The following is a 115,343-nucleotide window of genomic DNA, read 5'->3' on the forward strand; positions in this document are numbered from 1 at the left end:
CGGTGCCAGGTCCCTAATAACCGTCCTCTGTTGTTCCCGCAGCAGAGGACGGTTTACTTTAAAATGAAAGGCTGATTTAAGGAAAGGTTCACCTAATCTAGAAGCTCTACAAATCAATAGTCTCGCTAAAGATGGCCTTCCATAACTCTTTTCATGAAATGTAGAACCGTCTTTTGGTTGACGACTGCGCTCAGGGTGACGACTTGTAGTTTAATGCGCTGCGTAGATAAAGAAGAATTTCGTCGAAAAGTTCTTTGCTCGATTGCTCTGAGCTAAGGGATGATATCGGTGTCTACAAAATTTTATCCAAGCCGTAGATGAGGGACTTCAGAGGCATGACTCGCCGCACTGCCAGCAGTACACCGGGCATGTAGCAGGCACGATCGCTGGTATCGTGACGCAGAGTATAAAGCTGTCCCGGTGCCCCAAACAGCACTTCCTGATGGGCAATCAGACCGGGCAATCGAACGCTATGGATACGAATGCCATCGTCAGTGGTGCTGCCGCGAGCACCAGTCATTTTTTCGGATTCTTCTACTTGGGCAGGGTTGAAGGCTTTGTCAGGGGTAGAGAGCATTTGAGCAGTCTGGATGGCCGTGCCGCTGGGGGCGTCGGCCTTTTGATTATGGTGTAGCTCGATGATCTCGACGTGGTTGAAGTATTGTGCTGCCTGCTGAGCCGCCTGTTGCATCAATACGACTCCGATAGAAAAGTTGGGAATGATCAGGCAGCCGATGCTGGCTTTCTCTGCAAATTCTGCCAGTTCCTTAATCTGGTCTGCTGTCAAGCCTGTGGTACCTACGACGGGACGAACGCCATAGGCGATCGCTGCTCGCACTGAGTTGTAGATGGTATCGGGGTGGGTGAAATCAATCATGACTGCCAAGCCTTCGCTTTGGGCTTGTACCAGTGCTGCTTCAAGATCCGGCGTGACCGGAATTTCCACCGGACCGCATCCTGCAATTTCGCCGATGTCTTCGCCAAGGACCGCAGGATTTTTGTCGATCGCTGCCACCAGGGTCATATCTTCAGCAGCGGTGACGGCCTTGATAACTTCGCGGCCCATCTTGCCACACGCGCCATTTACCACCACAGGAATCGTAGATTGTGCTGCCATGAATCTGATTTTGAACGGCCAACAGGATGAGTTTAGAGCAATTTGGGGGCGGTAGCGGAAAAGTGGATAGATAGAGGATGCTGGTCTGTCGATGCAGCTGGTGCTGTGAGCGAGGATTAGGGGTTAACTGCACAGGGCGGTTCCGAGCTTTGCTTGACAGGCGCTTTGCTCGGCGGTGCTCAGGTCAGCCAGTTCGAGGTCACGACGAAGCACCATGCCGTTGTGCCCTGCTAAATAGCGGGGGAGTTGACCGTACTCAATCAACTCCAGTGTCTGAATGTCATAGGTGGTATAACGAATTAGCTCGCTCTCAGCTTGCTCAAAGTCTATATCGAGTACGGTGATGGCTTTCCAGCGGGGCAAGTCGCTATCGATCAAGGCGCGAGGCCCCGAGCCGATGATCCCCATGTGGAGGAGCTGTAATTTGCCTCGATGGCCAGGATAATAAGCGTGGTGATGGCCGCTAATGTAGGTATGCACGTTGTACCGCTCTAGCATGGTCCGTAACTGCTCTGCGTTGGCCATTACTTCACCGGGGGCGTTGCGTCCTTCGGCCACGGCATACAGCGGCAGATGGCTCAACAAAATCCGCAGGCGAGCGCTCTGGGCGGCTTCGCTGGCTAGGCTTTGCTCTACCCAGGTCAGCTTGTCGGGGGGAATCTGGTGGGTCGAGCCATCCCATGCCATAAAGAAGACATCGCCCTGGCGAAAGGTATAGAAAAAGGGATAGTCAGCGCGATCGATGAACTCGACGTCGGGAGTGTGCTCTGGCGCTTGCCAGTAGGCAGTAGCCAAATCTCGCTCTTGCTGAAAGGTAAACTGGCCGTTGGCCCCACGGGCTCCGGAGGCGTCGTGGTTGCCGATGGTAAAGCCGAAGGGAATACCTGCTGCATCCAAAGGGGCGCGAACATGTTCATCAAAGGCGGCCCACATGGCCTGAATTTGTGCTGTTGTCAATGAGGACGATTGCCCTGCAATCATGTCGCCACCGGCTACAACTAAATCCGGTTGCCAGAAGGGAATGAGGGCGATCGCTTTATCGACATCGGGGTCGTAATCGGTAGATCCGTAGGCCCCATTTAGGTCACTAATAGCCACCAGCCGCAGATCGCCGCGCTCAGGCTGAAACGGCGCTTGATTAAGGCTCGCGAGCAGCGCTTGAGTCGCGGCGGGCAGTTCGATGGAGGGGGCAGTGACGGCTAGGGCCTCAGTGGGGGCAGCGACCTCAGTTGTGGTGATTTCGGTGGGGGCTTTGGAGGTTGTAGTTGGTGGTGGGGCTTGCATCGCAGCGTGGGCATAGGCGAATACGATGCCACTCAGCAGTCCCAAGATAATCAAGAGTCCTAGCCGTTTCCAATTCATCGCCCCTCGTCACTTGTGAAAAGCTCTACGGCCCATACTCTACCCCACATTTAGAGGTCGGCGAGCACATGACATGCTGCTTAAGAGGGAGGGATGAGGTCCGGGTGGATGAGAACGCGGGGCAGGCGAGCCCCAAAAGTTTTGACAGAGACAGATTTAGGGGGAGATTGATGGGGCTGCCCACCACTGCTGAGGAGAGAGTTCTCTGTTGAACTGGTTGAATAATAGTCAGCATTAGTTCGAGGGAACCGTTCCCTTCTGTAAGCTCATTCCCTTAAGGCTCACTAGCAAAAAGCAGCGTCAGGTTGACGAGAATTTGGCGAAAAGCAGCTAAAGATACAAAATTATCTCGGTCTTTTATCAATCCTTAATTTGAGCCAGATTGAGACTGTGATGTTGGGTTGGCTTGATGGCGGCGATCGCTGCCCGGCAAAATTGTTTGTTGGCCGATATTCTGAGCCCATTCACTAATTCTGCCTCCCCTTTTCAATGCCCCATTCCTTGTAGGAGAAAACGCTATGACTCAACGCCGATTTACCCGCATCTCTCGTCGCCAGATGGTGCGCGGTTTGATGGCGACTACTGCCTTTGGCGTGGTTACCAAGTTTGGCACAGCCTGCAGCCCGGCTCCGGAGGGCGATGCCACTACTGACGAAGCCGCCACGGGGGACGCTGGTGGTGAGGAGTTAGTTGTCGGATTCATCTACGTTGGCCCCAAAGATGATTTTGGCTATAACCAGGCCCATGCCGAAGGGGCTGCTGCCATGGTCGCCAACGTTCCCGGCATCAAGCTAGTGGAAGAAGCCAGCGTACCTGAAACGACCGCCGTCGCCGAAACCATGCGCAGCATGATTGAAATTGATGGTGCGAAAGTCTTGTTTCCCACATCCTTCGGTTATTTCGACCCCTACATCTTGGAACTAGCCGCAGAGTTTCCGGAGGTGCAGTTCTTCCACGCTGGGGGGCTCTATCAAGATGGCGTTCATCCCGACAATGTGGGTAGCTACTTTGGTTATATTGACGAGGCGCAATATGTCGCCGGGGTTGTGGCGGGTCATATGACGCAGTCTGGCAAGCTCGGTTTCGTTGCGGCCAAGCCGATTCCACAAGTGTTGCGCAACATCAATGCCTTTACTCTGGGCGCGAAGTCTGTAAAGCCAGAAATTACTACCCAGGTCATCTTCACTGGGGACTGGGCAGAGCCGGTGAAGGAAGCCGAAGCAACCAATAGCATGGCCGACCAGGGTATTGACGTGGTGACCTGTCACGTTGACAGTCCTAAAGTCGTGATGGAAACCGCAGAACGTCGGGGCATTTATTCCAGCGGCTATCACGCTAACCAAGGTCCGCTTGCCCCCGAAGGTTACCTCACTGGGGCCGAGTGGGACTGGTCGAGCATTTATTCTCAACTGGGCGAGCAGTTCAAAGCGGGGCAAACGCTCATGGCCGGTGACATTCCTCACATTTTGCGGGGGGGCCTTGGTGGGAAGTTCTGTAAGCTGTCGCCCTACGGCCCAGCCGTGACCGATGAGGCTAAGGCAGCTGCCGATGCCGCTCGCGAGCAGCTGATCGCAGGCGAATTGGTCATCTATAAGGGTGAGCTGAAAGATAACGGCGGCAATGTCATTTTGACCAGTGACCAAGAATACAAGCAAGATGACATTGAGCTAGAGAAGATGGATTACCTCATCGAAGGGGTTGAAGGTAGCATTGACGGCTAAAGCTTAGTCGCGTCCTCATAACTGGCTGAAATCTACATATTGATGAAAACCGGGCCGGGAGCGATCGCTCCCGGCCCGGTTTAGTTTCAGACGGATCGGTTGGTTAAGCGCTGGGCGGGCTTACATCATGCCCATGCCGCCCATACCACCCATGCCGCCCATGCCACCCATGCCGCCCATACCACCCATGCCGGGGTCGCCACCAGCAGGCGCGGGAGGTTCAGGCTTCTCAACGACGAGAACTTCGGTGGTTAGGACCATTCCAGCGACGGAGGCGGCATCTTGCAGCGCCGAGCGCACTACTTTTGCGGGATCGATGATGCCACTGGCGATCAGGTCTTCAAACTCACCAGTCAGGGCGTTGTAGCCCATGTTGAAGTCGAGTTCGCGGACTTTCTCGACGATGACGGAGCCTTCGCCACCGGAGTTATCGACGATTTGGCGAAGGGGCGCTTCCAGCGCTCTGATTACGATATCCACACCGACTTTCTCTTCCGCCACGGAAAGGGAAGCCTTCAGCGTTTCGAGCTTGGTCGCCAGGTGCAGTAGGGTGGCTCCACCTCCAGGAACGATACCTTCGTCCACAGCGGCCTTGGTCGCGCTCAGAGCGTCTTCAATCCGCAGTTTGCGGTCTTTCAGTTCGGTTTCTGTGGCTGCACCCACTTTGATGACGGCGACGCCGCCCGCCAGCTTGGCCAAGCGCTCCGAGAGTTTTTCCTTGTCGTAGTCAGAGTCGGTGCGCTCCAGTTCTTGACGAATTTGAGCGACTCGTGCCTGCACATCCGCTTCGTTGCCCGCGTCAGAAACGAGGGTGGTGGTGTCTTTGGTGATGCTGACTTTGCGGGCTGTACCCAACATATCTAGGGTGGCAGCTTCGAGGCTCAGGCCAATGTCTTCGGAGATCACCTGACCGCCTGTGAGGACGGCGATGTCTTGCAGCATGGCCTTGCGGCGATCGCCAAAGCTAGGCGCTTTCACGGCGGCAACGTTCAGCACGCCACGAGCCTTGTTGACCACCAGGGTGGCCAAGGCTTCGCCTTCAATATCTTCAGCAATGATCAGCAACGGCGCACCCGCTTGAGCAATGCGTTCCAGCACGCCGACCAGATCCTGAATGGAGCTGATTTTTTTGTCGGTGATCAGGATGCGAGCGCCCTCCAATTCCGTGACCATGCGCTCTTGATCGGTCACAAAGTAGGGTGACATATAGCCGCGATCGAACTGCATCCCTTCGACGACTTCCAACTCGGTGAAGAGGGATTTGGACTCTTCTACGGTGATGACGCCATCTTTCGTCACTTTTTCCATGGCGGCAGAAATCATCTCGCCGACTTCGTCATCGCTGCCCGCTGAAACAGAAGCAACTTGCGAAATGGCATTGCCCGTTACAGGCTTGGCTGCCGCCTCAATGCCAGCGACCACTTGGGCCACGGCTTTGTCGATGCCGCGACGCAAGCTGACCGGGTTGCTACCTGCTGCGACGTTCTTCAACCCTTCACGAATAATGGCTTGGGCCAACACCGTTGCAGTGGTGGTGCCGTCGCCCGCCAAGTCTTTAGTTTTCGAGGCAACTTCCTGAATCAGGCGTGCGCCGGTGTTTTCGTAAGGATTTTCTAAATCAATTTCTTTGGCGATCGTGATCCCGTCATTCACGATTTGCGGTGCGCCAAATTTCTTTTCTAGTACAACGTTGCGACCTTTTGGCCCCAGGGTGATCTTGACCGCATCGGCCAGGGAGTTCACGCCTTTTTCCAGGGCTTGCCGCGACGCTTCATCAAATATGACTAGTTTCGCCATGTCCCACTCTTTCTCTCTGCAAATGAAACATTAGCACTCAATTGTGTCGAGTGCTAACCAGCATAGAATAGCCCCTTCGGTGCGTGCTTATAAGTGGCGATAACCGACCATTGAGGGGGTGAGGGCAGGTGGGTGTGAGGATAAGGAGTGGATGAGTCGATCAGTAATAGAAACGGTTATGAAGGGCAATGGAGGAACAGTGACTGTTAAGGCTTTGGGAACCATCAGACTGGCACAAGAAACCTATCGAGTTCACAGCTTAGTCCCTCTAAGCTCTTGCTGCCATTAGAAGATGCAGACCCAAAATCCTTTTTATGCATCGCCCAACCGACCAATCCACCGATCATCCTAAACTTAGAAGCGTCTGGTGATTTTGCCTCTCCAGTTGCCAACTCCCATGCAAAATGCTGGCAATTATTGTAGACGATGTGATAGTCGCTATCGTGATACTTGGACTTAAGGTGACGGACTCTTTGCTTGATTTCAGATGTATTCCATGAAGTCGTAGGCAATCTTCTTAGCGTGTATTCAGGCAAGCCATCACTTATAGGATGCTCATTAGCAATCGAGAAATCAATAAGAACCAACTTGCAGATCATTTTACGCTTTGACTGGTCTTTTTGAGCAATTAGCTCGACCGATCTGTTGTGGTCTACTACAACTCCACAGTGAGGATAATCATGACTTGTGAGTTGAATAATGCTTCCGATGGGGTATTCAAATTTGTTGTTCATCCTCTTCTCCCAGAAAATCATCTAGGTTCTTCTCAAACTGATCTGGCAGGCAAAGAGCCTTGGAGGCATTGATGAATGAGCCTGAAATATGCTTTGCAATAACCTCTTGGTTTTCTTCATCTTCCAGAAAATCTTCCAAGGCTTCAGTAGCCAACTCGATAGCAATTTTTCCTGCGATTGAGGCAGAAGCTTCTGAACTAAAAGTCATAGCAAGTGTATCCCTATTGCGTTGAAGCAGAGTTTATAGAGGAGTTTATGTATCAGAACCAATTCTTTTTTTCTGGAATTACCCGCACTTATACATAAAGCTGTACTCATGCATAAAATTAAGTTTCCCGTTTTACTTCTCTCTATATCGTGAATATCTATTGATTCATGCTCTTGAGCAAGATCATAGATGAACATCTAAGTCTCTACCAGGAGGAATCCTAAAGCTCTAAATACACTGCGCCCCTTATTCTGATTTGGATAAGGGGCGCAGTTCTTTACTTAATTGCTCTACCTGTTCTGTAAAAAAGACTTAGAGAAAAGTCTACAAACGGGAATGCCACCAATTAAAGGTTGCTGAGCACTTGGCAAGCGGCGGCGATCGTCTTCTCAATATCCTCGTCGGTGTGGGCCAGCGACATGAAGCCCGCCTCGTATTGCGAGGGAGCCAGGTAAATGCCCGCCTCTAACATGCCGCGATGGAAGCGGCTGAACTTCTCAGTGTCAGCTCCTTTGGCGTCGTCGTAGCTATGCACGTCTTTATCGGTAAAGAACATGCCGAACATGGCGCTGATGTTGCCGCCAGTAGCGGCATGGCCCGTTTCATGGGCCGCGGCCAACAGTCCGGTGATGAGCTTGTGGGTCATCGTTTCAAGTTGTTCGTAGGTGCCGGGACGCTGCAAGATTTCGAGGGTCTTGATGCCTGCGGTCATCGCCAAGGGATTGCCAGACAGGGTGCCGGCCTGGTAAACCGGGCCAGCGGGGGCGATCATTTCCATGATGTCGCGGCGACCGCCGTAAGCGCCGACGGGTAGCCCACCGCCGATTATTTTGCCGAGGGTGGTGAGGTCGGGGGTGACGCCAAATTTCTCCTGAGCACCGCCGTAGGCAATGCGGAAGCCGGTCATGACTTCGTCAAAGACGAGCAGGGCGTCGTATTCACGGGTGAGTTCGCGCAGCCCTTCGAGGAAGCCGGCATCGGGAGTGACAAAACCAGAGTTGCCCACGACGGGTTCGAGAATGACGCCGGAGATTTCGCCGGGATTTTCTTCAAACAGCTTTTTGACCGCTTCCAGATCGTTGTAAGGGGCGGTGAGGGTGCTCTGGGTGGCGGCTTTGGGGACGCCAGGGGAGTCGGGGAGGCCCAGGGTGGCGACGCCCGATCCGGCCTTCACCAAAAACATGTCGGCGTGGCCGTGGTAGTTGCCTTCAAATTTGATGATTTTGTCGCGTCCGGTAAAGGCGCGCATCAGGCGCAGCACGGCCATGCAGGCTTCGGTACCGGAGTTGACGAAGCGCACCATCTCGATGCTGGGGACGGCGTTGATCACCATCTCCGCCAGTACGTTTTCGAGATAGCAGGGGGCGCCGAAGCTGGTGCCTTTTTCGAGGGCGGCGGACAGGGCTTGCAGCACTTCGGGGTGGGCGTGACCGCAGATGGCGGGGCCCCAGGTGCCGACATAGTCGATATATTGGTTGTTATCAACGTCCCAAATGTAGGCACCTTTGACGCGATCGAAGACGATGGGTTGGCCACCGACCGATTTGAAGGCGCGAACCGGAGAACTAACGCCACCGGGCATGAGGTGTTGAGCGGCGCTAAAAATCTCTTCAGATTTGCTGGTTTTGAGTGGGGCTGTACTGACCAAAGTGTTTTCCTCTTAAATACCTGGCTAAAGTCGGTTGAGCAGGGCGATCGCCCGCTGTATGACCTGTTCTAAAAAGTTGCTGTTTATTATCCTATCGATCGCGTTGCCACGATTTCAGCCATGTCAAGAAGTATTAAGGACTTGTGGTTGCGGATGATGGGCCAACTGCCGCGATCGCGTTAAGACGGTCGACTTTGCTGAGCTGCGCGGGCATTGCGTCGCCACATAGAGGGTTTAATGCGCCGCAGGGCCGAGGCGGGAAAGCGACGATTCCAGTCGACCTCACTCAAATTCGTTAACTCGGCCAGGTTAGGTGCCACGTTATCGGGGTAAGGCTGAAAATCTTTCACATCCGTGGGTTGGGCAAAGCGTTGGTTCCAGGGGCAGACGTCTTGGCAGATGTCGCAACCCGCCACCCAGCCGTGTAGGTTTTGCGCAATGTTGGGGGGCAGCGTTGGGTCGCGGTTTTCAATGGTGTGGTAAGCGATGCAGCGGTTGGCATCAACGACGAAGGGGGCGGCGATCGCATCCGTGGGGCAAGCCTCGATACACCGGGTGCAGGTACCGCAGTGGGCGGTATGGGGAGTATCGGCGGGCAAATCTAGATTGGTGAGGATTTCGCCAAGAAACACCCAGGAACCGTAGTCACGGGTGATGACGTTGCCGTTTTTAGCGATCCACCCGATCCCGGCCTGCTGCGCCCAAAACTTATCGGAAACCGGGCCAGTATCGACATAAAAACGGGTTTGAATGTCGGGATGGTGCGATCGCAGCCATTCTGACAGCGCCTTCAATTTTTTTTGCATGACGCGGTGATAGTCGCGTCCCCAGCCGTAGCGCGAGATTTTGCCGTGCTGAGCATTGTCGGAGTGCTGATGCGGGGTGTAATAGTTCAGCGCGACGCAGATCAGCGATCGCACCCCTGGCATGACTTGTTGAATGTCTTGGCGTTTGGGATTGCTCATCCACGCCATATCAGCCTGATAGCCTTGGTGCAGCCAATTTTGCAGGGCAGTGTTAGCGGCGATCGCGGCGGGTTGACTGTGATCAATGCGAGCGATGCCGACGCGATGAAAGCCAACGTGATGCGCTTGTTGGCGAATGACATCAATATCAAGGGTCAGTAAAGGTAGCGGATGATCGCTCACAGGGAAGAGTGGTCTTAAAGGGTCGCCTTAACAATAGCGACTCAGGTGAGCCCTGATCAGCGATCGCGGTTACCTCAGTGGCTCTCTGTGGCTAAATTGCCATCATGAGATTTTGCTCAGCGGTACAGGTCACCCAAGCCGTTTCGACCCGATAAGTGCCTTCTACTTGTTTTGCTAAGCTGACCAACTCTCTTAGCATGGCGTGATCGCTCACAACACCTTGAAGAATGACCACGCGGCCCCGCTGACTAACGGTCAAACGCTCTAGCTCTGAGGGCACAAACTGTTGAGAAAACACAGCCTCGACGCGCTTTTGCAGGCCATGGTAATCATATTCGCCCTGTAACCCAATGCGCTCAGGAGGAGGCGTTTGAAACCAACTCGGAAACGCCTTTGCCCATTCAAATGGCAGCGGATCAGCTGGCTCAAGTGACTCGGCGTGAGTCATGTGTTTGCATTGATAGATACCCATTCTCTGCTCCCTGGCGATCGCCAATCTGACTCAATCTTGCCTAACCTGCGAGAGAACCTACGTAAATACCCTGATTGTGTTCTACAGGATACACTTTTGCCGCCAGGCTCTTGGGTCATTCCTTCACAAAAACCCAAACTAAGTTAACTGTAACTTTACATTCAGAAATGTAATTATTACCGTCATCCTGATGACATTTGTGCAAGTTGCTCAGGTCGAAGCCCTAGCAATCAGCACGACAGCATAAGCGGCAATGCCTTCTTCACGACCTGTGGGGCCGAGCTTTTCATTCGTGGTGGCTTTGACGCCGACTTGGTCGGGGGCAAGATTTAACGCTGCGGCTAGGGCACTGCGCATGGCAGCGATATGGGGCTTGAGCTTGGGACGTTCGGCAACGACGACGCTATCGACATTGACGATCGCCCAACCGCGATCGCGCACCATTTGGTAGACCTGGTCGAGCAATTTCAGACTATCGGCACCCGCCCACTGGGGGTCACTGGGGGGAAAGTAGGTGCCAATATCGCCCAGGCTTAAAGCGCCTAGCAACGCATCGGTAATGGCGTGGGTCAGCACATCGGCATCACTGTGACCGAGCAGGCCCATGACGTGGGGAATGGTTACTCCCCCTAAAATCAAGGGCCGCCCTTCTACTAACCGATGGATGTCGTAGCCGTTGCCGATCCGTATATTCATAAGTCGATGGTAGCAAATTTACAGAAAACGTCTAGGTATAACTCAGCACATTTGACTAAGTATGAGCGATTTTGACCAGCCATCAATGTCTGAGGATAGGGTGTGAGTGGTCAGCTAGGGGGACTCGGTTGAGGACTGCTGGGCTTGCCAGGTGGCGTATAAATCGGGGCGACGCTGCCGTGTCCGATTCACTTGCTGCTGGTGCCGCCAGGCGGCGATCGCGGCGTGATTGCCCGATCGCAAAACGTCGGGTACGGTCCACCCCCGAAACTCGGCCGGACGAGTGTATTGAGGATAATCCAGCAGGTCCGCTTCAAAGCTTTCGAATTTGAGCGAATCGGTTTTGCCGACGGTGCCCGGTCGCAGCCGCACTACGCCGTTAATCAGGGTCAACGCCGGGATTTCGCCACAGGTGAGGACAAAATCGCCGAGGGAAACCTCGCGATCGACCAGATGCAATACCCGCTCATCGACCCCTTCGTAATGGCCGCAAATCAGCACAATTTGGTCGAGCTCAGCATTGAGCTGCCGGAATAAGGGCTGGGCCATCGTTTCGCCCTGGGGCGTCAGCAAGATGACTTCTCGCCGAGGATAGGTGGGCAGGGACTCGACGGCGGCGAAAATCGGTTCCGGCTTCATCAACATGCCGACGCCCCCGCCATAGGGTTCATCGTCCACTTTGCGATGCTTGTCAGTGGTGAAATCGCGAGGGTTCACCAAGTTGACGCTGGCGATGCCCCGCTCTAGCGCTTTGCCCAACAGGCCAGACTGCAACGGCGACGCAAAGAAGTCAGGAAATAAGGTGACGACATCAAACCTGAGCGGAGATTCCGAATTCATAACACAATTACGCAGGGGAATTGACCGCGATCGCCCCCAGCCTCATGACCACGGGCGATGCTCACTCTACCGCAAACCGGATGGGTTTGGTTTAGCGGGGTTGAGACTTTGATGTCGAGTCGGTCCCTCCGAGGTCGGCTGGCGCTCAGGGCGGGTCAAGAGAGTTTGACAATAATGATGCACAATAGCTTTGGGGTTGGGGGGAGGACGTCTCCCCAATGTTTTTGCCTCTCTACGGGCGCAAACGGATGCTGCGCGTAGAAGAGAGGTTGGTTGTCACCCTCTGAGCCCAAGCTGCTATGGCTAATCTGAAGCGCACCCGTGAGGATATTCTCGAAGCGGTCATCGACACGGTTCACCGCCAGGGGTTAACCGCTACGGGGCTGAGCGAACTGTTTCGGTTGAGCGGCGCTTCGTCGGGCAGTTTTTACAACTATTTTGAATCGAAGCAGGCGTTGGGGCATGCGCTGATCGATTTTGAATGGGAGAAGCTGGAGAAAAACGTGCTGGAACCCGCTGTGACCCGGCATGAATCGCCCATTGATCAGGTGTTTTGGATTCTCGATACGCTGGAAGCGAAGCAAACCCGTGAGCCGTTTTGTGGCGGCTGTCTGCTCGGCAACCTGATTGTGGATCTGGTGGAGCAGGACGATAGCTTTCGCGAGCACTTGCAAACAGTGTTTGCGCGGTGGGAGGGGGCGATCGCTCAACGACTCCATGCCGGACGTGACCAGCTCTTACCTGCCACCGACCCCGATTTGCTGGCGGCGCAAATTATGACGGTAATTGAGGGGGCAATGCTGATGGGTAAGCTGCACCGCGACACCCAGCGCCTTCACGCCAGTTTTGATGTGGCGCGGCAGTTGCTCACCCTGGCGCTCAAACCTGCGTAGCTGCGTAGCTGTTGAAGACTTGCGGGTGATGCAGCCTTCCCGATCGCCCAAACTGTAGCCATCACCACATTCCCCAAACGAGAAGTTTCCTTTAATATAAATAGATAGATCGTTCTATTTGGTGAACCTTATGTCTGATACCGCCAAGGTGTCCATCGCGCCCATTCCCAAAGATGGCCTGCAAGAGCTCGGCGAAAAGAACCGCGCCAACCCCGCCGACAAGACCCTCAAGGTCAAGACCGTTTGTGAGCGCAAGTTCCGCAGCTTGAACTACGCTCGCGATTTAGAGCCCTTTGTGGTGGATGAGCCCCCCGGTCTCTTGGGCGACAATACAGCTCCCAATCCCTCGGAGATTGTGTTGGGTGCGTTCGGTTCCTGTTTGGCGGTGGGGCTGCAGGCCAATGCTGCCGCTCGCGGTATTACCCTCACCAAGCTTGAAATTTCTCTCGAAGGTGACATCAATATCACCAGCACCTGGGGCACGGGCGAGTTGGCGAAGCCGCAAATTGGCTTTACCGATGTCCGGGTCAAGGTTGACATTGACGGTGACGCCTCGAAAGAAGAGTTGGCCGAAATGGTGGCCCATGCCAACAAGTGGTCGCCTGTGTCCGCCACTTTGAGCAATCCGATGCCCGTCAGCGTGGAAATGGCGTAAGCCCCGCGATCTCAACGGCTCAAGTCTTCTCGGCTAGAGAAGTCAGTCAGTGAGGGCTGAAGCAGAGCCCGGCTCTGAGCGATGGTCATACTCCCGAATCATGACCATCGCGCCACTTCAGCCCTTTACGGCTGGTGTCCACCCGCATCATGAATGGTTACTGATGGCTGTTGACAGTTACTCACCCAGGCAACGTTCCGTGGGTAAGCCGCTTGGCAGCCGCCCCCAAAGTCATAAATGTATAGTTAAGTTAACGTCTGAAAGCAGCTGTTAATGGCTGTTTTTGGTCTGCCCTAATAGGCGCTTTGCACCGATAAAGAACTTCACCATCACTCACAATGCAGACGATTCAACAAGCTTCTCAGACTCACGCCGCCATGGACTATCACGCCGCGACTGAGGCCGTGTCAGCGGTGGTTAAGCAACAGCTCACGCCCAAGGTGGCTGATATCGACCTCAAAGGGGAATATCCTCGCGAGATTTTGCATCAGTTGGGCGACGTAAACGCTTACGCCCACGCAGTGGCTCCAGAATTGGGCGGCACGGGCCTGGGTTTGAAAGCGGCGATTCAAAGCATTGAAGAGATTTCTAAAGAGTGCATCTCCACCGGGTTTATGGCTTGGTGTCAGGTGGCCTGTACCTGGTATTTGCAAAACACGGACAATCAGGCGTTGGCCCAGGAATTGCTGCCAGATATCGCTACGGGTAAGCAGCTGGCGGGCACTGGCCTCTCGAACCCGATGAAGCATTTCGTGGATATTGAAAAAATTGCCCTGACGGCAGAACCCGTGAAAGGGGGCTTCCGCGTGAATGGCATGTTGCCCTGGGTCTCGAATTTGGGGCCTGGTCACTGGTTTGGAGTGGCGGCCAAAATCGCCGACAGCGATGATTACATGATGGCTGTGGTGTCGGATGACATGGAAGGCATGACGTTGCGTTGCAATGCTCACTTCATCGCGCTGGAAGGGACTGGCACCTATAGCTGTGTGTTCCGCGATGTGTTTGTGCCCGATGCTCGCGTGTTGGCGGCCCCCTGTGATGACTATGTGCTGCGGATTCGGCCCGGTTTTATCCTGACGCAAGTGGGGATGGGGCTCGGTTTGGTAGATAGCTGCGTGGAGCTGATGAAACGCACCAATAAGCGGCTGGGCCATGTGAATCGCTTTTTGGATGACCAGGCCGAAGACATTGAAGCGGACTTGCAGATGGCACGCGATCGCACTTACGCTCTGGCCGATCGCCTCGACGCCACTGACGGCATTATTGACGACCAACTCTTGCGTGAAGTAATACAGGCTCGCATTGCGGGATCGGAGTTGTCGTTGCGGGCGGCTCAGGCCACTATGCTGCACGCCGGAGCGCGGGCTTACGTTCACGGCAGCGCGCCGGAGCGGAAGTTGCGAGAAGCTTATTTCATCGCCATTGTGACGCCCGCTTTGAAACATTTGAAAAAAATGCTGTTTGCGATGCCAGAAGAAGCACTCACGTCTGTTGTTTCTTAGATGCTCTTCGAGAATAATTAAAGTCGATTCATCATCGACAAACATCGCTCCGTTTTGACCTAGCTGCCTCAGGTATGATTGGCTAGGTCTTTTCTTTTGCTTCAAGCTAAAAATGCTGATCCCATCCTCACATTCACTGCCAGAAAAAAGGGGGGGTGAATGTTGGACGGTGGCGAGTATATTGAGGCTTTAGGGTGCTGTTGGGCTCACGCTGAAATACTCCTGATGACTTGTTCGCCTCCGGTAGAAAACCTCTGAGATATTCACAAAGTTGATATCCCGTTGCAATTAATGAGCGATCGCGAGCTGTGAAAAAGCTTCTGTGAATTCCACGGCCTCATGATTTTTGGGACTAGTTTTAGATACCGTATTTTTAGTTACAAAAATGTTGCCTGAACGCATTTCTAATGGAATTAATTCAGGACTTGGCCTTACTGCTAAAACGACAATTGGTGAGTTAATATTGCTTGCTCAAAATTGACTGTTTTATCGGTGGGCTTGAGCTTGCGGGATCGCAGCGATCGCTAACGGTTTCTGAGCGTCGTTCTTTACTATTTGTTGCTTCGATGGGAATGACAGAGATGGCTGCTTGGTAGCATTGATGTCGCCCATCAGCACAAGTGTTTAGCTCAGCACAACCAGGCCAAAGGGTCGTTGTATTTGCTGCCGAGGGCTTTATTTAGCGAGACCATTGAATAATGATTAACTCTGTATCGACTCCCAGCCAACGGTGGAATGCCCTGACCTGTGACCAGGGCAACCTCGGCGATCTAGCCATCCGGTGTTTGATTTGTGGCAGCATCCACGCCACCGAAGACCACTGGAAATTTATGGCCGATATGCCCCATGATCCGGCTAATTTGATCAACGATTTGGTCAAAATGCGGTTGTATCAGCCGGAAGCGATCGCCGTCGCCGATGCCATCAGCCAGGCTGAGTTGCGCAAGGCCCTGTTTGTGCAGATGGCGGGCAAAGGCAGCCCCAAGCGCGAGAAGCTGGTGCTCGACTTGATTAAAGTGGCTGGGGGATTGGACGAAGCCTTTGCGGCGGCCTTTGGCCCCAAGGCTGGACAGTTCTTTACCGACGCTCAGCGGATGAGTCAGTTCACCCGCCGCAAGTTTTTGAAGAATATCGCCGTCGGGGCTGCCCTTGTTTCCCTCGCGAATTGTGCCCAACAGCCTACGGAAGAAGCGGTGCCTGAAGGCGAAACGCCGCCCCCGCCCCCCACCACGGGTGAGTTGGAAAAGAATGATCTGAAGATTGCCTTTTTGCCCATCACCTGTGCCACGCCCATCATCATGTCGGATCCATTGGGCTTTTATGACAAGCATGGGCTGAATGTGGAGCTGATGAAGTATGCCAGCTGGTCGGTGGTGCGGGATGCCGCGATCGCGGGCGAGTTGGACGCTTATCACATGCTGGCTCCCATGCCCATTGCCATGTCCCTCGGGCTTGGCTCGACGGCCTTTTCCGTCAAGTTGGCCAGCATTGAGAACAATAACGGCCAGGGCATTGCGGTCGCCAAAAAGCATTTGGGCAAGGTGAATGGCCCCGCTGACTTTAAGGGCATGACCATCGGCATTCCCTACGACTATTCCAACCACAACCTGATTTTGCGGTACTACCTCGCCTCGGGCGGGCTGGACCCTGACCAGGACGTGAAGCTGCTGATTTTGCCGCCACCCGATGCGATCGCTCAAATGTCCACGGGGCAAATTGACGCCTTCATCCTGCCGGATAACTTTACCCAGCGGGTCGTGTTTAACGACATCGGCTTCATCCACCTGCTGACGAAGGATTTGTGGCCCGGCCATCCCTGCTGTGCCTTTGTGGCTGCTCAAGATTGGATTGATGAGAATCCCAACACTTTCCGCGCGTTGAACAAGGCCATTATTGACGGGGCGACCTACGCTAATGAACCCGCCAACCGCAAGGAGATTGCCGCCGCGATCGCCCCTCGGGAATATCTCAACCAACCAGTAGAAGTGCTGGAAGCGGTGATGACGGGCAATTTTGATGATGGTCAGGGCAACACGCTGGAAGTGCCCGATCGCATCTATTTCGATCCCTATCCCTGGAAGAGCTTTGCCAGCTGGATTTCGACTCAGTTGGTGCGCTGGGGCTACATGCCGACCGAAGACGCCAACTACGACGAAATTGGCGAGCAAATCTTCCTCACTGACCTGGCCCGAGAACTGGCCGAGGAACTCGGAGCCGAGGCCCCGCAGGAACTCACCCGAGTCGAAAACCTCAAATTTGGGGACTTTGACCCCGCCCAGCCCGAGGAGTATCTGAAAGAGCAGATTGACCAATACGGCGTTTAGTCGTGAGCCATTGAGGCTCGTTTGGGGGCTGGAATACGCTTGCCCACGAGGTAAAGCGCTCGACTTTTTCAGTTCCCTTGCGCTCTCCCCATTGCCCCCTACAAGGGGGCAGTGCAGTTTGGGAAATCTGCAAGTCTTCAATTTTTTTGAGCGTCACCTTACACGCCCGAGAAGCTGTTCCGTATCCGCAGACCGAGGTATCCCATGTCGAGCAAACGTTACACCTTTGAACTGGCGCGATCGCCCCAGGACGTTCGTGCTTACTATCGATTGCGACAGGCCATCTTTTGCGAAGAGCAAGGCTTATTTGACGACCATGACGAAGACAATATTGACGCGATCGCTTACCCCATCATCGCGGTGGAAAATGACGTGATTGCGGGGAAAAAGATTGTGGGCGTCGTGCGTATTTATGAAGAAAAGTCGCGTCATTGGTATGGTGGGCGGCTGGGCGTACATCCTGACTATCGGCGGGTGGGCCGCATCGGTAAAGGCCTAATCTACAAAGCGGTAACGACGGCAAATACCTGGGGGTGCGATCGCTTCCTGGCGACGGTGCAATTGCAAAATGTCCGCTTCTTCCGTCGTCAGCACTGGGAATCGATTCAGGAAATTTCCGTGTGCGATCGCCCCCATCACCTGATGGAAGCCGACCTCGACTTTTATCCACCGGGGAACGAACTGCGTCCCGTGCTCTCCTCCGGAGCCCTCAAGGTGTCGTAATGCTGGCCGATTTGGTGGCGGCCTTGCGGCCTGCCCTGGGGATTCTCAACAAACGCGACATTCAAACCGCTGCCGATCACTTAGGCCGCTATGTGCCGCAGGCCGCCACAGGCGAATCCATTGCCTTGGGTGACGACACGGCAGCTATTCCCGATGGGGATGGCTACCTACTGCTCGCTGCCGAGGGCATTTGGCCCACCCTGGTGCGGGAAGATCCCTGGTTTGCGGGCTGGTGTGGTGTCTTAGTCAACGTTAGCGACATTTACGCCATGGGCGGTCGTCCCATCGCTGTGGTCGACGCCCTGTGGACCGAATCGGCTGAGCAGGCCGAGCCCCTTTGGCAGGGCATGGTCGCCGCCGCTAAAACGTTTAACGTGCCCATCGTCGGCGGCCACACCAACTGCCACAGTCCCTACGCGGCGCTGTCGGTGGCGATTCTCGGTCGTGCTACTCGCCTGATCACCAGTTTCGACGCCCAGCCGGGTGATGCCCTCGTTCTCGTAATGAATCTGGAAGGGCGATCGCACCCTAAATACCCCTTTTGGGATGCCGCCACTATGGCTAATCCGGTAGATTTGCAGCGCCATTTCGCCTTGCTGCCCCACATTGCCGAACAAGACTGGTGCAAAGCGGGCAAAGACGTGAGCATGGGCGGCATCATCGGTACAAGTCTGATGCTGCTCGAAACCTCTGGCTGCGGTGCGATTCTGGACATTGACGCCATTCCCCGTCCCAACGCGGAACCGCTCGCCAAATGGCTGCTTAGCTTTCCCAGCTACGGCTTTTTGTTGAGTGTGTCGCCAGCAAGTTTTTCCCAGATGCAGCCCCATTTTCAGGCTGAGGGATTGGTTTGTGACGCGATCGGGCAGGTGACAGCAGGGTCGCAATTGGTGCTGCGATCGCACGACGAATCCACGGTTTTTTGGGATTTTACCCAGGATGCGTTGACTGGGTTTGGCGATCGTGGCGCTTAATTGTGCCCTCTAAGAGCAGTTGCTCTGGTCAACGGTGCGTGATCTCAATCCCCAATCTCAGATCATCTTTATGGTTTCCGCAAAGGGTGAGGTTGTGATGTGTTGCGATCGCTGGTACTGCATAGCTACGGCCTTTTTCTAACTCAGCATTAAGTCCGAAAAAAAACTCAAAATCCCGCTTGGAAAACTGTCAACCTTGCTAAATTTAACCGTTCAACTAAATTGTTTGGGCCAAGTTCTTAAGACGGATAATTCTCATTCCTAAGTTCTTGGGCTGAGTCCTTCAGGTAATCATTTAAGCGAGGATGTTGAAGAGTAAAACCATCGCTCCCATGGCTAAAAGTGTTGATGAAGTGCCCAAAACTTCGGCCCGCACTGAAATTTCTTGGTGAGCAGGCTGCAGCCAAAAATCCAACACCCTAACGACAAAAGGCATAACTACGAATGTCAAAATGCTACTAGTGATCATCAAATTGACCCACATGGCACTCGCCATCGACCAATCTTCCATAATGCCGAAATACTCAAATATCCGATCTTGCACCATGATGACCGGATAAAGTGCTAGCACCACAGACAGAATTTGCTTCCACGCCGCAGGGCCAAGACTATCCATCTCAGTCCCAGATCGCCGAGAAAACCACCCTTCTAATCCTGTGGTGAAAGACTTAAATCGATAACTTTCAAAGATGTCACGCCCCTGTTGCAAGATTGCTTCTCGTTCTTTGGAAGCAAGCCACTGGTTAAGATGCTCCGGTTGATCAAAATGCACCACCCAATACCACTTGAGTACACCGTCTTTGCAGTTGAGGGGACGATGGCGGTCAACCCGGACAAACCCTGAAGAATCACGCGCACTCCGAATCAGTTGTGCATGCCACCCACGAAACGCCCAACTTTTTTGTTTGGGGACAATATACTCAACAACGACGCTGGAATATCGAATATTGTTGTGGTCTGGAAGGGCTTCGATGAGGCTGATCGAGGCTGATCGCGAAACAACAGCTGTGCGCCATAGCAAGCGTTTCAGTCCTGTCAAGACATTATTCGCTGTCAACCTCAATTCTTCTTTGGAAATATTCATACCTGACCGATCGATCTTCTTTGTATACATTCAGCATACAAACTTTAGACAGGGGAAGATTCGGTCTTAAGATATCCTCATTTTAGTGAGGGTATCTGCATGAGTGTATCTGAATGCAGCGACGACTGAACCAATCACGAGAGGACATCATCACTGGGTACCACTACGGCCTTGCTTCGCTCAATGTGAGAACGAGTCAGCGATGAAAAACAATGGCTCTGAAAGCGAAAAAGCCGCCAATCAGAGTCAGGATAAAGAGGTTTTGCTTCAAGCTCTTTAATTGTGAAATGATTTGTTCGGCTTGGGCTGAAGTGATTCCTGAGGGCAGCTCGGTTGATTGGGGAGTCGACACTGATGACGCTGAGCGAGCCTTCTGCGCTGGCTCTTGAAGCACATCATGGTTGTCAGGAGTGCTGGCTGTATTGTTGGAGTCTGCTTGAGTCATCGTTTCTCCTAGCTGATGTGACAAAGCTCGTTAGGGGGTGATTTGTGCCAAATGTTTGCGGTGTGTAGCGATCGCGGATAAGGAAACTAGAGTAATCGGTCACTTAGGTCAGGTATGAACTGAACCTAACACACAGCCCATCCACATTCGGCATCAAAGCGCTAAAACGCCTGCTGATTCAAGAATTTATTGTCGAATCAATATAGCTTATGTACCTTTTCTAAGGTGGCAACAAACAATGTATACAATAACAATATCGTCTGCAATAATGTCATTGCATGGAGATGTTTCACTGGCAAGGCAATGACATTATAAAGATGTAAGAGAGTTTTCGAGTCAGATGTTACGATGACCGAGCTAAATCAAGAGATTTGTTAGTCTGAAATCGACGGCATTCAGTGGGAGGAATTTACTGTATAGTCGTCCTATCCCTGAAATCTGGATTGATGACTCAGGTTTGGTACGCACGAGGTGTGTTCATATACTCTTTCCCATCTAAAGAAAGGTGCCAAAATTCATCTGGCCCGGTTTCTTATAAGGATCTAGGAGTGATGCTGCTAGTGCTGAGGTAAGGTCCAATACCAAAACTCGGTTTTGACTCTAGATGAGGTTTATTGTCACTGTTGATTTAGTCCTACTGCTGGGTTAATTCTAAATTGTCTAGGTTGAGGATTCTTGCAGAGATTCAACAAGGCTTTATCAATTGTTGGTCTCTATTGCTTTGAATCCAATTACAGCTGAACCACAACTTTCAGGTTGACAGATGACTAGGCAACTTAGGTTTGAGTTATGTTTTCACCTTTCGGAGGTTTTTGTGCTGAAAATTAAGTCTCAATTTTCCAAACAACTTGTCCGCGTGGCGTTGATTAGTGTGTTAGTGCTTGGACTTGGATTGTTAGGTAATCCTTCACGTGCGTTGGCTTCTAGTAAGGTTGCTACTCCTGAAGCGTTAAATTTAGCAATCAACGAAGCGGCTCAAGAGTTTGTTGAGTCTATCTTGGATGACTACGGCGATATTTTGGAGAGCTCTTTTGATACAGCTTACGATCCCTTTAAGACGGCAGTAAAAAGCCTCTCTAAACAAATTAGCAAGGCTGAAAAATCGGCTCAGAAGGCAGGGGAAGAGGCAACAACACCTACGTTAATGATTCCAGAGGGGGCGTTTCAATCAGCGGTTGATGCTTTCTCAACTTTGCAAGAAACTACTGCCGGATTTAAGGCTCAGTTAGAGTCGGCCCCTGAAGTAGTTCAAGCTCTGATTGACGAGCAAGTTGGCGCTAAAATGGATGCGCTTGATCAGGCGATCGCAGAAGTTTCAACTGTTGTCGATCAGCTTGCGGCAGATGTTGCCGGTTTAGATGCGGCTGATCCCTCGGCAACGGCTACTTTCAATGAGCATGCAACTGCGTTGACCCAGTCAATCCAGGCTGTGGATTTGGCGATTGATGGGTTTGATAGCTAGGTTTGCAAAGCTTTGATAAATAGACTTGAGGATGTGGCTTGGATTACAGGCCACATTTTTTTAGACTATTTGTTGAAATAAGTGAACGATCTCCTCGGGTAAATGGCTGATTTCTAACCAGAGTTGTCGAGGGCTAATATTAAACACAAACTGCAACAAGAGCACGATCGCGACGATCGCTAAAATCGTCTTTGCTTCTTTATTCAACAGCCGGAACATTAACCGGGAAATTAATAGAACAATTGCGATCTCTCCTGTGAGAGTAACCGTTTGCGCATCAATAGCTTGGGCGATCATATCCATCAACAAAACCTTCAAACCTCTTGAAACACCAACATCATGGTGAGTAATCCAGCGCAGATGATACCTAAACCCGTTAAATCGACCGAGAAGGTCGATTGACGATAGGCTGGATAAAGCCAAAAACTCATCATTCGCGTAATGAACGGCATGACACCAATTGAGAGCAAAGACGAAGTTGCTAAAGTTGCCAAAAGTGTCACTGCCGCAGGGGACCAGTTGCTCAAAAATGACTCCGGCCAGAATGCCAGTCTTAGCATGATTAAGGGATACAGTCCCAGCACGACGGCTAAAATCTGTTTCCACACGGGTGGGCCGAGATGACTTTTCTCACCACTAGATGCTCGCCGAGAAAACCATCCTTCTAGACCTGTAGTAAAAGACTTAAATCGATAAGCCCGAAATACTTTTTGCCCTTGCTCAGTTAAGTGCTTGCGCTCTTTGGAATCGACCCAGTCTTGTAAATTTTCAGGGGAGTCAAAATGGATAATAGTGTATCGCTTGACAACATCATTTTCACAGACTAACGAAGGACATTGATCTAATCGGATGAAGCCAGGTTGGCGACTCGCTAATCTCTGTAACTCCCATTGCCAACGGTCAAATGCAGCTATCGCTGAGTTGGGAACTATATGCTCAACCACCAAACTGCTGTAAAAAACATGGCTGTCTGGATGATTTTTTGCTGTACTTGACACGCGATGACCTCATAATTTGAATGACTCTCGCTCTCAGACTCAAGCTCTGGTGATCAGAAAAGTGCGTGGGCAAATGTTTGAGAGCAATCGCTATTTCTGGATGCCGATTAGACCTCGCCTGCTAGATTTGACAGAACAGCCAGGGAGAATCAAATAGAAAATCCTTGGCTAAAGCAAGATAATTCAGAAGCGGATGAAGGAATGGGCAAACTTCTGCAGGACGATATTAGTCATCGCTCCCTGTGATGTTCTCCATTTCCGCTTCTGCTTGTTCCATTCCGGCTTTGATCTTGTCCATAATCTCTTCTGACGAGGGCATGAATTTATCTCTCATTTCAACGCCGGTTTTGATCTTGTCCTTGACGGCTTCGGGAACTGATGCCCCTTCGGGAATCTTGGACTCAATTTTGTCAATGATTTCTTCGGAAGAGGGCATAAAAACCTCTTTCTTCTTCAGAAAAAGCTCTTTCTTCTCCATCGCTGACAGGGTTGAAAAGGCGTCTCTTTGAGGGATTGTGTTGATCACGGACTTGATTTCTCGCTTCTGTTCAGGCGTTAACATGAGCGATCGAAAAGTCTTACGAAAGCTCTCGCCTTCCAACATATTGGCCTCAAACATTTCCTGCTGCAGGGGCGTCAAGATTTCCACAAGCTGAGGTATGACATCTGATTTGAGCTGCTTTAAGCTTTGCGTCTCATTGACTGACGATGAATGGCCAAACAAGCTAAATCCCAAAGTCGTACTCATCGGAGCAATGCTACTGGCATGAACTGGACTAAGCGCTCCGAACGCAGCACTTAGGATCAATAAGCCAGACAAAATTGAGACTAAAAAGCGGTTGAGTTTCATGGTGTTTGGTTTACCCTTTCACGCAATGGCAAAAAACTGTTTTACGACGCTGACGGCTGAGTATAGTGGTGAACATAAGCCGCGATCGCTAATACTGAGATGATGATGGTTGGAAAAACCAGTGTCCACCATGACTCTGAGACAAAGATTAAAAATGCAGCGGCTACCCCACCTATAGCAAAACCAATAATTACTGGAAGATAGCGACTAATGCGCTCCCAAGACTCGGCAGCCTCCTGTTTAGCCACTTCTCCGGAGTCAAATTTAGCTCCGATAAGCTGTACTAAATCGATGGTCAGCTGGGTCGTATTTCCCGTCATAACGGTAGTCGGAATATAGCTTTTGAATACTCGTGCCTCCTTCATCAACGTATTCTGAATGGCCATAGCCACAACCCCCGACATGCCGATAGGAAAGATGTATTCTTCCTGAACATCTAGAATCAAAGCAGGTGTAAGGGTGGCGCTGATAATTAGAAAAATCGTAAGGGCAACTGCTTCTGCCGTGAGCAATACGGCAAAGACTGGCCATTGGCGACGACGAGCAAACCTAGCTAATAGTGAAGTTAAAGCGACTGACAACATAAATACAGGAATCATCAACAGGCGCGTGAGGGTCGATTCTTCTTCTTGATCGACGAAGGAAGCGCCTGCCAGAGCAATGTTTCCGGTGACGTGAGCCGTAAAAATGCCAAATAGGATAATGAAAGCTGACGTATCGATGAAGCCAGCGACTAAACTCAGCAAAAATCCTGCAGGGCGATCGCCCACCAGATAACCACTGATGCTAAAGATCCTGTGGGGCTTTGAAATTGACGTCATTTCGCCAGTCAAAAATTCAGTTCTCCTATCAATCTTGGGGCTGCGATGACAGCGGGTGCAGGGCCACGGTTATCGAGCTAACTCGATCTGCCAGACAGTTGCATTTGTATTTAAGCTACTAACTAAAAAGCGGTGTTTACCAAAAAGTCGAGCAGTTGAATGTTAATCAAAATTCAACATTCAGCCATGCAAATGCGATTAACATACCTTTCTTGCCCTGATTGGCTAGAACAGCGGCATAGCCATATCTATATGAATCTAATCTCAACTAATCCAGTGAAATCTGTACCTAAAACTACAAATTAAGCTGCAAACTCCCTCACAGGCACCGAACATTTCCCAAGGCTGAGCAGCATTCTTAGCTCCATTAATGTCAATGCATACCAATTGTATACATTGAATTAGCACTGTGAATTCAGATTTTCTACTTTACAATGTTATATGCCGCTGACTTTTGCGACAGATTTTATGGGCAAGCTTTTTAGCAAGATTTATTGGGCACTGCGGCAAGAGATTTTGTCCGGCCAACTCTCCCCTGGGGAAAATTTGATCGAACAAGGGTTAGCCGATCGCTTTGCGGTGAGTCGCACTCCCATTCGGGAAGCTGTTCGCCAGCTGCAGCAGGAAGGGTTGATCGATGCTGATCCGCGTGGCGGCATTCGAGTGGCGGTGATTACAGTGGCAGATGCCATTCATCTATACGACTGTCGCCTGGGGTTAGAGCAAGTGGCGGCCATGGGGGCCTGCGAAAACGCGACCCCGCAGCAGTTGGATGAATTGCAGCGCTGTTTGCTAGAGGCACAGTTCTCTAATCTCCCTCAAGCTGAAGCGTCAGCGGCGGAATTAGAAAACCGCTTACAGATTGATCGCAGCTTTCATTGCCTGATTGCAGAAAGTTCAGGTAATCCCTGGCTGACTCAACTGCTCAGCCAAATTTTGAACAAAATGTCACTTCTAGGTAGCCGTGTCACCCATCACAATCCAGCCGCGTTAGAGATTTGGGCCGAGCACGAGCGAGTAGTTGAAGCAATTTTGGAGCGAGATGCTTCAGCGGCTTCGATCGCCATGCGTGACCACTTAGTGGCGAGTAAGGCACGCGTTGTTCAAGAACTCCAGGGATTACAGTCTAACGTTGCTTTAAACAGTCTCAAGATTATCTGACGTTAACGATATGTCATCCCTCAATCGGTTTGCTCCCCAGGTTTTAAAAAGGAGTCACACAACTCTGGGCTACGTGAAATGCGAGACAATTCTTAATTAATTTGGAGATTTGAGAGAGTTACTTAGGTTTTAGTGTTTTGCATTTAGATGTCGATCGCGGATATCTCAATGCATTGCTTCTTTGTTAGTAAATTGAGAATGTGTAACGTTAAATACCGATTCGCTAAGGACTTTATTTTAGTTTGTATACAATCTTGGTCGCCTTAGCTAAAAACACTTTCAGAGATTCTTATTGACTTTGTTTTGGTGGAATTTGTCTGCGTGAGAGTGGTTGTTTAGCCTCAGGCCATCGTGGGCGTTGAGCCACATTTGTTGTTAGCTACGCACCTTAAATTTAGATTTTGGAAAAGTTTGGCTTATGACTAATCCCGAAGCCGCTCCAGACCAGATGATGTTGTCCGAAGAGGATACATCTCTGGAAAGCGCTCCCACTGGAGTTGATTTGATTTACGGGCTAGAAGATCGTCCTCCCCTGCGGGAAACGCTATTCGCTGCGGTGCAACACGTTTTTGCCTGTTTTGTCGGTATTATCACACCTGCTCTGATTATTTCTGGGGCGCTAGGGTTGGATCCTGCTGATGGGGCTTATCTCGTCAGCATGTCGCTATTTGTCTCTGGCGTCGCTACGTTCATTCAGGCTAAGAAGATTGGCCCTATCGGGTCTGGTTTGCTCAGCATTCAGGGTACGAGCTTTGCCTTTATTGGCCCGATTATTGCAGCGGGTGTGGCGGTGACGGGGGCCGGTGGTACGCCGCAGTCTGCACTCGGTACCATTTTTGGGCTGTGCTTTCTGGGGTCATTTGTGGAGATGATTCTCAGCCGATTTATTCAGTTTGCCAGCAAAATCATCACGCCACTAGTCACCGGCATTGTCGTTACACTCATTGGTTTGACGTTAGTTAATGTTGGTCTTACCAGTATGGGTGGGGGCTTTGCCGCGCGCGAAGCGGGCACCTTTGGCAGCCCTGCCTACCTGGGACTGTCGCTGTTGGTATTGGCCATCATTGTGATTCTAAACAACGTCGGTGGTGCATTTTTGCGCATGTCGTCGGTTGCGATCGCGCTAGTTGTGGGCTACATCATCGCGATTCCGATGGGGTTGGTGAATTTCAGCAACCTCGCCAATTTGGGTGGAATTAATGTTCCAATTCCCTTCAAATATGGGTTTGGATTCAACTTTTCGGCGTTCATTCCGTTCATCTTTCTGTACCTCATCACCACCATTGAGTCGACTGGTGACTTGACGGCAACGTCGCTGTTGACGGGGCAGCCAATCACCGGGCCAAAGTATATGAAGCGGATTAAAGGCGGTATTTTGGGCGATGGGGTTAACTCGGCGATCGCAGCAGTTTTCAACACGTTTCCCAACACCACTTTCAGCCAAAACAACGGGGTAATTCAGTTAACGGGGGTTGGCAGCCGCTATGTGGGGCTATTTATTGCCGGTATTTTCGTGATCCTCGGCATTGTCCCAATTGTGGCCGGTGTGTTTCAGACCATTCCGCAGCCGGTCTTAGGCGGGGCCACCATCATTATGTTTGGCTCGGTGGCGGTCGCTGGCATCAAAATTTTGTCGTCGGTCAATTTAGACAAACGGGCCTCGATTATTTTGGCGACTTCTTTGGGCTTAGGACTAGGCGTCAGCGTTGTGCCCGACATTTTGGAACAGATGCCGCCTTTAGTGAAAAGCATCTTTTCATCGGGTATCAGTACAGGCGGTTTAACGGCACTGGTGCTGAATATGGTGCTACCGGGTCGCCGCATTTAGGGCCTCTCGTTCATCGACACATCGGATAGCTCACGATAGCTTCAGGTTTACACATCACCTGGAGCTTTTTTGTGTGGCTGATTTGAGGAGAGTCCCAACTAGCGGTTGAGTGAGCGCGATCGCCCATAACGGCTCCCCGGTTTTATTCCATGAGTAAGTTTAATGGAATCGCTGAAACCTAGTTTTGGTAATCCTTTTTAAGATTGTCTATCGTAGATGTATCGAAGGAAAACGATTCATCTCAGGCGGTAGATACGATGCAAGTCACGACCAGTAACCTTTCCCCAGTAGGCTTTGTGCAACTGGCCCATAGCCTATTTTTGGGCCGCACTCTAGCCGATACCTACGGCTTTGGCACGGTGACGGCTGACTATCTGCGGGTTCCTCAGCAGAACTGGACACTCGATCAACTGTTGCTGCTGTCTAGTGCCCGGTCGAGCACCACTCTCGCTTAAAGATCGCAATTTGTTTTCGCTGCGTTTAAAAAAGGAGTTAATCAAATGAAACCGACTAGCAATCACGCATCTCATCGCAATCTGACCGATGCTGCTCGCCGATTGAATTTAGGCAGAGCCCTGGAAGAAGCTTATGGAGCAGGCGTTATGGGGACTGACACCCGGCAAGCTCCGTCCAGAGCCGGGTGGACGGTCGCCCAATTGGTGGCAATGTCTGAAGCCAAGTCGTTGTATAACTAATCGCTGTCTGGTAGCCCGATCTGAGGAAGCGGGGTTTCGGGCGAGATCGCGGCTGGTGGAGTAAATTGAGATCGCAAAATATCCAGCAAAGCATAGACCGCTGGTGTCAGCAGGGCATCGGCTAAGACCGCAACGCCGATGGTGCGCATTAACGGTGTCGGCAGAGAATATACCTGTACCGTTGGCGGAATCGGCTCTGCTGACAGTCGAGGCAAAATCGTGCCCCCTAATCCCTGGGCCACTAAGCTGACGGTGGCCGCATCCGTCTCAATTTCGTTGACCACGTTGAGCCAGTAGCCGAGCCCGTTAATGTGTTCGTACACTGGGCGCATCATCACATAATCAACTGGCGGCATGATTAACGGCTGTTGTGTCAGTTCTTCCCAAGTCAGAGGGGCGCTCTTGAGCTGGGTGTCTGGCGGCAACAACACAACGTATTCATCCTGCAGCAATTCCCAGGTTTGCAAGCCCTGACCGGCAGGCAGCGTCACGATACTAATATCGGCGCGACCTTCTTTGAGGGCCTGCTTGGCCTGTTGATCGTCGTCATGTTCATTCAGGTTGATGATAATGCCCGGAAATCGCTGATGCAGCTGTTTGATGCTGCTGGGTAAGACGTGGGTGGCCACGCTGCGAAAGGTGGCCACTCGCACTTTGCCGTGCTCGACCCCTTTCGCGATCGCCGCCTCGCGCAAAATGGCCTCAGTGCTATTTAAAATGCTGTGGGCATGGGCCAGAATGCGATCGCCCACAGGCGTCAACGTCGCCCCATGCCGCCCCCGAGAAAAAATAATGACGCCCAGCGTCTCTTCCAAAGTAGAAATGGCATGACTCACTGCCGATTGCGAAATACCTAATGCCAGGGCCGCCTCACTAAAGCTGCTCGTCTTTGCCACCGCTGCCACAATTTCGAGTTGCGTGAGCTTAACTTGGTTGTGCGGCAGCTTTTTCATCACTCACTCGAGAAACCGTGGAACTTTAGGGATATACGGAGCAATCATTTGCCCGTCGTTGCGACCAGAAGAGTCAGGCTTCCGTTCCCTGCCCTCTACTGAGAATGTTTGAGCGCTGATAGCAACCGCTTCTGCAAGGGATGTCTGACCAAGACAGCGTCCAACAAGGTGGCAATGTCTATGCCTGTTGTCGCCCAAACAGCCAGTCGGATTAAGGATTTAAGCCAGCCAACTCAAGGTTTGAGCAGGCCAACTCAAGCGTTTTGATGCTCGGTGACGACAAGATGCTTCTCATAAAAAAACACCTTAGCCAGCTTGTATCCCTCTTTTGAGAGATTATCTAAAGACGCCAAATCCGGTAAGTGACATGGCGGCGCTGAGAATTACAAGACCCAAGACATTGAACGATCACGTTGCTTTGGCTGAACAATCACAGAAGCTGGTTAGAGTAAGCCGCAAGTTTCCCAAAATTCAGCATATTCTAGAGCGGTTTTTCAATATCCTCTGGAGGAGTCGTCATGGCTGTTTTAGCAGCCGGATTTGGGTATTCTCCCTCAACATAGGTGTATACGCCGTAGCTGGCGAGACCAAATAGCATGACCCCCATAATGGCCCCGCTACTGAGGCAGAGTTTGCGCACGGCTTTGGAGGCCCGTGCCGCAATGGGATAGTCGCCCCGGCGATAAGCTGGTTTGACTTGGGCGGCTAATACGAGAGCCAGCACCCCAAATGGCGGAAACAGTAAGAGTGTGGTTGCTACGGCATCGCGCCAATGGGGAGAAGGACAGGGGGCTTTGTCATAAATGCCGTAGGTTTGATCCCATTCCGATAGAGAGGAGTCGCCAGCCTTAGCAAGGAGTCGAAATCGCCGCACCTCTGGTAGTTGTAGCTCGACCAGGCGATCGCGTAAAACATTGGGCAATTGAAAATAATTGACCGGAGTGCCCACCGGACGGTGCAAAGTCAGGGTGAGCTGAGTTCCTTGCTGTTCTGCAGCGATCGTTAACCCAGCAGGCAGTAAATCTTGAAATTGGTCTTGCAGATTCAACGAATCGACCTGAGTTTGAGTCTGCACTAATAGTTGTTGGGCTTCGCTCAACCGTAAATCATTGCATAAGGCGATTTCCCAATCTTTAACTGCACCAGCTTGATCCCCCAGTTGGTTTCTGACTTTGCCCCGGTGCAAATAGGCTTCAGCCAATAGCGGATTTTGAGCGATAGCCACGTTAAAGTCTTCTAAGGCAGCTTGGTATTGGCCTTTCTGGGCCATGACCAGGCCCCGGTTGTAGCGCACAGTGCCATCGCTGGGATTTAACTTTAATGAGGTGGCCCAGTCGGTCAGCGCCCCGGTTTCGTCACCGAGTTGATAGCGTACTAAGCCGCGATGGCCGTATGCGGTAGCTTGGTTGGGGGCAATCGCGATCGCCTGATCAAAATCAGTCAGCGCCTCGGCATAGCGCTCTTGCTGTAGGTAAAGCAACCCGCGCCGTACAAAAATCTGGGTTGGCTGCGGATGATAACTAAGAGCTGCCGTCAGCGATTGGACCGCCGCCGGATAGTTGCCTTTTTGGGCAAAGTTTAGGCCCCGTCGCAGCAGATATCGTCCCTGTTGCTGTTGTGCCCAAGAATGCAAGAATCGTGACATGATTTTCGGCCTCGCTGGACAGTTCCATAATGCCCACTTCCCAACGTGACAAACTTATTCCGTAACGACAACGACAACTTGTAATTGTATTAAGCGGCGCTCTATCACAGAGCACTAACTCGACATTGCGGTTGCTGAGGCGATCGCCGCTACGAGAGAATACTTTCAACTAAATCAATGGGTTGTGTGAGGGTAACGAGATGAACCGATTGATGCCAGCGACCATCATCCTCAGTTGGGGGATAAGCATTGCGATATCGTTATTCTCGCCGCCTGCATTTGCGCGCTCGTGCCGGGCAACCCCGCCAGCGATCGCGAGCCCCGACCTACAGACCTTCAGCGTCGATGCGTTGGGGGTGACCCTAGAGATTCCCCGCAATTACCGCTCGATGTTGCGGAGCAGTGGTCACATTACGTTTCACGACCCCCATAGTTTTAGCTTTATTCAGTGTTTAGCCCGCACAGGGGAATATGGGGCCGTTCCTCCGTATGTCGCTTTAGAAGTGCATCCGGCGATCGACCCTACCCAGTCCTTGGTGGATTTGCTGCGCGAACGGCGGCCCTGGTTAGATTATTACAATCCCGAGTATGTGGCTTCTACGTTCGCTGGGCAGCCCGCCGTGCGTTATGTCTACTTCAATGAAATCTATCGACTAGAAATCGCAAACCTGACCTTTCTCAGCCAGGATGGCCGCACCTTATTGACCCTGACAGGACCCACCGATCATCCCATCATGGTGAATGTGCTGAATGCGCCCGCTACGAATTTGTCAGACTTACAGCTTCCACAGCAACGGTGATGTTCTAAACCGTAGCAGTCTGTCAGCTGACCGAGTTGCCCCAATCAACCTGATGCCTGGCCTCAGCTATGCAGCTAGTGTCCGGCGTTAAAAGCATCGGTCAGATAAGCTGCTGCCGCCTCAACCGCCGCGATCGCATTTTCGTACATCATGCGAGTGGGGCCCAAAATGCTCACACTGCCGATGGGCAAGGTGTTTTGGCAATAAGTTGAAGAGACCAATGCACAGCCCTGCATCGGTTCGAGCGGATTTTCCGAGCCGATGAGGACGCGCACCCGACGACCAGAGTTATCTTCCGCATCCGTCTCAAAGACTAAGGGCCAGATCTGGGCCTGTTCTTCTTCTAACAGCTGGACGATCGCTTGCACCTGTTGCGCTTCCGAAAATTCTGGCTGCCGCAGTACTTCCCCGAGCCCACTCATGACGAATTGGGTGCTTTCCATCGCTTTTTGATTGCGTTGGGCCAGCAAAGCCATGGCCTCGGTCAGAGTGTCGGCATATCGCTGAAACTCGCGGTTGAGCTGACCCCAGTCTAACTCCGCAATCTTATGGAGCGGACATCCGACTAGATGCGCGGTGAGAAAATTTGAGAGAATCCTTGATTCCCGCTCTAGTGCTTCAACCTGGGCGGATGTGTCAACCTGATCGCCCGGTAGCTGAATCACCATTGACTGAGTTTCGAGCGAATCTAGCACCACCGACATTAATAATTGAGTCGGCCCCAGCAGCACAATTTGGACATGACGAATTCTGGCATTTTGCTTGGTGGGCACGGTAATGAGGGTCAGATAGCCGCTGACCGTTGACAAAATCTGTGCGGCTCCTCTCAGCAGCGCCTCTAAGCTCCAGCCATCCCACTTGAGCGTTGCTGAGAGCTGGGTATCAATGGTTTGGGCAACTCCCTCGGCGGGATGAATCAGATTGTCAACATACAGTCGATAGCCAAAGTCTGAGGGTACTCGCCCAGCCGAAGTGTGGGGTTGGAATAGCAGCCCGGCTTTTTCCAACATGCTCATTGCCTGCCGTACCGTAGCGGGGCTCACTTTCAGGCCATACTCTTGAACCAGCGCTTTAGAGCCGACGGGCTCTGCCGTCGAGACATACTGACGCACAGTCGCCCAGAGTACCTGCTGCTGACGCGTGTTTAAGATGACAGGGTCTAGCATGCAATGATTAGGTTGCTTTCAAAGAATTTAAAGATTGCATTCAACCTTAGCAGATTGATTCGCCGTTGGGGGCAACAGCAGTAACCGCACAGTCATGATTGGGGCTGAGTGCTTCACATTTTTGACTAGGAACGGCAACTACTCCGGCAAGTTGCGCGGCGGCAGACCATCGCCCTTATAAAACTTTTGCTCTAACTTGCCGAGCCACAGCCAGAGGGCTCCGGCTGCAATGGGCAGCGCGGTGAGCGATATTCCCAAGGTGAGGGAGAAGGTTCCTTGTAGGGCAATGCTCAAAGGAAGGGCAGACCAGATGAGCGCACTAAAGATGAGGGCGGCTTGACGCAGTTTCTGGATGTTGGCCAGCGCGGGACGACAGCTACCGCAATGTTGAGTGTGAGAATGGTAGCGATCGAGCAGGTCTAGTTTTGACCACTCCGCCGGGAGCGCTTGCCTGGGAAATGGATCAGCGCTAAAGTCGCGGATCCACTGGCGAAAGACCATTACATAGCGATCGGCTGGAGTTGGCAAATAACAGGCTTGAGCGTAAGACTTATTCCCAGCTTTCTCCAACATTCGTTCTTGAATGTGCAAAAAGATTTGGTCATCTTCTAGCACGCGATTGTTGCCGATGTGGCTGTACCAACGCGGCGTCAGTTTGATGAAGAAGCTGGGTAATTTGGACGAAAACTTGAAGGGGAATCGAGCAAACAGACGACACTCGCCTTTACGTGTCGGCACGGCATAGACAACTGTCAGCGTGCGCCCAAATTGCTTTGAAGTCAGGTCGTGATACATCAGCGAAGGCGCCACAAAGGTGGTGTGTTGCGTTCCCAACTTGCCTTTCCGCGGCCCCTCCGGCCAAATGCCGGTGAATCCTTGCTTGCCCGCGGTCAAAACCTCCATTTCCATGGGCGCGGCGTTCTCCCGTTTGCCGACCGTTTTGTGATGGGTATAGGGGATATGGCTGGCGTCCAAGACGTTTTCGAGCAGGGTCAGGGCGTCATAGGGCAAATCGCGAAAGGTGTTGAGCAATACCCAACCATCGGGATCTTCCTCAAGGGGATCAATGCCAGGCACTGCGACCTTTTCGGCGTTTTCAGCTTTGCCCGGATATACGAAGAGCAACCCCTGATGCGTTGTCGTTGGCAAGGACTTGGCACAAGCCCGATTAGAGCGTTGGGCCTCAAGCTCGGGGGCCGCTTGGGGAATGTGTTCGCAGGTGCCATTTCCAGCAAAGGCCCAGCCATGATAAGGACATTCCAGTAAGCCAGCTTCATTCACTCGTCCCTCAGACAAAGGGGCCAAGCGATGGGGACATTGGTCGACGAAGACGCGCCAATTATCAGCGTTGGGATCCCACCAGATGACCAGGTCTTGCTCTAGCAGGGTGAAGCGAGTCGGACGGGTTTTGTCCAGATCTTCGACATAGTGGACGGGATACCAAGCTTCGGCCCAGTCAAAGTGCTCTGCGTCTGGCCCGCCAGCCGGTAGGGTCGTAGGAATCTGGTCGGGCTTAGCTGCGTCTTGGGTAACCGTCATAGTTTTGAGAAATCACAGTGGTGCTTTTTCTATTGTGTTACATATCTTCACTGACTGACAGCTCAATTGTCCTTGGCAGATGTTGCCAGTTGGATCAGTCCCAGTGATGTTGACGAGCCTCATTGACCATCCATTGTGCTTCTTCGAGAGAGATGCGGTAACGAGTGCTCAATAGCTGGGGGATTCGATCACAGGCTCGGTTGGGATTGAGATCGGGCTGCTGACCATAGGACGGCAAAGCCACATGACACAACAGCGGTGAAGGTTGAGTTTCTAGCTGGAACGGTTCCAGATTGAGTACATCGCGCAAATTGGTGAAAAATAGCAACGCATTGCTGAGATTGGTGTCGCTAAAATTGGCTCGGCTGAGCAGCGTGCAGTTGAGATCAGCCTCGCTGAGATTGGCCTGTCGAAAGTCCGCGCCGCTCAGGTTGGCATAGCGACAGTCTGCACCACTCAGATTGGCGTAGCGCAATGAGGCATCGCTCAGATTGGTGCCGTTGAGATTGGCACTAATCAGGTCGGCCCCATTCAGGTTGGCCCGGCTGAGATTGGCTCCACAAAGGTCAGCGCCATTGAGGTCGGCCCCATTCAGGTTGGCACCACTCAGATCCGCGCCGCAGAGATCGGCCCCATTTAGATTCGCACCACTCAGATTCGCGCCGCAGAGATCGGCTCCACTTAGATTCGCACCACAGAAGTCCGCTTCGCTCAGGTTGACGATCGCATCGTTTTCCGCCGCCAAACGGTACTTAAACAGCAGGGAAAGTCCACCAATGACTGCCGCGATCGCCCCGATATGGCTGACTGGTGTGGTGTGATAGGGCTGTATCGGGGTGACGGTTTCGTGCTCAGTGGGACGAGCCGACTCGCTGGGTAATTTGCGCTCGGGGAGCTGCCACAGCGACCACATTACGACCATGGCAACTGGTGTGGCGATCGCTCCCACAATCCAAGTTATATATGGTTTTGGCTGAGATTGCGGCTGCTTGAATCTTTTCCACATGCCTGAGCCCCGGTCAGTACGAGCTCATTATTGCTTCCCTCAATTGACGCCTCACGAATACTTAATGCCTGCTTAAACACTAACGGCATGGACTTTATAGTCCGCAATGATGCCGTTTCAGTGTGCCCCTAAAAGGTTGGCCCAGCATTCGCGGCGAGCCATTGAGTTCCCCTAAAATCCAGGTGGCAACTATTTCAACTCTAAGGAGAACCACCGTCAGGCAAAGCTTCGCTTAAGCGTCTTCGGAGGCTTCTGCCTCAAGGCTGGGACTGCTGCTGGTGGGAGCTACTGACTCGGTGGTCGAGGGGGAATCGGGGACGGCGGTTGAACTAGGGGCCGGAGGTGGCTCGGGAGCGGGTGATTTGGCCTGATGGGTTTCAGCCTTGGGTTTCTGTGGCTTGGGAGCGGGCGGCTCAGCATCAATTCCGAGTTGCTTTTTCGCTTGGTATAGTAGCGTCCCTGCCCCGGTGCCCACTGCCGACAGCGCCGACTGGCCGATTTCTGTTGCCGACTTAGACTCAGCCTCGCTGCTGGTCTGTAGCCCTTCATACCAGTTGCGAGCAGACTGACCTAACGAGATGGAATTTTGCCAAAACCATTCGCCGCCGACAAAGACAAGACAAATCACTAACCAGAGCAAAACCCCAGTTTCACGCAGGATGGCCCAGGTCAAGGTGATGGCCTTTTTGTAAGTTGCTCCAGTATCGGCAGCAAAGATAAGTTCACTCACTTTGCCGGCTTGGCTTTTGATCTTTTCCACGGTTTTGCCCTCTCAATACAGGATTCAGCTTGGCAATGGCAAGGTCGCGACCGATCGCGTTGTCGGCCATCAGGCACTAGCCTTCGCCCCACACCTTGCTCAAGACGGTATCAACGGCGATGTCTGCCACCTGGTTAGTGGTTGATGTAATCCCCAAAAAGCGCTGCTCGGTGTCGTCCACCGGGGGCAGACGATCGGCTGGGGTGTTGCCACCAAATAACACCAGGGTAAAGACACTCAGCGCGACGCCCAACTCTGATACGTAGCTGTCGGTCGCGAGTAGCAGGTTAGCGCCCGCCACCAAAGCCGCAATTTGCCCTAAATTATCAGGCCGCATGATTTTCAAACTGGGCACCCCTTGGACGATCGCTTTAACGGCATCCGCGGTTTCTGGCTGCTGCAATAAGACTAGAGGGAGTCCCGGTTGGCGGCGTTGGAAATCTTGAGCGATCGCCGTCCAATTTTCCACCGGGTAAATATCCTGGTTATGACTATCGGTCGGGCCAGGGTACATCAGCACGTAGCCTTGATCGCCGATTTCCTGGGTTTGGAGTTGCCCTTCTACCCAGCCAATATCACCCTGGGGCACGTTGATGACGGTCTCTGGACAAGGCTCGACGAGGTCCAGTGGCCCAAGCAAATCGTGATAGCGAAAAGCGGCATACTGCTGTGGCTTGTCGGGCACTGTCGCCGTCAAAAATAAGTTGTTAGCTGAGCCTTGATAACCGATACGAGTGGGAATGCCGCTCAACCACAACAGCAACGCGGTGGCCCAGTCTTGGGTCGCCGTCAGCACGACCTCGTATTCGCGATCGCGCACGATTCCCAACAGGTTGGCCCAGTCAGCCGGACTGTTATTTTTGCCAAATGGATAAGGAATGGTGGACTTTACCACCTTGGAAACTCGATAGGCCGCTGCTGCCGTCGGCTCTACCACTACAGAAATCTCGGCCTTGGGGAAGGCTTGTTTGAGCTGCTCAAGCGTCGGAAAAAAAAGAAGCTGTTCGCTGATTCCACCCGGAACGAGAGCCAGTACTTGCATAGCTGTCCATCTTGCTTATCCGTTCCACATTCTAGAGGAACGTGGCCAGTAAGAATGCGTTGTTCCCGACAAAACTACCAATAATTAATGGTGAGATTTGCTTATCAGTCTGGCAGCTGCGGGTTTCAGGGTAGGGTGGGGAGAGAATTCTGCGAAAGGAGTGTCGGTCGTGCATCTGTTGATCCCTGCTGCTGGAGTTGGGCGTCGCATGGGCAGCGATCGCAACAAACTGCTGTTGCCATTGCGGGGGCAACCGATTTTGGCGTGGACCCTGCGAGCAGCGGCAGCCAGCGCCAGCATTGAGTGGGTTGGCTTGATTTGTCAGGAAATTGACAAGCCCGATTTGCTGGCGATTTTAGATACTCTCAACCTGGCGAAACCCGTCGTGATGGTGCTGGGGGGCGAGACTCGTCAAGAGTCGGTTTATAACGGTTTGCAAGCGCTACCCCCCACGGCTGAGCAGGTGCTGATTCACGATGGGGCTCGGTGCTTAGCCACCCCCGACTTGTTTGATCGCTGTGCTGCCGCCCTGCAAACTTGTCCGGGCCTGATCGCGGCCATTCCCGTCAAAGACACCATCAAAATTGTGAACGACGATGGCATCGTGACGGCAACGCCCGATCGCAACTATCTTTGGGCCGCCCAAACTCCCCAAGGGTTTCATGTCGCCCCGCTCAAAGCTGCCCATGATGAGGGCAAAGCTAAGCAATGGACCGTCACCGACGACGCGGCCTTGTTCGAAAAAGTGGGCCTGCCGGTGAAAATTGTGCCGGGCGAAGAGACAAACTTAAAGGTCACCACCCCCGAAGATTTGAAGATTGCTGACAGTGTGCTGAGCGATCGCGAAACCGCCGCGTAAGCTATGAACAATCACGGCTGGAAGGTGGTCAGCTCAGTGCTCCCTGAGTGGCGCGATCGTCTGCATGGCAGGGCGAGATGAAGCGACTTGAGCGAACGATCACCTTCCAGCGTTGCCTCAGTTTGCACCACAGAAGGTACATATGGAACTCAAAGCCATTCCCCTAACCATTCCCGATGGGGCCAATGTCATCTTGGGACAATCCCATTTCATCAAAACGGTTGAAGATTTATATGAAGTCATGGTGGGGATTTCGAGCCAGGTCAAGTTCGGCTTGGCTTTTTGTGAGGCGTCTGGTCCTTGCCTGATCCGCCAAGCGGGCAATGACCCTGAATTGACCGCGATCGCCGTCGAAAATGCTCGCAACGTAGCTGCTGGGCACACCTTTCATATTTTGATGCAAGAGGCTTTTCCGATTAATTTCCTGCCCGCAATCAAAGCCTGTCCCGAAGTCTGTGGCATTTACTGCGCCACGGCCAACCCGGTGCAAGTGATCGTGGCGGAAACAGACCAGGGCCGGGGCATCTTAGGGGTGGTCGATGGCAGTTCGCCCCAGGGAGTTGAAGGGCCTGAGGATGCGGCAGACAGGCACAACTTTTTACGGCAAATTGGTTACAAGCTGTGAGTTCTTGTCTCGAAGACGTCGATCCTGAAAGAGGCGCGGTGTCAACGTGTCGCCCGATTGCGCCCAAAGCGGAGACCGCCGTTGCCTCAGTTTGGATGGAAGGCGATCGCTCGTCCTGATGGCAGATTTTTTGACTCCTGGCCCGCCGCCTCAAGTCAGCCATCATGAGTCAACTTTTTCACGCTCAACAGAGCCTGGTGAGAGGTGATTAGATCCCTGGAAAATCAGGGATTTCAGGGACTGATTTCAGTGAATTCCGTAGTTAGAAAATGCAACATTCGGGGCAAGTTAATAACACGGAGTCACGTCTATCACCCCAGTGGGATTTACGCCTTCGATTTTAATGCTCCTATCCCCTTCATCTATTCATACGCCGTGCTATCTTCCGCCACCTTGAAATCCCAACTCACTCAATCCGAGCTGTCCTTACAGCCAGTCAAGTTGCTCTCGCAACGCGACGATTACACAACTTGCCATGTCTTCATTCCTGAGCCTGGAGTGCCCGGGGGCGGGCACCGCTCTCCCGCAATCGTGCTAGACGGTGGCTTTTACAGCTTCTTTCGCTCAGCTACTGACCCGGTCAAGATTTTCAGCCTCTTGCAAAAGCTGGCTGCCAATGGCGAACTTGCGGTCATGACGCCGACCCCCAAAGGCTATGCTATTTGGGTTGCTGAACCCGAGGCTTATTTGGTGGCTCCCAGCGGTCAACAACCGAGAACATTACCACCGTCGTTTGGGCCAGCAAATTGTTGGATTATCAGTGATCGCCAACCGGGGTATCGTACCTGCACCCTTAAGGTGCCCGACCTGCCGGATACGGTGCCGGGGCTCGCCGAGGGACAAAAGCTTTTTAGTCTCTATCGCCGTGAAACCGAGGCTGACACGGCGCTTAAATTAGGCTCTCGCCTCTCGCAGCGGGGTGACGAAATTGTGATTGTGGCCGCTCAACAAGAATATGCCATCTGCATCTATGAGCCCGGCGCGACGATCGCGGAGTGAGCGATCGCAAAGGAGGCGCAATAATGGCGAAAGACCTGGCTATCAAAGTAATAGTCAGGTCTTTTCATGTTTCAAAGCTGTGCAATTAGCAAGGCTTTCACTTTCTTGCGGTGAGGATTTGAGCCCAGTACCCCAAAAATGTAGGTGGCCGAACCGGACCGCCGGTGTGATTAGCTGCGCCCGCCGTTACCGCCTGGCAACACAGGCTGTTCAACGGCTTGACGGAAGACTTGAACATCTTCACCAAAGTCGATGGGTAAAACCGCAACCACGTTTTCATGGGGACGGGGAATGATGACCCAAGTTTCCAATACCCCACCGGGGGAGTTTTCGGCAGCGGCAACGCCAGCCTCCATGGCTGCTTTCACTTCAGAAATGTCGCCCCGAATGTTGATGCAAAACCGAGCACTGCCAGCGCGAATGTAGTTCACCAAAGTTACTCGCCCGGCTTTTACCATGGCATCTGCTGCCGCCAAAACAGGCGGAAAGCCTTTCGTCTCAAGGGAGCCAACTGCCTGAGGCATTACCTTATCTCCTAAAAATTAAGCCTGTACCTAAACCAACATTGTACGAGTCTTGTGGACTCTAGCGCGATCTCGGGGGAGGCTTTTTCCCTGACTGATACATTCTTTACCTTTATCAAGGTTCAGTTACGTAATTAAGGGGTGCCCTTTACTTCAGTAACCCTTGGGACTTGGCTCAAACCATGCGCCAGTTTTAAAATCCGGGTAAGCGATTGTCCCGAATTTCTTCAATCCAAAACTCTTCAGATGCTTCAGTGAAATCAATCGGCAAGACCACTTCCAGATTTTCGGGTGGGTTGGGCACGATGTAGTGCGTCGTGACGCATCCCTCATTGGGCAAATCGCTACCGACAATCAGGCCCGCTTCCACTGCGCGTTTGACTTCAGACACAGGACCGCGAATGCAGACAAACTGGCGGCCACTGTCGGCTTGTTCATACTTCACAATCGTGACTCGGCCTGCCTTAACCATGGCGTCTGCCACAGCCAGCATGGCTGGAAATCCGTACGTTTCGATCACACCAACAGCAAACGGCATAGATCTCTCTGTCCACCCAAAAACGGTCGTTCAGCCCCAGCCCCTTAAATCAAAGCCGACTAAAGTGCTTAGGCTTTAGAATCATACCTTGATTGAGCTGGGCTCAGCGATCGCGGCAATGATTCGTTCACATCCTGAGTCGGGGCGAGCCCAGTCGTAATGACACACTTTGGGATCCCCCCAGCACAGGCGCAGGTAAAGCTCGGCGCGGGTGGCGTCAATTTCTGCCCACTCAGCCTCGGCGATCCACCGTTCGATGGTGTTCAGTTCCAGCGGTAATGGCGGCGTGCCCGATCGCCACAGCCGCAGATTCGCGATTGAATTGCGCCAAAACTCAATGACGCCCGTTTTCGCAGATTGCAGGGTCTGCTTGTCAGCTGCCGTCGCGATGAGTTGGGGATGGAGCTCGGGAAACTGGTGCGATCGCCCCTGAAAGCGGCAGGTATGCCAGACGAGTCCGGAAACATTGTGCTCGCGCTGGTAGTGATGAATCTGGTCGCGAAAATCTTGTACGGCAAAGACTTTACTGAGCTTTTCAGTACCGATCGCCTTCGCCACTACGGGATTTAGCCGCTCTTCGGAGGACAACACCATGCGTTCGCCGCGCCATGCTGCCCGCAATTCCTGATCGAGAAAGTCGAGAAGTTCCGCAGTGGTGTAGACCATGGGCACAGTGACTCAAGTTTCTTCAATCTTATCAACCCCATTTTGATCAAACCGATAAAGAATCGGAATTTTCTAATCGCTTTGTCAGCAATTCATAAATGCCCTCGGCCTCTACGGTGTCCACAATGTCCACCCAGGGGGCTTCACGAGCGTCCCGACTCACCACCGTTTGCCCCAGCGTGAGTGGACTGCTGAGCTCCACCTGCACGTACCCGCGATACGTCGTGAACAGATCGGGCCGCAACAAATAAGCGATGACACAAGGGTCGTGTAAGGGGGCACCGACTGTGCCCAGGCGTTGTTCATCAACTTTGCCGTAATGGCCGAGTATTGCGGCGGCGACCTCGCTCACGGGGTTGCCCAATGTTTGGATGGCCGCTAACCGTGCCGGCGTCGTCAGCACTTGATGGGTGATATCCAAACTGATGAAGGTAATAGGAATACCGGAATCAAAGACAACCTGGGCTGCGTGGGGATCCACATAAATATTGAATTCGGCGACGGGGGTAATGTTGCCGTGGGTAATGCCGCCACCCATCATCACGATGCGCTCAATGCCCTCAGCAATCTCTGGTTTTTGAATGAGTGCCACCGCCAGGTTGGTAAGCGGGCCAAGGGTGGCGATGGTCAACGGCGCGGGTGTGGTGCTGAGCGTGTCGATGAGATAGTTCACCGCGTGGGTCGTTTGCAGTGGCAGAGTGGGGTCGGGCAGCGTCGCTCCTTCCAGCCCGGTTTTGCCGTGAATGTCTTCGGCGGTGATGAGCGATCGCACCAACGGGCGTGGGCACCCGGCGTAAATCGGCACATCTCGGCGGTTCAATAGCTCGCAAATCTGACGGGCATTGCGCTGGGTGAGCGCCAGGGGCACATTGCCTGCGACGACGGTGATCCCTTGGACATCGAGTTCCGGCGATCGCAGGGCCAGCATCAGGGCGATCGCATCATCCACTCCGGGATCGCAGTCAATAATGATGGGTTTTACCGCCATAAACCTCACCTCTAAGGAGGACAATCCTGCGCTAGCGTGATAGCTGAAGCTAGCGCCAGCATAACGGCTTTTTAGAAAGGATGAGGGGTATGAATTACGGCCAAGCCATTCGGGCGATCGCGAGTCTGGTAACCCTGGGGTTGCTCACGGGGTGTGCGGGCAGTTCCCTGGGGGACAACGTGCAGCAGTCTTTAGAGGCCGACCCCCAACTAGAGGAGTCGGCTCCCTTTGGTGACGATGCTGCTGACAGTGAAACGGACCGTTCCGCCGCCGAGGCGACGAGCGAGGACTCTGACATTGCCGCAACCGATACGGCACCCGCTAGCGATGCGACGAATTCCCCTCGCCGCCGCGAGTTAACACCCCCGGATTACACGCGCTCCTCCTACAGTACCCCCCGTTCCACTGCTCAATCAACAGCAACCACTCAGCCCTCTGAGTCGAGAGGTTCGCTCAAGGGGGTACCTGCCGATTTGCAACCCTACCTTCGTGATTTGCAAGCTTTGGCCGGTGTGGAATTAGCGATCACCTCCCGCTCCAACAACAATTCCACCGCCAGTACTGGCGAATCGCCCTTTACCCAAACCATCACTCGGCGAGAATATGCCCGCTGGTTATTTGAAACCTACAACGCGATTTATGCCGATGAACCGGGTGAGCGCTTGCGTCTCGGCAATTCCAGTGATGACCCCATCTTTCAAGATGTCACCTCAGAGGATTCCGATTTTGCCGTTATTCAAGGTTTGGCCGCAGCGGGGTTGATTCCCAGTGCGGTGGCGGGTAATAGCACTGACGTGAACTTTCGCCCTGATGCGCCCCTGACTCGAGCCGACCTGATTTTGTGGAAGGTGCCCCTCGATACGCGCGCGGCGCTGCCCACCACAACTCCAGAAGCGGTCAAAACGGCTTGGGGGTTCCAAGATGTCGACAGTGTTGAAGCCCTGGCGCTGCGGGCGATCGCGGCAGACTTTCAACTGGGGGATTTTGCGAATTTCAGTCGAGCGTTTGGCTACACCACTCTCTTTCGCCCCGAGAAGACTGTGAGCCGAGCCGAAGCGGCCGCTGTGTTGTGGCGGTTTGGCACTCAAACTGAAGGTGTGAGCGCTGCCGACCTGCTGGCCGATTAATGAGCAACCCGCTTTCTTTGTACCCAGGACAAGGTAAAGATCCCTGGCGGTAAAGGGACGTTCCCTTTCGAAGGGAGCTTCCCTTGAGCAAGTGAGAATCGCGCTGGTCAGCATAGAGGGCTGTGACGATTGTCTTGCGACTTCTCAGGTTCAAAGCTGGATGGGTTGTCCCTGTTCGGTAAAGATCACCGCACTGATGCCCAGTTCAGGATTTTGCAAAAGTGTTTCTCGTACGCTGCCAAATAAGACTTGTTGTTCACAGATTGACAGTGAAATAAAGTGGCGCGTGGCACCGGGCTGACGACGAAAATCGATAGTGAGGGTGTTGCCCTGGTCGCCAGGTAGAATCCGATATCCCGCCAGCTCAAAATCCAGTAAATTCGACGTTTGCTCGGTCAATAAAGCGTGCACAATTTGCGCGATCGCTTGGTCGGCGGCCACTGCTTTACGGTCGCCTTTATAAGCATCACAGGAAGCGGTCGGCGTGTAGAGCGTCACGGTCAACAACTTTGCCCCGTCGCCGTCGGGAGACGCAGTACGCGAAATGTCCATGTGAATGCGCTGAGCGGTGTTCAACAGAGCAGTTGGACCAGTTGAGGTGGCAGTCAGCGGTGCGAAATTGGGTTCGATGGCTATAGTCTTAGGCGTTGGGGTTTCTTCCGTGAGCGACGGCGGTGGAGCGATCGCTCCGACGGTCAAAATTCCCAGGCCCAACCCCAGCGCTAGCAAAAATCGCTGAGGCAGCTTGGCAAAGCGGTGTAAGCTTACTTTGGTCATGAATCTATGCGCTCCTGATTGATACCCTGCGTGGGCTACTGCTGTGGCTGAAACCCGTTGGAACCATCGACATATCCTGTCGCTGTCACGGTTTACCCCAACTGACTACGACACTGTGGTTAATACTGCCGTCAGCTTTGACGAAGTGCTGTCGCGGCGAAACAAAAAGGTGCCGACTTTGCAAGGTAAAGTGGTCACTAATCTGTTTTTTGAGCCGTCGACCCGGACCCGCAGCAGCTTTGAACTGGCGGCCAAGCGGCTGTCGGCGGATGTGCTGAACTTTGCCCCCGGTAGTTCCTCCCTGACGAAGGGTGAGACCATTCTCGATACGGCTAAAACCTATCTGGCCATGGGCGCTGACATCATGATCATTCGTCATGCGGCGACGGGTGTGCCCCATGCGATCGCCGCCGAGCTGGATCGGTTGAAAACCGGGGTGGGCGTGTTGAATGCGGGTGATGGGCAACATGAGCATCCGTCGCAAGCATTGCTAGATCTTTTGACCCTCTGCACAGTGCTGAATCCGGAAAAACCCAGCATTGATTCGCTCAAAGGCAAAAAGATTGCGATCGTGGGCGACATTATTCATTCTCGTGTGGCGCGATCCAATATCTGGAGTCTGACCGCCTGTGGTGCCACCGTTCACCTCGCCGGGCCACCCACGTTATTGCCACCGGAATTTGGGGCGGGATTTCAGCGATCGCCCGTCGATCCTCCCGATTTACAGCGTCAACTCGTCCAGCACACCGACCTCGATGCCGCTTTGGAGGGAGCCGATTTTGTCATGACTTTGCGGCTACAACGCGAGCGCATGACCCAACATTTGTTGCCCAGCCTGCGGGAATATCACCGCCAGTTTGGCCTCTCGCACCAACGCCTCCAAGCTTGTGCCCCGGATGTGAAGGTGTTGCATCCGGCCCCAGTCAATCGTGGCGTCGAAATCACCTCCGAATTGATGGATGATTCGGAGCGCAGTCTGATTAGTCAGCAGGTCACCAGCGGCGTCGCCACTCGCATGGCCCTCCTCTACCTCATCGGTACGGGCGGCCAGAGTGCTGCCGATATTGGCCAGTAAAAAAGTGGCCGTAGCAACCCTCAGCGTTGAACTATTTCGATAGGCAGTTGCTCACCCTGACCAAGCCATAATTTGTCATCTGTGCCAATATCCAGGAAAGTCGAGTCGCCATGGCCTATGAGAACCCAACAGCTCCAGATTTCTCACCTGACGGTTCAACTGATGGAGCATCCCGAAGTTTGGTCGCCGCTCAGTGCGGTGGAGATGCTCTCGTTTTTAGTCGAGCACGGCATTCTTAAAGCCTTAGACCAACAACAGGTATTAGATTTTGGCACGGGTTCAGGCATTGTGGGCATTGTCTGCGGGCTGCTAGGCGCAACTTCGGTCACCCTGAGCGATTATTCGGCGATCGCCGCGCAAGTCGCCGCCGCTAATGCCCGTCAGAATGGCTTAACCAACGTGATGGGAGTGCAGAGCGATCGCTTCCAACAAATCCCTCCGACTCCTTACGACTTGGTGATCAGCAACCCCCCGGTGCAGCCTTGGCTGTTCACGAACCTCGATCAGCCTGATAACCGGACTCAAGTCGCTGCGTGGAATGAAGCGGGAGCCGATGGCCGTCTCGTGCTCGACGCGCTGTTGACCACGGCGATGCAGTTTTTAGGCCCGGGCGGGCGGTTGATTACCTCATCATCATCACGCCATGGGCATCGCCAAACCTTAAATTTATTAGATACCTATTGGCCCCAGCGCTGGCGCCAGATTTATGCCGCTCAGCATGCCATTCTGCCCGACTATCACGGCCCGTACATCCAGATTTGGCAACACTTACAGGCGTTAGATGGCGACTTACGAATCTATCAGCTAGACGAACGCGATCGCCGCTTTGCCCCCCAAACGGATGCGGCTGGCAACCCCATCGTCATTACTGAATTGTCCTTATCGGGACCGCCTCAGCCCACGATCCTTCGCTTGCTACCGTCTGGCGACTGGGCCGCTGAGTCCCCCCAGGGCGATCGCCTCACAATCCTCAGTGCTCAGGACGATCGCTTGCCAGGAAAAGCCACCAGCGAGCACTGGTACTACGAATACTATCTATTCGAGGCCTGGCGCGAGGGTTGAGGGACGGACACCGGCTCCACAACCCTCGCGCCAAATCGTTCATCCATTTGGAGTCCCTGTCAGGGCTCCTGTCTTGTCGCCCATCTACCAGGGGCGCTCATTTCTAGAGAACACCTGATAGATGGCGCCCCCCTCAGCATTCAGGCTTATGCAACAGCCACCGATATCTCAATCGTTACGGCAATGGGTAGTGAATAGCGGAAACGGCTGTCGCATCTGCTTTGACACCGATGGTTAAGACTGCTGGCCGAGTAATTCGGCAATTTCATGGTGTTCGATCGGCGGTTTAGCGAGTTCGGCCTGGCGAGTATCAGTGATGAGCCAGTCGAGGGCAGCCGCCTGCATGTCAATGGAAGCGCCGGTCTTATCGACGCAGTAACGACCAAACACTAACTTGTCGACCAGGCGCACACCAGGGCCAATGCGAGAATATTCAAAGATGACACTGCGATCGACGATCGCGTTGCTGCAAATTGCGCAGTTCGGGCCAATCATCGTCGGCCCAATAATGGTCGCGCCATCCTCGATGTGGGCTCTGGCTCCAATATAGACCGGCCCTTGGATGTCGACTTTGTCCCAGTTCACCTTGACGTTTAATCCCGTGTAGATACCCGACTTGACCTCTTCCCCCGGAATATCGATGAGTTTGACCTGTCCAGTCATGACGTCTTGGATAGCTTGCCAATAGTCGGGGACTTTACCGATATCAACCCATTCAAAGTCCATGCGGATGCCATAGAAAGGGGCTCCGGCGGCTACTAATTTCGGGAACAGGTCTCCCCCAATGTCATATTCCATCCCGGCGGGAATGTAGTTGAAGATTTCGGGTTCAAAAATATAGATTCCAGTATTGATGTCAGTACTCAGGGCTTCTTCGACCTTGGGCTTTTCTTGAAAGGACTTAATGCGACCATCTTCGCCAGTAACCACGACGCCGTAGCTGGGCACCTGTTTGATCGGCACGGATTTCATCACGACGGTGGCGATCGCCCCTTTCTCTTTATGCTGGCGGACTGCCTCAGTTAAGTCGAGATCAATCAATGCATCTCCACACATGACGACAAAAGTGTCATCAAAAAAGGGCGAAAACTCCTGAATTTTTTTCATGCCGCCAGCAGAGCCCAAAGCATCGCCGACCAGTTGGCCATCTTCGATACGGCCCTCAAAGGAATACGCGATTTCAACCCCAAAGCGCTGACCATCCCGGAAATAGCCTTCGATTTCGTTGGCGAGGTGACTCACATTGACCATGATCTGGTCGAAACCATGATGCTTGAGGAGGTCAAGCAAAAACTCCATTACTGGCTTTTGCAAAATTGGGATCATCGGTTTCGGAATTGTATAAGTGATGGGCCGAACCCGTGTTCCCTTACCAGCGGCCAGAATCATGGCTTTCATAGGGCATCCTTGTGAACTTAAAAATACAACCTTAAAGAGAAATACACGCCTGAGAGTCAAATTTCAGCAGATTATCGAACTCAGCTCATGGACTGCGATCGCTAATCAACCTTACCCACCGTATCCTTTGGCAGTTGGAGAATCTTCATCTCCTCTCAAACAAGCACATGCTATCAGAGGATACCCGGAGCAATAGAGAAGTTCACGCAAGGGTGAAGTGCTCTCTTTGCAAAGCTTCCACAAAGGCTACTGAGATTTACGGATTGCAGCCGTCGCTGAATCTTCATCTCCTCTCTCTGCCATCATCATTGCTCGTTGCTACTCCCAGTCAATCAGAATCGAGACTAACAAGTCCCAACACGTTGACTAATGCTGCCTATGCTTGCTCGCGCACGAGCACTTTGCCCAGCGATTACCACGTCCGTGACCTGGCTACTCTCTCCCTGAAATAGCCGCCCATGTCAGTCGAATCGGCAGAATCATCACCCACATCGATTTTCATCAAACAACTGGGTACTCTCACTTAAGCGGAGTTGCGAGACATCGATGACTACTGTCTAGCAATAATTGCGAAATAGCAAATGTTCATAGCTTGATCAATGTGGAGACGGCTAACCCCAAGTGTAGGTTCACTCCACACCAAAATTATCGACAAGAATCCACGAGATAAGTTTTACTGTTCCACCAGCATGACGCAAGCCAATCCTTGTTCATATTCCCATTCATTTGCCTCGGTCTTGGGGTATCCATGCTGACTAAAACCTTGATGCGGTAGCAAGATATTCTTTGAAGAATTCCTATGGTTAATCGGCTACAGACAACAATGACCTCTCAACCCTCTACCATCGCTGCGTCTCCAGGAGTGTCCTTCACCCCCCGACAAATGCTATGGCAGGTCGCGAAGAAATATCCTCTGAAAATTATCGCTAGCATTATCACCGGCTTTTCGGGTGCCTTATTTAACGGTATTGGCACCGCGTTGGTGGTACCGATTATGTTGAGTTTGCTGGGGCAAGATGCGATCCTCAAAGACGGCCCGCCGATCTTCCAAATGCTCCTAGCCCCCTTTCAAGGTTTACCCGAAACCTATCGATACGCCGCGATGGCATTAGCAGCACTGTTGCTGATTGTTTTAAAGAATGCCAGCAACTATTTGAGTGCACTCGCTTCTGGAATGCTCTCTCGGGCGATGACTTCTGACTTGCAAAGGCAAGGCTTAGACATGATTTTGAGCGTTGATCTGGAGTATTTTGGCAAGGCTCAAGTGGGTGAACTCGTGAATCGGCTAGGCGGTGAAATGAACCGAGCTGCTACCGCAATCACTGCAACCATCCGACTCTTTGTGACCGTTGCTACTGTCTTGGTTTTTCTAGGCATACTGCTATCAATTTCTTGGCAACTAACCATTGTCGCCACCCTTTTACTACCCATATCAAGTCTGGTCGTGCAAATCTTGGTGAAACGGACAAAACACTACAGTCGGGCGTTCACTCGCCTGAACAGCTTGTATTCTGGAGGGTTGGTCGAGCTAATTAGCGGCATTCGATTGGTCAAGTCTGTGGTTGCCGAAGATCGAGAATATGAACGCTTTGCCGGGTATATCAACGAGAGAGAGGATCTCAACCTCAAAATCCAGATGAATTCTGGAATCGTCAATCCATTAGGTGAGGTGCTCAATATCTCGGTGTTATTTATTTTGATCTTGTTAGCACGATGGCTATTTCAAGACCAACTCGCATCACTTGCTGCGGTCATGGTGACTTATCTGGTTCTACTTAATCGTCTGTTACCCTACATCTCACAAGTCAACAGCGGTCGCAATCAACTAGCTCAAGTATCAGCATCAGTCGATATTGTTCATAACTTATTACGCACCGACAATAAATCTTTCATGCAAAATGGTGCGATATCTTATTCCGGACTGAACGAAGGCATTGAGTTTAGAAATGTCTGTTTTCACTATCCAGATGTTCAAAATCCAGTACTTCAGAATATTAACCTGAAGCTACCAAAGGGGACTACGCTCGCCCTAGTGGGATCTTCGGGAGCGGGAAAATCAACCCTAGCGGACTTAGTGCCTCGATTTTTCGACCCGACAGCAGGTCAGATTTTAGTCGACGGCCAAGACCTCAAAAGTTTCAATATTGCTCAGATCCGCAAAGCGATGGGCATTGTCGGTCAAGAAACTTTTTTGTTCAATAACACCGTGCGCTATAACCTCGCCTATGGCAATTTTGAAGCCACGGATGCTGAAATCTTAGATGCGGCTAAGCGTGCAAATGCCTACGATTTCATCATGAATTTGCCGGAGGGCTTAGACACGATGATTGGCGATCGCGGGGTGATGTTATCTGGTGGTCAGCGACAGAGATTGGCGATCGCTCGTGCTCTGGTGCAAAATCCCGAAATCCTCATTCTCGACGAAGCCACTAGCGCACTGGATACAGTTTCAGAGCGATTAGTCCAAGAAGCGATTGATGAGTTGAGTCGCGATCGGACAACATTAGTAATCGCTCACCGCCTCTCAACGGTTCGCAAAGCTGACCAAATTGCCGTAATGGCGAGCGGGCAGGTCGTTGAGTTAGGAACTCACGAAAGTCTCATAAAGCAAAACGGAACTTATAGTAAGCTTTGCCAGCTGCAGTTCCAGGATGAAAATTCAGAGCAAGATAGAACAAGTCAGCAAATAGCAGAAACTTCATACAAATTCCGCTCTAACTTGAACAACATGACAGGATTGTTGTCAATTTTAGAGTATGAAGAAGATGAAACTGAACATGCAAGTATCATGGAAAAGATACTTGAAATGCTCGAAGAAATGCTGCAAGATCTCGAGAAAGTTGAGGGCGGAGCATCCTAAAACAGTAAGCTACTTTAGGATGCAAACAGTTTACTCTTAGAAGTTCTTGCTATTGCCACCCAACTACCAGCCAAAAACTGTCAGCGATTTATTTCTTTTGTGCTTCAAAGATATGCGGTTTTTTTGATTATCATGATTTCGCTGACACCCAATATTACAGTAACTCGTCAAACGCTTTATGATTACTAATTTACATGTGATAGATCCTAAAAATATCGGGGATCTATATTCGTCGCCTCTAAAGTACTTTGATTTTCCAGGATATGCTTGCAAAGCTACTGATATACGTAGTTTTACTAGAGAAGACTTGCAAGACAACCATCTTATTGTTGGCGGCGGTGGGCTGATCTTCAACCGGTTTTTGCCTGAGTTTCAAACGATTGCGGCTGCTTTTACCAAAGGTAAGCGCATTTTATGGGGAGCTGGATATCAAATTTATGGATGTAACCCAAGTCGATGGCCTAAAGACTTTGACTTTTCTCCCTATTTATCCGGCTTTGACTTAGTTGGGTTGCGAGATAAAGGCACTGCGTACGAGTGGGTTCCTTGCCCTAGTTGTATGCACCCAGCCTTTGATAAAGATCGCACACCAGAACACGAGTTTGTTGTTTTTTCTCACAAAAAATTCCAGATTAATATCCCAGGTCTACCGAGACTCTCTAATAAAGAAAGCAACTTTGAAAAAGTGTTAGACTTTTTGGGCTCTGGTGAGACTATCCTGACCAGTTCTTTCCATGGCGCTTACTGGGGAACACTCCTAGGGCGACGTGTACTGGCTTTTCCATTCAGCAGCAAATTTTTTACCTTACAGCACTCTCCGGCTTTTTATCCGGTAGAAAAATGGACTCAAGCAAAGTTTAAATTTGCTTTGTTTGGAAAAGTTTTGCACACGTCAAATTATGATAACGAGAAGTTCTCGTGTGTCACACAAAACTGGATTCAACATGCTCTCAAGTCTCCTATTTACCCAGATCTTGTAGAAGAGTGTCGAGCGAAAAATCGTGCTTTCTATCATCAAGTGATGAATGTCTTAGCCGATTAATTATGGCCTTTAAATAAATGTGGATTTCATAGTCAATAGAGAGTAATAAATTATGCTCGCTTCGAAACAGGCACAAGTAGTCGTTTGGCAACCTTATTTTAGAGGTGGTGGAGCGGAAGCAGTTGCTCTATGGATTCTAGAAGCGCTCCAAGATGATTTTGATGTCAGTCTCCACACGTTGGCCAATGTGGATCTAGCAAAGCTAAATATGATGTATGGCACCCATTTATCTGAAGAGAGAATTGAAGTGATTTCTTCAATTCCTAGAAGTTTAAGTGGCTTGGCCTATTCAGCAATGGCGAAAAGCGAAATCATCAGAATGGGGCTAGTATACCTGACTATTCATCATCTAAAAAAGAAGTCGTTGCAATACGATGCCGCTTTTTCTGCCTTTAACGCCATTGATATGGGATGCGTCGGCTTACAATACTTGCACTGGGTTCGTGTAGTTGAAACATCTCCAGAGAAAGCTCCACTTTGGTATCGCGCTTTGATGAAATGGGTTGACTTTTCTTATGAGAGTTTGCAGGATAATGTTTCGATCTCGAATTCATGTTACACGGCCGATCAAGTCAAAAAGACGTACGACATGGATTCTATGGTTGTCTATCCTCCTGTAGTAACAGACATAGATGCACTACCTTGGGACAAAAAGGAAAAAGCTTTTCTTTGTAGCGGGCGACTGGTTGAAGCAAAGAGTCCTCATCGTGTAATCAATATCCTCAAAGCCGTTCGTCAAAAGGGCTTTGAGGTTGACTTACATATTACTGGTGGAGGTGGAGGAGTTTATGCAAATAAATATCAAAGAAGCCTGCGGAAACTCATCCAGGAGAACTCTGATTGGGTGCATTTACATCAAGATTTACCTTATGCAGATTATCTAAAGATTGTTGCAAAATGTCGCTATGGAATTCACTGGAAACCTGAGCCATTTGGCATCTCAGTTGCAGAGATGGTAAAGGGTGGCATGGTACCTTTTGTCAAATCAAAGGGAGGACAGATTGAGATCATTGGAGATGACCATGCTGAATTCCTTTCCTTTTCTAAGGATGACGAGGCTGTACAAAAGATAGTCAAGGTTCTCAGTGGTGAGAAATTGCAAGAGTCGCTTCGGCAATCGCTAGAAAAGCGCAAGAAACTTTTCACAACTCAAAGGTTCACGAAACAAATAAGAGATATTGTTTATGAGTTTATCGAGAACAAGAAAGTGTGTTAGGTAGCCCTTAACAGGTGAGTATATCCGAACACTCGTGGGTGAAAGTGCCGAAAACAAGTGTGCTTGGATTCGTTGGAAAGCGGAGCAACTGTCTAAAGTTCGGCATCTCGTTGTGGCTGCGTATACACAAGAAGTCCACCACAAGTATTTCTTCTTCGCATAAGAAATATCCCCTCAATTTAGAAGATAATTTAGCAGAAAATGCTTTCATCTGGTGAGTCTGTGGCATGAAGCCGATATTCCAGCAACTTAATTGGGTATTATCAGGATGTGCATTATTAAATGCAAGGTCTGACTGCCAAGCTTCGGATGGATAAAACTTATCCAACTTTACTTATATGAATAACCAGTTTTGTTTTTGCACACTGGCTGTAGGAAAGCGATATCGCTTGCATGCTCTGCAACTTGCCCAAGATTTGAGAAAATATGCTCCTGGTATCCTTCTTATTGTCTTAACTGATCAGACCGCTGAATTTGAGAATTCATCTAATGTTGAAGCGATTCAACATCAGCTTCAGAGTATTAAGGGCTATCATGATAAGCGCTTTGCAGTGGCAGCAGCGATCGAAAGATTTGAAACCTGTACTTTTATTGATTCAGACGTTCGTATTACTGCTCCCATAAACCAAGAGAGAATTAATAACTTTCCTCCTGGTTTGACTGCCCGTTTTGGTTGTAGCGTAGTCAAGCACAATCAAGGACTCAGTAATAAGAAGAAATCAACCAAGAGCTTATCTATTATTCAAGATATTGCAACCTGTCACAGCCTAGACATCCAAGAAGTAAACTGGTTGCACGAATTTATGTTTACTCTACGTCGTCAAGATGATCGTGAACAAGACTTTCTAAGATACTGGCAAAATTTTTCCTACTATTTTGAATTAAATGGCATCTACGATGGCGAGGGGAATACCATTGGGCTTGCAGCAGCAGCAGCAGGTTTGAATTTCACATTCCGTCGCACTGATTGGTTTTTGATTTTTAAGGATTGCATTGTAAAAGAGAAAATAAAAAATGGAGGGTTTCAGATAAAAAACGTTTCGAATCTCTTTAAAGAACACCAAAAAATTGAATACCCTAGCCGTAGCCTATCCGCAAAAGTGAGTTTAAGAATCTCTAGGGTAATTCAAATATTCAATAGACATTTGCAGTTAAGACTACGTGCAATCCTTGACTCAAATTTTCAGCGCTGGCTTGACAAACTCAAAGCTTCTAAGCTCACAGCTGAATAGTCTATGTTATCTTTAATGCGAAATAATTTTTATCTTGCTTATTTTAGAAATGATGAATCGGAGTATTTGCTATACAACCATTGCTTTGGGATATGAGTATAGGCAGCATGCAAAGAATTTGGCAGGTGATATAGAGGCAATGTCTCCTCAAATTCCTTTCGTGATCCTTACGGATCGACCAAAAGAGTTCGGGGGATTTAAGAATGTCATTGCCCTAAAGCATCGCATCCAGTCTGTAGGACTTTATCACGATAAGCTATTCTGCTTCGGAGAATGTCTGGAAAAATATGAAACAGTCATTTTCCTGGACGCAGATTGTAGAATGTTTGGTGATTTCTCAGCCACAAGGAATTGGAAAGAAGGTTTAACGGCAATTAGCTGCTGTGATTTACTAAGGCAAGTAACCCTTGTTTGTAAAGACAAAGAAATTGGTAACATGCAAAGGCAACTGACTCTTGCTGCATGTGCAGAACTCGATATCGATATGGAAAAGTGTAAGTTCGTTTTTGAAGGGATATTTGTTCTAAGCAGATGTGGGCAAAGTGGCTCTGACTTTGTCAACACTTGGAAGCAGTTGAGGGATCACTTCGAGTTACATGGATTGTATGATTCTGAAGGCATTTCCATTGGTCTTGCCGCACAGAAATCTGGGCTTCAGGTATATCACTATAAATCGAATTATTCGGATACGAGTGAGCATTTAAATTTGAATACAGTTTATAAGGATAAACTATTCTACAAGTACTTACTTAGTGGAGATGATGCTGGCCTATCAGAACACTTATGTCAGAAGTTGACAGAGTGTGACTCTATGCGGAAAAAGACAGCTCAAATCCCCTTTCATCGAAAGATAGAGAAAAAAATTATGTATCCTTTTCTTAAAAGCATTAGAGCTTTGAGATTACATATAAATAAGAAAAAGACCTGGAGTTTTAATCGCACTTGAAATCGATATTGGTGATTGCTGATAATTTGAATAGGATCTCTATATGAAGCTTTATCACTGGAAACCTGATGATACTTTCAAGAATTTTGGAGACGATCTAAATCCCTGGATTTGGAATCAGTACATACCGAATATTTTGGATGAGGATGACTCTCAGGTATTTATCGGTATCGGTACTCTGTTAAACTATAATCTCCCTAAAAATACTCGTAAGGCAAGATTTAGGATTGTCTTCGGTAGTGGGGTAGGTTACGGGAACTACGTTCCAGAACTTGATGACACTTACCATGTTTATTGTGTGCGGGGACCCCTCTCAGCCCAAAAATTAGGCATCCCTGATCAGCTAGCGGTAGTGGATTCAGCATTTTTAATTCGAAAACTTTATGATTTTGGTAAAAGGAAGAAACGATATCGATGTTCTTTCATGCCTCACTTTCAAAATTCTTGTGAGTCTTGGCGAGCTATCTGTCAGCACTTGGGATGGGGATACATTGACCCTGCCGCTCCTCTCGAAGAGGTTATGGTGAAGATTGATGAAACAGAAATTTTACTTACGGAAGCAATGCACGGGGCAATTGTTGCCGATGCCTTCCGAGTTGCCTGGCTCCCGATTGTGACAACGCCAAATATTCTTGCCTTTAAATGGCATGATTGGTGTCAATCGATTGGAGTTGAATATTACCCTCATCATATTGGTCGGCTCTTTGATTTTCGCCAGAAGAATGACTTGCTAGATCCATTACGTCAAGCAAAGGGATGGCTTAGACGTAGAGAAGCGGCGAGTAGTTTATCTAAAATTGCGAAACAAGCTCAGCCTACTCTCAGTAAGGAACAGACTGCCAAAGAGTTGACCGAACGTCTTGTCGAAAAGCTCGACTGTTTCAAGGCAGATTTCCGGAGTGGAAAGTTTTCTTGATTTAGAGAGGCAATATAGGACATGGATGTAGTTGAATATAACCTTGAGTTTTGAGATCTTTTTGACATAGCTGTAGTATGCTTCTAGCTTGCTTTACTTCAGCGTTTTTGTGTGAATGAAACGAGATGAAAGTAGCTAAAACTCTTGATTAATGTTGTCTTTCCTTACTTGCTTGTCACGATGACATTCTAAACTGGATCACTATTTGGCTCTTCTAGTCTTTCTAAGAGGATAGTAAATCTAAAATGTTTAAGGTCAAACAAAAAATTTCTAAAGTTTATAAAGATTTCAAACCGAGAGAATTTCACTGCTACTGCATAGGAGCTGCAAAAACTGGGACAACATCGATTGCTTCGAGCTTTAGTAAAAGCTATAGATCAGGGCATGAGCCAGAAACCAAGAAAACAAATCGCCTTATTATTGATTACTTGGAAGGGGAGGTTAGTGTAGACACATTGAAGCAAAAGCTGAGAGAGCGGGATGAAAGATTACGATTAGAAGTCGAATCTGCACATCCATTAGGATACGTTTCTGGAGTACTCGCTGAGATATTTCCCCATGCTTTGTTCATAGTGACATTACGGGAACCACTTTCTTGGCTTCGCTCTCGTCTGAACTATCACTACAGTGCTAATCCATCAGCGTGGGAAGAGTATAGAGATTACTTCTGGACACAGCGTCACCAGAAGTATGAACCAGAAGAGATTGCACTTCAAAAATGGAACCTTTGTTCTCTTGACACTTATTTGAGTCAGTACGCTGATCATTATAATCGGGTGCTATCTCAAGTTCCTGAATCCAGAAGATTACTGGTTCTGACATCAGATATTAATCTTCGGCTTCCAGAAATTGCTAATTTTGTAGGTGCGAATCCTAGAAAACTCCTCATCGCCCATAGCAAGCGTTCTGACAATAAGATTGATCCTCTTGACAGCATAAACAAGCAATTTGTGGATGAGCGTATTATGCATCACTGCGGTGACCTAATTTCGAATTTTTTTCCTGACAAATTAAGAGACTATTTGTAGCATGCCAGCACTTAAATTAACGAATTCAAGTCACCATATAGCGTCAAAGCTCTCGATCTCCTATTCTCTTAGCCGCGCCCAGGAGCTTCCCATAAACCGCCAAACCAACTGTTTGCCAACGCTTCAACGTCTTGTGCACCGTCTCCACATGCCAATTGAAGTAAGCGGTGATGGTTTCAACATAATCCCCCCGAGCATTCATCCGCACCACGTCGGCGCGATCCTTCACCCGTTGAGGAATGGTCGTGGCTCGGCGTAACTCTCGCAGGGTTCGGTCTTCCTCAGAGGTGAGAAATACACGCAATCGCATTCCCATAACGGCACCTCGCTGTCGGTCTCAATCGAAGCTTTACTCTCCGAAATATACCTCGATCTTTTTATCCCAAGCTACTTATACCCTTCGACTGTTGATTAACCTAATAGCAATTAGGCAAAGCATTTTGCTGTCAGTTTTTGCCTTTAATTAGAGTCCACGTTAGTTCGCGGATGATGTGGGTATACTATTTTTATGAAAATATCGAACGTGGAATTTCTTTCAAGGTAAGTCTTTTGCAGATTTTGTGGTTTAAATTCTTAGAAAGAATCATTTTTTGGAGTCAGTAAAATCTACGTTGGATTTCTCTGCTTATTTATGCTCCATTTTTAAATTTCGAAAGCGAGAGTCAATCAATGAGTCAAGGTATTTATACATTAGCAAATGATAAGGTGTTTGACCAAGTTGTTGCTCTCATTAACAGCATTGAGGAGAATGCAGGAAAAGATTTTCCAGTCATCATTTTTCCCTATGACGATTGTACAGAACGTTTGAAGACACTGACTCAAAAATACCCTCAAGTAGAGGTTTTCGAAGATCAGAAGATAATTCAACGTTGGGATGAATGGGTTAAGGATATCTGGGCTACACACCCGACAGCAGCGGAAAAATGGCTAGCTGTTGATGGGAAACCCGGTATTCATCGCATGGGTACGCATCGGAGACTATGTGCTTTTGATGGTCCTCTAGATCACTTTATTTACATGGATGCGGATACATTATTGCTGCAGTCGCCGAACCTGATCTTTAAAGCTCTGGAGAGGGTGGACTGGGTGACCTATGACTTTCAGCATAAAGATCTGAGTCATGCTTTTGACACTAGTTCTTTCCGTCTATTTGAGTTATTTCCTGAAGATGAAATCAAGTCAAAAGTATTTTGCTCAGGCTTTTTCGGGGCAAAACGAAACATTGTAGATGGACAGGATATTCAGTTTTATCTAGAGAAATTATCTAGCGGTGAGGCCGAAGTACTTTATCCGATGGCTCCTGATCAAACGGTACTCAATTATTTTGTTTTGCGTAAACCAATCAGTTCTGTGAACTTGGCCCTATCGCTACCATCAGACCAGGTTACGGGCAATTCTGTCACTTCACCTCACTTTGAAGAGGTTAGAAGTAAAGTTTTAGATAAAGGCGTTCCTTTGCTTTACCTTCACTATATTGGAATATCATCTAAAATTTTTAAGCGCCTCTGCAAGGGCGAAAATATCGACTTTCCCTATCGAGACACTTTTCTGCATTATCGATATTTGAAGGCACCAGAGGAGCGTCCTCAATTTCAAGGTGAGCCACTTTCTTACAAAACATCTAAAAAGGCTAGTCTCCCAAAGCGATTCTTTCGGAAATTGGGTCTTGTAAAATAAGAGTGAGGAGAGAAAGGCATGAGTGATGGTGTTTATATTGTTGCGAATGATCGCGTTTTCGATCAAACAATCGCGCTCCTCAGTAGTTTACGATTGCATAATCCTGAAATCCCCGTTTTTCTAGTCCCCTTTGATGAGAAATACGGGCAGATCTGGCCGATCTGTCGTGATCGCTTCAAGGTCCAAATGTTTCCAGACTTGCCTTTTCTAGGCAGGTTAACCCAAGACATTGCCGATATCTTTCCCCGGGACTTTTTGCGTTTGCCAAATAAAATGCGGAAGTTAAGCTTGTGGTTTGGTCCATTAGATCATTTTGTTTATATTGATGCCGATATTCTCTTATTTCAGAGCATTGAGAGCAGCCTCGAATATCTAAACAATGCTGACTTCTTTTGCTGCGACTTTCAAGGCAAAGGCAGAGGGCTGGCAGAGGTTTTTACTTCTGTGATTCACGAGAGAAACATCTTCACGGAAACTGACTTGAAAGACATCTTTAATAGCGGTTTTTGGGGGAGTCGCAAGGGGCTATTTACCTACGAAGCAATGCTGGAGTTACTCAAAGACTGTGCTGCTCATCGAGAATACTTTGATTTTTCAACGGGGACAACTGACCAACCCATTCTCAATTACCTGGTACTTAAAGCGGCAGAACGTAGAGTGAATATCACCCAGGCCAATCCAGATGAGCCGGGGAGTTGGGCAGGAAGTTCACACTTTCAGCAGAAAGGAAATATTCTCTATGACGACGATCGCCCTTTGCGATACTTACATTGGGCTGGCTGTCCTATGCGACCAGATGGTCCCTATTGGGAGTTATGGAAAACCTATCGTTTTATGGATGTCTCGGCTCCTTTGCAGAATTTGCAGCCCCCTAAGAAGGCGGGAATCTGGGAGCGATTGAAAAACAAAGTAAAGTCTTCATGATTCTGTTTCTAGCGGAGTTCTTATTGATTATGGCGAATAAAGTTGTTTTTATTTTAGGGATTGGTCGATCGGGGTCGACAATGTTGGATTTGATGCTGGGTAGCCACTCTGAAGGCTTTTCCTTAGGGGAGATCAGTAAGTTGCCAGAGATTTATCGACGCCACCCATCTCCGGCTAGTTTTTGTCCAACAGGTACTTTTTGGCAGGACCACTTTAGTCAAAAAGATGCAGAGCAGCTGGCTTTAGGATTAGGAGGACGACGACTCAACCAGTTTGTTCCTCTCAAAGTAGAGCGCTGGGTGCGTGAGCTAGTCGGCAAAGATGCCGTTCTAAACCCTTATTTACTGTTGCATGAGCGGATTCAAAAGTCTTTGCTAATTGATTCTAGTAAGTATCCAGACTGGGTGGGACAAAGGTTAAAAGCCCGTGAATTTCGGCAAAATAAGCTTGAAGCTTATGTGATTAATGTTGTTCGTGACGGACGAGCTGTCTTGAACTCGTATTTGCGGGCTTATCCGGACCGGACAGTTGAAACTTTGAGTCGGAGATGGCTGTCAAACTTGGAAGAATCTGAACGAGTTTATGATTCAGTTTCTCCAGAACGACGTCTGCGAGTCCGGTATGAAGAATTAGCCACGAGTCCAACTGAGACAATGCAGCAAGTTTGCTCTTTTCTTAAGATTCCGTTTGAGCCGGACATGCTCGAGTACTGGAAGCATGAGCATTACTATATTGCAGGCAGTCGAAGCGCCAGAGCTTTAATTGCCCGATACCATGAACAGCCAGTTCCCGATGCGGTGAAAGAAGTCCATGGAAACTACTATGCCGATATGGATTTAACCATCAAACTTGATCAGCGATGGCGTAAAGAGCTTAGTGCTGAAAAGATTAAAGCTTTTTATGACATTGTGGGCGATCGCAATCGCCCCCTTGAGTGGAATGAGTCAAGCTAGCCGATCGTTTTCGGCCAGCCCATCGCACCTGTTGCTGAGAGGGAAAAATCGTGAACTTGGTGATGATGTTTGACCGGTTGTCCCTAACGGGTAAGGATATGGAGCGGAATTTCTAACGAAGAGGCGATGCCGCGATGGCAAAACTCTGTGAACCTGGAATCAGATTGCGATTGATTCAAGTTCATGTCCTCTCCATTGCCCACTTGTCCAGCGTGTCACTCCTCGAACGTCGTCAAAAATGGCAGCATCCACAACGGCAAGCAGAATCACAAGTGTAAAAACTGCGGACGTCAGTTTGTGCAAGACCCGCAAAACAAAATCATCGATGAGGCCACCAAGCGCTTGATCGACAAACTCTTGTTGGAGAAGATTCCCTTAGCGGGAATTGCTCGTGTGGCAGAGGTTTCAGAAGTCTGGCTGCAGCAATACGTCAACACCAAATATCAGCAGGTGGAACGTCAAGTGAGGGTGAGCCCTCAAAAAAAGGGCGCTTGACGGTGGAATGTGATGAGGCCTGGTCCTTTGTCGGCCACAAAGGGAACAAACAATGGATTTGGCTCGCCATCAACCGAGACACCCGTGAGATTGTGGGGATGCATGTCGGCGATCGCTCTCGCGACGGGGCTCGAGCACTTTGGCAATCCTTGCCGCCCCTCTATCGTCAGTGTGCGGTGGCCTACAGCGACTTTTGGGAGGCTTATGAAACCGTGCTGCCTAGCCAGCGGCATCGGGCAGTCGGTAAAGACAGTGGTCAAACTAATCACATTGAACGGTTCAACTGCACGCTGCGACAACGAGTCTCCAGGTTAGTGCGCAAGACCTTGTCCTTCTCAAAAAAGCTCGAAAATCACATTGGCGCAATCTGGTATTTCATCCACCACTACAACGCATCCTTACAGCTTTAGGACTACCGTTTGACCAAGCTGAGAGTGGCATTTTTGTATGCCACTCAGTAGCTTGTTCGTAGGCGTGGGCCACTTTAGTAGGCGTGGGCCACTTTAAATGATGTTTGTTCTTGTAGTACGTGGCCAATGAGTTAGAGGTCAATCGGTAACCTTGACTCATTAAAACCACAGGGAATGCTGATGCCAGGGAGTCCTGTGAGGTTGGCAGGGATCGCCATTAGGATGGATGACCGTTAAGCAACGCCTGTAACTTCTAAGATTGCGTTGAAACTAGGTTTGAGGTGGCATGAACACGACTTTGGGCAATAATCGAGTTTCGTCGGTGTCGGGAATGAATGCCCAAGCAGTTATACCTAAAAATGTTTGGTCAGGGTTGTAGACCTGATAGTAGGAGCAGCTCAGGTCGGCTTCGCGAAATTTGTAGGGGATTTTTTGGCCCTGTTGCCAGCGGCGTGCCCAGTCAGCGGACAACTCAATGCGAGGATGGTGCTGAAGGGCGATTTCGGGCGGTAGCGGCTGATAGGTGCCCTTTTGCAGTTGTGACTCTAAGTCAGCAAGCGGCAAACTGCTGTCGAGGGTGAAGCCGCTACTTTTGGTGCGTTCGAGGGCGGCTAGTGTGCCTCCAACCCCTAACTTGTTGCCCAGATCGCGGGCGATGGAACGAATGTAAGTGCCTGCGCCACAGGTAATATCGATCGTCAATTCCGGGAACTCGCCAGGTTGCCAGGTGATGGGTTCAATGTGGTGCACTGTGACCGTCCGTTTTGGCACGTCAAAGTCTTGGCCTTTGCGGGCCAGATCATATAGGCGTTGCCCTTGTACCTGGATGGCACTGTAGCGAGGCGGCAGTTGCTCAATCGTGCCGATGAAGTCTGCCAGGGGGGCGATCGCGTCTGCCTGGCTCAGGTGTGCTGCGCTGGTGGTTTGTAGAATGTCGCCTTCTAAATCATCGGTTGTGGTAGTCATGCCCAGGCGAATCACGGCCCGATATGCCTTATCCGACGGCAAAAACTGAAGCAGTCGGGTGGCTCGTCCCAGCGCCATGGGCAATACTCCGGACGCGGCGGGATCGAGTGTTCCGCCATGACCGACCTTTTTTTGTTGCAGCAGTCGCCGCACTTTGGCCACACAGTCGTGGGAGGTCCAATGCACTGGCTTGTACAAATTCAAAAAACCATCTACCACGGGCAAGACGTCCTCAAGCACAAACTCCGAATCAGGGGCTCAGTTACTGGCAGGGCTTATCTGCGGTTGCCTGGTCGGATAAATGAGGCAAGAATTCGCCTGCTGGCAACAACTGGGATCACCTAATAATAGTTAGGTTACTCAATCCTTACCTAACCTGAGTTCGGGTTAAGCTGTGCGGATCATTCGCCAAGGAATAAATCGCCCTGGCTCACAGCAGAAGTCCGTTGAAACGGATGACCAATTTGGAGATGAGGACCGGCTTGAGTCCGTTTTAACGGACTTCGACCAATGAGCCGTGGGCTTTGAGTCCCCGGCGGGGGGATAACGTCAGGGATTTCTTGTCCTGAACTGACGTGATTCGGTTTGGACCGCAAATTCGGGAGGCCAGGCGTTGCGACTAGAGGGATGCGATCGCTCACCCACGACAGTTTTCGCTGGCGTAGGGTTTTGGCTAAATTAGTTTGACGCCCAGAACGCTTACCGCCCATCCGCAGATGCGGCAACCGCAACGATTTGGCTTGATCCGTTGGCTGAACCACAATCCCTAGCGACCCCAATCACAGGCTATGCCCTCCATGATCATGAGCGCTTCTGACCTTGACCTTAGACGTTTGGAATCGTTCTGAGTCACGGGTGCATGAGCGGCATGCAGTCAAAAGACGGCGGCGGCGATCTGTGTAACATGATTGACAGCCTGGGGCGTTACCCGGTTTTGAGCAGATGGCGCATTCTGAAGGGTTACCGCTACGCAAAATCATCCATATCGATATGGATGCCTTTTATGCCTCAGTTGAGCAGCGCGACGAGCCCGCCTATCGCGGCCAGCCGATTGTCGTGGGGGGCACGCCGGAGCAGCGCGGGGCAGTCGCCGCTGCCAGTTATGAAGCGCGTAAATTTGGCATTCGGTCAGCCATGCCCGCCCGAGTGGCGCAGCAGCGGTGTCCGCACCTGATTTTTGTGAAACCCCGCTTTGAGGTGTATCGCGAGGTGTCGCGGCAGGTCCGCGCCATTTTTGCCCGCTATACCGACTTGATTGAGCCGCTGTCGCTGGATGAGGCGTACTTGGATGTGACGCAGAATTTGCTGGGAGAGCCATCGGCGATCGCGATCGCCCAGGCCATTCGCCACGACATTCACCAAGAAACTCAGCTCACGGCGTCGGCGGGGGTTTCCATCAACAAATTTCTGGCCAAAATTGCCTCTGATATGGACAAGCCCGATGGGCTGTACGTGATTCGCCCGGAGCAGGCGGCGGCCTTTGTCGCCACCCTCCCCATCGACAAATTTCACGGTATTGGCCGCGTGACTGCCGCCAAAATGCACCAACTCGGCATTCACACCGGGGCCGAACTGCGGGAATGGTCCGAAGCTGATTTAGTGCAAAAGTTTGGCAAAGTGGGTCGGTTTTATTATCGGGTGGCCCGTGGCCAGGACGATCGCCCGGTGAATCCCAACCGCATTCGCAAGTCTATCGGGGCGGAAAAGTCTTTCTCTCCCGATTTAGAATCGCGATCGCAAATGACCGCCGCTCTCAGTCAACTGGCTGAACGGGTCGGACAGCGCGTGCAAGAACAACAGCGGGGCGGCTATACCCTGACCTTAAAAGTCAAATACAGCAACTATCGCCAGGTGACCCGCAGCCACACCCAAGCCCAGCCTATTCGCGCCACGGCGGACATTCAGCAATTGGGCACAGCCTTGTTGCACCAGCATATTGACCCGCAAGCTAAAGTCCGGCTACTCGGCCTGGCCTTGTCGAACCTAGAGCCCTTGCCCTCTGAAATTCAGTATGTGCAGTTAGCGCTTGATTTTGACCCGTCCGCCGAGTCAGAAAGTTGCTGATTGAGCGCGATCGCCCTAGCATAAGAGTCCACCTCACATCACGACGACCATGTTGGAAACGACCGATCTCAAGCGCGATCTCGCGACGTTAACTAACCGCCTGGGCAACGCTCAGGAGTATCTTTGACGTTGATGCGACGACGGCCAAAATTCAAGACTTAGAACAGCAGGCGGCCCAGCCAGAACTGTGGGATAACCAGGAAACCGCCCAGCAAATTTTGCAGGAACTCAACGACAGCAAGGCCCAACTCGATCAGCTCAAGCAATGGCGATCGCACCTCGAAGACACCGAAGCCATTTTGGAACTGCTCGAAGAAGACGCCGACGAGGCGCTGCTGGCGGAAGCGCAGTCCACCCTGGCTACCATGACCCGCGAACTCGATCTCTGGGAACTCCAGCAAATGCTGTCTGGCCCCTACGACAAAAATGGGGCAGTGCTCACGATTAACGCTGGGGCCGGGGGCACCGATGCCCAAGACTGGGCCGAGATGTTGTTGCGCATGTATACCCGCTGGGCTGAGTCTCAAGGCTATAAAGTGGCGCTGGTCGAACAGTCCGAAGGGGACGAAGCGGGGCTAAAATCCGCCACCCTAGAGATTCAGGGACGTTACGCCTTTGGCTATTTGAAATCGGAGAAGGGCACCCATCGCCTGGTGCGCATCTCGCCCTTCAACGCCAATGGCAAGCGGCAGACCAGTTTCGCCGGGGTCGAGGTCATGCCCATTCTCGATCAGTCGATTGAGTTGGACATTCCCGAAAAGGATTTGGAAATTAAGACCTCCCGCTCTGGCGGTGCCGGGGGGCAGAACGTCAATAAGGTGGAAACAGCGGTGCGGATCACTCACTTGCCCACGGGCATTTCGGTACGCTGTACCCAAGAGCGATCGCAACTGCAAAACCGCGAAAAAGCCATGGCCCTGCTCAAGGCTCGCTTGCTGATCATTGCCCAAGAGCAGCAGGCCCAAGCGATCGCTGAAATTCGGGGTGACATGGTCGAAGCGGCCTGGGGCAACCAAATTCGCAACTATGTCTTCCACCCCTATCAAATGGTGAAAGATCTCCGCACCAATGAAGAAACCACCGCCGTCGGCGATGTGATGGATGGCGATTTAGATCCGTTCATCCAAGCTTACCTGCGGCAGGACACCCAACTGACCAGCACCCCAGCTTAAAAACTGGACTGATTGGAGCCCATCCAGCTCAACCCAGAAGTTGGCCAGGGGCAAAAGGCTGTCTTGACTTAAGGCGACTGTCGCTGCCCCGACCTAGCAGTTTGCAGGAGCAATCTGTTCCTGAAATCTCCCTCGGTAATCAACCTTTGCCGCCGCCATCGTGGTTAGTCCAGGGGGCGCTCATCAGCCTCTATTTCGCTTCCATCCAGTTGGGGCCAGCGCTGGCTTCCACCACCAATGGCACTTTTAGCGAAACGGCGGATTCCATCGTGTCGGTGATTTTGGGGGCCAATTCCGTCCATTCGTCGGGGGGCACTTCAAACACAAGTTCGTCGTGAACTTGCAGGAGCAGGCGGGTTTCATAGCCCTTCAGCAACTCGTGCAGGCGAATCATGGCGACTTTGATGATGTCCGCACTGGAACCTTGAATGGGCGCGTTAGCGGCGGCGCGGAGAAGTCCGGCATCGTAGCCGCCAATGCGTTTGAGGCTATCCAGATCAATTTCATTCGGATCGGTGCCGAGTAGGCCGCGCAGTTGGCCGCTGGTGAAATTGAAGTAGCGGCGGCGACCCATCAGGGTGTGGACGTAGCCGTGGGCGATCGCTTCTCGCTGCATTTGTTGCAGGTATTCAAAGACGTTGGGATAGCGATCGTAGTAGCGATCGATAAAGGTTTTCGCCTCGCTCCGGCTGACATCGGCCTCCCGCGCAAACCGGGAAGCCCCCATGCCATAGATGACGCCAAAGTTGATCACCTTACCAAGTCGCCGCTCTTCCGGCGTGATGTCGTCTTTTTCAAACAGCAGCCGTGCGGTGAGGGCGTGAACGTCGTCGCCGTTGTTGTAGGCTTCCACCAACACCGGCTCGTCACTCAGATGGGCCAAAATCCGTAGCTCAATTTGCGAATAGTCAGCAGCCACTAACTTCCAGCCCGCTTGGGGAATGAAGGCCGCGCGAATCTGGCGACTGAAGGCCGTGCGAATCGGAATATTTTGTAAGTTGGGATTGGACGAGGAAAGGCGTCCCGTTGCCGTCACGGCCTGATTAAAGTCGGTGTGGATGCGATGGGTATCGCGCCGCACCAATTCTGGCAGGGCGTCCACATAGGTGGACTTGAGCTTCGATAGGGTGCGATTCTCGACAATTAGTTTGACGACGGGATGATCGTCCTGTAGCTTTTCCAACGTCGCGGCGTCGGTGGAATAGCCGCCGGATTTGTTCTTGCGCGACTTGCGCTTGTCCAATCCCAGTTTTTCAAACAGTAGGGTGCTGAGCTGCTTGGGTGAGGCCAGGTTGAACTCTTCGCCCGCCAGCTCGTAGGCTTCCGCTTCAATCTTTTTTAGATCGCTCTCTAACTGCTTAGAGAACTTGCCCAGATATTCCGAATCGATGCGAATGCCTTCGTATTCCATCTCGGCGAGGACGGGTTCCAAAGGCAGCTCGACGTTGTTGAACAACTTCTCCAGTTCGGCATATTGGGCCAGCTCCGCTTTGAGCAGGGCGGTGAGGCGATAGGTGGTATGCACGTCGGCCCCGCAGTAGTCGGCCACATCGGCAATGGGGAGGTCAGCAATGGTTTTCCCCTTGGGCACCAGGTCAGAGAAGCTCAACGCGCTGAGGTTGAGATATTTCAGCGACAGGTCACTGAGGTTGTGGTTAGCGTCGGGGTTCAGCACGTAGCTGGCAAGCATGGTGTCGAATACTACCCCGGCAAGGTGAACTCCTTGAACGCGCAGCACGAGGCGATCGTACTTGGCGTTTTGCAATACCTTGGGAAATTCGGCCCCTTCGAGAATGGGACGCAGGGCTTCCAGCACCGTCGATGTATCTAGCTGGGCACCGTCTTTGTGACTAAGGGGAATGTAGGCTAGGTCAGCTTTGCCGTCGCCCCAGCAGCAGCCAATCCCCACCAAATCCGCATCGCGCGGCGTCAGGGACGTGGTTTCGGTGTCCCAGGCGACGGGCTGGGCGGGGTCGGTCTGTTCCCCCAGCAAGTCCAGCAGTTCGTACAGCGCTTCTTCGGTCGTAATGATTTGTGGGGCAATATCCACCGCTTTCACCGTTTGGGCCTGGTCGGTCTCTTCTGCTGAAAAGAAGGCCAGATCGGGGTCTTCTCTCGCAGGCACGGCCTCAGTGGACTTAGTTGGGGGCGCTTCACCTTTCAGCGCGGCTTCGATGTAGGGCAGGCGGTTGATGAACTGCTGAAATTCCAGCCGCTTCAGTTTTTCCGTCACGGCGTCAACGTCAAAGCCGTCTAGCTTGCAGGTTTCGAGATGGGCGTCTAAATCGACATCGGTGACGATGCGGGCCATTTTTTGGGAGTGATAGGCGCTGTCTTGACCTTCCCGCAGCTTTTTCTGCGTCGCGCCTTTGATGTTGTCGAGGTCGGCGTAGACGGCATCTAGAGTGCCGTACTGGTTTAGCAACTTGGCGGCGGTTTTCGCGCCAATCCCTTTCACACCGGGGATGTTGTCGGAGGTGTCGCCGCAGAGGGCTTTGTAGTCCACCACTTGGGAGGGTAGGATATCGAGCTTGTCCTTGACCTCCTGCGCCTGAAATTCCTTGGGGCCGCCTTTCCCTGGTCCTTTGGCAAAAATGCTGCTGAGATACAGCACTGACACCAGGGCTTGCTCTTCGTCGATGAGCTGAAAGAGATCCTGATCGCCGCTGAGAATCTTAACCCGGTAGCCTTCGGTTTTCCCCAGGGTGGAGAGGGTGCCGATCACGTCGTCGGCCTCAAAGCCGGGGGCAGTGACGACGCAAAACCCGAGGGTTTGCAGGAGATCTTGCAGGTTCTTCACGTCCTCAACAAAATCTTCCGGCGCTTCGGGGCGACCTTCTTTGTAGTCGTCAGCCATCTCGTGGCGAAAGGTGGGCTGATCCAGGTCGAAGGCCACAGCCGCGTACTGGGGGCGCTCTGATTCCACCGTATCGAGCAGCGACTTGAGAAAGCCGTAGCAAACGCTGGTGGGAATGCCCGTGGAGGTGCGCAAACCGCCCTCTGGCCCTTTGGTGTGGGCGTAGTAAGAGCGAAAAGCCAGGGAGTGCCCATCAACGAGCATCAGCAGAGGAGATTGGTCAGCCACAGATTTCCGGTGCGATCGCCTTCAAAGTACAGGCATCTATTGTAAAAGCCTGGGCGAGCAAAATCTGTGTCGGTCGGGGAACCGTTACTGAGGTAACTGATCCGGATCGATGCCCTGCGATCGCAAGTAGGCGGCTAAGCGATCGGCGCGTTCGCGTTCGCGTTCAAGGTCGGCTTGGGCTTGGGCCGCGCGATCTCGCTCCTGCTCGGCCTGTTCATCACCTGTCAGCAGCAAATTGCCTTCACCATCTTGCCAGCGGAGCCAGGTATTAGGACTCCCTTCAAAATCGCCCTCCCACAGCATCAGCCCCAGACTGACCTGCTCCATCCAGGGTTCAGGCATTTCTCGATATTGCATCCCCTGAAGTTCAAACAGACGCAGGGGGGCATCCCCGAGTTGACGATTGGGATCATAAACCGCGTAATAGCTGACCCGCATCCGTTCATAAATGGCCAGTTTATCCGTCAGCTCTTTGCCCACTTTGTTGGAAACGACCTCGATCGCGATTTCCGGCGGTTTGCCAAATTTCCACACCAGATAACAGCGGTTTTGCTTTTCCCACCAATCCTTAGGGACGGCGACGCCGAAACTGACAAAGACATCCGGCACGATCGCCGTACCGGGAAAGGTGTGATAAATGCCCACATTAGCCGCTGCAATGAATGGCTGGTGATCCTTCAAACTGCTGAACAGCGCAGAGGTGAGGAGTCGCTGCTGTTTTTCAGACGCAAAATTATCCACCGGTGTATCGTCCTCGGTGATCAGTTGTTCGGCATCGGGAAAAACGGCTTCATCTTGTTCCTGGAGGGAAAGCTGATTGACCATAAAAGCCTCCGAGACAGCCATAGGAGTAGTTGTATTCTAATCGGCGATCGCGGCGTCCGGTTGCGGCCTCGCGGCCATCCAGCTACATCGTCAGTTGCCGCCAATTCCGGCCAGTTCGCGCCGCAAAATTTTGGGAATCTGCGACTCCAGGTAACCCCCGCGATAGTAGCCGCAGCCCAGCTCAAACGCCTGAAATCGCACATGCACATAGCCCGGCTGCACATTGGCAGATAGCGGTTGCGAGCCGCCGCGCAGAAATTCAGCGACTGCCTCCCAGTCGGGCAAATGGATGACGTTTTGCTGGGCCAGTTGGCCAAAGCGCTGCAAAAAGGCGGTGGAGGGTTTCAATCCCAAATTGGTCTGCGTCGCGCACGAGAGGCCCAGGGTTTGTGGCGACAGTTCATCGGGTAGCTGACTGGTGCGATCGCGCAGCCAATAGCGCCGCTTTCCAGTGGCCCAACAGTCATAGGTGTCAAAGGCGGCGGGCGGAATGCCGAAGCGATCGCAGATTGGCCCCAACGGCGACTCTGCAATCGCTAGCCCGGATGCGTTAGGCGGGCTCGATATGCCTTTCGAGGATTCGAGAGGTTCAGTCGTGAGAGCCGGAGCGGCAGTGCGCTGCAACCGGGCGACAAAAAAGCCCCCTGTGTTGTTCAAATGGGGAAAATAGCGCTGCGCGTGGGCAATGTCGGCGCGATAGGTTTCCCCCTGCCACTGGGTGAGACCCGGCTGATACCGCAGCCTCGGAATGGCGAACGGGACAACCTCGGCGCGATCGCCCAGCACCGCATCCAACACCGCTTCATTTTCCTCCGGGGCAAAGGTGCAGGTGCTGTAAACCACCGTGCCTCCCGGTTTCACCAAATCCAACGCCCGGCTCAAGAGCTTTTGTTGCGCCGCCGCCATGCGCAAACCGTGGTCGGGCTGCCAGGGTTGCTGTCGCTTTCGACGCCGGAGATTCCCCTCACCGGAACACGGCGCATCCACCAGCACCCGGTCGAAAGAGAAATTGGGCAAGGGCAGCGATCGCCCGTCTTCCTGCATCGTGATGACCTGAGTTAAGCCCAAGCGATTAATCGTCGCCGTGAGACTGGGCATTCGGGCGGCGTGCAATTCATTGGCGATCACGGTGCCCGTCGGATTTCGCAGAGCGATTTGGGCCGTTTTGCCCCCCGGCGCGGCACACAAATCCAGAATGACCTCTCCCGGCTGCGGATCGAGGGCCGCCACCGCCGCCATGGCAATTTCTTCTTGCACGTAATACCACCCCGCCGCAAAAGGCACGGTATTACCAGGGGACGGCCAGTGAGGCGATCGCCACGCCCCCGGCCACCACGGGATGGGTTCCAGCGCGACACCCTGCTGGGTCAGAACATCCGGCAAAGCGATCGCGTCACCTTTCAGCGGATTATGCCAAAAGGAAACCGGCAGCGGGGTTTGGCTAATTGCCAACAAACTTTGAAAATCGTCGACGATCGCGGCATATCGTGCCAATATAGCCGCAACTCCATCAGGTTCAGGCTGCGAGCGAGTGATTACATCGACAGAGGACACGAGGGTGAATCCGATTCGGTGGGCATTCGTCCGAGTTCCACGGCATGTTAGACGTGCCTTATTCTGCCAATCAACTCCCGTCCATGCCAGGCGACTCTCCCGACCATATCTTGAAAACGGGCTTAACGGCCCTAAAAGCCGCTGACTATTCTGTCGCGATTGAGCAGTTTGCTCAGTTGTCGCGCGATCGCACCGTCCCCGCTGCCATTCGTCTCAAAGCTCACATCGGTTGGATCAAAGCCCTCAAAGCGGATGGACAAGCGGCTGCCGCCATTCCGCTGTGTCAAAAGCTGATCAATCATCCCCAACCCAAAATCCAGCAGTGGGCCAGCGCCACCCTCGCCAGCCTGACACCCGCGACGGATGAGGGGACTCGGACCGATGCCCCCCCCGCCACAGACCTCAGCGGCTTTCGCCCTTTAGATAAAGATGGCCCCCCCACCCCTGAGTATCCATCGCCAGCACCGCTGCCCACCCCCCGACCAGAAATCACAGATCCGAGCGGCTTTCGCCCCCTCGACCCGGAGGCCGAATCGACGGCTGCCTTGCCGCGATCCGCAATGGATGCCCCGGGTTTGATCGACCCTCAGGCCGAGCGTTCTTCCCCCCCGGGTTCTGAGGCAGAGGCTTTCGTGCCCTCGACGCCAGTTGCCGATTCTTCTCCGCCCAAGGCCGCGAAATCTGAGACCGATACCCCGGCGGCTGCCGCCCCGCCGCCGTCACTATTCCATTACGCTGAGCTAAACCAAACCGCCCCGCCAGAAGCCTCCCGCCCAGTCTCTGAGCCGACTCCAGAGATGGGTAAACCGCTGCCCCCAACCGAGCCAGCAGCCGTCTTAGCATTTCAATCGACCGATCGCCTCGATCGCCCGCGCAACTTGCCCACCCCACCTGCATGGCTATGGCAAGCCTGGATCAGTCAGGCTGTTGGCGCGATCGCGCTATTTTGGCTTTGTCGCGCCTTGATGCAGATTACTCTCGCCGTACTTGCCACCTTTCTAACCCCATTTAGCCGTGTCCTCAATTTCTCCCTACAATGGCGTTTTTACGACTGCACTGGCATCACGCTCGCAATCTTAATCGCGCTGTTTTTTGCCTCCCCGTGGGTGCTGGATTGGCTGCTGCGCACCACCACCGGACTCAAGCCCCTATCGATTCAAAAGCTGCAAAAGACCCATCCTGAGGGGTGCAAATTGCTGCGGCGCATCAGTCAAAAACAAGGCTGGCTGATGCCTCTCCTGCAAGAGTTGCCGACCTCAGTGCCACTAATTTTTAGCTATGGTTGGCTGCCTCGCCACACCCGAATTGTCATCAGCCGAGGATTGCTAAAACAACTGACCGATGACGAAATTGCTACGCTGATTGGCTACGAAATGTCCCATGTCATGAGCCGCACGTTGCCGTTTATGTCACTGGTGGCCGTGCTTTTGCAGCTATGCCATCAGGGCTACTGGCAAGTGGCACAATGGGCCAATCAACAAAAAAATCGCTTTTTGCGAATTGCTGCCGCCACGATCACCGCAATTTGCTACGGACTGTATTGGCTGTTTCGCAAGGTGAATGTGTTGGCGGCGCGATCGCGGGTGATGTTAAGCGATCGCCAAACCGTCGTGTGGACGGGCAACCCCAATGCGCTCATGCGAGCACTGGTCAAGCTCGACGTGGGCATTGCCGCCGCCATTGTGCAAACCGGCTACACCCCACCGCTGGTAGAAAGCACCGATTTGCTCACGCCTGTGGGATATGAGGCCGCAATCGGCCTGGGTAGCTTGTTTCCGGATGCCAGTTTTTTGAACGCGATCGCCTGGGAAATTCACAACCCCTATCGACAGTGGCTCTCGATCAATAGCAGTCACCCAGGGCTGGGGGCTCGGCTTCGACGATTGACTAGCTATGCCCAACGCTGGCAACTGCAACCCGCCTTACCTCTACCCACATTAGATCCCAACCAAAAATCTCCAAGTTCCCGTTCGAGAACTCAATGGGGCGCTTTTCTCACCCAAATTAGTCCCTATCTGGGGCCGATTTTGGGCCTGTCAGTCGCCATGCTGCTCTGGTTCTTAGGCGGCGTTTTTGAACCCCTGGGGCTCCGAAGAATCGGTTGGCTATACGGCGATCGCAGTGTCCTTTGGGGCATTTTGCTGCTGGGTTTGGGGATGGGCATCATGATTCGCATCAATACTTACTTTCCCGATATCACCGCAGGCAATCGCCTCACTAACCCGCCCTTGCCCAGCCTGTATGAAGATCCCTTGCAGTTGCCGACCCTCAGCCAGCCCGTGCGGATATCGGGCCAGCTTTTGGGCCGTCCCGGCATTGCCAACTGGCTCGGCCAAGACTTGATGTTGGCGACACCGACTGCCTTGCTCAAGCTGCACTTTTTCTCGCCCCTGGGTCCCCCCGGCAATTTGTTGATGCATCCTCGCCACCCCAGTGATTGGGTGGGGCAATCGCTCGAAGTTCAGGGCTGGTACCGGCGGGGGGCGATCGCCTGGATGGACGTCGACGCATTTTTTCAAACTGGCAAATTGGTGACTAAGGCCAGCCATCCTCTCTGGTCAGTGGCGCTAAGCCTTATCTGCTGTGCATTTGGGTTATTCATCCTTGTACGAGGTTAAGCCACCAATCAAACCAGCCGAAATGTTGCAGCCTCCTCAACAAAGTGTTACCTTTCTTAACAGAGTTCCAGTGCACCTAACCGTGACTGACCAATGCAAGTACAGTCGAGTCACTTTACCCACTCGGGGGCTAGGTATGGGTTCTCCTACTCTCAACACAGCAAGACATACCAGCTACTTTATTCAGGTAGCTGGTTTTTATTACTCAAATTTATGGACAAATTTGGGAGATTACTTCTGCGGCCGACTGCCGTCCATGTTAAGTTAATTGATGGCTCTCATATGTCAGACAGTTGGATGCAAAGGCTTCAGCGGTACATCCCAAATTTAGTCGCCTGTTGTAGGCTGTGTGGGGGTTGCAAGGGCAGCAAGTAGCTTTTCGGAAATTGTTGAATCCTTGATTTAACAGTTTTTGTAGCCTCCTTTATTTCATCGGAATTTTTCTGAATTCTAATTTTTTTCGAGGCTGGCCGTTTATAAAATTGTTGTTCTTTTACAAGTCAAAGATTGCCAATTAAGCATGAAATTGACTCGTTTTGGCAGTTGAAAATAGTGTGTTGAAAAAGAGGTATCCGCAATGTCTGTGAGAGTCTATGTCGGCAATTTGCCGAAAGATATTGAGCGCGAGCAGCTAGAAGCCGTATTCGCCGAACATTCAGAGGAAATCGTCTCGGTTAAATTGGTCACTGATCGCAAGACGGGCAAGTGTCGAGGTTTCGGTTTTGTGACGGTCAAAACTGACGAACAAGCCGATGCGTTGGTGAGCAAGTTCAGTGACTTCACACTTCAAGAAAACACGCTGAAAATTGAAAAGGCTCTGCCTCGTTCTAAGAAAGAGGATGGCGATGCTGATTCTGGGCGTCGCAAATCGTCTGCCAAAGGACGTAGTAAACCCGCTACCAGTTCTGCAGAAGCGGCACAGCCTGATCCTCGTTGGGCGGGTGAGTTGGAGAAGCTGAAGGAAATGTTGGCGGCTCAGACTACAGGTTCGTAAGTAGCTCAGCATTTCTGATGTTCGGATGAACGCTGAGCTACTCGTAAAACATGGCGGTTCGATAGCTGAATTCACCCAGAGGGATGAGATTAAGTTGGTTGGGATAGTCTTCTCGCCTGTCACCAGGTCAGGCAACGTGCCTGCGCCAATAGTGATTTAACCCAAGCGGGAGCCGGATTTCGAGCCTTAGCTAATGCGTCCCGAGTACGTAGCTCTACTTACTTGAAAAGGCCAGTCTCACATTTGAGGCGGGCCTTTTTGAGTTTTGGTATGGGGCTTATGGCGACGTGTTATTCAGATTATGTCGTGCTGCAGGCCGTGGCATTCAGGCTTCCACGCTTTCCGCAGTTACCCAAAAAGACCGCAGTGATTGAATCGTCTTTCACTCAACCTTCTCAACAATTAGCGACTTGAGCGCAGATCAAGACGCAGATGGCGTGCATTCTCGCGATTGGTTCACTGAATCCATGGTTGAGGGCAGGTACCAGGTCTATGAAGAGAACCGATAAGCCCAACTTGGGATGGCACCGCACCTGCCTTAGATTGGCTACATCTTTCAACAGTTTACCGATCGCTCACCATGAGAACCTGAATCATTGATTCGGCCGGATATTACCGATACGTCCTATGCTGCGGATCGTCGATCTAGCGAGGTTTTGAACGACAAACGCGACAACACACTCTCAAAATCTTGGCGTAATGGCTGTCGGTTATAGTCCGTCAGGGGGGGGATATGTACGAACAGAGCTTGCACTGCCAAATTGTTATGGCGAATGTGATCTAACAAATCGTAGTAAAGCGCATTGCAAACAAAGGTGCCAGCATCGTGGCTGATGGTGCTCCACTTAAGCCCAGCGGTTAATGACGACAAATCGAGGGCTGTCTCCAGGCGAGTCCCGGCGCGGTGGGCATACCGTTCTAAATTGAGGCGCGATCGCTGCTCAGCCATGCCACAGCAGATGACGGTCGTCGGGCGATATTGATAGATCGCCGACAACACTTGAGTGGGTGCCAATTGAAAATGCACGGGCAAGTTGCGCACTAATCGAGTGCCTCGGGGCAGGCGATCGCGAACGAGCATAATCAGGTCATCAGAAGAATTGGTGGTTTGATGTGCCTTCCAAGGGGCAAAAGTTGTAATAAGCAACGTCATGAAATTTACTGTATGCCAATTAGTTAAAACCCAAGCCGCACAAAGTAGTGACCGATTCCTGATTCCCAGCCGGCAGATTGCTGATAGCGGCTAGTCTTATCTCCACACATACAAGCCCATGTGTGTCAGTTCAGGCATAAAATTGGGCACAAGAGTTGGGGAACATTGACAAATCCTCAAGCCGAGCGTGACGACCCTGTGTAGGATGAGGGTGGACTGCCGTAGTTTAGGAGGCTAACCATGACTCGTATCGCTGTAATTGACTATGACATGGGCAACCTTCACTCCGCCTGCAAGGGGTTAGAAAAAGCTGGGGCCACAACGGTGGTCAGCGACAACGTCGCCGACTGGCAAAGTGCCGATGGCATTGTTTTGCCAGGGGTCGGAGCCTTTGACCCCGCCATGCAGCACCTTAAAGATCGTGACCTGATTGGCCCCATCCACGATATTGTCGCCACTGGCAAACCCTTTTTAGGCATTTGCGTTGGGTTGCAGGTGTTGTTTGACGGCAGCGAAGAAGGCCAAGAGCCCGGATTAGGCATCATTCCCGGCATGATTCGGCGCTTTCAGCGCGAGCCCGGCATCACCATTCCCCACATGGGCTGGAATCAACTCACCCTCACCCAACCGGAACACCCTCTTTGGCAGCACGTTAACACTGATGACTGGGTGTATTTCGTCCATTCGTTTTATCCCGAACCAGCGGATACGACGATGACGGCCGCTACAGTGACCCACGGCAGCCAGACGGTGACAGCAGCGGTAGCCAAAGATAACGTGATGGCGGTGCAGTTTCACCCGGAAAAGTCGTCTACAGTCGGACTGCAAATTTTGTCGAATTTTGTGGCGGTGATTCAACAACAGACCCCGGCTTTGAGTCGCTAATGCCTCTGCGAATTTATGGCAATCGTCAGCTCAAGACTGTGCCCGGTCTGGCGACTCGACCGACGACCGGGCGCGTTCGTGAGGCGTTGTTCAATATTTGGCAAGGGTCTATCCGCCACTGCCGCTGGCTAGATGTGTGTGCGGGGAATGGGAGTATGGGGGCCGAGGCTCTATGCCGAGGGGCCACCACCGTCGTCGGCATCGAAAAGGCTGGCATCGCCTGCCGCACGATTCAACACAATTGGCAGCAAGTGGCTCGCCCCGACCAACAGTTCACCCTCATGCGGGGCGATGTCTTGACCCAATTACCCAAGCTTGCCGGGCAGACGTTTGATCACATCTACTTTGATCCCCCTTATGATGCGGGTTTGTATGATGCGGTGTTGATGGCGATCGCCCAACACCACCTGCTCGCAAGCGATGGTGAGTTAGCTGTTGAGCATGATGACCAGTGGACGGCGATCGCACTGCCTACGCTCACTCTCCGCACCCAAAAGCGCTATGGCCGCACCTGTTTATCCTTTTACACCGTCCCTGGTGAACCGCCCCTCGACACATCAACTCAGGAGGTTACATGACTGCATCCAGTCTGTCCTTGCCAACGCCTTTGGTGGATATTCAGTGGCTAGCAGACCATCTGAACGACCCGAACCTTGTCGTGGTGGACTGTCGCTTTGCGCTGGGTGATCCCCAACAGGGCCGGGTCGAATATTTGGCAGGGCATATTCCCGGAGCGGCTTATCTGGATCTCAACCAAGATCTTTCCAGTCCAGTCGAGCCACATGGCGGTCGCCACCCGCTACCTGACATCGACGAATTCGTTGCCAAGCTCGAACGTTTGGGGATCGCTTCTCAGCCCGCTACCTCTGTGATTGCTTACGATGCGACGAAGGGCGCGTTTGCCGCTCGTTTGTGGTGGCTGCTGCGTTATCTCGGCCATGATGCTGTGGCGGTCTTAGACGGTGGCTTGCCCGCTTGGCAGGCAGCGCAGTTGCCCCTGACGACAGAGGTTCCTGAGCGATCGCCGGGCAAATTTGCGCCGACTTTACAAACTGATTGGGTCGTTGATCGCAGCAAAGTGATTGCGGCACAAACGGAGAGACAAACAGCGCTAATCGACGCGCGATCGCCAGACCGCTATCAGGGTTTACACGAACCGATTGATCCCGTTGCGGGGGCGGTTCCTCAGGCTTTGAATTTCTTTTGGCAAACCAACTTGAATGAGCAGGGCTACTTTAAATCTGCGGCAGAACTCACTCAACTCTGGCAACCGCTGCCAGCCGCCGAACAGTCAATTTACTACTGCGGCTCAGGCGTCACGGCCTGTGTCAATCTCTTAGCCCAAGCCGTTATGGGTCAGGCAATGCCTCGACTTTATGTTGGCGGCTGGAGCGACTGGTGCTCCTACGAGTGAACCAGCCGTTAGACCTAATCTCGCTTCACCGCACAGGGCAGAACATCGAGTCAAGGGACTGAAACAGGCAACAGACAGCCTTGAACTAGGGGCGCTAGTCGCCCGGCAACTCGAGGCAATAGCCCGCACCGTAGACTGTCTTGATGTACTTAGGATGTCTGGGATCGGGCTCAATTTTCGTGCGCAAATGCCGCACATGCACCCGAATCGTCTCAATATCGTCGTTGGGATCGTAGCCCCACACCTCTTTCAAAATCTCGCTCGGCGATACCGTCTGACCATGCCGTTGGAGCAGGCAATGCAGCAGCTCAAACTCTAAGTGAGTCAGCTTCACCGTATTGTCAAACCATAGCGCTTCAAACCGCTCGGGAATGAGGGTCAACGGGCCATAATTCAGAATTTCGCTATGCTTTGCTGCCTGGGGAATGCGATCAGTTCGCCGCAGCAGTGCGCGCACCCGGGCGAGCATTTCCTCTAGCTCAAACGGCTTGGTGAGATAGTCATCAGCCCCTGCGTTGAACCCGTCAACCTTATCTTGAGTCTGGCCCAGCGCCGTCAACATCAACACTGGAATCTCGGCGGTTCGAGTATCACGACGTAATCGCTGACAGACTGTCAAACCATCGACCTTGGGCAACATCAGGTCGAGCATGATCAAGTCAGGCAATAGCTGAACAGCTAAAGCTTGGCCCTTAATGCCGTCGCTCGCCTGGCTAACATCATAGCCAGCCATCTCGAGGTTGACTGAGACTAGTTCAGAAATTGATGGATCGTCGTCAATAACAAGTATGCGGGGCATTATTCAAACCACTTTCTTTGACTAAAGAGTATTGCATTACAGCTTGAAAAGGATTAACTCGAACTGTTGAAAAATACAAAGATCCTCGTACTACATTATAAGAAACAATAAAGAATGTACAGATTTTTGTAGCCGCGACCAAAAGGTCTGAACGCTCAAGAGTCCGCTTTGGGGCCAGGCGTTGACAATCAAGGCGGGTCGAGAGTGATTAACAAAGCCGTGCTTAGGCGGCCCTGCTCCGTTGCTGGGAGGCGATAAATCTGGCCAGCCTGTAAACAGGTTTTCTAGTCCTTCGCCGCGTGGGGGCTAGTCAAATAATTCATTCCTCTCGGCTTTCTTGAAGCGGGCTAACCGAAATTATTCCTAAACGTTTGTTGAACAATAGGAAATTGAAATGATGAGCATTTACTACACTGCCATTAACTGCCGTCCGTCGTCTTAGTGGATGAAAGCGATCGCTGCATCTTTAAAGTGGTGGAGCGTGCTGGAAAGCCGACTCCGATGCGAGTACACGACTTAGAGTGTCAATGCTCCCGATGAATTGCCAGCACGCAAGAAGGGCATTGAGTTTCCCAGCTAAGCCATGTGTGGCCCTTCTTAGTCGAGCTACCTCAAAGCATGCTGCAAGGATTGAGTGCTCAATGTACGGTCTTTGTCGTGCAGCGATCCCCAGATGAGCGGCAGCTGCGTTGAGTGAGGGTGAAGGAAGAATCCGATGCTGTTCTTGCGCTTTGGCAAAGTGCCCATCGGGGAGAGTTGCCTACCCCGGTTCCCAACTTCAGTGCTCAATTGAGAACCGGAGTAGGCAGCAAGCCGCCGCGCAGCAAATGGGCAATCATTCGCACCAATTTTTAGAGCGCTCAACTGCTTTTTTCCACATCGCGTAGTTTTCCCGAGCTGCCGAGGCGTTAGCATTCGGCTCGAACACCCGCTCAATGCCGCGAGCGGCGACGAGGGCGCGGTAATCGTTCCAGTAGCCGCTGGCGAGTCCGGCGGCAAAGGCGGCTCCCTGGGCGGTCGTGTCGAGAATGGCGGGCCGCTCAATGGGAATGCCCAGGACATCGGCCTGAAACTGCATGAGAAAATCGTTTTGGCAAGCGCCGCCGTCCACTTTGAGTTCTTTGATCGGTGTGGCCGCTCCGGCGTTGACGGCATCCACCACTTCTTTGACTTCGTAGGCGATCGCTTCCAAGACTGCCCGAATCAAGTGTTCGCGACGGGTGCCCCCCGTGATGCCCATAAATGAGCCACGGGCGCTCATATCCCAATGAGGCGCGCCTAACCCACTCAAGGCTGGTACGAAGTAAACCCCGCCATTGGTGCCGATGCGCTTGGCCAATGGCTCGGTGTCGGCGGCGTGGCTAATCACCCGAATGCCGTCGCGCAACCATTGAATACAGGCCCCAGCCGTAAACATTGCGCCTTCGACGGCGTAGCCGACCTGGGGCTTGCCATCGCCCGCCACTGACCAGGCGATGGTCGAGAGCAACTCATGATTGGTGCGCAGGATTTTGTCGCCCGTGTGCGCCACCAAAAACGCGCCTGTGCCGTAGGTACATTTCAACGCGCCGGGGCTGTCGCAACCGTGGCCAAACAGAGCTGCCTGCTGATCGCCAAAGACCGACATGATGGGAATCTCGACTCCCAAAAAGTCGGGATCGGTGTAGCCAAACAAGCCTAAACTGGGCTTGACCTCCGGCATGATGCTGCGGGGAATGCCAAACATTTCTAACAGGTTTGGATCCCAGTCATGTCCTTGTAAATTGAGCAGCATGGTGCGGCTGGCGTTGCTGTGGTCGGTGGCGTGAACCTTGCCGCCGGTCATGTTCCACAGCACCCAAGTATCAACGGTTCCCGCCAGGGTTTTTTCCATATATAGAGGCGGATCGGTGTATTGCTTGATGTGGTCAAGCAACCAAGCCAATTTGGTCGCGGAGAAATAAGCATCGAGTACGAGACCGGTGCGATCGTAGATTTCGTCGGCTTTGCCAGCGGCTCGTAGTTCATTACACAAGGGCGCGGTGCGGCGATCTTGCCAAACGATCGCATTGTGGTGAGGGCGGCCTGTTTCCTTATCCCACAGCAGGCAGGTTTCACGCTGTACAGTCAAGCCGATGGCCGCGATCGCCGACGCTGGAACCTTGGCTTTTTCTAAAACGCCTCTGGCCGCCCAGCGAATGTCATCCCAAATTTCACGTGGATCATGCTCTAACCAGCCCGGCTCGGGATAATACTGCGTCAGTTCTTTGTACGACTGGGCAACGACTTGCCCGGTTTGGTCAAAAATGATGGCGCGGTTGCCGGTCGTGCCCAAATCCAGGGCCATGATATAGCTGGCTGACATAATCTTTGGATGGTTTAAAAACTCACAAGTAACTAGATTTACCCTACAGCTTTTGCATGGAAGGCCCAAAACCAGACGGAATTTAAGATTGGTCTTAGATTTGCGTTAATGGCTGTTGCAATTGGGCGGCGAGGGCTGAGGCCCAAATTGTGGGTGACTTTTGTGGATTGAAGGCTGAGTTAAGTAGCTGACAAAACGAGATTGGCAACTGGGTAGGTCATCTTCTCAGCGGTTTACTCGAGCTCCACCAGAAGTTGTATTTGGGCGTGGGACATTTCTGCCGACGGATGGTTTCGGCGATCGCCGAAAATTCCTATTCTTAGTTGTGTTGATGTTCGCAACACAAACTATTATTCATGCGAGTCTTCTAACGGTTTAACTTTAATCGCTCATCTGCTGCAGATTGTCAGCTTGACAAGCGAGTACTGAACAGTGGTTGAGCCATGAATAAAGGATCGATTTGTAGCAGCGATCGCCTGCTCAAACTCAATCCGATTGTTGAATTCAAATAATTACTCTATGCCTATTACCATTCGAGACGACGCTGTTTACTTAATTTTGAGTCAAATTGACCAAGCGCAGCAAGGAAATCATGCTGCTGAGGTTGATACCAAGGAAATCAACTTGGCTGCTGATGATTTTATCGGCATTAAGTTAGACAAATCTGACTTACTGGGGCATCTCGATTATCTTAATCAAAAGCAATACATTGACGCCGAATTTAGCGGCAATGCTTACGCTAAGCAAGAAGATGTGCCCAATTTGGTTAACCCTGACGAGGTCAATGTTCGCGTTGCCAACACTCTAGGGGCCGAGGATGGGCCATTGCCGCACTTGATTACCCTGAAGCGAGCCAAGCTCACTGCTAAGGGTGAGGCAATGCTGAACGAAATGAAGGAAAACCCTCCGGAAAACTTGTCTGAAGATAAGCGTGAGCCCATTCCTGAGTCTGAAATGTCCTTTTTGCAAAAAGTCATGCACAAGGGCAATTTGTCCGACCTTTATGATGCCAGAGACGTGACGGAAGTCGTCTTTCGGGTGATGCGAGATATGATGACGACCCAGCAGGCTGACCAAATTGCCGCTGAGTTATCAGATGATGTGGCGTCTCAAGGTGTGGAAGACAAGTCACTCCATGTCGACGTTGCTGAGCTGTGGCAAGATACCAACCCCATCGTGCGATTTCTGAGCCGCTTGCGGCCACCGCTACGAGGTGAAGCACCTTTCGGCATTGATTCAGAGCTGTTTCTCAAGCGAGTCGATCGCGAGGCCTCTGTCCCTAAAACGTCGAATGGGGAAACTGTGACCCGTGCTGTCTTCGCTGCGACGAAGGATGAGCTGTCGGAAGAGCGGGTGCAAGAAATCGCTGCTTGGCTACCTGTGGGTCGGGTTCAAGAACTTTGGCAAACAGCTTAACAATCTGAATATTTCGAACGCTTAAGGCGTAGCGCAGAGTCCAAAGGGCTCTGCGCTTTTTGGTTGGGCCAGCACGGTGGGCCATAACTGCTCAGGAGAGCGCCGTTGAAGGGTTTTTGGGGACGGGAGGGGGGACCATTGGGACGGCGTTAGGGTTGGGTTTCTTGATGTAAAGCGCAGTCAAAATTAGGGGCGATCGCCCCTGGACGAATCCCGCGGTCAACTCGCAATGGGGGAAGAATCGCTAGATTTCTTTAGGGTGTTTTGTTCCAGCGGACCGATACAATATGCCAACACTGGGCTCTGAGCAATGATTTGCCCGGAGGCTGAGATCGCGATACTGTTCCATTTCAGACTGGGTCCATGCATCAACATTTTTGGGGCGCTTCAGGTTTTATGCGGCAACTGATCCGGCGATCGCGGTGGGTCTTGCTGGGCGCGATCGTGGCGCTCACCCTGTCCATGACGGGGGCTCGTGCCGATATGCCCGAGTCAAACTATGCGTTGGCGCAGGCCGCTCCGTTTAACCAGGTGACGACTTATCCCATCACGGCGCTGCCGTCATCGGCGACCTATCGGCCTGTGGGGAACTGGGTTGGACGACTGATGTTGCCCAGCGTCGAAGACTATGCTGCTGAGCCGGGTGATTGGGCGTGGCTGGAAGTGTGGCATTCCCCTGCCAATCCAGAGTTGCTGGGGCAAACGGTCAAGGTTGCGTGGAAGGATGCCCCCTTGCTCAAGTCTTATGTGGAGGCGGTGACGCGGGATGTGACGTTTTCCGATCGCGCCTACAAATTTTGGGAGGGAGGCACCATCGTGCCCATCCGGTTGGATGGGCGGCAAAACGTGGGGCCACTGCAATCGCTGGCGGGCGCACGCCCCAACGACGATGTCACGGTGAAGCTGGTCGGTGACCCTGTCTTAACTGAGGAGAATGGTCAACCCGTGGTGCGGGTGGGGTTAGAGCCCGTGCAGGTGACGGGGCGAGAATATGGACTGGTGCAAGTGCTGGAACCGGATGCGAGTGTAGAAGCGCCGCTGCCCGAAGTGTGTCCGGGGGAATCTCCCTGTCCGACTGAATATTTCAAAGTTCGCCACTTTAACTCGGCGACCAAAGAGTTTACTGGACCGGAGGAAACGATTCGCATTCCCCAGCAGCCGATGCTGAAGGGCGATCGCTTCTTTTCCACCATTCGCGAACTGACCGATTCGCCAGCGGGGAGCGAGGGTTGGTATGTGTATGGCTCACGGGATGAGGCGGGCGTGTTTACGGTGCAGGCTCTGGAGCCGCGTAAACTGATGCAGCTCAACCCCGACGAAGTCATCTTGGGCGAAAAAGCCGGACGGAATTATTTAGATCGCCAGAACTGGAGGGATACGCCAGCGCGTAAGGGGCTGGCCCAAAAGGTCTTGGTGAGTCCCACAGCGGAGTCGGCTGAGGGGGCGATCGCCGCCTGGCAGGTGGGTGACTATGCCCTGCTGATTCACCTGTTTGGGGGCATCGGCGGCGAAAATCAAGAATTCACTCCCGCTGGCACGGTGACAGGCCACTTTGCCTACGGGCTGGCGCAGGTGGTCGAAGAGCCGATTGCGCAGGAACCGCAGTTCCAAATTAACTACCAGCAAATCTATACCCACAATGGCGGCGCGATTATCGCGGGCACCCACGATTGGGCGTCGTATACGGGTGATATGCAGCGCGGTTGGCTGGGGCAGCGCCCCCTGTCTGACATTGTGGTCAAGCTCGACTATTTCATCGAAGATTTGCAGCTGGGCGACACTACCCTCTCGTTGTTTCGGGAATTGCTGATTCAGGCGCAAATTATTGCGGCCCGCTATCGCACAGGCGATGGTGCTGGGGTGACAGCCATTTCTCCGGCGACGTCTTGCGTTCAGGACTCGAACCAGGCGTTGTTTATTGCGATCGAGCAGATTCGCTTACAAGCGCAACAAGATCCCAATATTCAGGCGTACATCGAGGCCAACCCCAACGACCCCGATGTGCAAAAAATTGAACAGTTTGCGGCTTTAGCCACCGATCTGCGCCAATCACTGGCACCCTACGGAGTGGTGCGGCCCGACTGGCAAAGCAATGCCGAGACCCTGGCAGGGGTCAACGCGCGGGGCAACGAATTGGCGACTCGCAGCGGCTTGCTGGCGGGCATCTTTAGCTGGCGCTCGATGATGCCGCGTTGGGGGCAAGATGACATCGCCTTCATTTTTCTCAAAAATGGGGCCGATCTCTGGTTCTTGCGGCCCAATCAAGTGGGGGGCTATGACCCGACGATCGCCCCGATTCCTCCCACTGCGTTGTTTGGCTTGATTCCGGGGGTGTCACGGGTGGCGTTGCGCCTGGCCCGCAGCTTTGCCGTGCCCATTTCCGGTGCTTTGGTGGGCTATACCCTGCTGGCGCTCGCAGCGATCGCTGCCGTCACCCTCAGCTACGGCCGCCAGAGTGGCCTGCTGCGCCCGCAGTTCCGTGTGGATAATCCGCTCAAAGCAGTGCTCAATTTGGTCAAACTGTTTTTTGTGCCTGCCCTGCTGGAAGAAATCATCTTCCGGGTGAGCCTATTGCCCCATCCGACTGAAGGGGTGCCGACGCTGCGCTGGCTGGCTTGGGCGGCCCTCAGTCTTGGACTATTTGTGCTGTATCACGTTGGCTTTAGTTGGCTACGGCCAAAGGCTAGTGGGGTTTTGCACGATCGCCGCTTTTTGCTACTCGCCAGTTGGATCGGGCTGGTGTTAACCACTCTCTACGGTCTGACCGGGTCCATGTTGGCCGTGACGGTGGTGCATTGGTTGGTCGTTGTGTCCTGGCTCTATGGCTTTGGTGGTTTGGCCCAATTGCAGGGCAAGGGTCCCGATATTGCTGCCAATGCTTAAGCGATCGCCCGTCCCGCCCCGTTAGAGAGCCGGGTGCGATCGCCGTTCTATGCTGCACTCATGCGGCATCGGTGGACGTCAGAGGCTCATTCGTGATGCTGTTGCCAGAGACTGACTTCAAAGGCTTGCAGGTGCTCAGGCAGTGCCATGACTTTGCCAGTTTCATAGTCGGTAGACATCAAGACATGCCAGCCAGCGCGATTGAGGGGCGCGTCGAGGGTAAACGGCTGCTCATAGGCAAAGTTGATGGCCACTAGCACCGTTTCAGTCTCCGCTTCTCGCAGGTAAGCCAGATGCTCGTGGGGATAGTGAATCAGGGGACGCCAGCGGCCAGCTTGTAGAGCCGAACTGTGTTGCCGCACTTGCAGCAGGCGTCGATAAAAATTCAGGATGGAATCTGGGTCAGCCAGTTCGGTCTGCACATTCACTTCGGGATAGTTGGCGTGCACCGGCAGCCAGGGTTCAACGCTTTTACCAAAGCTAAACCCAGCCTGGGGTGAGTCATCCCACTGCATGGGGGTGCGAGCCCCGTCGCGGGGCGGCGGCGTCTCACCCGTCTCGCTTTTGATCACCGCATGGTCTTGCAGCCGCTCTTCAGGAATGTCCGTATTGTCCACCATGCCCAACTCTTGGCCGTAGTAGAGCAGCGGCGTGCCCCGAATGGTCAGCAGCAAGGTCGCGGCGGCCTTGGCGATCGCTTGAGAATCGACACAGAGGCTGCACTCTACCCAGCGCGACAAATGCCGGGGAATGTCGTGGTTATCCAAGAAATAGCAGGGCCAGGCATCAGGCGAAGTGACCTTTTCTTGTTTCTCAATTTCCCGTTGCAAATAGCCGGGATACCAGGGACTAAAAGGAAACTCGAAGGTAATGGGCAGGTGCAATTCGTCATTATGGACGCCATGGAAAATCACGGAATCGTAAAGACGGTTGTCGATAAAGGTTTCGCCAATCAGGACGCGATTGTCGTAGGTTTCCAAAATGGCGCGGAGCTCGCGGATGATTTGGTGATTATCCGGCAGATTTTTGTCGTAGAGGTGATGGTAGTTGTTGTAATCGTTTTTGTCCGTGGCACCGTATTTGAGGGGATTGTCGCGAAAGTAGGGATCTTTGCTGTAAACGCTAGACGCATCGAGACGAAACCCATCCACACCGCGATCGAGCCAAAACCGCACAATGTTGTAAACAGCCGTGCGGACGTCGGGATTCTGCCAATTGAGATCGGGCTGGTTGGAATTGAAGGTATGAAAGTAAAACTGCTCGCGCTGCTCGCAGTAGGTCCACCCGCTGCCCCCAAAGTAAGACTGCCAGTTGTTGGGGCGATCGCGGCCCTCAAACGGCGTCTGCCACAGATACCAGTCAGCCTTGGGATTATCTTGACCACCGCAAGATTCCACAAACCAGGGATGCTGATTCGAGGTGTGGTTGACCACGAGATCGAGAATGATTTTGATGCCGCGATCGTGGGCTTTGGCGAGCAACTCATCAAAGTCTGCTAGCGTGCCAAAGGTGGGACAAATATCTTGATAATCAACAATGTCATAGCCATTGTCGATCATGGGCGATTTGTTGATGGGCGATAACCAGATGGCGTCGACCCCCAAGGCTGAGCGACTTTTGGGGTCGCCGTCATTCAGGTAGTCCAGGCGCTGAATGATGCCGCGTAAATCTCCCGTGCCATCCCCGTCACCGTCGGCAAACGTCAACGGATAGATCTGATAGATGACGCCAGTTTCCCACCAGCGATGAGGACGAATAAAATTGGCCTGGGTCATGAAAATGTGGTCTGTAACAGTACGCTACCGTTCCCTATCATGGCGGCTTGCCGCTGGTGGCAACCAAAAATAAGACGAAATCTCACAAAACAACTGACTGATACCGTCAGCCATGGCCAGATGGAGAGCGGGGATCCGCACTTAAACGCGATCTCCATCAGCAAGGTATTACTGTATAGTTGTAAAGCGTTTATTGGATGGATGATGTCATGGAAGCAAGCTGGATTGCAGGACTGGTGGGCGGCATCTTAATTGGCATCAGCGCCACTGTCTTACTGGCCTTTAACGGTCGCATTGCGGGCATTAGCGGCATGGTCAATGGGGCACTGACCTTTGCTCGGGCTGAACAGTGGCGCTGGTGGTTTTTGGGTGGCATGTTGGGGGGTGGCGCTTTGTATGAATACGTCTTGGCCCCACAGCCGACCCCGACGTCTACCTTTGCGCCTTGGGCGATGGTGATTGGCGGCTTTATCGTCGGGTTTGGTACTCGCATGGGCAATGGCTGCACCAGTGGTCATGGCGTCTGTGGGTTAGGACGCCTGTCGGGGCGATCTCTGGCGGCCGTCATCACGTTTATGGTCACAGCGGCGATCACCGTCTTTATCACCCGTCACGTTATCGGTCTTTAGTGCGATCGCTGCTCACATCTCTCACTGACTTCACTCAATCCACTCATTTCAGGAGCCAATCACCATGCGAGAAAAAGGTTTAGCCCTCATTGCCGGCTTATTGTTTGGCCTGGGCCTCGGCATTTCCCAGATGATCGATCGCGAACGGGTGCTCGGATTTTTGGACATTGCGGGCAATTGGGACCCGACCCTGGCTTTTGTGATGGGCGGTGCTGTGCTGGTCACGCTGATTAGCTTTCGCTTTATCTTGCGGCGACCCCATCCAATTTTTAGCAGCAAGTTTTATTTGCCGACCCGCAACGATATCGATCGCCTATTGCTGGTCGGGGCGGGCCTGTTTGGCATCGGCTGGGGGATTGCAGGCTATTGTCCTGGGCCAGCGATTACGGCGACGGTGCTGGGCATTGCCAATCCCTTTATTTTTCTAGTCGCGATGATTGCCGGATCTTTGACTTTCCAGGCGATCGCGCCGCGACTGGCATCCCCCAAGTCAGCCGCTCCCTCTCAGCCCCTGGCGAAATAGCGCTGATATCGCCACCGCAGTGAGCACTCTTGTTGGATGGCCATCTTGGCCGTCCTGGAGCGCTAGTGGCTCGAAACCTCTACGGGCTTGGGGTAAGCAGCGTCGCTCTTTTCCAGCCCTGCTTTATTCCGAGTCAGCTATAGCATTGAGATTGGGGCGTAGCTTTAGGCGCACCACGATGGCCGTTATGTTGTCATGGCCGTTATGTTCGTTCGCCAGATCAATTAGATCTGCTACCCCGTCGTCTAAATCCACTTTGGTGCGCATCAGCGGCTTGAGATGGGACTCGACATGGTTTTCCAGCAGTTCGTTATCGCTAAGGCCGTCTGAACACAAGACAAACAGCGTATCTTGGCTAATCGTCAAATACGTAATGGTGGGCGCAATTTCTTGATTGCTGCGGGGGCCGAGGGCCTGAGTGAGTTGGTACGCATCCGGGCGCGCATAGGCGATCGCGGGTTCGACCCCACGGTTGATTTCTCGCTGACCCACTTCGTGATCGACGGTAATTTGCGTTAACTCTTGGCGGGTGAGCCCATACAGGCGACTATCTCCCACATGGGCAACCGCGACTTGATGATCATTGACCAACACCATGACCAAAGTGGTGCCCATGCGAGCATTTCCCGCTCGTTCTTCCGATTCATTCTGGTCAAAAATGGCTTGGTTCGCGTTCAAAATGCCCGTTCTAATCACTTCTTCATCGGGCAAATCAGCTTGCCAATGCTCTGCAAAGTACTCTTTTAGGGAATCAACCGCGAGTTGGCTGGCGACTTCGCCCCCGGAGTGTCCCCCCATGCCGTCGCACAAAATATATAACCCGCGCGCGGTGACCTGTGCTCCCGCTGGACTGTTGAGCCGTTGAACCTGGGTATGAGCAAAAAAGGAATCTTCGTTGTGGGCGCGTTGCCGCCCAACGTGGGTGCGTCCAGCGTCATCTAGCCGATGCAGCTTCATCGGCAGGGCCATGGTTGGCAAATCGCCCAGTCCACCCTCTTCGCTCGCCGACTCGGCTTCCGGTGAGCTGTTTGCCGCATCGTCCAACTCCGCTCCCAACAAGAGGTCTTCGACCAATAGCAGGGGCGAGTCGGCTGCTGAGGCCTTGGCCTCAGCGGCAATCTCTTCTATCGATAATGCCGCCACCGTTTCCCCAGGGGTATCAGTCGCCGCTAGCGGCAAGGTCGTCGTTGTCGAGGGCGCGGTTTCCACAGCTGGCTCCGCTGCTGAGGTCGGCTCTGATAAGCGATCGGCAATTTCGATAAGACGAGTTTGGACGGTTGTGGGGTCATCTAACAGACCCGCCACCAAATCCGTCACGAGATCCTCTAACGGCTCGAGCTGCGGTAACGACGATTGTGTTAGCCAGGTTTGCCACAATTGCCCCAGCGTCTCTAGGGAAGGGGGCGTCTCGTCAGGGTTGAAAATCAACCGCTGGAGGCACACGACTTGGTCATCATCCACCCGCAGATTGTCTGGTGCCAAAACACTGGTTTCCGCGGCAAAGGGCGACAGGGTCATCCACAACGCGATGATTTCATACAACCAGTGCACCAGCTCTAAGGGTTCCACCACCCCCGCACTGGCGAGATCTGTTAAGGTGCGCCAACTGGTGCGATCTTCGATCACGGTGATGGCGTAGTTCTCAATTTGCCAGGCTGCTTGCAGTTCTGGCACGACGGGATACAGCGACTCTTGCAGCTCCCAATAGGGAAAGGCCAGAGGTGGAATCAGCTCATCGATCGCAGCCTGATCGAGATCATCGGGAGCATTTTCTAAAAACTCTACCAGCGGTGAATCGGCGGCTGGCTCACAGTCCAAAATGCTCAAAATAGTGACGTCAGCGTTGAGCGGTTTATCGGCATCGGTTGGTTGTCTGAGCTGATAGCGCTCTTGGTCTTTGAGGCGATTTTGGGGTGTGAAGAGTGTGGCAACCGTTGCGACAGCCGTCGCTGATGGCGAAACCGCCGTTTTGGAGTGAGTGGAGACGGCTTCTGAAGGGGCCGTCTCGCGAGGCGGGGCAATGGGCATGACAATGGCCTGCAACTCCCTGAGCGCTTTGCCGCATTGCTGGCAAAACCGATTTTGAAGGGGATTCTCAGATTGGCAGTGCGGACAGACAAACATGGCCAGCGACCTAAACTGCTATGTGGCGAAGCATTGGGCAAAGCTGTATCACCCTAGCTTACCGGAAGAATTCTAAATGAGTGGATTCACACAAATTCAGCCGTCCCGTGTCCTTAGAATGCCCGACCAGAGCGCAAAAACTGAATCGTTTTATATTCAACCTGTTCAAATGAGGCGATCGCCCTTCCGGAAATCCGGCTGAAGGAATGGAGCCAGTTATCTGGGCTTAATTCGTCGCCAGGGCATTTTCGGCTAAGAGCTGTTGCACTTCGGCCGGAGTCAGCGATCGCCAATCCCCCGGGGTGAGTCCAGCCAGGGTCTGGCTACCGATGGCCCATCGCACCAGCCGCAGAGTGGGATGGGCCACGGCGGCGGTCATGCGGCGCACCTGGCGATTGCGGCCTTCGGTGAGGGTCATCTCAAGCCATGCGGTGGGCACCGATTTACGGTAACGAATAGGCGGCTCGCGCGGCGGCAGTGACGGCGCTTCAGGCAACAATCGAACTTGGGCTGGACGGGTGCGCTGACCTTGAATCATCACCCCCTGACACAGTTGCGCGATCGCCGCTTCATCCGGAATACGCTCCACCTGCACCCAGTACGTGCGCGGATGACCATACTTGGGTGTACTCAAGCGATGTTGCAACTGACCATGATTCGTCAGCAGCAAGAGCCCTTCGCTATCACGATCTAACCGCCCAACCGGGTACACATCGCTTACGGGAATGAAGTCTTTGAGCGTGGCGCGATCGCCGTCGCTATCGGTAAATTGGCTCAATACATCGTAGGGCTTGTAGAAAATCAAATATTGATACGCTCCCCCGGGGGACCGGTCGGTTGAGCGCCGTTGGCGGGGGCGGCGATCTCGGTTCACCGATTTAGCCACAGAGTCCTCGCTGCAAAATAGCGTCAATAGATGTAACTGTTTGCTGCGTTATTTTCAAAAATATTGAGAAATACTGCATTCCAAAAGGGGGCCGATATCCTGTTAAGTAACTTCGCTATCTCTCAGAGAAATTATGGACAAGTTACAACGATATCGCTTTAAGTGCACCCTGACCTTTGGCGACATTTACGGGCAAGTGATTGCCTGGTTGGTGGTGTTGCTCATTAGTCTGGCGGCAGCTATGGGGCTCATGGGTGCGCGTCAACCGCTCTATGCGCTAGTCTCAGTGGGCTTGGTGCTGGTGTTGTCCTTGCCGTTTCTTCTGTTTGCGTTTGTCACGACCTTGGTGAACCACATCGAGTTTGTCACCGTTGACTCCGAAGCCGAAGCCTCGGCTGCAAGCGCGGCTCCGGTCAATCAGCAGCCTGCTCAAGCAGTCTAAAGTCTGACTTAGGAATCAGGATTTTATAAAATCCAAGTTTTGTCGGGCAGGCATCTTGCCTGCTCTTGAACAGCCGAGACGGCTGTTCACACTNNNAATGCCCTAAGGAATCAGGATTTTATAAAATCCAAGTTTTGTCGGGCAGGCATCTTGCCTGCTCTTGAACAGCCGAGACGGCTGTTCACACTTAATTTAATTCCAATTCCTTAGTAATGAACTGGTTATGCCGTGGCGATCGCCGTTAAGAAGCGATCGCCACGGCATTGCTTTACGGGCGAGCAGCGATCGCTCATGCTGTTGACTGGCCCGGCGGCGTGACTCCATACCCAAGATTCGTTACGCTACCGAGGAGATTCGATCAGTCAGCCTCTTGGGTCGGTGGTGCGGAGGATAGGGTGTTTTATCTCGGTTGCGCCGTGTGGGCGTTTAAAGCATGGGTGGGCGACTTTTATCCCGCTGGAGCCAAATCCGGGGACTTTTTGCGGCTGTATGGCGATCGCTTCACCACCGTCGAAGGCAACACCACGTTTTACTCCATTCCCGACGCCGCTACCGTTGATCGCTGGGCTGACCAAACGCCAGACACCTTCCGCTTTTGTCCCAAAATTCCCCGCCTCTATTCCCACAGTGGCGCGTTGATGCCCCATTTTGAGCAGACGCTGGCATTTCTCCAAACCTTGCAGCGGTTGGGGCCGCGCCTCGGTCCGATGTTTTTGCAATTGCCGCCGAGCTATGGTCCGGATCGCTTCACTGATCTGCGGGACTTTTTGACCGCGTGGCCCCGCGAGGTTGCGCCGATTTCGGTAGAAGTGCGTCATTTGGCCTGGTTCGAAAAGCTGCACGCTCATCGGCTGAACGATACGCTGCGGCAGCTGGGAGTTGGGCGCGTGCTGCTCGACACGCGCACCATGTACGACGGCCAGGAAGATGGCCTGCCCGATCCGCAGTTGACTTCAGAACGGCGCAAACCCAAAGTGCCGCTACAGCACATTACCACCGCCGATTTCACCCTCGTGCGCTACATCAGCCATCCTGATTTAAATTTCAACGAACCCTACATTTTGCAGTGGGTGCCGCGCCTGGTGGAATGGTTGCGCCAGGGCCAAACGGTCTATCTGTTCATTCACTGTCCTGATGAAGCGCGATCGCCCGCCCTTGCCCGCTACTTTTACGAAACGCTCAAAGGGGCGTATCCTGACCTGCCCACGCTGCCTTGGGACTCGGTGAAACCGCCCGATGCGCAACTCAGTCTGTTTTGAGGCGACGCGGCAATCGCAGGCGCACCAAAATCAGTGTCGCCACTAAGATAAAGGTCGCTAAATAAGCCATTGATGAAATGGCGGGGGTGTCGGTGTGGCGGGCCGCGATCGCGATATACGCCCACACATACACCAGCATGAAGGGAATATCTTGCTGGGTAAAGATGACGATAAGGCCGATTACCGCGCTCACCAAAATCATAATTACCGTCCACAATTCACCGCTGAGGCCGCCACCCTGCCAGCCCGCGTCATACAGCGCTGAGGCCACATTGATAATCGTCGCTACCGAGATCCACGCCAGGTAAGTGCTGAAAGGATAGACGGCAAACCAGCGCCGCTTGCGATCGACCCGATCCATCCGCAGCACGCCGTAGGCCCCCATCAGCGGCAGCAAAATGCCCAACATCGCCAAAATGGACCAGGTGAAATATTGCAGCGTGAACAGAAAGATCCAGATGATTTGCGCCACGCAAGCGATAATCAGCAGCCAATCCACCGGGCGAATAATCGGATCACCCTGCCGTGCCGGTTTGATCTGATAAACCCCATAGGCAATCAACCCGAGATAAATCACCCCCCAAATGGCAAAGGCGTAGTTAGCGGGGGTGATCAGCACGCCTGACAAGGTCGTGTTGGCGATTTCGCCGACATTTTGCCCACCCGGCGGGTAAAAGTTCGACAGGGTGTTGATGGCGAGGGTGCCGATGATGGCAATGGGGGTAGCAACGGCTAATACCCAGCCCGACTTATTGGGTGAATTGGACGCATCCATGACTAACCTGCCTGTGCTGTAAATCCTGATTGAGATGACCCGTCGGCAGTTGTCACGATTGGACAACCTCATCGCCTGCGGCCCCTCTCTCCCTTAAGGCTACTGTTTATTTCACCAGTCCTGAACGTTATTTTGTTCCGGTCATCCCAAGCTCCTGACTGTTTTGGATGACGGCATACTGAGTTTGGGAATTGCCCTTTGCGTTCGGTAGTCGCAGGGCAAAAGGTTGGGGGATCAGGACTCGTCGCCTAGAATTGCCACGTCGGGATGCCCGCGATCGCGAAAGAGTCGGGCAACAGCTGTCACTGGTAGAAGCCAATTTATGCGTCAACTTGATCGCCTGCATATTGAAGTCACGAACGTGTGCAACTTCAAATGTGAGTTTTGCCCCGACGCCATCATGGCGAGGCGGCGAGGCCATATGTCTTTTGAGCTGTTGGAAAAGGTGCTAACGGAGGTCGCCGAGCAGCAACTCGCCCGCATCATCACCTTTCATTTAATGGGGGAACCTTTCATCTATCCCCACATTTTTGAGGGCATTCACAGTGCGGTGACGAAATCGCTTCAACTGCATCTAACGACCAATGGCAGCACTTTCCATCTGTTTCCCGAGCAGATTGAGCAGCTGGTGCGATCGCGGGTGCCCAAAGTCACCATTTCCCTGCAAACACCTGACCCCCACACTTTTCAACTGCGGGGGGCTCCACCGCGACTCGCGTCAGACGCTTATTTTGAAGGCATCGTCAATTACGTGCAGGCCAATTTGCGATCTACCACCTCGCCGACCCGCGTCCACATCAAATTTTTAGACACCACGCCGCATCCCTTCCTCGTGCCCCACAAACCTCTGGATATTGTGGCAGGCAAAACCCAAATGGTGGATGAGCTCATGACCTGGGCCGAACGGTTGCTCAGCGCTCTGCCCGCAAGCGAGGTCGATTGGGACGCTATTCATCGCCACCTCCAGCGGTTACGCACGGGACGCTGGCAGTTGATTCCTCTCCATCCAAAACTGGTGCTAGAGACCTTCCCCCTCGACAGTTGGGGCAATGTGGAAGCGGGAACCGTGACGCCCGCACAATGGGGCTACTGCAATGGGGCCAGTCAACAAGCCGGCGTGCTGTATGACGGCACAGTGGTGCCCTGCTGCAAAGACTTTGAGGGACAGATTCCCCTCGGGCGCGTGACCGAGCAGCCACTGGCCGACATTCTGACTGATCGCCCGGCGTGCCAGCTCCGGCAAGGCTTTGAGCGCCTACAGGTCAACCATCCCGTGTGTCAGCGCTGCATGGGGGCCGACACGCCCCTCAAGTCAGCCCTGCGGCAGGTTGGTTCGGTGGCATATTTCAAAGCTTACAGCCCGGTAATGCGACGGATGCACAAAGGCTGGGGAGAGGTATGATCTAGAAGAGGAGGAAAGCAACTTTGTCAATCTTAATGAACAAATGTTAAGTTAATGTTTGTAAAGCATCGACAGAGGTCGCACCATGCAATTTCGGCAAGAGCTTCCCCTTGAGCAGCAGTTTGAGCTTCAGGTCTTTGAGCAGCAGGTACAGCAACTGTCTCGTGAAGATGCTCAAGCCCTCCTCGTGCAACTGCGTGAGGCCATGCTGTATCAATCCACCGCGTTTCGCGAGATTTTGAAAGAATCGTGGGGCATTGAAAAGGGGTTTGAGGCTGGACTCGGTGACCTAATCTAGCCAAGCTTTGTCGATACTCACTGAGGAATACGGGCCATGACTACACATCAGCTTTACCTCAATCAAGAAGATGAAAAAGAAAACGCCAGTGGTGTTGCCGTCATTTTCTTCTTATTGGGCGCACCCGATATCTACAGCGTTTTGCGGCGGCGATCGCATCCCCCAGCGGTAGAACATAAAATGCCGATCTGGGCGGTGGGCGTCGGTATTCTTGCCTTCGCCACGGCTGGTGCTTGGGTTTGCCTCAACGCCATGGGCTAAGCCCGACTTGAGGGTAGCGCCAACAGATAGCTCGACGCGATCGGCGGCACCCGTTGCTGATCGACTAAGGCTTGATAAATGGCGACGCAAGTCTCAGCTCGTGTGGCGACTTGGTTAGGCCGCAGGCGTGGATCGTTTGGAGCAGCCGTGATGAACTGCTTGCTCAAAGCGATCGCCGTTTGTGAGCGAGCATATTGGGGCACTTGATCGCTATCTGGGAATTGCATCATGGCGGCGGTTGGGGCGATCGTTTCAGGGCCATATAAACCGTTGACAAGGGCGACCCAAATTTGCACTCGTAGGAGTGGATTTTGTGGGGCAAACGTGCGGTCAGGAAAGCCCCCCATGAATCCGCCCCGATAGGTCGTTTGGATAGCTGGCGCTGCCCAAAAATCGGACGGTACATCGATGAAGAGCATGCTGGGTCGAATGGCCGCAGGGGCAAACGCATTCGTAATCAGGGTGGCAAACTGGGCGCGCGTCATCGGGCCATCGGGGTCAAAGCGACCGTCACTAAGGCCACTGACCAGATTGAGCGCGGTAAGACCGTGGATAAACTCAGCGGCCCAGTGGTTGCTAATGTCACCAAAGGTGGGCTGAGTCGTATCAGGCCGCACAATGAATGGGGATTCAATCCGCGCGGCTAAACCCAGGGCCACCTGCCCTTGATAAATTAAGGCCGACAACTCGGCTCGCGTCATCGCTTCGACCGGGCGCAACACCAGCGGGTCAGGATAGTTCACCACGAGTCGTTGGCGGGTGGCCGTGGCGAGGGCATCCACCGCATAGCTCGGAATCTGGGCGCGATCGCGATAAATCCCCAAATCATCAACCCGCCCCCCCGCAAGTGCCAACCCATTGGTCACCGCGACCATCGCTTGGGTGCGAGTAATCAGCACATTGGGGCGTAGGGTGCCATCGGGAAAACCGCTCAGAAAGCCTGTGGTGTAAGCGTAAGTTAATGCACCATCAGCCCAAAAACTGCTTGACACATCGTTAAATCGGCGGGGCGATCGCCGTTGTGGACGGTCAGGAAAGCTTGCCGCAATGTAGGCGGCAAACTCGGCCCGCGAGACGGCCCGATCAGGCCGAAAAGTCCCATCGGGCAGGCCCGCGATCGCCCCGGTGGCGACCAATCCATCGACAAACGGCCCCGCCCAGTGGTTTGCCATATCCGGAAAGCGTTGGGAACCTAACGGCCCCTCAATGGGGGAACTCTCATCCCCAGGCGGCGGTGGTGGCGTCTCCGAGGCACCGTTCGGAAAGTCGGGTGGCTGAACGAGCAGCCTCGGCGGTACCGCACTCGGGTCAGGTAGCGTGCTGGCAATCAGCGCGACCTCTCCTTGCAGCCCTGGCGGAATCAGGTCATTGCCGCTGGCAAGCAGCGATCGCTGGGTAGCGTTGTAGATATCAAACTGGCCATTTTCACGCACGATATTCCCGCCCGGATCGGCGGCCTGACCAAAATCCGCGGTGCCTAACCCGGTGAGGTGCAAGCCATAGGTCTGGTTTTGGCGAATGTGATTGTCTCGCAGGACGGGATGGGCCATATCGGCGATCGCAATCCCCCGGTCACAGCGCTCGACCCGACAGTCAATAATGAGCGGTGCGGCCGCATCGCGGAGCCAAATGCCGATGCGATTGCGCCTCACCTGTACCCGCTGCAACTCGCCTTTGCTTTGGGTGAAAAAGGTGATTCCCGCTTGGCCGCAGTCTTCTAACCGGCAGTCTTGCAACAAGGGCAAAGCGCGATCGAGGGCGACGATGCCGAATTGCTCACACTGACGCACCACCACCCGGTGTAATTGGGGATGTCCCGCAGTGAGACATAGGCCAATGCCTTGGCGATTAGGATTGGCGATCGCCACTGAGTCGAGTCGTGCCCCGTCAGCTACCTCACAGGTGATCGACTGCGCTCCCAATAGTGGATGCTGAAACGGACCGCTGCCCTCAATCAGAACCGTTGGGCGATCGCTCACCCATTCGCCCCGCACTTCGCAATTTGGCGGCATCCTCAAGGGAAACTGTTCACCATTGGCCGCGTCATACCTTCCCGCCGCCAAGCGGATGAGGGTGTCGCCCCGCCTCAGACGCAGGGCTTGAGTCAACGTTTTGCAAGCTTGGGTCGGTTGCCGACCACTGTGACGATCTTGCCCCCGCTGGGAGTCGACGTAAAGTACAAGTTGAGCCATAAAGTTGGCCTATCAAAGACTGGCAGTAATCCCACATGCGATTTCCTAGCGCCTCAGGCAACCCCTGATGAACAGTTGACACTCAGCTTAGACAGGACGAAGCAGGAGAGCGCAAAGCAGCAAAATTTTACTGTAGGTCAGCAGCAACGCTCCATGTCGCCATAACTGCTCAAAACCGGCGCAAAATCTGTGGTTATCGAAGTACACCAGCCTCATCTGCTCAGCTGATGTGGTTAATCCGTCCCTGCAAGTCATCTCACAGGGCCGTTTCTGATGTCCAGAGTAAGGGCAGACAAGTCCTTTTCTAAGGGCTGTTATCAATTATTGGTGGAATGCTTTTCCTGTAAGAATTTCAGTGCTTAGTTTATTTGGTGAGTGCGGGCGTGGAAATGCTGGTCGCTCCAGATTTCTGGAATTAATGGATGACACGCTCTAAGCTTATTTCATCGGGTGCTTGCCCTAGAAAGTTACTCCTGATTTCTCCGTCAGGGGGTAAAATACACACACCTGGAGAGGTGGCAGAGTGGTCGAATGCGGCAGACTCGAAATCTGTTGATGGGTCAAACCATCCGAGGGTTCGAATCCCTCCCTCTCCGTTCAAATCCCCATCCTGTAAAGTTTCCTGGCTTTCTGCGCTCCAATTCAGCGCAGGGCAGTTATGTGGTGACGCTTTCAAAAAGCCTCAATGCCCGTCAGCGGCGAGTAGCTGCATAAGCGCGATATGGGAGCCTTTGCCGAGTACGGAACATCGGCTCGAAAAAGCATGGCGGCTTCGCCACAAAACGCCTGAACTCCTCTCAACAGGGCTTACCGGACAGGTTCCGTGCATTCAACTTAATTTCGACTTAGTTTCTATCTACGGTAGACATACCCGTCGCTCAAAATTCATAGGCTGGTTGCAGTTGAGCAAGTCGCTCACAGACCTTTAAAGATTTCAACCTATGAACACCCAAGTGAAAATCAAACGACTGGTACAAGCGGACGGACGGAGAAGGCAAATCAACCCCATCACCGCTGCTCAGCCCAAGAAGGATCGCAACCATGTGCAACGCCGACAACAGCAGCGGGCGATTTCTGACTCGATGATTGAAGTGGCGCTGATGTATGGGAAAAAGCACCACAATCGAGGGGCCATTCTTTATATCTTGGGCGATCACACCCTTCGGCGTTCTCCCTATGCTCAATTCACTGATGTGCTGCGAGGGCTGACCGTTGTTTGTGAGCAGGGAGCCACGACTCCGCATGTGTTGACGGCGTACTGGCATACGGCGATGCGTCGTCGGGTGCGGAAGTAGGGAGGTAAGACCATGCAGAACCATTCGAATTTCACCTCTTCGGTTTCTGACCCTCACCCTCTGGCATTGATTCGCGACATTTTGATACAGGCCAATGCGTTGGTGGATCATCATGGAATCGAGGCGTTAGCGATCGCCCTCAATCAGCCGCGACCGACCTCTGAACTGGTTTGGGGGCGATCGGGCAGTCGAGCACTGCTGTACGAAACTTTAGCCCAGGCCAAAGAACGGGTGATCATTGTCTGTCCCTGGCTGACCCGCCAGAGTTTGAATGATGACTTGCTGTTGCGCCTCCGTGCCAAGCTGGATCAACAGTGCCGGATTGAGATTGGCTGGGGTTACGGACACGACATTGGCAGCACGATTCAGATTCGGAATGGTTCGTGGTTCATCAATGCCCGTGGGAATGCTAGATGTCGATACAATGCTTTGCCCAAGCTGTGTGAATTGCGGAAACACTATCCCGATTTACTAACGCTCAAGCTGTTGGGCACCCATGAAAAGTTTTGGGTCTGTGACCAGCAATTTGCGTTTGTGGGCAATCATAATGTGTTGAGTTCTAATGTACTGAGTTTGAACGTGCCTCATGTCAACCGGGAGGTGGGCATTCGGACGGCAGAACCTGATGTGATTGCTGAACTCATTCAGGGATTTGAGGGGGCGATCGATCTGGCTCAACTCCATTATCGTGATTCGCACACCGCCTAAACGTTCATTTCTGGAAATCTGGCTATGTCTTCAGATTGGCAAACGTTTCTCAAAAATATTGCCGTTGCCAAATGTCTGGCCCCTGAGCAGACCGAGACTTTACTGCAAAAGTTTCCCTCGCCACACGAGACGAATACGCAAACCAAGGTTGGGATGGAACTGGGCATTGAGGGCAGTTCAGTTCAAGCAAGACTGGCAGAGATATACACGAAGTTTGGGATATCGGGAAAAGGGACGAAAACCCAGAAACTGCAAACCATCTTGCAAACAGAGTTTCACCAAAGTTCTCAACCTCAAGTCGCTGAAGCGACGACCGCGGCAATTTCACTGGAGCAAATGAAGCGATCGTGTTACGACCTGCTGGAACGGCAAAAGCGCTTGAGTACGAACGCTTTGATGGCGAAGGATGGCATTGAGTTTAAGCCGGATGACTTGTTTGTACCATTGGGATTGGTAGAGCGGCGAAAACGCCCCAGACGACGAGATATCGAATCATCTGACCAGGGCTCGCAACTCTACGGGGCTACAGAAGAGGAAGTCACACAAACGTTTCAACATCAGGACTTTTTTGAGCAGGTGATTCGAGAGGGGAACACCCCCAAGAGTCACGGTCAGCGGTTGGCCATCACGGGTGAACCGGGAGCAGGCAAAACCACGCTGTTGCAGAGGATTGGGGATTGGCTACGGGCGCACGATCAGGTGCCAATCTGGATTTCGCTGGCGAATGTAGGTGCAAAACCCCTGCGGGAATATTTGCTGGAAGACTGGTTACGGGATGCGGCTGGCGCAACTGACGCGGCTGCCCCTGACTGGAAGGCCACACTGGAGCAACTGTTAAAGGCAGGGCAGGTGTGTCTGCTGCTGGATGGGGTAGACGAAATGACCATACCCCAGGCACTACGGTGGATTGGCGAACAGCTTGGGGAAGGCTGGGCGGCATCGGTGCGGGTGGTGCTGACCTGTCGGCTGAATGTATGGGAAAGTGCCGCCCTTCCTGGCTTTGATGTTTATCGCAGTCTGGCTTTCGACTATCCCGATCAGGTTGAGCAATTTATCGATCAGTTTTTCCAGCGCGAGGGGGCTTGTCCGGCTTTGGGCCAAGCACTGAAAGAAGAACTGGAACAACCGGGTAAGGAGCGGATTTGCGACTCGGTCAAGAACCCTTTGCGGTTATCGTTGCTTTGCTACACCTGGGAGTTGGGGGTTGGCGAGCTGCCTGACACCAAAGCCGAACTCTATCGGCAATTTGTGGAGGCGTTTTATACGCTGAAACAGCGAGAGTTTCCCATCTTGCCAAATGAGCAAGAAACACTAAATCAAGCTCTAGGGGAGCTAGCACGAGAAGCGATCGACCAAAATGACTCACGATTTCGTCTGCGAGAAAGCTTTATCCAACGTTTTTTGCCTGGTCATCCCCAACAAGAAGGTTCCTTGTTTTGGCAAGCTGCTCGGATTGGTTGGTTAAATCATATTGGTATAACTGCCGACAAGCCTTATGAAAAAGCCTACTCTTTCTGGCATCCTACCTTTCAGGAATATTTTGCAGTATATTCAATTCAAAATTGGGGCTATTTCCTTCATCACAATAATCAAGTCCCCAATCCGCTAAGGCACCATGCTGGCAAACCTTGTGTATATCGAATATTTCAAATACAGTGGGCAGAACTTATTCCTCTGTGGTTCGGAAGAAAAGATGTCAGCTCTTCCGAAAGAGAATCTTTCATTTCTGTCCTGATTGAATTCAATGATGGATGCAGAGATATCTTCTCCCGAAAAGCTTATTTTCTGGCTGCGGCATGCACATCAGAATTTGCATCTTCTAGAACACAAGAAATAATCTTAGAATTGGCAGATCACGGCCTACATTGGAGAAAAGATCAAGATTTCTGGAATGAAAATCTTATTAGCTGCTATCAAGGACTTCATTCTGCTAAAGCGCTGACAAGTGCTAGGCGAGAAGATGTGATCAAACTACTTGAAAGTAAATTGGCAAATACAAAAACAGCTTCAAAGTATGAAGACTACATCAGGCTTCATGAAGCCAATCTACTCCAAGATGTTTCTCCAGAAAACAAGAGAGCACAAGAAATAATTTTAGAGTTTGCAGAGAAGGCTGAGAACGATGCAGCTTTAGGTCTTATTATGATATCAAATTTGGTGAAAATATCACCTGAAAGCGCTGAAGCTAAAGATGCATTATTAAAAATAGCGAAGTACAATGAAAATTCTTTTGCAGCAACAATGGCGCTGATACATTTCCTCGAGTCTCATTATGAGGATGGAGGAGTTGGTTTCCTAACTCAAGATTTAGAGAAAAGACAGCCAAACTTTGTTCTCTTTCAAATCATTCGATATGTTCACAAAAAAGATCCTGGCAATCAAAAGATAATTCGAAAAATCATTGAATTGCTTGATTCTTGTGAAGAACACATTATTGAAGAGATATTTTATCTGTTTGAGAGTAAAAGTTTTTTGGAAAATCCTGAGATTCTGAATGTCCTTAAGAAGATAGTTGAAGATGATGAATATGAACTGGATGGAGATGGGAAGGGTTTTCGTTATGAAATTGCGGTCATCTCCCTTGGCAAGGTTGGAATTGTTGACGATAAGATAGAGAGCTCATTGAAGCTAATCTCAAGAGAGCACTGGGATGAGAGACAACGTTGTCAAGCCTTATTTGCTCTATTTGAAATGAGATCTATTACTCAAGATGAATTTTCCGAAACCTTGTTCAATTTCTTGTATTCTTTCCAAGATGCATCAGCAAGGTGGGAAGTTGCTGAAAAGCTGGCAGAGTTACATCCAAACGATTGGAGGGTTCCAGAGCAAGTTATAGATTGGATGCTAAATCCTGTACGTTCTTGGGATACAGCATTTCTCACTCTAGTGAGGTGCAGTAGCAGCAATTTGTAAACCAGTTTTTAATGTCTGTCAAAGAAACTTCCTTGAATGCCTTTTNNNAGAGTAAGCTTTCATCCCTGTCTCTTAGCAAATTCCAAAACATACTAAGTGTATCTCACGAGACTGGAAAAGGCTGTAACGATTCTGATTGGTTCGTTGGGACATTGACAAAAATGCTTGGTGGCAACTTCCTCAAGAAAATTGTTTCTCTCCTAAACCTCACTCTAACAAAAGAACTTTGGGATACGAAAAGAGAAACATATAAGAGTTTTGAGCAAATACTTTTTGAGTGTTCTGAGCGAATGCCTTATCAAGAGTTTTTCGAGGCTTGGAATGAACAGTGCCAGGTGTTCTCGAAATCAAGATTTCTCTCAGATGTTTTGGCTCACATTCAAGTAGGTAATGCAATAAGCCTGATTGGACTAAATCTTAGTATTCCTGATTCTCAGACAGAAGATATTATTGCAAAGCGTTTTTACAATCGCACTGTTTTCCAGGTTTTACCTGACGAAGCTCCAACTAAACTCAAAGATGTCGGAGACTTAGAACAACTGCTTTTAGCATTACGCATTCGACTTAAGAAGAAATATTTGGCATTCGTTTTGTACGACACTACAGCCTTTTCCAGTCTCGTGAGATACACTTAATATGTTTTGGAATTTGCTAAGAGACAGGGATGAAAGCTTACTCTATCNNNATTCAAGGAAGTTTCTTTGACAGACATTAAAAACTGGTTTACAAATTGCTGCTACTGCACCTCACTAGAGTGAGAAATGCTGTAAGCCAAATCTAGAACTAGTAAGTGTTTGCCAACAAATCTCTGATATTGTCCACATCAGCTGGATTACAGATCAACCGATCGCTTGCAACACTATTCGAACTTTCCACCCCGACTCTACCGATCTCCTCAGTGCCATCCAAAGCTGGCTCGATGAAATTAGCCCGTGAGTTTTAGTGCCGCGATCTCGCCCTTTTCTCAAGCTGCGATCTTCACAAGTTCTGCTGTTGAGAGAGCATATGGTTGGGGCGCTGCTTTCCGGTGATGACTCTTGGAAGGAGTCTGGCTGGGGTTGTTGTCTATATAGCCATTCTAAGAATTGCAAGAGGGTGGCTCGATAGGTCGCGATCGCCCCTTGGCTAAGTTTTGCGGCTTGCTCGTCTGGAGATGTTGGATTTTCGAGTTGCTGCAGGAACCAGTTGGCGTCGTTGACGAGTAGTGGAATGGGGAGTTGCGCCAACGCGGCCTCTAGCTGGCCGCTGCGACCCTTGGCATGGATGCCGTAGTAGGGCAACACGTAACGACGGAGAACAGTACGCAAGTTGCCCAGCAATCGGTGGTGGCGATCGCTGGGCTCAATTTGGGCAAAGGCTTGGTAGGCATCAAGCGCAGTGTTTAGCACCATCGGGACTGCCGGGTTACTTCAGGGTGGAGTCTTGCCTATGGTAATGGTTCGCCTCGCGGAGATTACAAATTGTTTGCTGGCCAATCAGCACTGTATTTCTTGAGCAGTGTGATTGACCAACCTGCACATTGCTATAAGTCTAAAAGTCTGCAATTTCTCGTAGTTGCTCACTGAGGTTAACGTTTGCTGCACCATCCATTTGTGCTTCTAGATCGGCGAGATCAAGCAAAAGAGCTTCACGCAGGGCCATCGCTTCTGGGGTCTGGGCATCATAGACCTCGGCAAAGGCGTCGTACCAGAGCCCAGCTTGCGCATAGGCTCGCGATCGCTCAACGGCATCAGTAGGCAAGTTGGAGGCTAGTTCGGGGGGCAACTCAACCACCTCGATGTCAGCCGACGTATATTGTCCGGGTTGCTCAAAAGCCGAGTCGCAGTAAAGAACCACTTGCCAGAGGTAGGTTTCACCCTCAGTCAGCGCCGCCTCAGGCGGTAGCGTGTAGGCCATAAAGCCCTGCTGGCTCTCATCAAACTGGGCGATCTCTATCTCAGTGAATGAGCCATCGGGTTCGTAGCGATAGAGTTGAAACTCAATGGGATCGTTGTCGTCGCTGAAGTTATACCAAACAAAAGTAGGGGTGGTTGAGGCCGTTAGGCCAATCGAGTTGAGTCGAGGCGCGATCGCGGCCACTTCATCGCCGCACCCGAGCACACCGCCGCCCGTATGGTCTTCACGCGGATTTTTGAGATCTGAAGGAGGACGATAGACCCGGAGCTCTGTAGCTGCGCCCCCCGGCAACACTGGACCGCTGGGCCGCCCTGGTGAGCCCGAAGGGTCAAATTCTGTCTCTGGCTGGGCAATGGCCCCGTAGTTGCCGCCAATGAGAAAACTGACAGTGCCGCCTAGACAAAGCAGAGAGCGAAGCGCCGGTAGATGGTTCATAGCTGATTGGAGATTGGGGCAATTTAACGCTGAAGGCGTTTCAGTATTTATACATACTTCACAGCAAAAATTCGTAAAGCTTGAATGAGGAAACGCATCTCCATATAAACCTAAAAACTCAACCGTGAAAATCTAAAGACTGAATTCGCGCCCTCAAACCGCCATTGACGATTATTGTCTCAAGCTGGCAACTTCAGATGCCGCTACTGTTTTCAACCATAAGTAAACAACGGCAAACCCACAAGGCGCTTTTACGCCAATCAGGTTGCCGGTTATGACGAAGGCTTTGCCAGTTTTGGCAAGCGTAACTGTGCCCAAACCGATTTTGTGCGAGTTAACGGCCAGCGCATCTCGCAGATGGAGCCGGTTTCCGTAATGGCCCGATGAAACTGGCCTCGCAGTCGACGGGCTAGAGAGCGGGCTTGTTCGGTGCCGTGGCCTGCTCGCTCTCGCTGAAATGGGCCAGAGTTTTTGCCGTTGTCAGCTACACGAATCACATTTTCAGTCTCAGTCGCCATACAGGTGACCGTTAACCGTTTGGGATGGTTGGCGTGCTTGCCCACATTGCAGAGGGCTTCTTCTAAAAAGCGGCAGAGCGATCGCCGATCGTCAGACGACAATCCCTCAGTCGCTAACGGCTCGAACTTAATAACGTGCAGCTTAAGAGCGGCAAACCCCGGCAAATCTCGTTTGAGCGTCTCGGCATACACTTCATACAGGGCCTCCGACAGTGGACTGCGCAGATCAACTATTTTTTGACTATTGAGTTGCAGCTTTTCGGCAGTGGGCAGCGACTCTTGCAGTAGGTTGACGTATATCGTCCGAATCTCATGATTGAGTCCCTCTAACCGCTGACTGACCGAAGGCTCTAACTGGTCTCGTTCTTGCAGCAAGATTGCTAGCGTTTGCAATGGGCCATTGTGAATGGCGTCGTAGGTACGCTCAATAATTTGTTGGCGCTCGTCGATGCGCTCTCTTAAGGTCGTCTCATACAGCAAGAAGCCGGGCAGTGAAACTAATGAAAACGCCACCAGCGGCGGCACGACGGAGAGCCATAATCCGGCTCCCCAAAGGGCTCCCATACAGAGAGTGAGTAATAGCGCCAGGCCGAACACCGTCGCGATCGCGTGTTTTAACGTAGGCAGCTTGAGGTAAAGCAGACCCACCCCTAAACCGCCCCAGAGCATGATCCACAGATATTCCCAACCGGGTGACCAAACCCGAATCAACGGTCGCCCGGCTAAGACGGCGCTGAGAATCTGGCTAGTGACGTGGGCATGCACCTCAACCCCATAGACCAGACTCGGGTTGTCACTTTTAATGGCCGCAGAATTGATCAAATCTTTGGCACTGAGAGACGTGACGCCAATCAGCACGACGCGATCGCGAATCAGCTCAGCCTCGACTCGTCCCTGCAAAACATCGGTCATCGAGACAATGTCAAATGGCGTTTCACCACTCCGGGGATTGATGAGAATCTGAATACCTTCAGCATCGCTATCCACATAGCCGCCATCCGTGCGTTGAAAACGGGGAAACTCAGTTTGACCAAACCGCATATTGAGCGGGTCTCGGAAACCATTATCCAAAGTGAGCCCTTCAGGGGCCAAATATTGCTCGGCTAGCCGCAGTGCCAGAGCAAATCGGAAGCGATCAGGATCAACGGCATCTAGCGAAGGGAGGGTTCCCAGATAAGTCCGTCGAACAAATCCATCGGCATCGAGGGGAAAATCGACAATGCCAACTTGCTCTGGGGGCAAGACCGCTGGAGGCGTGGCGACATCGCTGACGACGCCCGCAATGCGCTCGATGCCAATGACGTTGGGTGACGTGGCAAATACTTCAGTCAACGCGGCATTACCGGGTTCAATCGGCAGTCCGCGGTAGAGGTCAACGCCAATAACTCGCGGTTCGTGTTGATTGAGCGCGGTGATGAGGGCAGCCAACTCACCATCGGGAATGGGATACTGCCCAGTTTGCTGAATATCTTGTTCGTTAATACCGACAATCAACAGCCGTTCATCTTTCGGTTCGGCGGGTCGCCAGCGTAGAAACAGATCTAGAGCTTTCCATTCGGCGACTTCCAGCAGCCCCATCACTCGCGCCAATAGGATGAGCGTGACAATCGTCACCCCCGGCACAAGTCGTCTGAGCCAACGATAGTTTTTCAAGTTTAGCCAGCGAGATGGACTTTCCGACTGGGTCATAGTGGCGGTAGTAGATGAGGCCTAATCGATCAGGCCCTCTTCGCGAGCCCGAATTTCGGTTTGGATGCGAATATTTTTGCCGTCTTCAGGATAGACCTGCAAAACATCTTTGACTTTGCTCCAGTAGTGGCGCACCGTGCGTTCAGAAACGTTCATCTGGTCAGCGATCGCCTTATCTTGCAGGCCATCTTTAAACGCTAGTTGCAAGACTTCTAGCCACTCTGGTTTAACTTCCATCCCCGTCCGCATGTCACGGGGAGTATAAATCAGTCCCTTCAGCGACCAATCCACCTTTTCGAGCATTTGCTTGAGCGGTAACCCCTTGTCGGCAATGGTGAAGCCCCCTTGGTGCCGATCAATGACAGGACGGAGACGAATCAGCGATCGCACATGGGCACTTTGCACCACAATGTTGAGCTCGGGATAGGTTTCCATGATGGCTCGCAACAAATCAATCCCCGATTCAATGTGAGAGGGGTCTCCAGGTGCTGCCGGAATAGATAAATCCATCACGAGTAAATCAGGCACTTCCCGCTGAAGCGCTTCGTTAGCTGCTTTGGCGGTCATGGCCGTGTGAATATTGGCCTGGGGATAGGTTTGCTGCAAAACACTGATGGTGCTACCGAGAACGGATTCGTGATCGTCAACCACCAGTAGCTTCAAATAATCGGTAGAAGTCATCTCTTTTCTCGAAGACGAATATCGTGGCAAAAATCAAAACTGCATTTAAAAATCAATCTAAAGGATCGTAGCGACTCATCAAGCTTGTTGGCGACGGGGTGAGTTTTGACGCTGAGCGAAAGCCGCCCACAATATTGGAATAACTTTGACCGCTCCATTGCTTATGCCCTTATTCATTACTCCGGTGCCTAGGTTCCCCCCAATTCTCGGTGGGAGTTCTCTGGGGTGGGGGCACTATCAGCCCAACAAAGTCTCCAGTCGAGTTCATGGGAGTGCAATCTCTGCTCATAGGTGCCTCTGGTAAAGATTTGGAAGGTTTTGAGAAAAGGCTCAAGCTGGTTCGACAATACCTGTAACAGCTCAGGAGCCAGGCTTTCACTATAGGTAATGTGATAATGCAAATGTTTTGTATAATCTTGTTGCCTCAGCGTCAGGTCGCAGCGATGAGGAGAGAGGGCGGCTTGAGTCAACTGCGTGAGTAAGCGTTGGGTAAAACCAATGAGTAAGCGATTGTGTTCAATGAGGTCGCTCTCCCACTCAGAGGCAAACTGACAATTTAATGGCAGCTTGCTATGCCAAGGCTGTAAAGCGTCTGCCAAAGCGGTGGGCAGAGAATCTTCCAAGAAGGGTGAATATAAGTAACTGCTCAGCTGCTCCAGTTGGGTATAAATCTTTTCGAGCTCAGTCAGGTGTTGACCACAGCAATATGCAGCGGCCCCGGCTGGCTTCAGACAAGCCAATTCTACTTGCCGCCGCACTGTAAACAAGTCCTGTAGTAAGCCATTACGGATGCCGTCCGACAGCTCATTGAGGCTCCGAACCTGATGGCGATGCCACCAACGCAGTAGTTCAGAGTGATCTGGTGTGTCAGGGTTCAATGGATGACGCACTCCATAGAGCATTTCCCTAGGGTATGTATTTTTCTTCCAACTGCGACAGCTAATTTAGGCCATCTAGTTTGCCGAAACCGGCAATGCATTTGCCTTGACAATGTGCTTAACGCCAACCTGGTGTGGACAAGCGCAGAACCTAGCTGACATCAAAACGGCTGGAGATTGATCGAAAAGTAGAAGCCATTTTCTTGTAAGGAGTTGCCTTGATCGCCGGGCGAAATCAGGGGGACGCCATAGTCCAGCCGCACATTGAGCGCATCTTCAAATTGCCACCGCAAGCCCAGACCCGCTCCGAGCAAAAAGGCCGGGTCAGGATCGGGGGTGTCATTGTTCCACCCGCCACCGGCTTCGACAAAGGGGGTCAACTGCAAGCCATCAGCAATGGGGAAGCGAAACTCGGTAGAGGCGGTAATGGCGTTGTCGGTCACGAGTTGGTTTTGGGCGTAGCCGCGCACGGTATCAACGCCGCCGATGCTAAACCGTTCTAGCGGTAGTAGCGAGTCGGCGGTGAGTTGCGCGTTGAGGCGGGTGACCAGCAGGTTGCCGGGAGAAAACTGCTCGACCCATTGGAACTGCCCAAGCCAAGAGAAGAAGCGACCATCGGTGCCAGTATCGTTGACGGTGGCATTGAAAACATTGAGGCCGAGGCTGAATTGCGATCGCGCGGCCAGCACTGAGTTCACATCCCGATTGACCCATTCTTGCCCAAACCGAATGGCCCGCACCCGTGACACACCCGCCTCTGGCCCGACAGAAAAGGAGAAAGGAATGTCGTCTAAAATAAAGCTGCGGCTCTCGCGCAAATCAAACCCGAGGCTCAGGGCAAACTCGTTGGTGAGGGAGCGGTTGAGCGGTTGCCGAAAATTGAAGGACAGAGTCTCGCTAGTGCTACGGATGCCCGCCGCGCGAAATTGCTCATCCACAATGTTGCTTTCGGCCGTTTCATACCCGACGGAAAGCGTCCCGTCGAGGCCATTGACGGGAAAGGCATAGTTAATGTCGTAGGTGTTGAGCCCCTCGGTGAGGTCGTAACCGGCAGACAGGCGATCGCCAAAGCCCAACACGTTGCCGTTACTCAAGCTGATTGACCCTTGATAAGACCCAATACTGGGGGCGCGGGCGTTATCGACGCCAAAGTTAGCGAAGAAGGGATTCGCTTCAGCTAAATCCAGAATCAGGTTATTTTCGCCGGGGCCGCTGCCCGCGGTGAGTTCGGCATCCACCGTGGCGAGCAGCGGGTTGACTTGCAAGAGCTGTAGCGCTTCTTCTAGCCGTCTGACATTTAGGGGAGTGCCCGTACCCAAGGAGACGCGATCGCGCACGTAACTATCTCGCAAGTGATCGAGGCCGTTGATTTGAATCTGATCCACGGAGCCTTCGATGACTTGAATCTGGACCACGCCATCGTCTAAGGCTTGGTTGGTGGGCACAAAGGCCCCGGAGGAAATGTAGCCGTTGCGGACGTACAGATCGGTGATGTCAGTGCGCAGTTGCAACAGTTCTTCGAGGGTGACTTCTCGCCCTTCTAACTGACTGGTGAGGTCGTCAATTTCGGTCTGAAAAAGGGTATTGCCTTCAACCTGGATGGTTTCGACAAAAAAGGAGACGGGCGGCACATTTTCGAGTTCAGGAACTGGGGGCGGCTCGTCTTCAAATTCAATGGGCTCGTCAGGCGTTTCTGGCAGCGTCGGCAGTGGCTGTAAAGGCTCGAAGGGGCCGGGCTGACTCTCTTCAACGGGGTCGGGGGGCACCTGCGCACGGACGGGTAGCGCACCGCCATAAATCAAGGCACCAAGCAAGAGGGGCACAGGGTAGAGCGCACGATTCATAGGTCTAGAGGTGACCTCGTTTGGGTCACACCAAGGGGGCAGATCTGGTAGCTAAGCTTAGCGAAATTCACCCATTGCAGCTAGGAAATTTTGCTCTGAAAATAAACTCGTCAGGGGACGGGTCCCTTTGGGGACAGGGACAATACTGCCAGGGCTAGAACCAAGGGACCCGTCCCCTCCGCCTTAGGGATGTCGCAATTTTCACTATTTGGAGTGGCGCGCCAGCGTCATGGGCCGCTGCTCTGATTTCAGCTCGCTGCTTTGACAACCGCGCTAACCATCGGCTCGACTTTGATGGGGTAGCCGGGCCATCAAACCTACTCACACTCGTGGCTGAGTACCAGCCGACCATCGGCCAGACGGTAGACGCTTTGAGGCTCTTGTAAAAAAGCGGCTGGCGTCGGTTCCGGTACCGTCTGCACTGTGCCGGTGGGATACACGGCAATGTTGTCGCCCCCCGGTCGCTGGGGCAGTCCCTCGCCTCCCGTCACCACAAAGGAGCCAGTAGCGTTGTCGGTACGAGCAATGCAACTACCGGCTGTGAGGGCAGCCGTATCCACGATATTTTCGTCAAAGTCAGACAGATTATTTTCGATGAAGCCGGTATCTAACACCGTGAGGCTAACCGTGCCGTTGATACCCAATTCAGAACTGGCGGTGATGTCGCTTAGGGGGGTTCTCTGAGGTCGGGGTTCGATGCCAAAAATGCCCCGAGCAGTGATGTTGACGTTGCCCCCAGTGCCCTCAAACGCATCTGCCGCAATGTCGCTATTCTCTTCGGGAATAGCGATGATGAACGGCACGTTGATAGTAATATTGCCGCCGTTACCGGGCGCTTGAGCCGTACCCGCTGAGGCAGAAATCAAGCTGTTGTTGCGCAGCAGCAGCAACTCGGTCAAATTCAACGTGATGTTGCCTCCATCCACCGCTGCTGACTCAGCAATAATTTGACCGCTCTGATCTAAAAAAATGGTTGGAGTTGTGCCCCTGGCCCCAATCATAATGTTGCCAGCCGCCCCAGCCGCGTCTGATTGTACTGAGAGCCGACTGTTGGCAGACAGGCGATCGCTAATGGCTGGATTACGGGCGAGCTGTTGCCCAAAATTCGGATTACTGCCGGTAATCTGGATGCCGCTATTGGCATCGAGCTGGATATTGCCTGCCGTGCCCGCGCCCGCACTGCTCGACACCACCTGGCCGCCGTCGAAAATCGCCAGTTCGTTGAGATCGAGCACAATTGCGCCGCCAGGTTGGGCGTTGCTGGTGCTGGCTTCAATCACGGCACCGTCTAAGATCTGCAAACTTGGTGCCGTGATGCGAACCGTGTTGCCCCGTCCGATCGCGGTCGGCTCGTTGCCAGTCGCGATCGTTGTGGGTTGGCCAAAGGTGCTAGCTCCCTGTAAAACGACCCGCTCCCCAGCCGTGACCTTAATTGTGCCCGCATTGCCATTCCCCGCTGTGCGGGCGGAGAGGTTACCGCCGTTACGCGCGGTCAGCGATCGCGTGATCACGTCAATATCACCGCCTTCACCGACAGCGCTTACGCCCACTTCACTGAGGATGCCACTGGCAACCTGGCTATCGGTGCTGGTGCCATCCACCAAGACGGCATCCGCCACTCTCAGCACAACGTCTCCAGCACTGCCGTTGCCCCGGGTGCTGGTTTGCACCTGAGCGCCATTGCGCAGGGTGAGGTTGCCAGTGGTAATGCTGACGTCACCGCCATTGCCGACAGCCGTAGATTCAACGGAGCCAAAAATGCCGCTGCGATTTTGGGAACTGCCGCTGGTATTGTCGAGCAGAATCGACTCGCGAGCCGTGATGATCACATTCTCGGCGTCGCCATCCCCTTCGGTACCTGAAATGAGTTGAGCGCCATCGTCAACTTCGATGACGTTGGCAGTGATTTCAATCTCGCCTGCGTTGCCGACGCCATTATTGTCAACTTGGGTAAAAACTGAGCTCGTAAATGCCCCATCGGGGCTGCGCTGCCGAAATACCGCTGATTCGTTGACGTTGATCGTGACGTTGCCCGCATCACCATTGCCGTTAGTGATCGCAATGAGCTGAGAGCCGCGTGTCACTTCTAAGGCATTCGCGGTGATGGTGATATTGCCCCCATCGCCAGTTGCGCCATTGCCCACTCGGCTGCTGGCCGAACTGGTATTGTCAAAACTCACGCGATCGCGGGCCGTCACGGTGATATTGCCCGCATTTCCTCTGCCAAAGGCCCGGCTGATTAACGAGGCCCCATCCTGCAGTTCCACGGTGCCCGCCGTAATTTGAATATCGCCGCCCTGACCGACCCCACCACCAGCAACGGAGTTGGCCACGGTGCTCTCCTCAAAACGGGCGCGATCGCGCACAGTGATCACAATGTCGCCCGCATTCCCAGCGCCCAACGTTGCGGCCTGGATTTGAGCGCCGTTAAGCAGTTCTAGATTAGTGCCCGTCAGGCGAATGTTGCCGCCTACACCAGTTCGACCTGGATTCAAGTTGGCCACAATGGTGGCAGTACCAGTGGTCTGCTCTAGTCGAATTGTGTCAGCTGCGTTTACCACAATATTGCCAGCACCCCCCACCCCTGAGGATTGAATGGTGCTATCCACAAGCTGAACATCACCCCGCGAATCGATATACACATCGCCGGGCTCCGTACCCAGCAGAGCAAGTTGGGGAGACGCAAAAATGCCGGACTGGCCTAGGAATGTGCTGCGGCCCGCGATCGTGATATCTCCTGTCAGGGCTGGATTGGGCGCATATTGATTGGTCAACAAGATCTGACCATTGGCTCCCGCCATGTTGATATACGCCACATCAATATCTGCACTGGCGGGCTGATCGCCAATCTGTAACCCCAGAGCAGGAAAAAAGCCGGGCGGATTGGGAATCGGGATAGTGCCTACGGCGGCAGGAGCCACCCCAGCTCGCACGTCCAGCGTGGGCTGTGCACCACCGTCGATCTCGACCACAGTGCCATCAGTCAGGGTAATCGTTTCTTGCAAAAAGTCGATTCCTGCTGTGCCCGGATCGGGGGTGATAATGCCAATCGTATTGAGTGAGACCGAGCCCCCCGCTACGATATGTAGCGATCCGCCCGAATACAGGCCAATTTCTACATCGCCCCGCGATCGAATGATGGGATCGATCGGGCTATAGAGATCACCGATCTCGCCAGCCAAAGTCTCTACGCGAAAGCTACCGCCACTCCAGAAGGCCGCATCACCCGCAACGGGGTTAGCGGACCTGAGCAGCAGGTTCCCATAGCTGGATAGAGCGCTATCTGGATGATTCAATGCCACAATATCGACCCGCTCGTTGCCCTGCACCAGTAGATCCGCTCCGGAAAAGCCGATGAATGGGGCGTCGGCGACATCGCGAATTTGTACCGTATCGAGACCCAGCAGCGTTAAGTTACCGCCTGCTGCTACCTGGCCAACTAAATCTAAGGTGTTCGCCGCCAGGGTCAGGTCACCATTCGCGGCTAGTTGCCCTCGATTACTGATGTCGCCCGAATCTGCATTCAAGTAACTGGTGAAAAAGATGCTGGGATCGACCGTCAGTAATGTGCTTTGCTCTGGTGCCGTCGCGCTGAAAATTCCAACATTGCCAAGGGGAATTGCATCGGCGGTCGTCGCGTGAAATGAACCGGGGATATCCAATGTGACATCGAGGCCAAAGACGATGCCGTTGGGGTTCATGAAAAAGAGATTGGCGGGGCCGTCGACGCCGAGGGTGCCGAAAATATTGGAGGGGTCGCCGCCGGTGACGCGGCTGAGGATGTTTTCAATGCCCAGGGGATTGGCAAAGAAGACGCGCTGACCATCCGCGATATTGAACTGCTCAAAACTATGGAAGAGGTTGCCGCCTCGTGCTGCACCGCCTTCAATCAGATCAGTAAGTTCTCCCTGCAAGACGGCATCAGGAGTGAATTGAGAACTTTCAGTGCCCAAGGTCGAATCGGGGGTGATTTGGGCATGGATGGGAGTCAGCCAACCTAGCACCACGGCTCCAGATAGAGAGAGCAGGCAGCGGATCAAAGTGGCGGTCATGGTGGCAGGGGTTAGCGCAGTTCCGCCCTTGACTGTAGCACTGATAGTTAAAACCGCTTGAGTGCCCTGCAATTTCATCTAGAGCTCAGCAAGATTAACGTTCTCCACATTCGTGGCTGAGCACGAGGCGACCGTTACTGAGTTGATAGACACCAGAGGGTTCTTGGATGGGGTCGCCGGGCTGCCAGGCAGCTGGTTCCGGTTCCTCGATGTTGCGGACGGTGTTGGTGGGGAAGGTCGCGATCGCCCCCGTGCTGGGATTCGTCGGCAATCCATCTGCCCCGGTGACG

Annotated in this window: 99 protein-coding genes and 1 tRNA gene (1 of these 100 running past the window's edge); 52 read left to right on the top strand and 48 right to left on the bottom strand. The window is 52.4% G+C overall.

What is annotated here, in order from left to right:
- Positions 1-292 precede the first annotated feature (292 nt).
- Together dapB and DYY88_RS17555 are read right to left on the bottom strand one after the other, a co-directional pair.
- On the bottom strand, positions 293-1,117 hold the full coding sequence (gene dapB / locus DYY88_RS17550) for a 4-hydroxy-tetrahydrodipicolinate reductase (RefSeq protein ID WP_039729091.1): 825 nt from the start codon (positions 1,115-1,117) through the stop codon (positions 293-295).
- Between the two features lie 123 nt (positions 1,118-1,240).
- On the bottom strand, positions 1,241-2,479 hold the full coding sequence (locus DYY88_RS17555) for a metallophosphoesterase family protein (protein ID WP_039729089.1): 1,239 nt from the start codon (positions 2,477-2,479) through the stop codon (positions 1,241-1,243).
- A gap of 518 nt (positions 2,480-2,997) precedes the next feature.
- Here DYY88_RS17555 and DYY88_RS17560 point away from each other — a divergent pair.
- Positions 2,998-4,200 carry a BMP family ABC transporter substrate-binding protein gene (locus DYY88_RS17560; RefSeq protein WP_039729088.1) on the top strand — a complete coding sequence of 401 codons (1,203 nt, stop codon included), beginning with the start codon at positions 2,998-3,000 and terminating at the stop codon, positions 4,198-4,200.
- 120 nt (positions 4,201-4,320) lie between these two features.
- Here DYY88_RS17560 and groL read toward each other — a convergent pair whose 3' ends face one another.
- The 8 genes from groL to trmD all read right to left on the bottom strand — a co-directional run bounded on the left by groL (position 4,321) and on the right by trmD (position 11,743).
- Entirely contained in the window at positions 4,321-5,997 is a 1,677-nt protein-coding gene (gene groL / locus DYY88_RS17565; RefSeq protein ID WP_039729087.1) for a chaperonin GroEL, read from the bottom strand.
- Positions 5,998-6,221: 224 nt separating this feature from the next.
- On the bottom strand, positions 6,222-6,731 hold the full coding sequence (locus tag DYY88_RS17570; protein ID WP_039729084.1) for a lecithin retinol acyltransferase family protein: 510 nt from the start codon (positions 6,729-6,731) through the stop codon (positions 6,222-6,224).
- Positions 6,715-6,939 carry a hypothetical protein gene (locus tag DYY88_RS17575; RefSeq protein WP_039729083.1) on the bottom strand — a complete coding sequence of 75 codons (225 nt, stop codon included), beginning with the start codon at positions 6,937-6,939 and terminating at the stop codon, positions 6,715-6,717. The genes DYY88_RS17570 and DYY88_RS17575 overlap by 17 nt, the downstream gene beginning before the upstream one ends.
- A gap of 346 nt (positions 6,940-7,285) precedes the next feature.
- A complete protein-coding gene (gene hemL, locus DYY88_RS17580; RefSeq protein WP_039729082.1) occupies positions 7,286-8,587 on the bottom strand; it encodes a glutamate-1-semialdehyde 2,1-aminomutase in 1,302 nt (433 codons plus the stop codon).
- A gap of 179 nt (positions 8,588-8,766) precedes the next feature.
- Complete coding sequence (queG, locus tag DYY88_RS17585; protein WP_242517638.1) at positions 8,767-9,735, bottom strand: tRNA epoxyqueuosine(34) reductase QueG; 969 nt, start codon at positions 9,733-9,735, stop codon at positions 8,767-8,769.
- A gap of 91 nt (positions 9,736-9,826) precedes the next feature.
- The gene (locus tag DYY88_RS17590; RefSeq protein WP_044151419.1) at positions 9,827-10,183 is read right to left on the bottom strand and encodes a hypothetical protein; all 357 of its coding nucleotides are present in this window, start codon (positions 10,181-10,183) and stop codon (positions 9,827-9,829) included.
- Positions 10,184-10,417: 234 nt separating this feature from the next.
- Positions 10,418-10,903 (bottom strand): 2-C-methyl-D-erythritol 2,4-cyclodiphosphate synthase, encoded by a 486-nt coding sequence (ispF, locus tag DYY88_RS17595; RefSeq protein WP_039729081.1) that lies wholly within the window; start codon positions 10,901-10,903, stop codon positions 10,418-10,420.
- A 114-nt stretch (positions 10,904-11,017) separates the two neighbouring features.
- On the bottom strand, positions 11,018-11,743 hold the full coding sequence (gene trmD, locus DYY88_RS17600) for a tRNA (guanosine(37)-N1)-methyltransferase TrmD (RefSeq protein ID WP_039729080.1): 726 nt from the start codon (positions 11,741-11,743) through the stop codon (positions 11,018-11,020).
- A gap of 299 nt (positions 11,744-12,042) precedes the next feature.
- Between trmD and DYY88_RS17605 the strand changes: the two genes are divergently transcribed.
- The 6 genes from DYY88_RS17605 (at position 12,043) to DYY88_RS17630 (ending at position 18,814) form a co-directional block, all read left to right on the top strand.
- Positions 12,043-12,636 (top strand): TetR/AcrR family transcriptional regulator, encoded by a 594-nt coding sequence (locus tag DYY88_RS17605; RefSeq protein ID WP_039729079.1) that lies wholly within the window; start codon positions 12,043-12,045, stop codon positions 12,634-12,636.
- Between the two features lie 130 nt (positions 12,637-12,766).
- The gene (locus DYY88_RS17610; protein ID WP_039729077.1) at positions 12,767-13,291 is read left to right on the top strand and encodes an OsmC family protein; all 525 of its coding nucleotides are present in this window, start codon (positions 12,767-12,769) and stop codon (positions 13,289-13,291) included.
- Positions 13,292-13,629: 338 nt separating this feature from the next.
- A complete protein-coding gene (locus DYY88_RS17615) occupies positions 13,630-14,793 on the top strand; it encodes an acyl-CoA dehydrogenase family protein (protein WP_039729076.1) in 1,164 nt (387 codons plus the stop codon).
- 698 nt (positions 14,794-15,491) lie between these two features.
- Positions 15,492-17,117: an ABC transporter substrate-binding protein gene (locus DYY88_RS17620; protein ID WP_084607176.1), complete on the top strand. Its 1,626-nt coding sequence runs from the start codon at positions 15,492-15,494 to the stop codon at positions 17,115-17,117.
- A 204-nt stretch (positions 17,118-17,321) separates the two neighbouring features.
- Positions 17,322-17,840: an MSMEG_0567/Sll0786 family nitrogen starvation N-acetyltransferase gene (locus DYY88_RS17625; protein ID WP_039729072.1), complete on the top strand. Its 519-nt coding sequence runs from the start codon at positions 17,322-17,324 to the stop codon at positions 17,838-17,840.
- The gene (locus DYY88_RS17630) at positions 17,840-18,814 is read left to right on the top strand and encodes a sll0787 family AIR synthase-like protein (RefSeq protein WP_039729071.1); all 975 of its coding nucleotides are present in this window, start codon (positions 17,840-17,842) and stop codon (positions 18,812-18,814) included. Before DYY88_RS17625 ends, DYY88_RS17630 begins: the two co-directional genes overlap by 1 nt.
- Before the next feature lie 295 nt (positions 18,815-19,109).
- Here DYY88_RS17630 and DYY88_RS17635 read toward each other — a convergent pair whose 3' ends face one another.
- Positions 19,110-19,898 carry a putative antibiotic biosynthesis monooxygenase gene (locus tag DYY88_RS17635; RefSeq protein ID WP_201279081.1) on the bottom strand — a complete coding sequence of 263 codons (789 nt, stop codon included), beginning with the start codon at positions 19,896-19,898 and terminating at the stop codon, positions 19,110-19,112.
- Positions 19,899-21,157: 1,259 nt separating this feature from the next.
- Between DYY88_RS17635 and DYY88_RS17640 the strand changes: the two genes are divergently transcribed.
- Entirely contained in the window at positions 21,158-21,805 is a 648-nt protein-coding gene (locus tag DYY88_RS17640; RefSeq protein ID WP_039729067.1) for a hypothetical protein, read from the top strand.
- Between the two features lie 60 nt (positions 21,806-21,865).
- Here DYY88_RS17640 and DYY88_RS25175 read toward each other — a convergent pair whose 3' ends face one another.
- The 4 genes from DYY88_RS25175 to DYY88_RS17655 form a co-directional block, all read right to left on the bottom strand.
- Positions 21,866-22,108: a hypothetical protein gene (locus DYY88_RS25175; RefSeq protein ID WP_039729066.1), complete on the bottom strand. Its 243-nt coding sequence runs from the start codon at positions 22,106-22,108 to the stop codon at positions 21,866-21,868.
- A gap of 11 nt (positions 22,109-22,119) precedes the next feature.
- On the bottom strand, positions 22,120-22,365 hold the full coding sequence (locus DYY88_RS25180; RefSeq protein ID WP_496559538.1) for a hypothetical protein: 246 nt from the start codon (positions 22,363-22,365) through the stop codon (positions 22,120-22,122).
- Positions 22,366-23,029: 664 nt separating this feature from the next.
- Positions 23,030-23,653, bottom strand: a complete 624-nt coding sequence (locus tag DYY88_RS17650; RefSeq protein ID WP_052288665.1) for a hypothetical protein — start codon at positions 23,651-23,653, stop codon at positions 23,030-23,032.
- A gap of 41 nt (positions 23,654-23,694) precedes the next feature.
- A complete protein-coding gene (locus DYY88_RS17655) occupies positions 23,695-24,486 on the bottom strand; it encodes a YoaK family protein (protein WP_236146395.1) in 792 nt (263 codons plus the stop codon).
- A gap of 456 nt (positions 24,487-24,942) precedes the next feature.
- Here DYY88_RS17655 and DYY88_RS17660 point away from each other — a divergent pair, with 456 nt between their 5' ends.
- From DYY88_RS17660 to DYY88_RS17675, 4 genes are all read left to right on the top strand, one after another.
- The gene (locus tag DYY88_RS17660) at positions 24,943-25,635 is read left to right on the top strand and encodes a GntR family transcriptional regulator (RefSeq protein ID WP_160299612.1); all 693 of its coding nucleotides are present in this window, start codon (positions 24,943-24,945) and stop codon (positions 25,633-25,635) included.
- Between the two features lie 418 nt (positions 25,636-26,053).
- Positions 26,054-27,463, top strand: a complete 1,410-nt coding sequence (locus DYY88_RS17665) for a uracil-xanthine permease family protein (RefSeq protein ID WP_207223351.1) — start codon at positions 26,054-26,056, stop codon at positions 27,461-27,463.
- 257 nt (positions 27,464-27,720) lie between these two features.
- A complete protein-coding gene (locus DYY88_RS17670) occupies positions 27,721-27,918 on the top strand; it encodes a hypothetical protein (protein ID WP_039729060.1) in 198 nt (65 codons plus the stop codon).
- A 45-nt stretch (positions 27,919-27,963) separates the two neighbouring features.
- A complete protein-coding gene (locus DYY88_RS17675; protein ID WP_044151417.1) occupies positions 27,964-28,158 on the top strand; it encodes a hypothetical protein in 195 nt (64 codons plus the stop codon).
- Here the strand turns inward: DYY88_RS17675 and DYY88_RS17680 are convergent.
- Both DYY88_RS17680 and DYY88_RS17685 read right to left on the bottom strand, forming a co-directional pair.
- On the bottom strand, positions 28,155-29,111 hold the full coding sequence (locus tag DYY88_RS17680; protein WP_044151416.1) for a LysR family transcriptional regulator: 957 nt from the start codon (positions 29,109-29,111) through the stop codon (positions 28,155-28,157). The two genes, DYY88_RS17675 and DYY88_RS17680, sit on opposite strands and share 4 nt — an antisense overlap.
- A gap of 481 nt (positions 29,112-29,592) precedes the next feature.
- Positions 29,593-30,756 (bottom strand): tetratricopeptide repeat protein, encoded by a 1,164-nt coding sequence (locus DYY88_RS17685; RefSeq protein ID WP_052288664.1) that lies wholly within the window; start codon positions 30,754-30,756, stop codon positions 29,593-29,595.
- A gap of 200 nt (positions 30,757-30,956) precedes the next feature.
- On the opposite strand from DYY88_RS17685, the gene DYY88_RS17690 reads away from it, so the two are divergent.
- Positions 30,957-31,556 (top strand): hypothetical protein, encoded by a 600-nt coding sequence (locus tag DYY88_RS17690; protein ID WP_039729058.1) that lies wholly within the window; start codon positions 30,957-30,959, stop codon positions 31,554-31,556.
- A gap of 74 nt (positions 31,557-31,630) precedes the next feature.
- Here the strand turns inward: DYY88_RS17690 and hrcA are convergent, their stop codons facing one another.
- The 5 genes from hrcA to DYY88_RS17715 all read right to left on the bottom strand — a co-directional run bounded on the left by hrcA (position 31,631) and on the right by DYY88_RS17715 (position 37,069).
- Positions 31,631-32,722: a heat-inducible transcriptional repressor HrcA gene (gene hrcA / locus DYY88_RS17695; protein ID WP_039729056.1), complete on the bottom strand. Its 1,092-nt coding sequence runs from the start codon at positions 32,720-32,722 to the stop codon at positions 31,631-31,633.
- A gap of 138 nt (positions 32,723-32,860) precedes the next feature.
- The gene (locus tag DYY88_RS17700) at positions 32,861-34,261 is read right to left on the bottom strand and encodes an aromatic ring-hydroxylating dioxygenase subunit alpha (RefSeq protein WP_044151415.1); all 1,401 of its coding nucleotides are present in this window, start codon (positions 34,259-34,261) and stop codon (positions 32,861-32,863) included.
- Between the two features lie 94 nt (positions 34,262-34,355).
- Entirely contained in the window at positions 34,356-35,183 is an 828-nt protein-coding gene (locus DYY88_RS17705) for a pentapeptide repeat-containing protein (RefSeq protein WP_236146394.1), read from the bottom strand.
- 316 nt (positions 35,184-35,499) lie between these two features.
- Complete coding sequence (locus DYY88_RS17710; protein ID WP_052288663.1) at positions 35,500-36,027, bottom strand: hypothetical protein; 528 nt, start codon at positions 36,025-36,027, stop codon at positions 35,500-35,502.
- Between the two features lie 76 nt (positions 36,028-36,103).
- Complete coding sequence (locus DYY88_RS17715; protein ID WP_039729052.1) at positions 36,104-37,069, bottom strand: glycosyltransferase family 9 protein; 966 nt, start codon at positions 37,067-37,069, stop codon at positions 36,104-36,106.
- Positions 37,070-37,238: 169 nt separating this feature from the next.
- On the opposite strand from DYY88_RS17715, the gene ispD reads away from it, so the two are divergent.
- The 3 genes from ispD to DYY88_RS17730 all read left to right on the top strand — a co-directional run bounded on the left by ispD (position 37,239) and on the right by DYY88_RS17730 (position 39,552).
- Positions 37,239-37,928, top strand: coding sequence for a 2-C-methyl-D-erythritol 4-phosphate cytidylyltransferase (gene ispD, locus DYY88_RS17720; RefSeq protein WP_072041390.1), 690 nt, complete (start codon positions 37,239-37,241; stop codon positions 37,926-37,928).
- A gap of 142 nt (positions 37,929-38,070) precedes the next feature.
- A complete protein-coding gene (locus tag DYY88_RS17725) occupies positions 38,071-38,553 on the top strand; it encodes an adenosine-specific kinase (protein WP_039729050.1) in 483 nt (160 codons plus the stop codon).
- 393 nt (positions 38,554-38,946) lie between these two features.
- A complete protein-coding gene (locus DYY88_RS17730) occupies positions 38,947-39,552 on the top strand; it encodes a hypothetical protein (protein ID WP_152624708.1) in 606 nt (201 codons plus the stop codon).
- Positions 39,553-39,722: 170 nt separating this feature from the next.
- Here the strand turns inward: DYY88_RS17730 and DYY88_RS17735 are convergent, their stop codons facing one another.
- The 4 genes from DYY88_RS17735 to DYY88_RS17750 all read right to left on the bottom strand — a co-directional run bounded on the left by DYY88_RS17735 (position 39,723) and on the right by DYY88_RS17750 (position 42,268).
- A complete protein-coding gene (locus DYY88_RS17735; RefSeq protein WP_039729049.1) occupies positions 39,723-40,076 on the bottom strand; it encodes a carbon dioxide-concentrating mechanism protein CcmK in 354 nt (117 codons plus the stop codon).
- A gap of 193 nt (positions 40,077-40,269) precedes the next feature.
- Positions 40,270-40,614, bottom strand: coding sequence for a carbon dioxide-concentrating mechanism protein CcmK (locus DYY88_RS17740; RefSeq protein ID WP_044151414.1), 345 nt, complete (start codon positions 40,612-40,614; stop codon positions 40,270-40,272).
- 81 nt (positions 40,615-40,695) lie between these two features.
- On the bottom strand, positions 40,696-41,280 hold the full coding sequence (locus DYY88_RS17745; RefSeq protein ID WP_039729048.1) for a hypothetical protein: 585 nt from the start codon (positions 41,278-41,280) through the stop codon (positions 40,696-40,698).
- 46 nt (positions 41,281-41,326) lie between these two features.
- On the bottom strand, positions 41,327-42,268 hold the full coding sequence (locus DYY88_RS17750; RefSeq protein WP_039729046.1) for a nucleoside hydrolase: 942 nt from the start codon (positions 42,266-42,268) through the stop codon (positions 41,327-41,329).
- Between the two features lie 89 nt (positions 42,269-42,357).
- Here DYY88_RS17750 and DYY88_RS17755 point away from each other — a divergent pair, with 89 nt between their 5' ends.
- Positions 42,358-43,395, top strand: coding sequence for an S-layer homology domain-containing protein (locus DYY88_RS17755; protein WP_052288661.1), 1,038 nt, complete (start codon positions 42,358-42,360; stop codon positions 43,393-43,395).
- A 150-nt stretch (positions 43,396-43,545) separates the two neighbouring features.
- Here the strand turns inward: DYY88_RS17755 and DYY88_RS17760 are convergent, their stop codons facing one another.
- Positions 43,546-44,172 carry a hypothetical protein gene (locus DYY88_RS17760; RefSeq protein ID WP_052288660.1) on the bottom strand — a complete coding sequence of 209 codons (627 nt, stop codon included), beginning with the start codon at positions 44,170-44,172 and terminating at the stop codon, positions 43,546-43,548.
- Positions 44,173-44,215: 43 nt separating this feature from the next.
- Here DYY88_RS17760 and DYY88_RS17765 point away from each other — a divergent pair, with 43 nt between their 5' ends.
- Together DYY88_RS17765 and DYY88_RS17770 are read left to right on the top strand one after the other, a co-directional pair.
- Positions 44,216-45,247 (top strand): aspartate carbamoyltransferase catalytic subunit, encoded by a 1,032-nt coding sequence (locus DYY88_RS17765; RefSeq protein ID WP_039729044.1) that lies wholly within the window; start codon positions 44,216-44,218, stop codon positions 45,245-45,247.
- 117 nt (positions 45,248-45,364) lie between these two features.
- Entirely contained in the window at positions 45,365-46,309 is a 945-nt protein-coding gene (locus DYY88_RS17770; protein WP_052288659.1) for a methyltransferase, read from the top strand.
- A 234-nt stretch (positions 46,310-46,543) separates the two neighbouring features.
- Here the strand turns inward: DYY88_RS17770 and DYY88_RS17775 are convergent, their stop codons facing one another.
- Entirely contained in the window at positions 46,544-47,707 is a 1,164-nt protein-coding gene (locus DYY88_RS17775; RefSeq protein ID WP_039729043.1) for a nucleotidyltransferase family protein, read from the bottom strand.
- 799 nt (positions 47,708-48,506) lie between these two features.
- Between DYY88_RS17775 and DYY88_RS17780 the strand changes: the two genes are divergently transcribed.
- The 7 genes from DYY88_RS17780 (at position 48,507) to DYY88_RS17810 (ending at position 56,947) form a co-directional block, all read left to right on the top strand.
- The gene (locus DYY88_RS17780; protein WP_242517639.1) at positions 48,507-50,567 is read left to right on the top strand and encodes an ABC transporter ATP-binding protein; all 2,061 of its coding nucleotides are present in this window, start codon (positions 48,507-48,509) and stop codon (positions 50,565-50,567) included.
- Between the two features lie 178 nt (positions 50,568-50,745).
- Positions 50,746-51,609: a polysaccharide pyruvyl transferase family protein gene (locus DYY88_RS17785; RefSeq protein WP_039729042.1), complete on the top strand. Its 864-nt coding sequence runs from the start codon at positions 50,746-50,748 to the stop codon at positions 51,607-51,609.
- Between the two features lie 52 nt (positions 51,610-51,661).
- Positions 51,662-52,825, top strand: coding sequence for a glycosyltransferase (locus DYY88_RS17790; RefSeq protein ID WP_039729040.1), 1,164 nt, complete (start codon positions 51,662-51,664; stop codon positions 52,823-52,825).
- 338 nt (positions 52,826-53,163) lie between these two features.
- A complete protein-coding gene (locus tag DYY88_RS17795; RefSeq protein WP_039729039.1) occupies positions 53,164-54,057 on the top strand; it encodes a hypothetical protein in 894 nt (297 codons plus the stop codon).
- Between the two features lie 34 nt (positions 54,058-54,091).
- Positions 54,092-55,003: a hypothetical protein gene (locus tag DYY88_RS17800; RefSeq protein ID WP_130199500.1), complete on the top strand. Its 912-nt coding sequence runs from the start codon at positions 54,092-54,094 to the stop codon at positions 55,001-55,003.
- Between the two features lie 43 nt (positions 55,004-55,046).
- A complete protein-coding gene (locus DYY88_RS17805) occupies positions 55,047-55,919 on the top strand; it encodes a polysaccharide pyruvyl transferase family protein (protein ID WP_039729036.1) in 873 nt (290 codons plus the stop codon).
- Between the two features lie 245 nt (positions 55,920-56,164).
- A complete protein-coding gene (locus DYY88_RS17810; RefSeq protein WP_044151412.1) occupies positions 56,165-56,947 on the top strand; it encodes a sulfotransferase in 783 nt (260 codons plus the stop codon).
- Positions 56,948-56,990: 43 nt separating this feature from the next.
- Here the strand turns inward: DYY88_RS17810 and DYY88_RS17815 are convergent, their stop codons facing one another.
- Positions 56,991-57,263, bottom strand: coding sequence for a helix-turn-helix domain-containing protein (locus tag DYY88_RS17815; protein WP_052288657.1), 273 nt, complete (start codon positions 57,261-57,263; stop codon positions 56,991-56,993).
- Between the two features lie 353 nt (positions 57,264-57,616).
- Here DYY88_RS17815 and DYY88_RS17820 point away from each other — a divergent pair, with 353 nt between their 5' ends.
- The 4 genes from DYY88_RS17820 to DYY88_RS17835 all read left to right on the top strand — a co-directional run bounded on the left by DYY88_RS17820 (position 57,617) and on the right by DYY88_RS17835 (position 61,406).
- The gene (locus DYY88_RS17820; RefSeq protein WP_039729035.1) at positions 57,617-58,624 is read left to right on the top strand and encodes an Npun_R2821/Npun_R2822 family protein; all 1,008 of its coding nucleotides are present in this window, start codon (positions 57,617-57,619) and stop codon (positions 58,622-58,624) included.
- Between the two features lie 18 nt (positions 58,625-58,642).
- The gene (locus DYY88_RS17825; protein ID WP_039729034.1) at positions 58,643-59,548 is read left to right on the top strand and encodes an Npun_R2821/Npun_R2822 family protein; all 906 of its coding nucleotides are present in this window, start codon (positions 58,643-58,645) and stop codon (positions 59,546-59,548) included.
- Between the two features lie 29 nt (positions 59,549-59,577).
- Positions 59,578-60,501: a sulfotransferase family protein gene (locus DYY88_RS17830; RefSeq protein ID WP_039730454.1), complete on the top strand. Its 924-nt coding sequence runs from the start codon at positions 59,578-59,580 to the stop codon at positions 60,499-60,501.
- Positions 60,502-60,684: 183 nt separating this feature from the next.
- Positions 60,685-61,406, top strand: a protein-coding gene (locus DYY88_RS17835; protein WP_201278970.1) for an IS1 family transposase whose coding sequence is annotated in 2 segments (ribosomal slippage) — positions 60,685-60,976 and positions 60,976-61,406 — 723 coding nt in all. Because the reading frame shifts where the segments join, the coding sequence is not laid out codon by codon here.
- A 270-nt stretch (positions 61,407-61,676) separates the two neighbouring features.
- On the opposite strand, the gene truB is transcribed toward DYY88_RS17835, so the two are convergent.
- Positions 61,677-62,591, bottom strand: a complete 915-nt coding sequence (truB, locus tag DYY88_RS17840; protein WP_039730453.1) for a tRNA pseudouridine(55) synthase TruB — start codon at positions 62,589-62,591, stop codon at positions 61,677-61,679.
- A gap of 723 nt (positions 62,592-63,314) precedes the next feature.
- Here truB and dinB point away from each other — a divergent pair.
- The gene (gene dinB, locus DYY88_RS17845) at positions 63,315-64,436 is read left to right on the top strand and encodes a DNA polymerase IV (protein ID WP_039729032.1); all 1,122 of its coding nucleotides are present in this window, start codon (positions 63,315-63,317) and stop codon (positions 64,434-64,436) included.
- Between the two features lie 52 nt (positions 64,437-64,488).
- Positions 64,489-65,608, top strand: a protein-coding gene (prfB, locus tag DYY88_RS17850; RefSeq protein WP_130199516.1) for a peptide chain release factor 2 whose coding sequence is annotated in 2 segments (ribosomal slippage) — positions 64,489-64,560 and positions 64,562-65,608 — 1,119 coding nt in all. Because the reading frame shifts where the segments join, the coding sequence is not laid out codon by codon here.
- A gap of 190 nt (positions 65,609-65,798) precedes the next feature.
- Here the strand turns inward: prfB and polA are convergent.
- The 3 genes from polA to DYY88_RS17865 form a co-directional block, all read right to left on the bottom strand.
- A complete protein-coding gene (gene polA, locus DYY88_RS17855; RefSeq protein ID WP_072041363.1) occupies positions 65,799-68,693 on the bottom strand; it encodes a DNA polymerase I in 2,895 nt (964 codons plus the stop codon).
- Between the two features lie 84 nt (positions 68,694-68,777).
- Complete coding sequence (locus DYY88_RS17860; protein WP_039729030.1) at positions 68,778-69,518, bottom strand: Uma2 family endonuclease; 741 nt, start codon at positions 69,516-69,518, stop codon at positions 68,778-68,780.
- A 90-nt stretch (positions 69,519-69,608) separates the two neighbouring features.
- Complete coding sequence (locus tag DYY88_RS17865) at positions 69,609-71,072, bottom strand: RsmB/NOP family class I SAM-dependent RNA methyltransferase (protein ID WP_084607175.1); 1,464 nt, start codon at positions 71,070-71,072, stop codon at positions 69,609-69,611.
- A 44-nt stretch (positions 71,073-71,116) separates the two neighbouring features.
- Between DYY88_RS17865 and DYY88_RS17870 the strand changes: the two genes are divergently transcribed.
- The gene (locus tag DYY88_RS17870) at positions 71,117-73,690 is read left to right on the top strand and encodes a M48 family metalloprotease (RefSeq protein ID WP_039729029.1); all 2,574 of its coding nucleotides are present in this window, start codon (positions 71,117-71,119) and stop codon (positions 73,688-73,690) included.
- Positions 73,691-74,267: 577 nt separating this feature from the next.
- On the top strand, positions 74,268-74,684 hold the full coding sequence (locus DYY88_RS17875) for an RNA recognition motif domain-containing protein (protein WP_039729028.1): 417 nt from the start codon (positions 74,268-74,270) through the stop codon (positions 74,682-74,684).
- Positions 74,685-75,309: 625 nt separating this feature from the next.
- Here the strand turns inward: DYY88_RS17875 and DYY88_RS17880 are convergent.
- Entirely contained in the window at positions 75,310-75,837 is a 528-nt protein-coding gene (locus tag DYY88_RS17880; protein ID WP_039729027.1) for a pyroglutamyl-peptidase I family protein, read from the bottom strand.
- 240 nt (positions 75,838-76,077) lie between these two features.
- Here DYY88_RS17880 and hisH point away from each other — a divergent pair, with 240 nt between their 5' ends.
- From hisH to DYY88_RS17895, 3 genes are read left to right on the top strand one after another with little or no spacing between them, the layout of a single operon-like run.
- A complete protein-coding gene (hisH, locus tag DYY88_RS17885) occupies positions 76,078-76,722 on the top strand; it encodes an imidazole glycerol phosphate synthase subunit HisH (protein ID WP_039729025.1) in 645 nt (214 codons plus the stop codon).
- The gene (rsmD, locus tag DYY88_RS17890) at positions 76,722-77,300 is read left to right on the top strand and encodes a 16S rRNA (guanine(966)-N(2))-methyltransferase RsmD (RefSeq protein ID WP_044151411.1); all 579 of its coding nucleotides are present in this window, start codon (positions 76,722-76,724) and stop codon (positions 77,298-77,300) included. The genes hisH and rsmD overlap by 1 nt, the downstream gene beginning before the upstream one ends.
- On the top strand, positions 77,297-78,136 hold the full coding sequence (locus tag DYY88_RS17895; RefSeq protein WP_130199501.1) for a sulfurtransferase: 840 nt from the start codon (positions 77,297-77,299) through the stop codon (positions 78,134-78,136). Before rsmD ends, DYY88_RS17895 begins: the two co-directional genes overlap by 4 nt.
- A gap of 94 nt (positions 78,137-78,230) precedes the next feature.
- On the opposite strand, the gene rpaA is transcribed toward DYY88_RS17895, so the two are convergent.
- Both rpaA and glpK read right to left on the bottom strand, forming a co-directional pair.
- Positions 78,231-78,935 carry a two component system response regulator RpaA gene (gene rpaA, locus DYY88_RS17900; RefSeq protein WP_039729023.1) on the bottom strand — a complete coding sequence of 235 codons (705 nt, stop codon included), beginning with the start codon at positions 78,933-78,935 and terminating at the stop codon, positions 78,231-78,233.
- Positions 78,936-79,770: 835 nt separating this feature from the next.
- Entirely contained in the window at positions 79,771-81,279 is a 1,509-nt protein-coding gene (gene glpK, locus DYY88_RS17905; protein WP_039729022.1) for a glycerol kinase GlpK, read from the bottom strand.
- Between the two features lie 519 nt (positions 81,280-81,798).
- On the opposite strand from glpK, the gene DYY88_RS17910 reads away from it, so the two are divergent.
- Both DYY88_RS17910 and DYY88_RS17915 read left to right on the top strand, forming a co-directional pair.
- Positions 81,799-82,695, top strand: coding sequence for a DUF2267 domain-containing protein (locus tag DYY88_RS17910; protein ID WP_039729021.1), 897 nt, complete (start codon positions 81,799-81,801; stop codon positions 82,693-82,695).
- A 363-nt stretch (positions 82,696-83,058) separates the two neighbouring features.
- Positions 83,059-85,578, top strand: a complete 2,520-nt coding sequence (locus DYY88_RS17915; protein ID WP_052288654.1) for a CPBP family glutamic-type intramembrane protease — start codon at positions 83,059-83,061, stop codon at positions 85,576-85,578.
- An 86-nt stretch (positions 85,579-85,664) separates the two neighbouring features.
- Here the strand turns inward: DYY88_RS17915 and DYY88_RS17920 are convergent, their stop codons facing one another.
- A complete protein-coding gene (locus DYY88_RS17920) occupies positions 85,665-87,353 on the bottom strand; it encodes a glycoside hydrolase family 13 protein (protein ID WP_039729020.1) in 1,689 nt (562 codons plus the stop codon).
- Between the two features lie 209 nt (positions 87,354-87,562).
- Here DYY88_RS17920 and DYY88_RS17925 point away from each other — a divergent pair, with 209 nt between their 5' ends.
- Positions 87,563-87,982, top strand: a complete 420-nt coding sequence (locus tag DYY88_RS17925) for a YeeE/YedE family protein (RefSeq protein WP_039730447.1) — start codon at positions 87,563-87,565, stop codon at positions 87,980-87,982.
- 64 nt (positions 87,983-88,046) lie between these two features.
- Entirely contained in the window at positions 88,047-88,505 is a 459-nt protein-coding gene (locus DYY88_RS17930) for a DUF6691 family protein (RefSeq protein ID WP_039729019.1), read from the top strand.
- Positions 88,506-88,628: 123 nt separating this feature from the next.
- On the opposite strand, the gene DYY88_RS17935 is transcribed toward DYY88_RS17930, so the two are convergent.
- Together DYY88_RS17935 and DYY88_RS17940 are read right to left on the bottom strand one after the other, a co-directional pair.
- Positions 88,629-90,533, bottom strand: coding sequence for a serine/threonine phosphatase (locus DYY88_RS17935; RefSeq protein ID WP_084607267.1), 1,905 nt, complete (start codon positions 90,531-90,533; stop codon positions 88,629-88,631).
- A 322-nt stretch (positions 90,534-90,855) separates the two neighbouring features.
- Positions 90,856-91,515, bottom strand: a complete 660-nt coding sequence (locus DYY88_RS17940) for a pseudouridine synthase (protein WP_367889307.1) — start codon at positions 91,513-91,515, stop codon at positions 90,856-90,858.
- Between the two features lie 133 nt (positions 91,516-91,648).
- Here DYY88_RS17940 and DYY88_RS17945 point away from each other — a divergent pair, with 133 nt between their 5' ends.
- Positions 91,649-91,957 (top strand): hypothetical protein, encoded by a 309-nt coding sequence (locus DYY88_RS17945; RefSeq protein WP_039729016.1) that lies wholly within the window; start codon positions 91,649-91,651, stop codon positions 91,955-91,957.
- A gap of 395 nt (positions 91,958-92,352) precedes the next feature.
- On the top strand, positions 92,353-93,216 hold the full coding sequence (locus tag DYY88_RS17950) for a DUF72 domain-containing protein (protein ID WP_039729014.1): 864 nt from the start codon (positions 92,353-92,355) through the stop codon (positions 93,214-93,216).
- Here the strand turns inward: DYY88_RS17950 and DYY88_RS17955 are convergent.
- Positions 93,203-93,991: a TspO-related membrane protein gene (locus DYY88_RS17955; RefSeq protein WP_039729012.1), complete on the bottom strand. Its 789-nt coding sequence runs from the start codon at positions 93,989-93,991 to the stop codon at positions 93,203-93,205. The two genes, DYY88_RS17950 and DYY88_RS17955, sit on opposite strands and share 14 nt — an antisense overlap.
- A gap of 322 nt (positions 93,992-94,313) precedes the next feature.
- Between DYY88_RS17955 and DYY88_RS17960 the strand changes: the two genes are divergently transcribed.
- The 3 genes from DYY88_RS17960 (at position 94,314) to DYY88_RS17970 (ending at position 95,952) form a co-directional block, all read left to right on the top strand.
- Positions 94,314-95,393: a radical SAM/SPASM domain-containing protein gene (locus DYY88_RS17960; protein ID WP_039729011.1), complete on the top strand. Its 1,080-nt coding sequence runs from the start codon at positions 94,314-94,316 to the stop codon at positions 95,391-95,393.
- An 85-nt stretch (positions 95,394-95,478) separates the two neighbouring features.
- Entirely contained in the window at positions 95,479-95,691 is a 213-nt protein-coding gene (locus tag DYY88_RS17965) for an NblA/ycf18 family protein (RefSeq protein WP_039729008.1), read from the top strand.
- Positions 95,692-95,727: 36 nt separating this feature from the next.
- On the top strand, positions 95,728-95,952 hold the full coding sequence (locus DYY88_RS17970) for a hypothetical protein (RefSeq protein ID WP_039729006.1): 225 nt from the start codon (positions 95,728-95,730) through the stop codon (positions 95,950-95,952).
- On the opposite strand, the gene DYY88_RS17975 is transcribed toward DYY88_RS17970, so the two are convergent.
- Positions 95,949-98,144, bottom strand: coding sequence for an S-layer homology domain-containing protein (locus tag DYY88_RS17975; RefSeq protein WP_039729004.1), 2,196 nt, complete (start codon positions 98,142-98,144; stop codon positions 95,949-95,951). The two genes, DYY88_RS17970 and DYY88_RS17975, sit on opposite strands and share 4 nt — an antisense overlap.
- A gap of 509 nt (positions 98,145-98,653) precedes the next feature.
- Between DYY88_RS17975 and DYY88_RS17980 the strand changes: the two genes are divergently transcribed.
- From DYY88_RS17980 to DYY88_RS25150, 6 genes are all read left to right on the top strand, one after another.
- Positions 98,654-98,740: transfer RNA gene (locus DYY88_RS17980), tRNA-Ser, on the top strand.
- A gap of 345 nt (positions 98,741-99,085) precedes the next feature.
- The gene (locus tag DYY88_RS17985; RefSeq protein ID WP_039729001.1) at positions 99,086-99,439 is read left to right on the top strand and encodes a hypothetical protein; all 354 of its coding nucleotides are present in this window, start codon (positions 99,086-99,088) and stop codon (positions 99,437-99,439) included.
- Between the two features lie 12 nt (positions 99,440-99,451).
- Entirely contained in the window at positions 99,452-100,147 is a 696-nt protein-coding gene (locus DYY88_RS17990) for a phospholipase D-like domain-containing protein (protein WP_039729000.1), read from the top strand.
- Between the two features lie 24 nt (positions 100,148-100,171).
- Entirely contained in the window at positions 100,172-103,060 is a 2,889-nt protein-coding gene (locus DYY88_RS17995; protein ID WP_052288653.1) for an NACHT domain-containing protein, read from the top strand.
- A gap of 161 nt (positions 103,061-103,221) precedes the next feature.
- Complete coding sequence (locus tag DYY88_RS25145; protein ID WP_437438589.1) at positions 103,222-103,695, top strand: hypothetical protein; 474 nt, start codon at positions 103,222-103,224, stop codon at positions 103,693-103,695.
- Between the two features lie 187 nt (positions 103,696-103,882).
- Entirely contained in the window at positions 103,883-103,996 is a 114-nt protein-coding gene (locus DYY88_RS25150) for a hypothetical protein (protein WP_437438590.1), read from the top strand.
- A gap of 594 nt (positions 103,997-104,590) precedes the next feature.
- Here the strand turns inward: DYY88_RS25150 and DYY88_RS18010 are convergent.
- The 7 genes from DYY88_RS18010 to DYY88_RS18040 form a co-directional block, all read right to left on the bottom strand.
- Complete coding sequence (locus DYY88_RS18010) at positions 104,591-105,391, bottom strand: DUF928 domain-containing protein (RefSeq protein WP_039728998.1); 801 nt, start codon at positions 105,389-105,391, stop codon at positions 104,591-104,593.
- Positions 105,392-105,663: 272 nt separating this feature from the next.
- Positions 105,664-107,598: a sensor histidine kinase gene (locus DYY88_RS18015; RefSeq protein WP_084607174.1), complete on the bottom strand. Its 1,935-nt coding sequence runs from the start codon at positions 107,596-107,598 to the stop codon at positions 105,664-105,666.
- A gap of 21 nt (positions 107,599-107,619) precedes the next feature.
- Positions 107,620-108,279: a response regulator transcription factor gene (locus tag DYY88_RS18020; RefSeq protein ID WP_039728997.1), complete on the bottom strand. Its 660-nt coding sequence runs from the start codon at positions 108,277-108,279 to the stop codon at positions 107,620-107,622.
- A gap of 188 nt (positions 108,280-108,467) precedes the next feature.
- Positions 108,468-109,169: a hypothetical protein gene (locus DYY88_RS18025; RefSeq protein ID WP_130199503.1), complete on the bottom strand. Its 702-nt coding sequence runs from the start codon at positions 109,167-109,169 to the stop codon at positions 108,468-108,470.
- A gap of 149 nt (positions 109,170-109,318) precedes the next feature.
- Entirely contained in the window at positions 109,319-111,001 is a 1,683-nt protein-coding gene (locus DYY88_RS18030; RefSeq protein WP_084607173.1) for a ShlB/FhaC/HecB family hemolysin secretion/activation protein, read from the bottom strand.
- A 317-nt stretch (positions 111,002-111,318) separates the two neighbouring features.
- Entirely contained in the window at positions 111,319-115,053 is a 3,735-nt protein-coding gene (locus DYY88_RS18035) for a two-partner secretion domain-containing protein (protein ID WP_130199504.1), read from the bottom strand.
- A gap of 94 nt (positions 115,054-115,147) precedes the next feature.
- On the bottom strand, positions 115,148-115,343 hold the end of the coding sequence (locus tag DYY88_RS18040) for a two-partner secretion domain-containing protein (protein WP_084607172.1). The gene runs 3,116 nt beyond the window's last position; only the last 196 of its 3,312 coding nucleotides appear in the window; its start codon lies off the right edge, out of view; it ends in the stop codon at positions 115,148-115,150.

Source organism: Leptolyngbya iicbica LK (assembly GCF_004212215.1).
Classification (GTDB): domain Bacteria; phylum Cyanobacteriota; class Cyanobacteriia; order Phormidesmidales; family Phormidesmidaceae; genus Halomicronema; species Halomicronema iicbica.

Bases quoted from the DNA above. Each gene is read 5' to 3' on its own strand.
- DYY88_RS17815 (WP_052288657.1), bottom strand. From the start codon at position 57,263: ATGGGAATGCGATTGCGTGTATTTCTCACCTCTGAGGAAGACCGAACC.
- hrcA (WP_039729056.1), bottom strand. From the start codon at position 32,722: ATGCTAGACCCTGTCATCTTAAACACGCGTCAGCAGCAGGTACTCTGG.
- DYY88_RS17560 (WP_039729088.1), top strand. From the start codon at position 2,998: ATGACTCAACGCCGATTTACCCGCATCTCTCGTCGCCAGATGGTGCGC.
- DYY88_RS17875 (WP_039729028.1), top strand. From the start codon at position 74,268: ATGTCTGTGAGAGTCTATGTCGGCAATTTGCCGAAAGATATTGAGCGC.
- DYY88_RS17910 (WP_039729021.1), top strand. From the start codon at position 81,799: ATGCCTATTACCATTCGAGACGACGCTGTTTACTTAATTTTGAGTCAA.
- DYY88_RS18015 (WP_084607174.1), bottom strand. From the start codon at position 107,598: ATGACCCAGTCGGAAAGTCCATCTCGCTGGCTAAACTTGAAAAACTAT.
- DYY88_RS17555 (WP_039729089.1), bottom strand. From the start codon at position 2,479: ATGAATTGGAAACGGCTAGGACTCTTGATTATCTTGGGACTGCTGAGT.
- DYY88_RS17870 (WP_039729029.1), top strand. From the start codon at position 71,117: ATGTTAGACGTGCCTTATTCTGCCAATCAACTCCCGTCCATGCCAGGC.
- DYY88_RS17570 (WP_039729084.1), bottom strand. From the start codon at position 6,731: ATGAACAACAAATTTGAATACCCCATCGGAAGCATTATTCAACTCACA.
- DYY88_RS17990 (WP_039729000.1), top strand. From the start codon at position 99,452: ATGCAGAACCATTCGAATTTCACCTCTTCGGTTTCTGACCCTCACCCT.
- DYY88_RS17685 (WP_052288664.1), bottom strand. From the start codon at position 30,756: ATGTCACGATTCTTGCATTCTTGGGCACAACAGCAACAGGGACGATAT.
- dinB (WP_039729032.1), top strand. From the start codon at position 63,315: ATGGCGCATTCTGAAGGGTTACCGCTACGCAAAATCATCCATATCGAT.
- trmD (WP_039729080.1), bottom strand. From the start codon at position 11,743: ATGAATTCGGAATCTCCGCTCAGGTTTGATGTCGTCACCTTATTTCCT.
- DYY88_RS17975 (WP_039729004.1), bottom strand. From the start codon at position 98,144: ATGGCTCAACTTGTACTTTACGTCGACTCCCAGCGGGGGCAAGATCGT.
- DYY88_RS17780 (WP_242517639.1), top strand. From the start codon at position 48,507: ATGGTTAATCGGCTACAGACAACAATGACCTCTCAACCCTCTACCATC.
- groL (WP_039729087.1), bottom strand. From the start codon at position 5,997: ATGGCGAAACTAGTCATATTTGATGAAGCGTCGCGGCAAGCCCTGGAA.
- hisH (WP_039729025.1), top strand. From the start codon at position 76,078: ATGACTCGTATCGCTGTAATTGACTATGACATGGGCAACCTTCACTCC.
- DYY88_RS17660 (WP_160299612.1), top strand. From the start codon at position 24,943: ATGGGCAAGCTTTTTAGCAAGATTTATTGGGCACTGCGGCAAGAGATT.
- DYY88_RS17930 (WP_039729019.1), top strand. From the start codon at position 88,047: ATGCGAGAAAAAGGTTTAGCCCTCATTGCCGGCTTATTGTTTGGCCTG.
- DYY88_RS17770 (WP_052288659.1), top strand. From the start codon at position 45,365: ATGAGAACCCAACAGCTCCAGATTTCTCACCTGACGGTTCAACTGATG.
- DYY88_RS17955 (WP_039729012.1), bottom strand. From the start codon at position 93,991: ATGGATGCGTCCAATTCACCCAATAAGTCGGGCTGGGTATTAGCCGTT.
- DYY88_RS17735 (WP_039729049.1), bottom strand. From the start codon at position 40,076: ATGCCTCAGGCAGTTGGCTCCCTTGAGACGAAAGGCTTTCCGCCTGTT.
- DYY88_RS17785 (WP_039729042.1), top strand. From the start codon at position 50,746: ATGATTACTAATTTACATGTGATAGATCCTAAAAATATCGGGGATCTA.
- DYY88_RS18020 (WP_039728997.1), bottom strand. From the start codon at position 108,279: ATGACTTCTACCGATTATTTGAAGCTACTGGTGGTTGACGATCACGAA.
- dapB (WP_039729091.1), bottom strand. From the start codon at position 1,117: ATGGCAGCACAATCTACGATTCCTGTGGTGGTAAATGGCGCGTGTGGC.
- DYY88_RS17775 (WP_039729043.1), bottom strand. From the start codon at position 47,707: ATGAAAGCCATGATTCTGGCCGCTGGTAAGGGAACACGGGTTCGGCCC.
- DYY88_RS17790 (WP_039729040.1), top strand. From the start codon at position 51,662: ATGCTCGCTTCGAAACAGGCACAAGTAGTCGTTTGGCAACCTTATTTT.
- DYY88_RS17760 (WP_052288660.1), bottom strand. From the start codon at position 44,172: ATGACCAAAGTAAGCTTACACCGCTTTGCCAAGCTGCCTCAGCGATTT.
- DYY88_RS17750 (WP_039729046.1), bottom strand. From the start codon at position 42,268: ATGGCGGTAAAACCCATCATTATTGACTGCGATCCCGGAGTGGATGAT.
- DYY88_RS17700 (WP_044151415.1), bottom strand. From the start codon at position 34,261: ATGACGGTTACCCAAGACGCAGCTAAGCCCGACCAGATTCCTACGACC.
- DYY88_RS17675 (WP_044151417.1), top strand. From the start codon at position 27,964: ATGAAACCGACTAGCAATCACGCATCTCATCGCAATCTGACCGATGCT.
- DYY88_RS17590 (WP_044151419.1), bottom strand. From the start codon at position 10,183: ATGACTCACGCCGAGTCACTTGAGCCAGCTGATCCGCTGCCATTTGAA.
- glpK (WP_039729022.1), bottom strand. From the start codon at position 81,279: ATGTCAGCCAGCTATATCATGGCCCTGGATTTGGGCACGACCGGCAAC.
- DYY88_RS17915 (WP_052288654.1), top strand. From the start codon at position 83,059: ATGCATCAACATTTTTGGGGCGCTTCAGGTTTTATGCGGCAACTGATC.
- DYY88_RS17575 (WP_039729083.1), bottom strand. From the start codon at position 6,939: ATGACTTTTAGTTCAGAAGCTTCTGCCTCAATCGCAGGAAAAATTGCT.
- DYY88_RS17830 (WP_039730454.1), top strand. From the start codon at position 59,578: ATGGCGAATAAAGTTGTTTTTATTTTAGGGATTGGTCGATCGGGGTCG.
- rsmD (WP_044151411.1), top strand. From the start codon at position 76,722: ATGCCTCTGCGAATTTATGGCAATCGTCAGCTCAAGACTGTGCCCGGT.
- DYY88_RS17745 (WP_039729048.1), bottom strand. From the start codon at position 41,280: ATGGTCTACACCACTGCGGAACTTCTCGACTTTCTCGATCAGGAATTG.
- DYY88_RS18035 (WP_130199504.1), bottom strand. From the start codon at position 115,053: ATGACCGCCACTTTGATCCGCTGCCTGCTCTCTCTATCTGGAGCCGTG.
- DYY88_RS17755 (WP_052288661.1), top strand. From the start codon at position 42,358: ATGAATTACGGCCAAGCCATTCGGGCGATCGCGAGTCTGGTAACCCTG.
- DYY88_RS17615 (WP_039729076.1), top strand. From the start codon at position 13,630: ATGCAGACGATTCAACAAGCTTCTCAGACTCACGCCGCCATGGACTAT.
- DYY88_RS17665 (WP_207223351.1), top strand. From the start codon at position 26,054: ATGACTAATCCCGAAGCCGCTCCAGACCAGATGATGTTGTCCGAAGAG.
- DYY88_RS17635 (WP_201279081.1), bottom strand. From the start codon at position 19,898: ATGAATATTTCCAAAGAAGAATTGAGGTTGACAGCGAATAATGTCTTG.
- DYY88_RS17880 (WP_039729027.1), bottom strand. From the start codon at position 75,837: ATGACGTTGCTTATTACAACTTTTGCCCCTTGGAAGGCACATCAAACC.
- DYY88_RS17805 (WP_039729036.1), top strand. From the start codon at position 55,047: ATGAAGCTTTATCACTGGAAACCTGATGATACTTTCAAGAATTTTGGA.
- DYY88_RS17985 (WP_039729001.1), top strand. From the start codon at position 99,086: ATGAACACCCAAGTGAAAATCAAACGACTGGTACAAGCGGACGGACGG.
- DYY88_RS17680 (WP_044151416.1), bottom strand. From the start codon at position 29,111: ATGAAAAAGCTGCCGCACAACCAAGTTAAGCTCACGCAACTCGAAATT.
- DYY88_RS17920 (WP_039729020.1), bottom strand. From the start codon at position 87,353: ATGACCCAGGCCAATTTTATTCGTCCTCATCGCTGGTGGGAAACTGGC.
- DYY88_RS17630 (WP_039729071.1), top strand. From the start codon at position 17,840: ATGCTGGCCGATTTGGTGGCGGCCTTGCGGCCTGCCCTGGGGATTCTC.
- DYY88_RS17795 (WP_039729039.1), top strand. From the start codon at position 53,164: ATGAATAACCAGTTTTGTTTTTGCACACTGGCTGTAGGAAAGCGATAT.
- DYY88_RS17715 (WP_039729052.1), bottom strand. From the start codon at position 37,069: ATGCAAGTACTGGCTCTCGTTCCGGGTGGAATCAGCGAACAGCTTCTT.
- DYY88_RS17725 (WP_039729050.1), top strand. From the start codon at position 38,071: ATGGAACTCAAAGCCATTCCCCTAACCATTCCCGATGGGGCCAATGTC.
- DYY88_RS17945 (WP_039729016.1), top strand. From the start codon at position 91,649: ATGGACAAGTTACAACGATATCGCTTTAAGTGCACCCTGACCTTTGGC.
- DYY88_RS17610 (WP_039729077.1), top strand. From the start codon at position 12,767: ATGTCTGATACCGCCAAGGTGTCCATCGCGCCCATTCCCAAAGATGGC.
- DYY88_RS17605 (WP_039729079.1), top strand. From the start codon at position 12,043: ATGGCTAATCTGAAGCGCACCCGTGAGGATATTCTCGAAGCGGTCATC.
- DYY88_RS17810 (WP_044151412.1), top strand. From the start codon at position 56,165: ATGTTTAAGGTCAAACAAAAAATTTCTAAAGTTTATAAAGATTTCAAA.
- DYY88_RS17995 (WP_052288653.1), top strand. From the start codon at position 100,172: ATGTCTTCAGATTGGCAAACGTTTCTCAAAAATATTGCCGTTGCCAAA.
- DYY88_RS17825 (WP_039729034.1), top strand. From the start codon at position 58,643: ATGAGTGATGGTGTTTATATTGTTGCGAATGATCGCGTTTTCGATCAA.
- DYY88_RS17625 (WP_039729072.1), top strand. From the start codon at position 17,322: ATGTCGAGCAAACGTTACACCTTTGAACTGGCGCGATCGCCCCAGGAC.
- DYY88_RS17925 (WP_039730447.1), top strand. From the start codon at position 87,563: ATGGAAGCAAGCTGGATTGCAGGACTGGTGGGCGGCATCTTAATTGGC.
- DYY88_RS17650 (WP_052288665.1), bottom strand. From the start codon at position 23,653: ATGAAACTCAACCGCTTTTTAGTCTCAATTTTGTCTGGCTTATTGATC.
- DYY88_RS17895 (WP_130199501.1), top strand. From the start codon at position 77,297: ATGACTGCATCCAGTCTGTCCTTGCCAACGCCTTTGGTGGATATTCAG.
- DYY88_RS25145 (WP_437438589.1), top strand. From the start codon at position 103,222: ATGCTTGGTGGCAACTTCCTCAAGAAAATTGTTTCTCTCCTAAACCTC.
- DYY88_RS17960 (WP_039729011.1), top strand. From the start codon at position 94,314: ATGCGTCAACTTGATCGCCTGCATATTGAAGTCACGAACGTGTGCAAC.
- DYY88_RS17690 (WP_039729058.1), top strand. From the start codon at position 30,957: ATGAACCGATTGATGCCAGCGACCATCATCCTCAGTTGGGGGATAAGC.
- DYY88_RS18010 (WP_039728998.1), bottom strand. From the start codon at position 105,391: ATGAACCATCTACCGGCGCTTCGCTCTCTGCTTTGTCTAGGCGGCACT.
- ispF (WP_039729081.1), bottom strand. From the start codon at position 10,903: ATGAATATACGGATCGGCAACGGCTACGACATCCATCGGTTAGTAGAA.
- DYY88_RS17705 (WP_236146394.1), bottom strand. From the start codon at position 35,183: ATGGTCGTAATGTGGTCGCTGTGGCAGCTCCCCGAGCGCAAATTACCC.
- DYY88_RS17935 (WP_084607267.1), bottom strand. From the start codon at position 90,533: ATGCCCATTGCCCCGCCTCGCGAGACGGCCCCTTCAGAAGCCGTCTCC.
- DYY88_RS17970 (WP_039729006.1), top strand. From the start codon at position 95,728: ATGACTACACATCAGCTTTACCTCAATCAAGAAGATGAAAAAGAAAAC.
- rpaA (WP_039729023.1), bottom strand. From the start codon at position 78,935: ATGCCCCGCATACTTGTTATTGACGACGATCCATCAATTTCTGAACTA.
- DYY88_RS17740 (WP_044151414.1), bottom strand. From the start codon at position 40,614: ATGCCGTTTGCTGTTGGTGTGATCGAAACGTACGGATTTCCAGCCATG.
- DYY88_RS25180 (WP_496559538.1), bottom strand. From the start codon at position 22,365: ATGCTAAGACTGGCATTCTGGCCGGAGTCATTTTTGAGCAACTGGTCC.
- DYY88_RS18030 (WP_084607173.1), bottom strand. From the start codon at position 111,001: ATGAATCGTGCGCTCTACCCTGTGCCCCTCTTGCTTGGTGCCTTGATT.
- DYY88_RS17820 (WP_039729035.1), top strand. From the start codon at position 57,617: ATGAGTCAAGGTATTTATACATTAGCAAATGATAAGGTGTTTGACCAA.
- DYY88_RS25175 (WP_039729066.1), bottom strand. From the start codon at position 22,108: ATGGATATGATCGCCCAAGCTATTGATGCGCAAACGGTTACTCTCACA.
- DYY88_RS17860 (WP_039729030.1), bottom strand. From the start codon at position 69,518: ATGGTCAATCAGCTTTCCCTCCAGGAACAAGATGAAGCCGTTTTTCCC.
- DYY88_RS17670 (WP_039729060.1), top strand. From the start codon at position 27,721: ATGCAAGTCACGACCAGTAACCTTTCCCCAGTAGGCTTTGTGCAACTG.
- DYY88_RS17620 (WP_084607176.1), top strand. From the start codon at position 15,492: ATGATTAACTCTGTATCGACTCCCAGCCAACGGTGGAATGCCCTGACC.
- DYY88_RS17965 (WP_039729008.1), top strand. From the start codon at position 95,479: ATGCAATTTCGGCAAGAGCTTCCCCTTGAGCAGCAGTTTGAGCTTCAG.